The sequence below is a fragment of the Rhodococcus sp. X156 genome, assembly GCF_004006015.1.
Taxonomy (GTDB): Bacteria; Actinomycetota; Actinomycetes; order Mycobacteriales; family Mycobacteriaceae; genus X156.
The window spans coordinates 2,532,007-2,644,868 of sequence record NZ_CP034766.1; the positions used below are offsets into that span (position 1 = coordinate 2,532,007).

General features: G+C 72.2%; 105 protein-coding genes, 1 tRNA gene, 2 pseudogenes and 1 riboswitch (1 of these 109 running past the window's edge). Of the genes and pseudogenes, 34 read left to right on the top strand and 74 right to left on the bottom strand.

Annotation, left to right across the window (positions count from 1 at the left end):
* On the bottom strand, positions 1-1,511 hold the 5' portion of the coding sequence (locus tag ELX43_RS11990; RefSeq protein ID WP_206518009.1) for an ABC transporter ATP-binding protein. The gene continues 169 nt to the left of window position 1, outside the view; the window shows 1,511 of its 1,680 coding nt (coding positions 1-1,511); its start codon is at positions 1,509-1,511; the stop codon falls past the left edge of the window.
* A 153-nt stretch (positions 1,512-1,664) separates the two neighbouring features.
* Here ELX43_RS11990 and ELX43_RS11995 point away from each other — a divergent pair.
* A pseudogene (locus ELX43_RS11995) lies at positions 1,665-2,697 on the top strand (alcohol dehydrogenase catalytic domain-containing protein).
* A gap of 61 nt (positions 2,698-2,758) precedes the next feature.
* Positions 2,759-3,439, top strand: coding sequence for a nitroreductase (locus tag ELX43_RS12000; RefSeq protein WP_127783629.1), 681 nt, complete (start codon positions 2,759-2,761; stop codon positions 3,437-3,439).
* 37 nt (positions 3,440-3,476) lie between these two features.
* Here the strand turns inward: ELX43_RS12000 and ELX43_RS12005 are convergent, their stop codons facing one another.
* From ELX43_RS12005 to ELX43_RS12030, 6 genes are all read right to left on the bottom strand, one after another.
* The gene (locus ELX43_RS12005; RefSeq protein ID WP_127783630.1) at positions 3,477-5,249 is read right to left on the bottom strand and encodes a GMC family oxidoreductase N-terminal domain-containing protein; all 1,773 of its coding nucleotides are present in this window, start codon (positions 5,247-5,249) and stop codon (positions 3,477-3,479) included.
* Position 5,250: 1 nt separating this feature from the next.
* The gene (locus ELX43_RS12010) at positions 5,251-5,904 is read right to left on the bottom strand and encodes a hypothetical protein (protein WP_241248929.1); all 654 of its coding nucleotides are present in this window, start codon (positions 5,902-5,904) and stop codon (positions 5,251-5,253) included.
* Positions 5,905-6,117: 213 nt separating this feature from the next.
* Complete coding sequence (locus tag ELX43_RS12015) at positions 6,118-6,513, bottom strand: hypothetical protein (RefSeq protein ID WP_206518010.1); 396 nt, start codon at positions 6,511-6,513, stop codon at positions 6,118-6,120.
* Positions 6,514-6,632: 119 nt separating this feature from the next.
* A complete protein-coding gene (dmpG, locus tag ELX43_RS12020) occupies positions 6,633-7,691 on the bottom strand; it encodes a 4-hydroxy-2-oxovalerate aldolase (RefSeq protein ID WP_127783633.1) in 1,059 nt (352 codons plus the stop codon).
* Positions 7,688-8,644 (bottom strand): acetaldehyde dehydrogenase (acetylating), encoded by a 957-nt coding sequence (locus tag ELX43_RS12025; RefSeq protein ID WP_127783634.1) that lies wholly within the window; start codon positions 8,642-8,644, stop codon positions 7,688-7,690. Before ELX43_RS12025 ends, dmpG begins: the two co-directional genes overlap by 4 nt.
* Positions 8,644-9,417 carry a fumarylacetoacetate hydrolase family protein gene (locus ELX43_RS12030; RefSeq protein WP_277601729.1) on the bottom strand — a complete coding sequence of 258 codons (774 nt, stop codon included), beginning with the start codon at positions 9,415-9,417 and terminating at the stop codon, positions 8,644-8,646. The genes ELX43_RS12025 and ELX43_RS12030 overlap by 1 nt, the downstream gene beginning before the upstream one ends.
* A 209-nt stretch (positions 9,418-9,626) precedes the next feature.
* Between ELX43_RS12030 and ELX43_RS12035 the strand changes: the two genes are divergently transcribed.
* Positions 9,627-10,439, top strand: coding sequence for an IclR family transcriptional regulator (locus ELX43_RS12035; RefSeq protein ID WP_241248930.1), 813 nt, complete (start codon positions 9,627-9,629; stop codon positions 10,437-10,439).
* A gap of 10 nt (positions 10,440-10,449) precedes the next feature.
* On the opposite strand, the gene ELX43_RS12040 is transcribed toward ELX43_RS12035, so the two are convergent.
* Together ELX43_RS12040 and ELX43_RS12045 are read right to left on the bottom strand one after the other, a co-directional pair.
* Positions 10,450-11,208 (bottom strand): enoyl-CoA hydratase-related protein, encoded by a 759-nt coding sequence (locus ELX43_RS12040; RefSeq protein ID WP_127783636.1) that lies wholly within the window; start codon positions 11,206-11,208, stop codon positions 10,450-10,452.
* A 37-nt stretch (positions 11,209-11,245) separates the two neighbouring features.
* Positions 11,246-12,793, bottom strand: a complete 1,548-nt coding sequence (locus tag ELX43_RS12045; RefSeq protein WP_241248931.1) for an MFS transporter — start codon at positions 12,791-12,793, stop codon at positions 11,246-11,248.
* A 219-nt stretch (positions 12,794-13,012) separates the two neighbouring features.
* Between ELX43_RS12045 and ELX43_RS12050 the strand changes: the two genes are divergently transcribed.
* A complete protein-coding gene (locus tag ELX43_RS12050; RefSeq protein ID WP_127783637.1) occupies positions 13,013-14,035 on the top strand; it encodes an NAD(P)-dependent alcohol dehydrogenase in 1,023 nt (340 codons plus the stop codon).
* A gap of 274 nt (positions 14,036-14,309) precedes the next feature.
* Positions 14,310-14,978 (top strand): GAF and ANTAR domain-containing protein, encoded by a 669-nt coding sequence (locus tag ELX43_RS12055; protein ID WP_164860648.1) that lies wholly within the window; start codon positions 14,310-14,312, stop codon positions 14,976-14,978.
* Between the two features lie 16 nt (positions 14,979-14,994).
* Here the strand turns inward: ELX43_RS12055 and ELX43_RS12060 are convergent, their stop codons facing one another.
* On the bottom strand, positions 14,995-15,684 hold the full coding sequence (locus ELX43_RS12060) for an NADPH-dependent F420 reductase (RefSeq protein ID WP_127783639.1): 690 nt from the start codon (positions 15,682-15,684) through the stop codon (positions 14,995-14,997).
* Positions 15,685-15,810: 126 nt separating this feature from the next.
* Positions 15,811-15,922: riboswitch (SAM riboswitch) on the top strand.
* A gap of 5 nt (positions 15,923-15,927) precedes the next feature.
* On the opposite strand from ELX43_RS12060, the gene ELX43_RS12065 reads away from it, so the two are divergent.
* Positions 15,928-16,359: a hypothetical protein gene (locus tag ELX43_RS12065; protein ID WP_127783640.1), complete on the top strand. Its 432-nt coding sequence runs from the start codon at positions 15,928-15,930 to the stop codon at positions 16,357-16,359.
* Positions 16,360-16,367: 8 nt separating this feature from the next.
* Here ELX43_RS12065 and ELX43_RS12070 read toward each other — a convergent pair whose 3' ends face one another.
* The 3 genes from ELX43_RS12070 to ELX43_RS12075 are packed head-to-tail and all read right to left on the bottom strand — an operon-like array spanning position 16,368 to position 18,836.
* Entirely contained in the window at positions 16,368-17,639 is a 1,272-nt protein-coding gene (locus ELX43_RS12070; RefSeq protein ID WP_277601730.1) for a cation:proton antiporter, read from the bottom strand.
* Positions 17,537-17,977, bottom strand: coding sequence for a cation:proton antiporter (locus tag ELX43_RS18235; protein WP_206518011.1), 441 nt, complete (start codon positions 17,975-17,977; stop codon positions 17,537-17,539). Before ELX43_RS18235 ends, ELX43_RS12070 begins: the two co-directional genes overlap by 103 nt.
* Before the next feature lie 16 nt (positions 17,978-17,993).
* The gene (locus ELX43_RS12075) at positions 17,994-18,836 is read right to left on the bottom strand and encodes an aldo/keto reductase (protein ID WP_127783641.1); all 843 of its coding nucleotides are present in this window, start codon (positions 18,834-18,836) and stop codon (positions 17,994-17,996) included.
* Positions 18,837-19,064: 228 nt separating this feature from the next.
* Here ELX43_RS12075 and ELX43_RS12080 point away from each other — a divergent pair, with 228 nt between their 5' ends.
* The 3 genes and pseudogenes from ELX43_RS12080 to ELX43_RS18040 form a co-directional block, all read left to right on the top strand.
* Positions 19,065-19,643, top strand: a complete 579-nt coding sequence (locus tag ELX43_RS12080) for a DUF6642 family protein (protein WP_127783642.1) — start codon at positions 19,065-19,067, stop codon at positions 19,641-19,643.
* A 274-nt stretch (positions 19,644-19,917) separates the two neighbouring features.
* A complete protein-coding gene (locus ELX43_RS12085) occupies positions 19,918-20,184 on the top strand; it encodes a hypothetical protein (RefSeq protein WP_127783643.1) in 267 nt (88 codons plus the stop codon).
* Positions 20,160-20,282: pseudogene (locus ELX43_RS18040) on the top strand (RNA polymerase subunit sigma-24); the annotation flags it as partial. The gene ELX43_RS12085 and the pseudogene ELX43_RS18040, both read left to right, overlap by 25 nt.
* 3 nt (positions 20,283-20,285) lie before the next feature.
* Here ELX43_RS18040 and ELX43_RS18045 read toward each other — a convergent pair.
* Positions 20,286-20,627 (bottom strand): DUF1801 domain-containing protein, encoded by a 342-nt coding sequence (locus tag ELX43_RS18045; protein ID WP_127783644.1) that lies wholly within the window; start codon positions 20,625-20,627, stop codon positions 20,286-20,288.
* Between the two features lie 51 nt (positions 20,628-20,678).
* Complete coding sequence (locus tag ELX43_RS12095) at positions 20,679-21,458, bottom strand: helix-turn-helix transcriptional regulator (RefSeq protein ID WP_164860649.1); 780 nt, start codon at positions 21,456-21,458, stop codon at positions 20,679-20,681.
* Between the two features lie 116 nt (positions 21,459-21,574).
* Here ELX43_RS12095 and ELX43_RS12100 point away from each other — a divergent pair, with 116 nt between their 5' ends.
* From ELX43_RS12100 to ELX43_RS18290, 3 genes are read left to right on the top strand one after another with little or no spacing between them, the layout of a single operon-like run.
* Positions 21,575-21,949 (top strand): DUF1330 domain-containing protein, encoded by a 375-nt coding sequence (locus ELX43_RS12100; protein WP_127783645.1) that lies wholly within the window; start codon positions 21,575-21,577, stop codon positions 21,947-21,949.
* Between the two features lie 29 nt (positions 21,950-21,978).
* Positions 21,979-22,827 carry an SDR family NAD(P)-dependent oxidoreductase gene (locus ELX43_RS12105; protein WP_127783646.1) on the top strand — a complete coding sequence of 283 codons (849 nt, stop codon included), beginning with the start codon at positions 21,979-21,981 and terminating at the stop codon, positions 22,825-22,827.
* Positions 22,824-23,552 (top strand): VOC family protein, encoded by a 729-nt coding sequence (locus ELX43_RS18290; protein ID WP_127783647.1) that lies wholly within the window; start codon positions 22,824-22,826, stop codon positions 23,550-23,552. Before ELX43_RS12105 ends, ELX43_RS18290 begins: the two co-directional genes overlap by 4 nt.
* A 9-nt stretch (positions 23,553-23,561) precedes the next feature.
* Here the strand turns inward: ELX43_RS18290 and ELX43_RS12115 are convergent, their stop codons facing one another.
* Complete coding sequence (locus ELX43_RS12115; RefSeq protein ID WP_127783648.1) at positions 23,562-24,524, bottom strand: WYL domain-containing protein; 963 nt, start codon at positions 24,522-24,524, stop codon at positions 23,562-23,564.
* Between the two features lie 106 nt (positions 24,525-24,630).
* On the opposite strand from ELX43_RS12115, the gene ELX43_RS12120 reads away from it, so the two are divergent.
* Both ELX43_RS12120 and ELX43_RS12125 read left to right on the top strand, forming a co-directional pair.
* Entirely contained in the window at positions 24,631-25,056 is a 426-nt protein-coding gene (locus ELX43_RS12120; protein ID WP_127783649.1) for a VOC family protein, read from the top strand.
* Between the two features lie 140 nt (positions 25,057-25,196).
* Positions 25,197-26,108 (top strand): alpha/beta hydrolase, encoded by a 912-nt coding sequence (locus tag ELX43_RS12125; protein WP_127783650.1) that lies wholly within the window; start codon positions 25,197-25,199, stop codon positions 26,106-26,108.
* 21 nt (positions 26,109-26,129) lie between these two features.
* Here ELX43_RS12125 and ELX43_RS12130 read toward each other — a convergent pair whose 3' ends face one another.
* From ELX43_RS12130 to ELX43_RS12150, 5 genes are all read right to left on the bottom strand, one after another.
* Positions 26,130-27,215: an SDR family oxidoreductase gene (locus ELX43_RS12130; RefSeq protein WP_127783651.1), complete on the bottom strand. Its 1,086-nt coding sequence runs from the start codon at positions 27,213-27,215 to the stop codon at positions 26,130-26,132.
* 49 nt (positions 27,216-27,264) lie between these two features.
* Positions 27,265-28,065: a hypothetical protein gene (locus ELX43_RS12135; RefSeq protein WP_127783652.1), complete on the bottom strand. Its 801-nt coding sequence runs from the start codon at positions 28,063-28,065 to the stop codon at positions 27,265-27,267.
* Between the two features lie 229 nt (positions 28,066-28,294).
* On the bottom strand, positions 28,295-33,943 hold the full coding sequence (locus ELX43_RS12140) for an ATP-binding protein (protein WP_127783653.1): 5,649 nt from the start codon (positions 33,941-33,943) through the stop codon (positions 28,295-28,297).
* Positions 33,944-35,525: 1,582 nt separating this feature from the next.
* A tRNA-Met gene (locus tag ELX43_RS12145) sits at positions 35,526-35,599 on the bottom strand.
* A 116-nt stretch (positions 35,600-35,715) separates the two neighbouring features.
* Positions 35,716-38,742: a UPF0182 family protein gene (locus ELX43_RS12150; protein WP_127783654.1), complete on the bottom strand. Its 3,027-nt coding sequence runs from the start codon at positions 38,740-38,742 to the stop codon at positions 35,716-35,718.
* A gap of 262 nt (positions 38,743-39,004) precedes the next feature.
* Between ELX43_RS12150 and ELX43_RS12155 the strand changes: the two genes are divergently transcribed.
* Positions 39,005-39,589, top strand: coding sequence for a PPA1309 family protein (locus tag ELX43_RS12155; RefSeq protein WP_127783655.1), 585 nt, complete (start codon positions 39,005-39,007; stop codon positions 39,587-39,589).
* Positions 39,590-39,594: 5 nt separating this feature from the next.
* On the opposite strand, the gene ELX43_RS12160 is transcribed toward ELX43_RS12155, so the two are convergent.
* Complete coding sequence (locus ELX43_RS12160; protein ID WP_206518012.1) at positions 39,595-40,620, bottom strand: PDZ domain-containing protein; 1,026 nt, start codon at positions 40,618-40,620, stop codon at positions 39,595-39,597.
* Between the two features lie 144 nt (positions 40,621-40,764).
* Here ELX43_RS12160 and ELX43_RS12165 point away from each other — a divergent pair, with 144 nt between their 5' ends.
* Positions 40,765-42,159, top strand: a complete 1,395-nt coding sequence (locus ELX43_RS12165; RefSeq protein WP_127783656.1) for a zinc-dependent metalloprotease — start codon at positions 40,765-40,767, stop codon at positions 42,157-42,159.
* A 12-nt stretch (positions 42,160-42,171) separates the two neighbouring features.
* Here ELX43_RS12165 and ELX43_RS12170 read toward each other — a convergent pair whose 3' ends face one another.
* The gene (locus tag ELX43_RS12170) at positions 42,172-42,825 is read right to left on the bottom strand and encodes a YgjP-like metallopeptidase domain-containing protein (RefSeq protein ID WP_241248932.1); all 654 of its coding nucleotides are present in this window, start codon (positions 42,823-42,825) and stop codon (positions 42,172-42,174) included.
* A gap of 164 nt (positions 42,826-42,989) precedes the next feature.
* Between ELX43_RS12170 and ELX43_RS17650 the strand changes: the two genes are divergently transcribed.
* The 4 genes from ELX43_RS17650 (at position 42,990) to ELX43_RS12185 (ending at position 46,982) form a co-directional block, all read left to right on the top strand.
* A complete protein-coding gene (locus tag ELX43_RS17650) occupies positions 42,990-43,139 on the top strand; it encodes a DUF5679 domain-containing protein (RefSeq protein WP_164860650.1) in 150 nt (49 codons plus the stop codon).
* A gap of 5 nt (positions 43,140-43,144) precedes the next feature.
* Positions 43,145-44,665 (top strand): cellulase family glycosylhydrolase, encoded by a 1,521-nt coding sequence (locus ELX43_RS12175; protein ID WP_127783657.1) that lies wholly within the window; start codon positions 43,145-43,147, stop codon positions 44,663-44,665.
* Positions 44,666-44,728: 63 nt separating this feature from the next.
* Complete coding sequence (locus ELX43_RS12180) at positions 44,729-45,613, top strand: TOMM precursor leader peptide-binding protein (protein WP_127783658.1); 885 nt, start codon at positions 44,729-44,731, stop codon at positions 45,611-45,613.
* Positions 45,614-45,668: 55 nt separating this feature from the next.
* Positions 45,669-46,982: an AarF/UbiB family protein gene (locus ELX43_RS12185; RefSeq protein ID WP_164860651.1), complete on the top strand. Its 1,314-nt coding sequence runs from the start codon at positions 45,669-45,671 to the stop codon at positions 46,980-46,982.
* 7 nt (positions 46,983-46,989) lie between these two features.
* Here ELX43_RS12185 and ELX43_RS12190 read toward each other — a convergent pair whose 3' ends face one another.
* From ELX43_RS12190 to ELX43_RS12200, 3 genes are all read right to left on the bottom strand, one after another.
* A complete protein-coding gene (locus ELX43_RS12190; protein ID WP_127783660.1) occupies positions 46,990-47,196 on the bottom strand; it encodes a hypothetical protein in 207 nt (68 codons plus the stop codon).
* The gene (locus ELX43_RS12195; RefSeq protein WP_127784870.1) at positions 47,193-47,477 is read right to left on the bottom strand and encodes a WhiB family transcriptional regulator; all 285 of its coding nucleotides are present in this window, start codon (positions 47,475-47,477) and stop codon (positions 47,193-47,195) included. Before ELX43_RS12195 ends, ELX43_RS12190 begins: the two co-directional genes overlap by 4 nt.
* A 487-nt stretch (positions 47,478-47,964) precedes the next feature.
* A complete protein-coding gene (locus tag ELX43_RS12200) occupies positions 47,965-50,136 on the bottom strand; it encodes an ATP-dependent DNA helicase UvrD2 (protein WP_127783661.1) in 2,172 nt (723 codons plus the stop codon).
* Positions 50,137-50,303: 167 nt separating this feature from the next.
* Between ELX43_RS12200 and ELX43_RS12205 the strand changes: the two genes are divergently transcribed.
* A complete protein-coding gene (locus ELX43_RS12205) occupies positions 50,304-50,546 on the top strand; it encodes a mycoredoxin (RefSeq protein ID WP_127783662.1) in 243 nt (80 codons plus the stop codon).
* A gap of 64 nt (positions 50,547-50,610) precedes the next feature.
* On the opposite strand, the gene nudC is transcribed toward ELX43_RS12205, so the two are convergent.
* Genes nudC through ELX43_RS12230 form a run of 5 tightly spaced genes read right to left on the bottom strand, consistent with a single transcriptional unit; the run spans position 50,611 to position 55,748 of the window.
* Positions 50,611-51,597 (bottom strand): NAD(+) diphosphatase, encoded by a 987-nt coding sequence (gene nudC / locus ELX43_RS12210; RefSeq protein WP_127783663.1) that lies wholly within the window; start codon positions 51,595-51,597, stop codon positions 50,611-50,613.
* Complete coding sequence (locus ELX43_RS12215; protein ID WP_127783664.1) at positions 51,594-52,970, bottom strand: pitrilysin family protein; 1,377 nt, start codon at positions 52,968-52,970, stop codon at positions 51,594-51,596. Before ELX43_RS12215 ends, nudC begins: the two co-directional genes overlap by 4 nt.
* Positions 52,967-54,253, bottom strand: coding sequence for a pitrilysin family protein (locus ELX43_RS12220; RefSeq protein WP_127783665.1), 1,287 nt, complete (start codon positions 54,251-54,253; stop codon positions 52,967-52,969). The genes ELX43_RS12215 and ELX43_RS12220 overlap by 4 nt, the downstream gene beginning before the upstream one ends.
* 9 nt (positions 54,254-54,262) lie before the next feature.
* Positions 54,263-54,724 (bottom strand): hypothetical protein, encoded by a 462-nt coding sequence (locus ELX43_RS12225; RefSeq protein ID WP_127783666.1) that lies wholly within the window; start codon positions 54,722-54,724, stop codon positions 54,263-54,265.
* Positions 54,714-55,748: a potassium channel protein gene (locus ELX43_RS12230; RefSeq protein WP_127783667.1), complete on the bottom strand. Its 1,035-nt coding sequence runs from the start codon at positions 55,746-55,748 to the stop codon at positions 54,714-54,716. The genes ELX43_RS12225 and ELX43_RS12230 overlap by 11 nt, the downstream gene beginning before the upstream one ends.
* 159 nt (positions 55,749-55,907) lie before the next feature.
* Between ELX43_RS12230 and mihF the strand changes: the two genes are divergently transcribed.
* Together mihF and ELX43_RS18295 are read left to right on the top strand one after the other, a co-directional pair.
* Complete coding sequence (gene mihF, locus ELX43_RS12235) at positions 55,908-56,219, top strand: integration host factor, actinobacterial type (protein WP_127783668.1); 312 nt, start codon at positions 55,908-55,910, stop codon at positions 56,217-56,219.
* Positions 56,220-56,582: 363 nt separating this feature from the next.
* Entirely contained in the window at positions 56,583-56,810 is a 228-nt protein-coding gene (locus tag ELX43_RS18295) for a hypothetical protein (RefSeq protein ID WP_346773875.1), read from the top strand.
* On the opposite strand, the gene ELX43_RS12245 is transcribed toward ELX43_RS18295, so the two are convergent.
* The gene (locus tag ELX43_RS12245; RefSeq protein WP_127783670.1) at positions 56,807-60,121 is read right to left on the bottom strand and encodes an ATP-dependent DNA helicase; all 3,315 of its coding nucleotides are present in this window, start codon (positions 60,119-60,121) and stop codon (positions 56,807-56,809) included. The two genes, ELX43_RS18295 and ELX43_RS12245, sit on opposite strands and share 4 nt — an antisense overlap.
* Entirely contained in the window at positions 60,118-63,507 is a 3,390-nt protein-coding gene (locus ELX43_RS12250) for an ATP-dependent DNA helicase (protein ID WP_127783671.1), read from the bottom strand. Before ELX43_RS12250 ends, ELX43_RS12245 begins: the two co-directional genes overlap by 4 nt.
* 68 nt (positions 63,508-63,575) lie before the next feature.
* On the opposite strand from ELX43_RS12250, the gene ELX43_RS12255 reads away from it, so the two are divergent.
* Together ELX43_RS12255 and ELX43_RS12260 are read left to right on the top strand one after the other, a co-directional pair.
* Positions 63,576-64,358: an alpha/beta fold hydrolase gene (locus ELX43_RS12255; protein WP_127783672.1), complete on the top strand. Its 783-nt coding sequence runs from the start codon at positions 63,576-63,578 to the stop codon at positions 64,356-64,358.
* 4 nt (positions 64,359-64,362) lie between these two features.
* Positions 64,363-64,656 (top strand): MGMT family protein, encoded by a 294-nt coding sequence (locus ELX43_RS12260; protein WP_127783673.1) that lies wholly within the window; start codon positions 64,363-64,365, stop codon positions 64,654-64,656.
* On the opposite strand, the gene ELX43_RS12265 is transcribed toward ELX43_RS12260, so the two are convergent.
* Both ELX43_RS12265 and ELX43_RS12270 read right to left on the bottom strand, forming a co-directional pair.
* Positions 64,653-64,946, bottom strand: a complete 294-nt coding sequence (locus ELX43_RS12265) for a DUF1427 family protein (RefSeq protein ID WP_127783674.1) — start codon at positions 64,944-64,946, stop codon at positions 64,653-64,655. The two genes, ELX43_RS12260 and ELX43_RS12265, sit on opposite strands and share 4 nt — an antisense overlap.
* Positions 64,943-65,095 carry a DUF1427 family protein gene (locus ELX43_RS12270; protein ID WP_127783675.1) on the bottom strand — a complete coding sequence of 51 codons (153 nt, stop codon included), beginning with the start codon at positions 65,093-65,095 and terminating at the stop codon, positions 64,943-64,945. The genes ELX43_RS12265 and ELX43_RS12270 overlap by 4 nt, the downstream gene beginning before the upstream one ends.
* A 151-nt stretch (positions 65,096-65,246) precedes the next feature.
* Here ELX43_RS12270 and ELX43_RS12275 point away from each other — a divergent pair, with 151 nt between their 5' ends.
* The gene (locus tag ELX43_RS12275) at positions 65,247-66,527 is read left to right on the top strand and encodes an HNH endonuclease signature motif containing protein (protein ID WP_127783676.1); all 1,281 of its coding nucleotides are present in this window, start codon (positions 65,247-65,249) and stop codon (positions 66,525-66,527) included.
* Here the strand turns inward: ELX43_RS12275 and ELX43_RS12280 are convergent.
* The 21 genes from ELX43_RS12280 to ELX43_RS12380 form a co-directional block, all read right to left on the bottom strand.
* Positions 66,488-67,573, bottom strand: coding sequence for an MSMEG_0565 family glycosyltransferase (locus ELX43_RS12280; protein ID WP_127783677.1), 1,086 nt, complete (start codon positions 67,571-67,573; stop codon positions 66,488-66,490). The two genes, ELX43_RS12275 and ELX43_RS12280, sit on opposite strands and share 40 nt — an antisense overlap.
* 3 nt (positions 67,574-67,576) lie before the next feature.
* The gene (locus tag ELX43_RS12285) at positions 67,577-68,365 is read right to left on the bottom strand and encodes a carbon-nitrogen hydrolase family protein (RefSeq protein ID WP_127784871.1); all 789 of its coding nucleotides are present in this window, start codon (positions 68,363-68,365) and stop codon (positions 67,577-67,579) included.
* Positions 68,366-68,422: 57 nt separating this feature from the next.
* Positions 68,423-69,694 (bottom strand): MSMEG_0569 family flavin-dependent oxidoreductase, encoded by a 1,272-nt coding sequence (locus ELX43_RS12290; protein WP_127783678.1) that lies wholly within the window; start codon positions 69,692-69,694, stop codon positions 68,423-68,425.
* On the bottom strand, positions 69,691-69,996 hold the full coding sequence (locus ELX43_RS12295; RefSeq protein ID WP_127783679.1) for an MSMEG_0570 family nitrogen starvation response protein: 306 nt from the start codon (positions 69,994-69,996) through the stop codon (positions 69,691-69,693). Before ELX43_RS12295 ends, ELX43_RS12290 begins: the two co-directional genes overlap by 4 nt.
* A complete protein-coding gene (locus ELX43_RS12300) occupies positions 69,989-70,891 on the bottom strand; it encodes a carbon-nitrogen hydrolase family protein (RefSeq protein ID WP_127783680.1) in 903 nt (300 codons plus the stop codon). Before ELX43_RS12300 ends, ELX43_RS12295 begins: the two co-directional genes overlap by 8 nt.
* Positions 70,888-72,291 carry an MSMEG_0567/sll0787 family protein gene (locus tag ELX43_RS12305; RefSeq protein WP_127783681.1) on the bottom strand — a complete coding sequence of 468 codons (1,404 nt, stop codon included), beginning with the start codon at positions 72,289-72,291 and terminating at the stop codon, positions 70,888-70,890. The genes ELX43_RS12300 and ELX43_RS12305 overlap by 4 nt, the downstream gene beginning before the upstream one ends.
* Before the next feature lies 1 nt (position 72,292).
* Positions 72,293-73,348 carry an MSMEG_0568 family radical SAM protein gene (locus tag ELX43_RS12310; protein ID WP_127783682.1) on the bottom strand — a complete coding sequence of 352 codons (1,056 nt, stop codon included), beginning with the start codon at positions 73,346-73,348 and terminating at the stop codon, positions 72,293-72,295.
* A 14-nt stretch (positions 73,349-73,362) separates the two neighbouring features.
* The gene (locus tag ELX43_RS12315) at positions 73,363-73,887 is read right to left on the bottom strand and encodes an MSMEG_0572/Sll0783 family nitrogen starvation response protein (protein WP_127783683.1); all 525 of its coding nucleotides are present in this window, start codon (positions 73,885-73,887) and stop codon (positions 73,363-73,365) included.
* A 188-nt stretch (positions 73,888-74,075) separates the two neighbouring features.
* Positions 74,076-74,546 (bottom strand): DUF4383 domain-containing protein, encoded by a 471-nt coding sequence (locus ELX43_RS12320; RefSeq protein ID WP_127783684.1) that lies wholly within the window; start codon positions 74,544-74,546, stop codon positions 74,076-74,078.
* Between the two features lie 124 nt (positions 74,547-74,670).
* On the bottom strand, positions 74,671-76,248 hold the full coding sequence (gene fadD1, locus ELX43_RS12325) for a fatty-acid--CoA ligase FadD1 (RefSeq protein ID WP_127783685.1): 1,578 nt from the start codon (positions 76,246-76,248) through the stop codon (positions 74,671-74,673).
* 95 nt (positions 76,249-76,343) lie between these two features.
* Positions 76,344-77,177 carry an alpha/beta hydrolase gene (locus tag ELX43_RS12330; protein WP_127783686.1) on the bottom strand — a complete coding sequence of 278 codons (834 nt, stop codon included), beginning with the start codon at positions 77,175-77,177 and terminating at the stop codon, positions 76,344-76,346.
* Between the two features lie 60 nt (positions 77,178-77,237).
* Positions 77,238-77,837: a V-type ATP synthase subunit D gene (locus tag ELX43_RS12335; protein WP_164860652.1), complete on the bottom strand. Its 600-nt coding sequence runs from the start codon at positions 77,835-77,837 to the stop codon at positions 77,238-77,240.
* A gap of 15 nt (positions 77,838-77,852) precedes the next feature.
* Entirely contained in the window at positions 77,853-79,265 is a 1,413-nt protein-coding gene (locus tag ELX43_RS12340; protein ID WP_127783688.1) for a V-type ATP synthase subunit B, read from the bottom strand.
* On the bottom strand, positions 79,262-81,013 hold the full coding sequence (locus tag ELX43_RS12345; protein WP_164860653.1) for a V-type ATP synthase subunit A: 1,752 nt from the start codon (positions 81,011-81,013) through the stop codon (positions 79,262-79,264). The genes ELX43_RS12340 and ELX43_RS12345 overlap by 4 nt, the downstream gene beginning before the upstream one ends.
* Positions 81,010-81,552 carry a V-type ATP synthase subunit E family protein gene (locus ELX43_RS12350; RefSeq protein WP_127783690.1) on the bottom strand — a complete coding sequence of 181 codons (543 nt, stop codon included), beginning with the start codon at positions 81,550-81,552 and terminating at the stop codon, positions 81,010-81,012. Before ELX43_RS12350 ends, ELX43_RS12345 begins: the two co-directional genes overlap by 4 nt.
* A complete protein-coding gene (locus ELX43_RS12355; RefSeq protein WP_127783691.1) occupies positions 81,549-81,770 on the bottom strand; it encodes a V-type ATP synthase subunit F in 222 nt (73 codons plus the stop codon). The genes ELX43_RS12350 and ELX43_RS12355 overlap by 4 nt, the downstream gene beginning before the upstream one ends.
* A gap of 3 nt (positions 81,771-81,773) precedes the next feature.
* Positions 81,774-82,202: an ATP synthase subunit C gene (locus ELX43_RS12360; RefSeq protein WP_127783692.1), complete on the bottom strand. Its 429-nt coding sequence runs from the start codon at positions 82,200-82,202 to the stop codon at positions 81,774-81,776.
* 38 nt (positions 82,203-82,240) lie between these two features.
* A complete protein-coding gene (locus ELX43_RS12365; protein ID WP_241248933.1) occupies positions 82,241-83,596 on the bottom strand; it encodes a V-type ATPase 116kDa subunit family protein in 1,356 nt (451 codons plus the stop codon).
* Positions 83,583-84,530, bottom strand: coding sequence for a hypothetical protein (locus tag ELX43_RS12370; protein ID WP_127783693.1), 948 nt, complete (start codon positions 84,528-84,530; stop codon positions 83,583-83,585). Before ELX43_RS12370 ends, ELX43_RS12365 begins: the two co-directional genes overlap by 14 nt.
* Positions 84,527-84,967 carry a hypothetical protein gene (locus ELX43_RS12375; RefSeq protein WP_127783694.1) on the bottom strand — a complete coding sequence of 147 codons (441 nt, stop codon included), beginning with the start codon at positions 84,965-84,967 and terminating at the stop codon, positions 84,527-84,529. The genes ELX43_RS12370 and ELX43_RS12375 overlap by 4 nt, the downstream gene beginning before the upstream one ends.
* An 80-nt stretch (positions 84,968-85,047) precedes the next feature.
* The gene (locus ELX43_RS12380) at positions 85,048-85,503 is read right to left on the bottom strand and encodes a riboflavin kinase (RefSeq protein ID WP_127783695.1); all 456 of its coding nucleotides are present in this window, start codon (positions 85,501-85,503) and stop codon (positions 85,048-85,050) included.
* Positions 85,504-85,735: 232 nt separating this feature from the next.
* On the opposite strand from ELX43_RS12380, the gene ELX43_RS12385 reads away from it, so the two are divergent.
* From ELX43_RS12385 to ELX43_RS12395, 3 genes are all read left to right on the top strand, one after another.
* Positions 85,736-86,623 carry an SDR family oxidoreductase gene (locus tag ELX43_RS12385; RefSeq protein ID WP_127783696.1) on the top strand — a complete coding sequence of 296 codons (888 nt, stop codon included), beginning with the start codon at positions 85,736-85,738 and terminating at the stop codon, positions 86,621-86,623.
* Between the two features lie 70 nt (positions 86,624-86,693).
* The gene (locus ELX43_RS12390) at positions 86,694-88,523 is read left to right on the top strand and encodes an NAD(P)/FAD-dependent oxidoreductase (RefSeq protein WP_127783697.1); all 1,830 of its coding nucleotides are present in this window, start codon (positions 86,694-86,696) and stop codon (positions 88,521-88,523) included.
* 51 nt (positions 88,524-88,574) lie between these two features.
* Positions 88,575-88,946, top strand: coding sequence for a DUF4259 domain-containing protein (locus ELX43_RS12395; RefSeq protein WP_127783698.1), 372 nt, complete (start codon positions 88,575-88,577; stop codon positions 88,944-88,946).
* A 10-nt stretch (positions 88,947-88,956) separates the two neighbouring features.
* On the opposite strand, the gene ELX43_RS12400 is transcribed toward ELX43_RS12395, so the two are convergent.
* Complete coding sequence (locus tag ELX43_RS12400; RefSeq protein WP_127783699.1) at positions 88,957-89,706, bottom strand: SDR family oxidoreductase; 750 nt, start codon at positions 89,704-89,706, stop codon at positions 88,957-88,959.
* Between the two features lie 123 nt (positions 89,707-89,829).
* On the opposite strand from ELX43_RS12400, the gene ELX43_RS17655 reads away from it, so the two are divergent.
* Together ELX43_RS17655 and ELX43_RS17660 are read left to right on the top strand one after the other, a co-directional pair.
* Entirely contained in the window at positions 89,830-90,336 is a 507-nt protein-coding gene (locus ELX43_RS17655; RefSeq protein WP_241248934.1) for a hypothetical protein, read from the top strand.
* A 116-nt stretch (positions 90,337-90,452) separates the two neighbouring features.
* Positions 90,453-91,460, top strand: a complete 1,008-nt coding sequence (locus tag ELX43_RS17660) for a MarR family transcriptional regulator (RefSeq protein ID WP_164860654.1) — start codon at positions 90,453-90,455, stop codon at positions 91,458-91,460.
* Positions 91,461-91,466: 6 nt separating this feature from the next.
* On the opposite strand, the gene ELX43_RS12410 is transcribed toward ELX43_RS17660, so the two are convergent.
* The 9 genes from ELX43_RS12410 to ELX43_RS12450 are packed head-to-tail and all read right to left on the bottom strand — an operon-like array spanning position 91,467 to position 102,323.
* Positions 91,467-92,699: a cytochrome P450 gene (locus ELX43_RS12410; protein WP_241248935.1), complete on the bottom strand. Its 1,233-nt coding sequence runs from the start codon at positions 92,697-92,699 to the stop codon at positions 91,467-91,469.
* Between the two features lie 17 nt (positions 92,700-92,716).
* Complete coding sequence (locus ELX43_RS12415; protein WP_127783702.1) at positions 92,717-93,622, bottom strand: SDR family NAD(P)-dependent oxidoreductase; 906 nt, start codon at positions 93,620-93,622, stop codon at positions 92,717-92,719.
* Between the two features lie 18 nt (positions 93,623-93,640).
* Entirely contained in the window at positions 93,641-94,585 is a 945-nt protein-coding gene (locus ELX43_RS12420) for an SMP-30/gluconolactonase/LRE family protein (RefSeq protein WP_127783703.1), read from the bottom strand.
* A gap of 60 nt (positions 94,586-94,645) precedes the next feature.
* Positions 94,646-96,145 carry an AMP-binding protein gene (locus ELX43_RS12425; RefSeq protein ID WP_346773850.1) on the bottom strand — a complete coding sequence of 500 codons (1,500 nt, stop codon included), beginning with the start codon at positions 96,143-96,145 and terminating at the stop codon, positions 94,646-94,648.
* Between the two features lie 22 nt (positions 96,146-96,167).
* The gene (locus ELX43_RS12430) at positions 96,168-96,464 is read right to left on the bottom strand and encodes a hypothetical protein (RefSeq protein ID WP_127783705.1); all 297 of its coding nucleotides are present in this window, start codon (positions 96,462-96,464) and stop codon (positions 96,168-96,170) included.
* A gap of 52 nt (positions 96,465-96,516) precedes the next feature.
* Positions 96,517-97,641, bottom strand: a complete 1,125-nt coding sequence (locus tag ELX43_RS12435) for a MaoC family dehydratase N-terminal domain-containing protein (protein ID WP_127783706.1) — start codon at positions 97,639-97,641, stop codon at positions 96,517-96,519.
* 27 nt (positions 97,642-97,668) lie between these two features.
* On the bottom strand, positions 97,669-99,972 hold the full coding sequence (locus tag ELX43_RS12440) for a CoA transferase (RefSeq protein ID WP_127783707.1): 2,304 nt from the start codon (positions 99,970-99,972) through the stop codon (positions 97,669-97,671).
* Complete coding sequence (locus tag ELX43_RS12445; RefSeq protein ID WP_164860655.1) at positions 99,969-101,087, bottom strand: acyl-CoA dehydrogenase family protein; 1,119 nt, start codon at positions 101,085-101,087, stop codon at positions 99,969-99,971. Before ELX43_RS12445 ends, ELX43_RS12440 begins: the two co-directional genes overlap by 4 nt.
* A 51-nt stretch (positions 101,088-101,138) precedes the next feature.
* On the bottom strand, positions 101,139-102,323 hold the full coding sequence (locus ELX43_RS12450) for an acyl-CoA dehydrogenase family protein (protein ID WP_127783709.1): 1,185 nt from the start codon (positions 102,321-102,323) through the stop codon (positions 101,139-101,141).
* Between the two features lie 132 nt (positions 102,324-102,455).
* On the opposite strand from ELX43_RS12450, the gene ELX43_RS12455 reads away from it, so the two are divergent.
* Entirely contained in the window at positions 102,456-103,250 is a 795-nt protein-coding gene (locus tag ELX43_RS12455) for an IclR family transcriptional regulator (protein ID WP_127783710.1), read from the top strand.
* 6 nt (positions 103,251-103,256) lie between these two features.
* Here ELX43_RS12455 and ELX43_RS12460 read toward each other — a convergent pair whose 3' ends face one another.
* From ELX43_RS12460 to ELX43_RS12470, 3 genes are read right to left on the bottom strand one after another with little or no spacing between them, the layout of a single operon-like run.
* Positions 103,257-104,261 (bottom strand): amidohydrolase family protein, encoded by a 1,005-nt coding sequence (locus tag ELX43_RS12460; protein ID WP_127783711.1) that lies wholly within the window; start codon positions 104,259-104,261, stop codon positions 103,257-103,259.
* Positions 104,258-105,154 carry an SDR family NAD(P)-dependent oxidoreductase gene (locus ELX43_RS12465; RefSeq protein ID WP_164860656.1) on the bottom strand — a complete coding sequence of 299 codons (897 nt, stop codon included), beginning with the start codon at positions 105,152-105,154 and terminating at the stop codon, positions 104,258-104,260. The genes ELX43_RS12460 and ELX43_RS12465 overlap by 4 nt, the downstream gene beginning before the upstream one ends.
* Positions 105,151-106,068, bottom strand: coding sequence for an SDR family NAD(P)-dependent oxidoreductase (locus ELX43_RS12470; protein WP_127784873.1), 918 nt, complete (start codon positions 106,066-106,068; stop codon positions 105,151-105,153). The genes ELX43_RS12465 and ELX43_RS12470 overlap by 4 nt, the downstream gene beginning before the upstream one ends.
* A 279-nt stretch (positions 106,069-106,347) precedes the next feature.
* Here ELX43_RS12470 and ELX43_RS12475 point away from each other — a divergent pair, with 279 nt between their 5' ends.
* Positions 106,348-106,749 (top strand): substrate-binding domain-containing protein, encoded by a 402-nt coding sequence (locus ELX43_RS12475; protein ID WP_127783713.1) that lies wholly within the window; start codon positions 106,348-106,350, stop codon positions 106,747-106,749.
* 627 nt (positions 106,750-107,376) lie between these two features.
* On the opposite strand, the gene ELX43_RS12480 is transcribed toward ELX43_RS12475, so the two are convergent.
* Both ELX43_RS12480 and ELX43_RS12485 read right to left on the bottom strand, forming a co-directional pair.
* Positions 107,377-107,676 (bottom strand): YciI family protein, encoded by a 300-nt coding sequence (locus ELX43_RS12480; RefSeq protein WP_127783714.1) that lies wholly within the window; start codon positions 107,674-107,676, stop codon positions 107,377-107,379.
* 41 nt (positions 107,677-107,717) lie between these two features.
* Positions 107,718-108,170, bottom strand: coding sequence for a MarR family transcriptional regulator (locus ELX43_RS12485; RefSeq protein WP_241248936.1), 453 nt, complete (start codon positions 108,168-108,170; stop codon positions 107,718-107,720).
* 68 nt (positions 108,171-108,238) lie between these two features.
* On the opposite strand from ELX43_RS12485, the gene ELX43_RS12490 reads away from it, so the two are divergent.
* Positions 108,239-109,750 (top strand): MFS transporter, encoded by a 1,512-nt coding sequence (locus tag ELX43_RS12490; protein WP_127783716.1) that lies wholly within the window; start codon positions 108,239-108,241, stop codon positions 109,748-109,750.
* 69 nt (positions 109,751-109,819) lie between these two features.
* Here the strand turns inward: ELX43_RS12490 and ELX43_RS12495 are convergent, their stop codons facing one another.
* The 3 genes from ELX43_RS12495 to ELX43_RS12505 form a co-directional block, all read right to left on the bottom strand.
* The gene (locus ELX43_RS12495; protein ID WP_127783717.1) at positions 109,820-110,839 is read right to left on the bottom strand and encodes an LLM class flavin-dependent oxidoreductase; all 1,020 of its coding nucleotides are present in this window, start codon (positions 110,837-110,839) and stop codon (positions 109,820-109,822) included.
* A 38-nt stretch (positions 110,840-110,877) separates the two neighbouring features.
* On the bottom strand, positions 110,878-111,891 hold the full coding sequence (gene glsA / locus ELX43_RS12500) for a glutaminase A (RefSeq protein WP_241248937.1): 1,014 nt from the start codon (positions 111,889-111,891) through the stop codon (positions 110,878-110,880).
* Between the two features lie 92 nt (positions 111,892-111,983).
* Complete coding sequence (locus ELX43_RS12505) at positions 111,984-112,856, bottom strand: alpha/beta hydrolase (protein WP_127783718.1); 873 nt, start codon at positions 112,854-112,856, stop codon at positions 111,984-111,986.
* Positions 112,857-112,862 lie beyond the last annotated feature (6 nt).

The following is a 112,862-nucleotide window of genomic DNA, read 5'->3' on the forward strand; positions in this document are numbered from 1 at the left end:
GCCTGCCCGATGCGCAGCTCGGTGACGGCGTCCACCGCGGTGGTGGGGTCGTGCAGCACCAGCACGTCGGCGTCGCCGGCCAGGGCGCGGGCCAGGCCCAGCCGCTGGCGCTGCCCGCCGGAGAGCGTGGTCCCGCCCACGGCCACCGGCTCGGCCAGGCCGAGCGGGGCGTGGTCCACCACGTCGTCGGCCGCCGAGGCGGTGAGCACCTCGCGCAGCTGCTCGGGGTCGAGGCGACCCAGCGGGTCGACGTTGGAGCCCAAGGTTCCCTCGAAGAGGTCGACGTGGTGGTCGGCGACCAGCAGCCGCCGCCGCACCGCCGTGGCGTCCAGGTCGGTCAGCCGCTGCCCGCCCAGGCACACGCTGCCGCGCTCGGGCACCGCCTCGCCGCGCAGCAGGGTCATCATGGCCACCGCGTCGGCGGGGTCCTCGGCCACCACGCCCACGATCTCGCCGGGCCGGGCCACCAGGCTCAGCGCCTGCAGCGGGCCGTGGTGCACCTCCTGCAGCTCGAGCGGGCCGTCGGCGTCGGGCTGGTCGCCGAACACCACCAGGTGCGGGCTCGCCAGCACGGCCACGATCCGACCGGCCGAGGCCTTCGACTTGGCGACCTGGGCGACCAGGTAGGCCAGCGTGCGCATCGGCTCGGCGATGAACTGGGCCAGCCCCACCACGGCGATCAGCTCGCCGACGCCCAGCTCGCCGTCCAGGGCCCGGGTACCGGCCAGCAGGGCCACCACGGCCAGGAAGATGCCGCTGAGCCCGGCGGTGACGCCGTAGAGCACGCCCTCCCAGCGGGCGGCGGAGACGGCGGCGCCCGCGGCCTCGCGGCTCTGCCGCTGGTAGCGGGCCAGCGCGGTGCCCTCGGCGCTGATGCCCTTGAGCGGGCGCAGCCCCTGCACCAGGTCGGTGGCCACGCCGATGGCCCGCCCGGACGCGGCCTGGCGCACCTCGCTGCGCCGGGCCAGGGCGGGGGCCAGCAGCTGGGTGCAGGCCAGCACCAGCGGGACCCCCACCAGCACCACCACCGCCAGGACCGGGTCGATGCTGGCCAGCACCACCGCGGTGACCACCAGCCCCAGCACCGCGGCCACGGCGTAGGTCACCTGCTGCAGCACCCCGCTGGCCATGTCCGCGTCGGCGGTGGCGACGCTGAGCAGGTCGCCGGGCGGCTGCTCGGTGCGCGCGCCCCGGTCGTCGAGCACGTGCGCGGAGACCTCCGTGCGCAGGCGGTGCCCCTCAGTCTGCGTGGCCCGGAAGCCGATCCGCGAGCCCAGCCGGTAGGAGGTGCTGAGCACCCCGAAGTGCACACAGAGGACGGCACCCCACAGCAGGGCGCGGGACACGTCGCCGGTGGCCACAGCAGCGTCGATGACCACGCCGATGAGGACGGGGACGAAGACCTCGCAGACCTGCCACACCGCGATCAGGGCGACCGAGCCGGCGAGCGGGCGGCGGTTGCGGTGCACCGCGCGGCGGAGCAGGGCCCCGGCAGTGGCAGGAGGAGACACCGCGTGAGGCTAGCCTAACGGCGGCACGATCTCCGCTGGCCCCAGGCGTGTTCGCTCCGGTGCGCCGCGGTCGGCCGGGGTGGCGCAGGTGCACGGCGCCGCCGCTCGGCTCGTCGTACTCTCGGTGTGAGCCGCACCCGAGAGGAGCCGCTCGTGCGCGCAACCCTGATGTACGGCGCCGGCGACGTCCGCGTGGAGCACGTCCCCGACTCGTCGATCAAGGAACCCACCGACGCGGTGGTGCAGGTGGCGCACTCCTGCATCTGCGGCAGCGACCTGTGGCCCTACCGCTCGCTGCCCCGCACCGACCACGGCCGGCGCATGGGACACGAGTTCATCGGCGTGGTGGCCGACGTCGGCGCCGAGGTGCTGGAGCTGCGGCGCGGTGACCTGGTGGTCGCCCCGTTCATGTGGGCGGACAACACCTGCGACTTCTGCCGGGAGAACCTGCAGACCTCGTGCCGGCACGGCGGCAACTGGGGTCACCACCGCGACGGTGGGCAGGGCGAGGCGGTGCGCTGCCCGCAGGCCCAGGGCACCCTGGTGCGCCTGCCCGTGGCCGCCGACTCCGCGCTGATGCCGTCCCTGCTCACGCTGTCCGACGTGCTCTGCACCGGCCACCACGCGGCGGTCTCGGCCCGGGTGGGCCCGCGCACCCAGGTCACCGTCATCGGGGACGGCGCGGTCGGGCTGTGCGCGGTGCTCGCGGCCAGGCGCCTCGGCGCGGAGCGGATCATCCTGATGGGCCGCCACCCCGACCGCACCGCCCTGGGCCGCGAGCTCGGCGCGACCGACGTGGTGGCCGAGCGCGGCGAGGAGGGCGTGGCGCTGGTGCGGGAGCTGACCGGCGGCGACGGCACCCACGCGGTGCTGGAATGCGTGGGCACGGCGGAGTCGCTGGGGATGGCCCTGGACGCGGTGCGCGACGGCGGTGCCGTGGGGCGGGTGGGGGGCCGCGCAGTACACCGAGGTGCCGATGGGCTTTGGCACCATGGCCCGCAACATCACACTCTCCGGCGGCGTGGCCCCGGCCCGGGCCTACATCAACACCCTCATGCCCGACATCATCGAGGGCGCCATCGACCCCGGCCGGGTCTTCGACGCACAGCTGCCGCTGGCGGAGATCGCCACGGGCTACGCGGCCATGGCCAACCGCGAGGCCCTCAAGGTCCGCGTCGTCCCCTGACCAGTCTCACTGGGAGGCAGCGCCCGTCCCCTGGCCGGCGGCGGCCACTCATACTCAGCACATGACTGATCGACATACTGCCGATGCCGTCGCCGACGTGCTCGCGGCCCGGTACAGCTGCCGCGGGTTCCTGCCGGAGGAGGTCCCCGAGGAGACCATGCGGACGATGTTCACCCGCGCCCAGCGCACGGCCTCGTGGTGCAACTCCCAGGCCTGGCAGGTGCACGTCTGCTCCGGGGAGCAGACCAGCCGCTTCGCCAAGGGCATCGCCGAGTGGGCTGCCACCCACCCGCAGCAGCCCGACCTGGAGCCGCCGGCGAGCTACGAGGGCGCCTACCTGGAGCGCCGCCGCAGCGCCGGGTTCGGGCTGTACCAGGCCATGGGCATCGGCCGGGACGACCCGGAGGGCCGGATGCGCCAGGGCGCGGAGAACTTCCGGTTCTTTGGCGCCCCGCACGTGGCGGTGATCAGCAGCCCCCGCGCGCTCGGCACCTACGGCGCCGTGGACTGCGGCGGCTACGTCGCCACCCTGCTCACCGTGGCCCAGAGCCTCGGGGTGGCCACCATCGCCCAGGCCGCCATCGCGCTGTACTCCGACTTCGTGCACGACTTCCTCGGCCTCGGTGACGACCGCTCGGTGGTGTGCGCAGTGTCGTTCGGCTACGCCGATCCTGCGCACCCGGCCAACTCCTTCCGCACCGACCGCGCCGAGCTCGACCAGGCGGTCACCTTCCTGCGCTGACGCCCGTGCGGCGCAGGAAGGTGACCGCGGCGCCGAGTCAGATCCCCCGCTGCACCACCGCCTGGGTGACCCGGTCGTCGATCGAGGAGACCGGGTTCTCCTTGCCCACCCACGAGTCGCCGCCGAAGTGCTTGGCGAAGATCTTCTCCGCCGTGCGGGTGGCGATGGCCTGCGTGGTCAGGGTGGGGTTGGGACCACCGAGGCTGTTCGCCAGGGCCGAGTTGTCGGTGATGTAGAGGCTCTTCACCCAGCGGGCCTCGGCGTCGGAGTCCAGCACGGAGTCCTGGTGGCTGATCCCCATGCGCATGCTCGACTGCACGTGCAGGATCAGCGGCGGCCAGTCGGAGCGGTGCACCGACTTGGCCCCGGCGGCCCGCATCAGCTCGACGGCCGTCCGCGTGCAGTGCTCGCGGTTGCGCCGAGTGCGGGCCGAGCGGGCGCGGTGGTTGATGGTGAGTCGCGGGACCCAACCGCCGTCGTCCGGGGGCAGGAACCCGGGCACCGTCACCCGGTTGCCGGGCTCGACGTCGTCATCGGTGATCACCAGCGCCCACAGCGTGCGGTCGGCGTCGGAGAGGGTGTTGAGCAGGTCGTGGCCGACGAGCCGGCCCATCGTGTCTGCCCCGGCCGAGCCGACCACACCACCGGCCCGGCCGTAGCCGTGGATGCCGGAGTCGCTGTAGTTCGCCGAGTACGCCTGCAGCGCGGGCGGCAGCGCCACCTGCTCGATCCCCCCGTACCCGGGCAGGTCGACCCGGGCGTTGGACCCGGCTCCCCCGGTCTGGCCGGTGTACTCGTCGAACACCCCGGCCACGCCGTCCAGGTGGTGGTCGGTCAGGCCCCGGCCCACCCAGTCGTTGGGGTTGGGCAGTCCGGAGTTGAACCACAGCCGGGGCGACTCGAGGGCGCCTGCTGCCAGCACCACCACCTTCGCCTGCGCCTCGTGGAACACCCCGTCGGTGGTGCGGAACCGGACGCCGTGCGCGGTGCGCTGGCCCCAGACGTCGTGCGAGAGGATCTGGGTGACCATGGCGTCGGTCACCAGGGTGACCGGCTTGCCGGTCGGTGACCACGCGTCGGCGGTGAGCATCATCGGGACGTAGGAGTTGTCGGTCGAGCGCCGGGCCTTGAGGTTGCGTGGTGCCCCGAGCGGCAGGTAGCAGCCCTGGTAGCAGTGACCGCACATGGTGCACCCCTGCGCCTCGGGGTAGTGCAGCCGCGCGTCGTCGTCGGTGCGTCCCGCGGTGCCCCCGGGCTGCAGGATCGCGTTCTGCTGGGCGCGGTGGGACGGGCCGGTGGTGTCCAGGGTGGTCTGGTGCGGCAGCCCGATGGCGGCGGCGCCGCGCAGGAAGATCTCCTCCTTCGCGCCCATGGGTGCGGTCTGGACGGGGAGGGTGGCTTCCACCCACTCGTAGTAGCGGCGCAGCTCCTCGTACCCGAAGGGAAACAGGTGAGCAGTATCGTACATGTCGCGGTCGGCGCCGTCGTAGCCGAGGAACGCCCCAGGGGCCGCGCGGGGTGAGTTGCCGAAGAAGTGCAGCGTGGTGCCACCCACTGCGGCCACCTGCCACACCCAGGAGTTCTGCGGGAGGTCCCGCAGCCAGGGTCCCTTGGACCGGTCGCCCGGGCCCTGTCGGAGGAACCCGGTGATGGGGTTGTTGGCGTCGTCCTCGAAGTGCGTCCACTCCTTCTCCGGGTCGGCGTAGCGCGGCCCGGCCTCGATCACCAGCACGTCGAGCCCGCGAGCGGCGAGCTCCTTGGCCACCACGGGGCCGCCGCCGCCGGAGCCGATGACGATCACGTCGGTCATGTCAGTCCTCCACGCGGTCGACGCCGCGGTAGTAGCCGAGAAATTCGTTGCGACCGTTGCTCACGCCCCGGTACTTGGTCAGCTCCCACCCCACCGGACGGCCGGTGAGGACGCGGCGCTGGCGGTCGAACGCCGAGTGCTCCGAGAACGCCGCGAAGGCGGCCAGCGTGGGGATGGCGTTGATGGCGAACTCGATGGGCAGCCCCGGCAGCCGCGGGTCGGTGTCCAGCAGCTCGAACACGTGCGCCTTGGCCTGGTGGCTCAGGTTGGCGAAGGGCGCGGCGAACGGTCCGTGGATGGACTGGGGAAACGCCGTCACCGTGAACAGGTTGACCAGCGCGGCGATGGCGATCGACCCGGTCTCCTCGATCCCGAGCAGCCCCTTGATCGGCTCGGGGATGGCCTCGTTGAAGGTCAGCTCGAGCGAGGCCGCCGTGCCCGGGGTGACCCCTCCGGGGCGATCGGTGGCCATGCCCTGGTGCTGGGAGTACCGGTCGTTGCCCGGCACCACGAACGCGAGAATGGCGTTGGTGGTGTCCCGCACTGCCGGCTCCAGCGGGTACGCGGCGGCCTCCGCGCCGGAGAAGATCCATCCCACGCTGGTCAGCGCCGCACCGGTCGCCGCCATTCCGGCGACGAATCGCCGTCGGCTCACCATTGCGTCTTGTGTTTCCACGCTCCACCCCCTGCGGTTCAAAACCCCTCGGTCGCCGAACAATACGAGAGATCGAACCGGCGCGCGGCACAAAGGAGTATTTGTACCGATGCGGAAACGCAGCGCAGTTTTTTACTACGTAGAGTGCTTAATTGTCTCGGTCAGCGCTCACCATTGCGTGCCTAAAACAATGGAAGAAGCAGTGGTGCTGGGCTAGCGCTGGAGGTCGTCGAGCCACTTCGGGTCCGGCCGCGGCGGGAGGTTGGCCACGGCGGCCTGCACCAGGGCCACGCGGGCCCGCACCAGCACCCTGCGGCGCAGCCGGCCCACGTCCTCGGTGAACAAGCCCTCCACGGCGTCGGTCACCTGAGCGGTGGTCCACGACGGACGCGTGCCCACCGGCACGGGGACCTCGGGCAGCGCGGCAAGCACCGGCAGCAGCTGCTCCCCCAGCGACTCCAGCAGCTGGAAGCGCCGGTAGGGCTCGATCTCCTCCCACGCGGTGTCGACGTCGACCTTGCCGCGCCGGACGTCCTTGCGCTGGCTGGCCAGCACCGTCTTGGCGGCGCCGGTCAGGGCCGCGGTCAGCTCAGGCTGGGAGAGTTGCACGCCCCCAGCATCCCCTGCCCGCCGTGCAGCGCGACGGGCAGGGGCGAGCCCGTCCACGACGCACACCACGCCGCACCGAGAAGCTCCGGTGCGGCGTGGTGCGGGGTCGAGCGAGTGGGTCAGCTGGCCTGGGCGTCGCGCTCTGCGGAGAGGTTGAGCGCGATGTCCACGATCATGTCTTCCTGGCCGCCGACCAGCCGGCGCCGGCCGGCCTCCATCAGGATGGTGCGCACGTCGATGCCGTAGCGCTCCGACGCGGTCTCGGCGTGGCGCAGGAAGCTGGAGTACACCCCGGCGTAGCCCAGGGTCAGCGTCTCGCGGTCCACCCGCACCGGCCGGTCCTGCAGCGGACGGACGATGTCGTCGGCGGCGTCCTGCAGCGCGAAGACGTCGCAGCGGTGCTGGTAGCCGTAGATGTCGGCCACGGCGATGAACGCCTCGATGGGGCAGTTGCCCGCCCCGGCGCCGTGCCCGGCCAGCGAGGCGTCCACCCGGTAGACGCCGTTCTCCACGGCCACCACGGAGTTGGCCACCGACAGCGAGAGGTTCTCGTGCGCGTGGATGCCGATCTCGGTGCCGGCGTCGAGCACCTCGCGGTAGGCCTGCACGCGCTCCTCGACGCCCTTGAGGGTGAGCCGGCCACCGGAGTCGGTGACGTACACGCAGTGCGCGCCGTAGGACTCCATCAGCTTGGCCTGCTTGGCCAGCTCCTCGGCGGGGGCCATGTGGCTCATCATCAGGAAGCCGGAGACGTCCATGCCCATCTCGCGGGCGGTGGCGATGTGCTGCGCCGAGACGTCGGCCTCGGTGCAGTGGGTGGCCACCCGCACCGAGCGCACCCCCAGGCTGTAGGCGTGCTTGAGCTCCTCGATGGTGCCGACGCCGGGCAGCAGCAGGGTGGTGAGCCGGGCCTTGTCGATCACCTCGGCAGCGGCCTCGATCCACTCCCAGTCGGTGTTGGACCCGGGGCCGTAGTTCACCGAGCCGCCGGCCAGGCCGTCGCCGTGGGCCACCTCGATGGCGTCCACGCCGGCCGCCTCGAGGGCGGAGACGATCCGCTTGACGTCGGAGGGCTTGATGCGGTGCCGCACGGCGTGCATGCCGTCGCGCAGGGTGACGTCCTGGACGAAGATCTCGGCGCCCGCGGGCTGGTCGGAGGTGCTCTGGTCGGCGCTCATCGAGCGGTCTCCTTCTTCTGCGCGATCCGCTCGGCGACCTGAACGCCGGCCGAGGTCATGATGTCGAGGTTGCCGGCGTAGGCCGGGAGGTAGTGCGCGGCGCCCTCGACCTCGAGGAACACCGACACCTGGTGGGTGGGCCGGTCGGTCTCACCCTCGGCGAGCAGCGTCTCCACCGGCTGGTCGGCCGGGATCTCCGAGATCTGCACCTTCTGCTTGAGGCGGTAGCCGGGCACGTAGGCGGCGACGTCGCCGACCATCTTCTCGATGGAGGCGCGGATCTGCTCGTGCACCGACTCGTCCGGCGCGGAGACCAGGCAGAACACGGTGTCGCGCATGATCAGCGGCGGCTCGGCCGGGTTGAGGATGATGATCGCCTTGCCGCGCTTGGCCTTGCCGACCTTGACGATGGCGTGCGAGGTGGTCTCGGTGAACTCGTCGATGTTGGCGCGAGTGCCCGGACCGGCCGACTTGGACGCGATGGAGGCGACGATCTCGGCGTACTCCACCGGGACCACGCGGGAGACGGCGGCGACGATCGGGATGGTCGCCTGCCCGCCGCAGGTCACCATGTTCACGTTCGGCTCGTCGATGTGCTCGTCGATGTTGACCGCCGGCACCAGGAACGGGCCGATGGCCGCCGGGGTGAGGTCGATCATCCGCTTGCCCAGCGGACGCAGCTTGGCGTCGTTGGCGACGTGCGCCTTGGCCGAGGTGGCGTCGAAGACGATCTCGATCTCGTCGAAGTTGTCCATCGCCATGAGGCCGTCGACGCCCTCGTGGGTGGTGGGGACCTTCATCCGCTTGGCGCGGGCCAGGCCGTCGGAGTCGGGGTCGATGCCGACCATCGCGCCCATCTCCAGGTGCTGGGAGTGCCGCATCACCTTGATCATCAGGTCGGTGCCGATGTTGCCCGACCCGATGATGGCGACCTTGGTCTTCTTCTCGCTCATCAGTGGTTCTCCTCGGTGGTGGACTGGTTGCCGAACCGGGCGGTGACGGTGCCCAGGCCGGAGATGGTGGCGGTGACGACGGACCCCGCGGCGACCGGCCGCATGGGGCCGAGGGCACCGGAGAGGATGACCTGGCCGGCGCGCAGCGGCTCGCCGAAGGTGCGGGCCTGGTGGGCCAGCCACGCCACTGCGGTGAGCGGGTCGCCCAGGCAGGCCGCGCCGTTGCCGGTGGAGACCTCCTCGCCGTCGATGCTCATGGACATGGTGACGTCCACCGGCTCCACCTCTGCGAGCGTGCGGTGCTCGGAGCCCAGCACGTAGAGGCCGGAGGAGGCGTTGTCGGCCACGGTGTCGCCGAAGGAGATGTCCCAGTTGGTGATGCGGCTGTCCACGATCTCCAGCGCGGCGACGGCGTAGGCGATGGCGCCGCGCACCTGGGCGACGTCCAGCGGCCCCTCGGCGAGGTCCTCGCTGAGCACGAAGGCGACCTCGGCCTCGGCCTTGGGCTGGATCAGCCGGTTGATGGGGATCTCCTCGCCGTCGGCGAAGCCCATGTCGTCGAAGAGCACCCCGAAGTCGGGCTGGTCGACCCCGAGCTGGGTCTGCACAGCCTCCGACGTGGCCCCGATCTTGCGGCCGATGACCCGGGCGCCGCGGTCGGTGCGGGCGGCGTTGAGCTGCTCCTGCACCTGGTAGGCGGCGGCGACGTCGTCGCGGCCGATCAGGTCGCGGACGGGGGCGCAGGCCACTCCGCTGAAGTGCGCCTGCACCAGGCGGTCCGCAGCGGCGGCGACCGTCTCGGCGGCGATGTCCGTGCTGGGCGCCTCGGCGGGCCCGGTCGGAACTTGGTACTGGCTGATGGTGGTGCTCCACTCTCGACAGGTTCTGGTTCACCGGCCACTCTGCGCCACCCAGCGGGCACAGACCACCCCTTCGTCTCGCTCAGCGATACGGTGGGCGAAAGTCGGCCGAGGAGGGCGCGGTGGTGGACCCAGCGGTGGACCCGTCGGTGCACCAGTCGGCGGGAACCGGAGACCTGAACACCGTGCTGGGCAAGGCGGTGGCCATCCTGCGCGCCTTCACCCCGGACGACCAGGTGCTCAGCCTGGCTGAGCTGGTCCGGCGCACCGGGCTGCACAAGGCCACGGTGCACCGCCTGGCCGGTGAGCTGGTGGCCACCCGGCTGCTGGACCGGGTGAGCGGGAGCAGCGCCGGCTACCGGCTCAGCGGCGGGCTGTTCGAGCTGGGCCTGCGGGCGTCGGTGGAGCGCAGCCTGCTGGAGGTGGCCATGCCGTTCCTGCAGGACCTCTACGAGCGCACCCACGAGACGGTGCACCTGGGGGTGCCGGAGGGCCGGGAGGTGGTCTACGTCGCCAAGATCGGCGGGCACCGCCAGGCCGCCACGCCGTCCCGGCACGGCGGTCGGATGCCGTTGCACTGCACGGCCATCGGCAAGGTGCTGCTGGCGCACGCGGAGCCCGAGCTGCGGCGGGCGGTGCTCAGCGGGCGGCTGGAGCGGCGCACCCCGCACACCGTGGTGGCGCCGGGACTGCTGCTGCGCCAGCTGGACGCGGTGGTGGAGCGCGGGGTGGCCTTTGAGCACGAGGAGTCGGCGGTGGGGCTGCAGTGCGTGGCCGCCCCCGTGCTGGGCGCGGACGAGCGGCCGGTGGCGGCGATCAGCGTCACCGGCCCCACGTCGCGGTTTCGCCCGGAGGCGCACGTGGACGCCGTCCGGGCCGCCGCGGCGGCGGTGTCCAGCACCATGGCGCGGCGGGACCTGTTCCTGCCCCGCTGACCGGGTTCGCTCAGCGGCCGGACCAGTCCGGGTCGCGCCGCTCGAAGAACGCGGCGATGCCCTCCTTGACGTCGGCCGAGGCCAGCAGCCGGGCGTGCGCGGCGTTGCTGCGCTGCCAGGACGCCGTCTCGTCACCGCTGATCTCTTCGCCGCCCAGGCGCAGCGCCTCCCGCACGGCCAGCGGCGCGTTGCGGTTGATCTCCTCGGCCAGCGCCAGCGCGGTGGCCAGCGCCTCCCCCGGTGCGGTGAGCCGGTTGACGAAGCCCAGCCGCTCGGCGCGCTCGGCGTCCAGGGTGGCGCCGGTGAGCAGCAGCTCGCGGGCCACGTTGGCCGGCAGCAGGTGCGCCGCCCGGAACGCGCCGCCGAAGTCGGGCACCAGGCCACGCTTGACCTCCGGCAGGCCGAAGGCAGCGGTGCGCGAGGCCACCACCAGGTCGCAGCAGAACACCAGCTCCATGCCCCCGCCCAGGGCCAGGCCCTCCACGGCGGCGATCAGCGGCTTCACCCGGCGGCGGGTGATGAGCCCGGCGATGCCACCGCGCTCGGTGGGCTCACCCGGTCCGGTGGCCAAGTCGGCGCCGGCGGAGAACACCGCGGGGCCGCCGGTGAGCACGCCGCACCACAGCTGCGGGTCGTCGTCCAGCTCGTTGAGGGCGGCGTCCAGCCCGGCGGTGACGTCGGGGTTGAGGGCGTTGCGCTTGGCCTCCCGGTCCAGCCGGATCACCAGCGTCCGGCCCTCACGGGTCGTGGTCACCAGGGGTGTGCTCATGTGCGGCAACGTATCCCGTGCAGGCCACCGGGTGGGGCTAGTGCTCCTGCTTGGTGATGTCCAGCCCCTTGGGCGCAGTGGCGAAGACGACGACGCTGACCACCAGCATGAACACGCCGGCCACCAGGCTGGTGTCGGCGAGCGCGTCGGTGAACGCCACCCTGGCCTGCGCGGCCAGCTCCGGCAGCTGCGCCTGGGTGGCCACGGCGGCGGCTCCGCCCAGGGAGTCCTCCGCAGCGGTCACCAGCTCCGCCGGTACGCCCTGCTCGGCCAGCGCCCCGACGTCCAGGTGGTTGCGGTAGATCACCGCGGCGATGCTGCCCAGCAGGGCGACGCCGAGCACGTTGCCCAGGTCGTAGGCGGTCTCCTCGATGGCGGCGGCGTTGCCCGCCTTCTCCGGCGGGGTGCCGGCCATGATCATGGCCGAGCCGATGGCCAGCGACCCGGCACCGGCGCCGGTGAGCGCCATGGCGATGGCGGCGGTGGTGTAGGTGAGCTCGCCGGGCACCAGGTAGATGAGCAGGCAACCCACCCCGGCGATGGCCACGCCGACGGCCAGCACCGTGCGCGCCCCGATCCAGCGGGCCAGCACCGGAGCCGCCACCGAGGCGACCAGCCCGCCACCGGCGATGGGCAGCAGGTGCACGCCCGACTGCAGCGGGCTCTGGCCCTGCACCAGCTGCAGCCACTGTGCGAGCAGCAGCAGCAGCGCGGCGATGGCCAGCATGGCTCCGAGCGCGGCGACCACGCCGGCGGTGAAGGGGCGGCGGGTGAACAGCCGCACGTCCAGCAGCGGCTCGTCCTGGCGCAGGCAGCGGCGGACGAACACGGTGAGCAGCACGACGGCAGCGAGCAGCGCGGCCCAACCGGCGGGGGCCAGCAGGCTGGTCTCCTTGGCGAAGTGCTTGATGCCCCAGATCAGCGCGACCATCCCGCCAACGGACAGCACGGTGGCGACGAAGTCCCAGCGCCCCGGGTTGGGCACGCGGGCCTCGGGCAGGATCAGCCAGCCGGCCACCAGGGCCACCACCATCAGCGGCACGTTGACCAGGAACGCGGCGTGCCAGCTGAAGTGCTCCAGCAGCGCGCCGCCGACGATGGGGCCGACGGCAGCGCCGATGGAGGACACCCCCGCCCACACGCCGAGTGCGGTGGCGCGCTCGGCGGGGTCGGTGAAGACGGACCGCAGCAGCGAGAGCGTGGTGGGCATGATCATCGCCCCGCCGACGCCGAGCGCGGCTCGGGCGGCGATGAGCTCGGCGGAGGAATCCACCAGCAGCACCACCGCCGAGGCCGCGCCGAAGACCACGAAGCCGCCCAGCAGCACGGCCTTGCGGCCCCACCGGTCGGCCAGGCCGCTCATGGAGATCAGCAGCCCGGCCAGCACCAGCGAGTAGATGTCCACGATCCACAGCTGCTCGTTGGCGGTGGGGCGCAGGTCGGCGGCCAGGTCGGGCAGGGCCACGTTGAGGACGGTGAGGTCCATGGTGACGACGAGCAGGCTTGCCGACAGGACGGCCAGCGACGCCCAGCGCCGGACCACCGACACCGGCGCAGCGACGTCGGTGGACTCGGTGAAGGTCACTGCGGCGCTCCAGGGGTTTGCTCGAGAGGGGCGTTGCCGCCAGCGGAAGCGGTCAGGACGTCCCGGCCACCCGCACACTCTGCCCTGTCCGCGGCCGGCTTGCGTCGAGCCGGTCCGGCAGCCGTCGGCCTCGGTCGCTGCGCGTGGACCATGGAGGGTGGGTCCTGCCGGTCGCGGCCGGTCACGACTCTCCGAAGAGCCACGCGCAGAGGAGAGCCCATGAAGGCCGTGCAGTACCGCAGCTTCGGTTGCCGCCCCGAGCTGGTCGACGTCGACGAGCCAACCCCCGCCTCCGGGGAGATCCTGCTCAAGATCACCGCGTCCGGGTTGTGCCACTCCGACGAGTTCGTCATGGCGTGGCCGCAGGAGACCTACCCCTATCCCATGCCGATGACGCTGGGCCACGAGCCCGCCGGCACGGTGGCCGCGCTCGGCGAGGGAGTGGAGGGCGTGGCCGTCGGGGACTCCGTCATCGTCTACGGCTGCTGGGGCTGCGGGGTGTGCGAGATGTGCGCCGAGGGCTACGAGAACCTCTGCCTCAACGGGATGACCTCACCGGGCCTCGGCCACGACGGGGCCATGGCGGAGTACATGGTCGTCGACTCCGTGCGCCACCTGGTTCCTATCGGCGACCTCGACCCGGTGCGTGCGGCCTCGCTCACCGACGCCGCGCTCACGCCCTACCAGGCGATCAAGAGCGTGCAGCACCAGCTGGTGGGCGGCTCCACGGTGGTGGTGATCGGCGCGGGCGGGCTCGGCCACGTGGCCATCCAGCTGCTCCGCACGCTCACCGCCTCGCGGGTGGTGGCCCTGGACGTGGGTGAGGAGAAGCTGGCCTTCGCCCGGGAGCAGGGCGCACACGAGGCCTTTCAGTCCAACCCGGAGGCGGCAGTGAAGATCCGCGAGCTCACCGGCGGCCGCGGTGCCAACGTGGTGCTGGACTTCGTGGGCGCCGACGTCACCGGGGAGCTGGCCGTGGCCTGCGCCGGGGTGGCGTCGTCGGTGGTGATCGTGGGGGCCGGCAACGGCGGCGCCAAGATCGGTCTCACCAGTGCGCCGTACAACATCTCGGTGTCCACCTCGCTGTGGGGCCGGCGCAAGGAGCTGATGGAGCTGGTGGAGATGGCCCGGCGGGGCCAGATCCAGATCCACACCACCACCTACGGCATCGACCAGGCGCCACAGGCCTATGAGGACCTGCGCGCGGGCTCGATCACCGGCCGCGCCGTGGTGGTCCCCTAGACCGCCCAGCCGCAGCGCCCAGCGCACCGCTCGTGCCAGTACTACAGTCAAGCAAGGTGATTGAGCGGAATGAGTTAGCGTGCCCCAGCGCGCCTGTCAACTAGCTAGCCCGATATGTCCACGTGATGCCCTACCATGCACAGTGCCCCTGGCCCAGTGCCGTGACCAGCGCCGAGCTTCCGAAGGAGAGGTCCACTCCATGGCTGTGCCCACGGACGGTAACGATCGGACTCCTACTGCGGTACACCGGGAGGCGGAGAAGTTCAGCACCGTGATGGGCGAGCTTGCCCGAACGCTGCACCGTGACCACGGCAGCGAGGACGACACCTTGGACGCGGTGCTCACCGCGGTGCTCTCGTCTGTGGTCGGCGCCGAGCACGGAACCATCAGCACAGTCGTGGACCGCAAGGTCGTGCTGCCCAAGGCGACGACCGACGAGCTGGCCCGGCGGATGGACGAGATGCAGACGGAGCTGGGCGAGGGACCCTGCCTCACCGCGATCTACGAGCAAGAGACCCTGCACATCGCCGACCTCGCCGACGAGGACCGGTGGCCGGCCTTCGTGGCGGCCGGCCGCGCGGCCGGGATCGCCTCGATGCTGTGCTTCCAGCTCTACGTCGAGGGTGACAACCTCGGAGTGCTCAACCTGTACTCCTCGCAACCGTCGGCGTTCACCGAGGAGTCGATCGCGACCGGCCTGATCTTCGCGACCCATGCTGCGGTGGCCATCGCCGGGGCACGCCAGGAGCGCACGCTCACCAACGCACTGGTCAACCGCGACATCATCGGCCAGGCCAAGGGGGTCGTGATGGAGCGGTTCACGCTGGACGCCAAGGCTGCCTTCGACCTCATCTCGCGGCTGTCCCAGGAGCAGAACGTGAAGCTGCACATCATCGCCGCTCGGATCGTCGACGACGCCACCAAGAGCGCCGACTCCTCCTAGCCCGGCTGGCTGGGGCTCACATGTCGCGGTAGCGCTTCGCCTGGGCCAGCAGCTCGCGCAGCTGCCCGGCGGTCGCCTGACGCGCCCGGGGTGTCTGGCTCTCGGCCGTGGTGTCGAAGTAGGCGGCGTAGGCGGGGGTGTCGCGCTGGTAGCGCCAGCCCTCGGCGAGCGGGCCGGCGTCCAGGGCGTCGTAGCCCAGCTGGTCGAGCAGCTCGGTGACGGTCTGCTTGGCCCCGGCGTCGTCGCCGGCGATGGCCAGCGCGCTGCGCCCGGGGTTGCCGGCGGGGCGGGCCAGCGTGCCGATGAAGTCGAAGTAGATGTTGTTGAACGCCTTGACCACCTGCGAGTCGGGCAGGTGCGCCTGGAGCAGCTCGGAGACGGTGGTGGACTCGTCGTCCAGCTCGGCGATCTGCCCGTCGCGCTGCGGGTAGTAGTTGTTGGTGTCGATGACGACCTTGCCGCGCAGCGGCTCCACCGGCACCTGCTGGTAGCTCTTGAGCGGGACGGTGACCACCACGAGGTCGCTGGCCGCGGCGGCCTCCTCCGGGGTGGCCGCGCAGGCCCCGGGGCCGAAGGTGCCGACCAGGTCCTGCAGCGTCTCCGGGCCGCGACTGTTGCTGAGCACCACGTCGTAGCCGCGCGTGAGAGCCAGTCGCGCGAGGTTGCTGCCGATGTTGCCGCTGCCGATGAAACCGATGGTGGTCATGGTGCGGACAACTCGGCACGGAGAACAGGTATTCCCCGCTCAGGCCGGTGGGAAGTGTGCGGCACTCCCCCACCGCTGCTCATGTAAGTCGGCACTGTGTCGGCGTTCGGCAGTACAGTTCAGCCCGTTCCCGAGCGACAGCGCCAAGCCCTGCGGCTGGCTGTCCAGCAACCCTCTCCCCCGGGGTGCTTCCGCAGGAAGAACAGGGCCGCGCACCCGGCGCGGCCAAGGATGGGATCGGAGATGACGGCGATGCGCAACGTCGAGCTGCCAGGCGTGGGACCGTGCCGGACGTACCGCAGCGGACACCAGCCGCACTGGATCATGGCGCGGCAGTACCGCTCGCGTGGCCGCTGGGCGACGGTGGTGGGCTTTGACGGCGACCACGTGCTCATCGAGTGCCGCGACGGCTCGCTGCTGCGGTGGTGGCACCACCACCCCTGGCGGCTGCGCGCCGCCGTGGGGGCGCACGGGCCGGCGGTGAAGATCGTGCGCGCAGGCACGGTGCTGCAGTGTGCGGGGCTGTGGTTCCCCTGCAGCAGCGACGGCCCCACCCCGTGCCTGCTGGAGCCACCCGGCGCCACCGAGCCGGTGTCGGCGCTGGTCGATCCCGGCGCGACCGAGCTGCAGCTCGCCACGCTCGACGGCGTCGCGGTCACACCCTGGTGGGCCTGAGCCAACCGCTAGTCCAGCGGGTCGATGCCGGTCAGCCGCAGCTCCTCGATGTCCAGGCGGGTCTGCACGCGCAGCGCCACCGAGTCGTCGATGGTGCCGCTGTGGCGCAGCCGGTTGAGCTCCTCGCGCTTGTGCTCCATGAGCGCCAGGCGCAGCCGCGTGTACTCCTCGTCGTGCTCGAGCGGCAGCTGATGAGCACCGGGCAGAACCTCGGCGCCGTCGAGCGCCCCACCGTCCTGCTCGCCTGAGGCCTGGTGCAGCTGGTGCTGGTAGTCGTGGGCCAGCCGCGCCCGCACCGCCTCGCTGGCGCCGTGCGTGGCGATCACGGTGGGCAGTGCGGCCACGGCGGTGGCGGCGATCGCGTACTCGGCCAGCCGCAGCTCGCCGCCGGCGTCGTCCTGGGGCAGCCGGGCCCAGCGGACCACCACCGGCAGCAACGGGCCCTGCACCAGCAACGTCAGCACCACCACGCCGGCGGTGACGAAGATGATCTCCTCGCGCGCCGCCAGCGGTTGTCCGTCGTTCATCGTCACCGGCACCGACAGCGCGATGGCCAGCGACACCGCCCCCCGGAAGCCGGCCACCGCCGAGACCACCCGGGAGCGGTAGGTCCGGCGTCGCAGCCGCTGCGAGGGGCGGCGGTCGAGCAGCCGGATGAGCATCACGGAGGTGGTGATGAAGGCGAAGCGGATCACCAGCAGCCCGAGCCAGACGACCACCACGGTGAGCAGCAGCCGCGCCACGTCAGTGGGCTGCAGGTAGCGCGCCACCGCCTGCACCTCCAGGCCGATGAGCACGAACAGCGTCCCGTTGAGCACGTAGGAGCCCAGCGGCCAGGCCGACTCCGTCTGGCGGCGCGATGCTGCCGTGCTCAGCCGGTTGGTGTGGAAGGCGATGATGAGCCCGGCCACCACCACGGCGAGCACCCCGGACGCCTCGACCTGCTCGGCCAGCAGGTAGGCCACGAACGGCACCAGCAGCAGCGCCAGGTTGATGGCCGGCGCCTCGCGCAGCGGCCGCATCACCAGGTCCGCCACCCCGGCCACCGCCGCCCCCACCGCGACGCCGCCCAGGTAGGAGAGCAGCACCCGGCCGGTCACGTCCAGCGCCGTGTAGTGCCCACCGACCGCGACCCCCACGGCCAGGGCGTAGACCACCAGCGCAGTGCCGTCGTTGGTCAAGCTCTCCGCCTTGAGAATCTGGAAGTCACGACGCGGCAGGGTGCGCCCCAGCGCGGCCACGGCGGTGGCATCGGGTGGGGCGAGCGCGGCTCCGAGGATGAGCGCACTGGGCCAGGGCATGCCCAGGGCGGAGGCGATGCCGGCCACCCGAAGGCGGTGGCCACCACCGCGAGGGTGCTCATGAGGACGATGCCGCGCAGGTCGCGCCGGATCGAGCGCAGCGACGTCGTCAGGCTCTCCCAAAACAGCATCACCGGCAGGAACAGCAGCAGCATCACCTCCGGCGGCAGCTCGATCTGCCGCAGCCGCGGGACGAAGCCGAGCAGCAGCCCGAGGATCACCAGGAACAGCGGTGCAGGCACGCGCAGCCGGGGGGCCAGCACGGCGCCGGCCAGGACCGACGCACCGAGCACCACGGTGACGTCGAGGCCGGTCACGTCAGCACCGCTCGGGTCAGCTGCGGCCGCCGCCGATGCGGCTGACCCACTCGGGGTCGCGGTGGTCGAAGAACGCCGAGGTGCCCTTGTCCAGGGTGGCCACCTGGTCCATCTGCTCCGGGGTCAGCTCGAAGCCGAACACGTCGAAGTTCTCCACCATCCGCTCGCGCCGCACCGACTTGGGGATGACCACCACCTCGCGCTGGATGAGCCACCGCAGCACCACCTGCGCCACCGACTTGCCAGTGGCGGAGGCGATCTCGGTGAGGGTGGGGTCGGTGAAGAGGTGGTTGCGGCCCTCGGCGAAGGGACCCCACGACTCCATCTGCACCCCGTTGGACTCCATCAGCTCCTGGTCGGGGTTGCGCTGGAAGAACGGGTGCGTCTCGATCTGGTTGACCGCCGGCGGGATCTCGTTGTGGTTGATCAGGTCGACGAGGCGGTCGGGGTAGAAGTTGGAGACGCCGATGGCCCGGATGGCGCCGTCGGCGTGCAGCCGCTCCATCGCCCGCCAGGAGCTGTAGTAGTCGCCGTAGGGCTGGTGGATGAGGTAGAGGTCGAGGTAGTCCAGGCCGAGCTTGGTGCGGGACTCCTCAAACAGCTGCGTGGCGTAGTCCTGCCCCTTGTCCTGCACCCACATCTTGGTGGTGACGAACAGCTGATCGCGGGGCACGCCGCTCGTGGCGATGGCCCGTCCCACGGCCTCCTCGTTGCCGTACGCCGCGGCCGTGTCGATGTGGCGGTAGCCGACGTCCAGCGCGGTGGCCACGACCTCCTCGGTGTCCTCGGGCGGGACCTGGTAGACGCCGAAGCCGAGGATCGGCATCTCGACACCGTCGTTCAGGATCACGGTCTCCATGGGTGGACCTCTCTGCTGGCGGGGGCGTCCCTCCATGGTGGCCGTGCTGCCGGCCGCCGACCACTTGCGTGGGCCGTAGCAAGGTTCGGCCGGCTAGTTGGAGGGCTACTGCCTCATGCGGATCGTCAACTAAGCCGACTTGGTCGGAACTCGACCGTTTCGGTACCAATCGATCGGAACGGTGCGTTAGCGTAAAGCCCCAACCAACAGAACATGGAGCCGAGTCGCATGGCCGTACTTCCCGGAATCTTTTGTCTCGAAGGCGAGTGGGACGGCGACCTACGGCGCAGGGATTCCGTCCTGCCACTTCTGGATCTGTTGGAGCGGCTTGGTCACGCCCGGTCTATCCACCGCGACGTTGCTACCCGTGAGGAGTTTGACTACTACCTCGACAAGTGGTGCCAACGTCGTTATGCGAGCTACGACGTGCTTTACCTCGCGTCTCACGGCAGTTCAGGTGGGATCGGCTTGGGGGGTGAAGCTTCGGTTGAGATCGAAGAAATTGCAGAGCAGATCGCCGGCCGCGCCGAAGGTCGGATCATCTATTTCGGCTCGTGTCTCACCCTCGCCGGCGAGCCGAAGCAACTGACTGATTTCGTCAAGCGCACCGGCGCCCGTGCTGCGGTGGGCTACACCAAGGAGGTCGCGTGGCTCGAAGGGGCCGCCTTTGAGCTTCTCCTGCTTGAACGGATGCTTCGGGGCAACCGCAGCGATGCGTTTCTTCGGGCGCTCGTCAGAGACCACGGCAAGTACGCGTCCGACTTTGGCCTAGCTGTGGCAACGAAAGCGAAGGTGCTACACGCCTGAGCCTGAATCTAGTCGCTAACCAGGGGCCAATGCTAGGACACGGGTAGCCAGGCGCTCGCAACTCCGGAGGGCCCCATGTTCGGTATGGCGGCGAGGGACGGCACCCGATTACTGATCGCCCGTTCGACAGGACTTCATGGCCGATGGATGGCGGTCGACTGGACGGGACGACTTCGCTTGGACGCGGGCTGACCTCGAGGCCGTAGCCTGTTTCCACATCACGGGACGACAACCCCAGTCACGTTCGCCAGCATGAGGAGCTGATCCCGCAATCATGAAGATCCTGACTGAGCGTCACCCCGAGGACGACGACGACCGCGTGTCCATCTACCTGGACGGTGATCGCGTCTGCGAGAACTTCGAACCCGTCGAGGCTGAGGAGCTCGCCGCCCTGATCTGGAGCAGGCACTCCAGGCGCCTGCAGGCCGTTGAGACCGCACTGGCCGGCCTCCTGGGCAACCGAGACCCCGACGGCGTCTTCGCCAAGGAAGTCGCCGCCGCGGCCGTGGCCGCCGTCGAGAAGGTCGACCGGAAGGGCTAGCGCTCTACGGCAAGGCCGCCACCCAGGCCAGCAACGTCGTCGAGCGTGACCACCTCACCCGGCAGGCCGCGCGCCTCAACACCGAGCTGCGCCGCTGAGCCTCACGCCTGGTTGTGGGCGACCGCCTCGCGCACCAGCGTGACAAAGGCGCCCTCGTCCAGCGGGTCGCTCTCGCGGAGGTCGATGGCCCGGCGGGTGCCCGCGTCCAGGCTGGCGTTGAACAGCCCAGCCGGGTCGTCCAGCGACGCGCCTTGGGCGAAGGTCAGCTTCACCTTGTCCTTGTAGGTCTCCACCGTGCAGACCAGGCCGTCGCAGGAGAACGTGGGCACGCCGTCGGGGTTCGACGGTTTGCGCCACTTGGCCTCCTCGGCCATGTCGGGCTCGGCCGACAGGATCAGGGAACGCACCTTGTCGACGGTCTCACCGCGCCAGTCCTCGCTCATCGCCCGGAAGATACTCGCGATGCCGCAGGTCAGGCTAGGGGTTTCCGTGCGTCAGCCCTGGCCGAAAGCCTGCCGGGTGGCGACGTCGGCGGGCAGGAAGGTCTCCAGGTGCAGCCCCTCCAGGGTGGCGTCGGTGGCGGTGTCCAGCTGCGCCGAGGTGCTGAAGAACCGCAGCACCCCGGCGTTGGTCTGCAGCTCGAGGGTGAGCACCGGGCCAGTGGTCACCGGCAGACGGGGCAGACCGTCCACGTAGGACTCGATTTCGGCAACCAGCGCGAGGTGCCGCGGGTCGTGGGTGTGCTCGGCGCGGTGGCTGACCTGCTGGTGCAGGTGCGCCGCCCACTGGTCGAGGTTGCGGATCCGCGGCGCCAAACCCCGGGGGTGCAGGCACAGTCGCACCACGTTCAGCGGCGGCTCGAGCAGCCCCGGGTCGCAGCCCGCCAGCAGCTGGTCGACGGCGGCGTTGGCGTCCACCACGTCCCAGCCGGTGTCCAGCAGCAGCGCTGGGTACGGCAGGTGCGCGTCCAGCAGGTGCCGCAAACCCTCCATCACCACCGCGACACTCGCGTCGTCCAGCGGGTGGTCGTGGAAGCACGGCGCGTACCCCGCGGCGAGCAGCAGCCGGTTGCGCTCGCGCAGCGGGACCTCCAGGTGCTCGGCCAGGTGCAGCACCATCTCCGACGTCGGCCGCGCCCTGCCGGTCTCCACCCGGCTCAGGTGCCGGGTGCTCACCCGCGAGCGGTCGGACAGCTCCTGCTGGCTGTACCGGCGCCGCTCTCGCCAGGTGCGCAGCAGCCCACCCACCTCGACGCCGTCCCCGACCACGGTCATGAGATTCAGCCTAGGGACCACCGGGCCGCCCTCCCATGACCTCGGAGGTCATGGCGCCTGCGCACCGACGCGCCCACGATCGATGGCGTCCGCATGTCCGATCGAGAGGAACGATCATGACCAACACCGTCCACCCCCAGCCCGCCACGGGCACCCCGCGCGGCTACGCCGTGGCCTTCCTGGAGGACGTCCGCTTCGGGCCGGAGATCCAGCGCTACCTGGAGACCATCGAGGCAACGCTGCAGCCGTTCGGCGGCGAGTGGCTGGTGCACGGCAGCCCACCGGAGATCCTGGAGGGCAGCTGGTCGGGCGCCCTGGTGGTCATCGGCTTCCCGTCGCTGGCCGCCGCCCGGGCCTGGTACCACTCGCCGGCCTACCAGGAGATCCTGGGCCTGCGGACCACCAACTCCGTCTCCCGCGCCCTGGTGGTGGAGGGCGTGCCGGCGGGCTACCACCCCACCGACACCCTGGCCAAGCTGCTCGCGGGGTGAGCAGCCGCCCCTCGGCCTACGGTAGCGCCATGACGTCTCGACAGGTCTGGCTGGTCACCGGCGCGAGCCGCGGCCTCGGCCGGGCGCTGACCACTGCGGCACTGGAGGCCGGGCACTGCGTGGTGGCCACCGTCCGCGGTGAGCACTCGCTGCCGACGCACGACCGCCTGCTGGTGCACCGTCTCGACGTCCGCGACCGCGACGGGGCGCACGCGACGGTGGACCACACCCTGGAGCGCTTCGGGCGGCTCGACGTGCTGGTGAACAACGCCGGCCACGGGCTGGTCGGCACCGTGGAGGAGGTGTCCGAGAGCGACGCCCGGCAGGTCATCGACACCAACCTGCTGGGCGCCCTCTGGCTCACCCAGGCCGCGCTGCCGGTGATGCGCGAGCAGGGCAGCGGCCACGTCGTGCAGATCTCCACCGTCGGCGCGGTCGGCACCATGCCCACCCTGGGGCTGTACAACGCGGCGAAGTGGGGGCTGGAGGGGTTCAGCGAGGCCCTGGCCGGGGAGGTGCGCCGGTTCGGCATCCGCGTGACCATCGCCGAGCTCGGCGGGATCGACACGGAGTGGGCGACCGGGAGCATGCGCTTCGCCAAGCCGGAGCCCGCCTACGACGAGCTGCGCACCGAGCTGTTCGGCACGCCGGAGGTCCCGTGGCCCGCCACCGGCGGCACCGGTGGTGGCACCGCTCCTGAGGACGCCGCGGCCGCGATCGTGCGTCACGTCGCCGACCCGGCCGACGAGCGGCTGCGGCTGCTGGTCGGCGACGACGCCCCCAGACAGGTGGTGGCCGCACTGCAGCTGCGCCACGACGACTATCAGCGCGACGCGCGGTTCCGCACCGCCCAGGCGCAGGCGGAGCGTCCGGCATGAGCTGCCAGCTGATCTCCCTCTGCGTCGACGCCCACGACCCGCCCGCTCTCGCGCAGTTCTGGGCCGGCGTCCTGGGCTGGGACCTGGTGCAGGACCCGCAGAACGGCACCGTGCTCCTGCCTAGTGACGACACCGGCTTCCGGATCGACGTCATCCCCACCGAGGAGCCGAAGGTCGGCCAGAACCACCTGCACCTGGACCTCACCAGCACCTCCCTGGAGGACCAGCGGCGCACCGTGGCCCGGGCGCTGGAGCTGGGTGCGCGCCACCTCGATATCGGCCAGCGCCCGGAGGAGGGCCACGTGGTGCTGGCCGACCCGGAGGGCAACGAGTTCTGCGTCATCGGGCCCGGCAACAGCTTCCTCGCCGACTGCGGGTTCGTCGGGGCACTCGCCGGTGACGGCTCGCAGGCCTGCGGCTACTTCTGGAGCGAGGCGCTGGGCTGGCCGCTGGTGTGGGACCAGGACCAGGAGACCGCAATCCGCTCACCGCACGGCGGCCCCAAGCTCACCTGGGGCGGTCCCCCGCTGCTGCCCAAGACCGGCAAGCACCGCCTCCACCTCGACCTCGCTCCCCTGGCTGGCGGCAACCAGCAGGCCGAGGTCGACCGCCTGCTCTCCCTCGGCGCCACCCGGGTGGACATCGGCCAGGGAGACGTCAGCTGGGTGGTGCTGGCCGACCCCGACGGCCACGAGTTCTGCGTGCACCCCCCGACCGTGGCGTGACGTGGTCCGTCACTGCGCCGCGGCCCGGCTGAACCGCTCGGCGGTCCGCTGCAGCTCGACGCGCAGCTCGGGCGGACCGACCACCTCGAAGTCAGCCTCGTACCGCCCGAGCAGGGCCACCACGCCGGCCCACGACCACGACCCCACCACCAGCCGGCAGCGGTCGGCGCCGAGGTCCTCCACCGTCCAGTCCTGGGCGAACGGTGACACCGCGGCGGCGGGCAGGGCCAGGACCACCTCCCCCTGGCAGGGCCACTCCTCCCCCGTGGTCGCCCCGCGCAGGGTGCCGGCGAGGTAGGCGTCGACGCTGACGCCACCGGGCAGCTCGCGGGGGGTGAACCGGGGCCCGTTGGGGGTGCGCAGGGTGAGCCGGTCGACGCGGAACACCCGCCAGTCAGCGCGGTCGAGGTCCCAGCCCACCAGGTACCAGCGCCCGGCCCGAGTGACTACGTGGTGCGGCTCCACCCGTCGAGCCAGACCCGATTCAGAGCTGCCGCCGGCGTAGTCGAACCGGACCACCTCGTGCTCGCGCACCGCTGCGGCGAGCGCCACCAGCGCCTGCGGATCCGCCTGGGCACCACGACGATCACCCACCGCGGAGACCTGCAGGGCATCGATGCGGTGGCGCAGCCGCGAGGGCATCACCTGGCGCACCGTGGCCAGCGCCCGTGCGGCGTCCTCGCCGATCCCCGCGCCCGAGCTGGCGGCGGTGCGCAGGGCCACGGCCAGCGCCACCGCCTGTCCGTCGTCGAACAGCAGCGGCGGAAGCTCAGCGCCGGCCTGCAACCGATAGCCGCCGTCCGGGCCCTTCACCGCCCCGATGGGGTAGCCGAGGTCCCGCAGCCGTTCCACGTCGCGGCGCACGGTCCGCTCGCTGACGTCGAGCCGTTCGGCCAGCAGCTGTCCCGGCCAGTCCCGGCGGGTCTGCAGCAGGGACAGCAGAGAGAGCAACCGCGCCGACGTCGTCGCCATGGAGCTGAGGATGCCACGAGTACAGGACACAACCTGTCCGCTACTGGGAGCAGCGTGGGCAGTGCAGGCCAGCAGGCCCGCAACCACCGCTCACCCAGGAGTCGACATGAGCATCAGCACCGTCACCCACCTCAACCTTCGCGGCGACGCCCGAGCGGCTCTGGAGCTCTACCAGTCGGTGTTCGGCGGCGACCTGGTCGCCATCACCAACGCCGACGCGCACAACGTGCAGAACCGCGACGAGGCCGACCAGCTCATGTGGGGCCAGGTGGCCTCCCCCGACGGCTTCCACGTGATGGCCTACGACGTGCCGTCCTCCATGCCGTGGAGCCAGGGCGAGGCCCCGTTCTTCGTCTCCGTCCGCGGCAGCGACGCCGAGGAGATCACCACCTACTGGAAGAAGCTGGCCGAGCACGCCACCGTGGTGGTTCCGCTCGCCCCGGCCGGGTGGGCGCCGCTGTACGGGATGCTCACCGACAAGTTCGGCATCACCTGGGTGCTCGACGTGGCAGCCTCATACGACGGCGCCTGAGCGCGGCGACGGAGCCGCTGGTGCCGCGCTGGCGCCAGCGGCTCCAGGCCGGTATTGAACTGCGTTCAAGAAGCGGGGTAGGTTGCTGGCCAACCGCTTCGAGCCTGGTCGCCGCCAGGACCTGCACGCTGAGGAGCACCATGCACGCCCCCACCTCCCGCACGGAATCGTTCACCTCGGCGGGGCTGCAGTGCGCAGCCGACGTCTGGCTGCCCGCCGGTGAGAGCCCCGCCCCCGCGATCGTGATGGCCCACGGCTTCGGCAGCCCCCGCAAGCTGCGCCTGCCCGCCTACGCCGAGCGCCTCGCCGCGGCCGGCTACGTGGTGGTGGTGTTCGACTACCGATACTTCGGCGACAGCGCCGGTGAGCCCCGCCAGCTGCTGGACATCAAGGCCCAGCTGGACGACTGGCGGGCGGCGCTGCGCTTCGCCCGCGGCCTGGACCGGGTGGACCCGGCCCGGATCGTGGCCTGGGGCACGTCCTTCGCCGGCGGCCACGTGCTCACCATCGCGGCTTCCGGCGAGCCACTCGCCGCGGTGATCGCCCAGGTGCCCCACGTGAGCGGACCGGCCGCCGTCCGCTCCACCGGGTTGCGGCAGGCCGCGCGGCTCCTGCCGACGGCGGTCCTCGACCAGCTCGGCGCCCTCGTCGGCCGCCCGCCCCGGTACCTCGAGTCGGTCGGCACCCCAGGCGAGCGCGCCGTGATGACCTCCCCGGACGCGGCCCCTGCCCTCGAGCGACTGACCGCCGCGTCCGGGCTCGTCGACGGCGACTACCCCCAGACGGTGGTGGCACGGGTGTTGACGACGCTGCCCTTCTACTCCCCCGGCCGACGCGCGGGGGCGATCACCTGCCCCGTCCTGTTCCAGCTGGCGACGGAGGACGCGATCACCCCCACCGGCGTCGCGCAGCGGGCAGCGCGACGCATCCCCCACGTCACCATCCACAGCTACCCGGGCGGGCACTTCGACCCCTACGTGCCGCCCCTGTTCGAGCCCGTCATCGCCGACCAGCTCGCGTTCCTCGCCGAGGCGGTCCCCGTCACTGCCTGACCTGCCGGCTCGCCGGGTTCATCACCGGGGCTTGGGCACGACCCCATCCGCCTCGAGCCGGTCGAACAGCTCGAGGAAGCTGGCGAGCGTCGAGCGGTAGCCGGTGAACCCAGCGGCCCGGCTGCGAGCCAAGTCGGTGAAGCACTCCATGTCACGGCCGAGGTCGGCATCGGTGTGCCACCACGACGCGACGCGGTGCAGGTCGTGCTCGCGCAGCCGCTCGCGTGCGGCGAGCTCGGCCCACACCGGTGCGGCGTCGGCCATCTGCTCCTCCAGGGGGCGCGGGTGGCCCTCGTACCCCACGGGGTCGACGCCCAGGCGCTCGGCGAGGCGCGGCCACATCCAGCGCCACCGGAAGACGTCCCCGTTGGCGGTGTTGAAGGCGGTGTCGGCGGCGGCGGGGGTGACGGCCGCCCAGTGCATCTGCTCGGCCAGCAGCCCCGCGTCGGTCATGTCGGTCACGCCGTTCCACTGGGTCTCCGACCCCGGGAACACGAAGGGCAGCCCCTGCTCGCGGCACACGGCGGCCTGCGCGGCGAGGGTCTGGCCCATGTTCATCGCGTTGCCCAGGGCGTAGCCGATGATCGTGTGCGCCCGGTGCACGCTCCAGGTGAAGCCATCGCGCTCGGCGGCTGCGAAGAGCTCGTCCTCCTGGGCGTAGTAGAAGTTCGGGTAGGGCAGCCGGTCCTCATCCTCGTGGAAGGGAGTGTCGGGGAGCTCGCCTTTGCCGTAGGCCTCGAAGGGACCGAGGTAGTGCTTGAGCCCGGTCACCAGCGCGACGTGACGCACCGACGCCGCGGGCCGGACAGCCTCCAGGACGTCGCGGACCATGGCGCTGTTGACGCGGATGTTGTCCTCCTCAGTCTCCTGGCGGGCCCAGGCGGTGAGGAAGACGTGCGTCGGCCGGTGCTCAGCGAGGGCTGTTCGAAGACCGGCGGCGTCGGTCAGGTCGGCCTGGACGGACACGACGCCAGGAACGTCGCTCGCGGCGCGCCGCGACAGGCCCAGGACGTCCCAGCCCTCGTCGACCAGGAGACGGGACAGGGCCTGTCCGGCGATGCCGGTGGCGCCCACGACCAGGGCGGTGTTCTGAGCGGGAGAAGTCATTCATCCGAGGCTAGGCCGTGCGCATGTGGCACCTGCGACCGCGGACCGGCTACGTCGCGTTGGCCACAGCCACGAGGGCGCCGGTGACGGCCGCGTACAGCCGGTGGCTCACCTGGTTCAGCTGGGTGGTTTCGGCGTCACCCTCGAGGTAGACGTCGTTCCACGAGCCCATGCCGCCGAAGACCCAGCCCTGCATCGCGGCGGCGAGCAGGCGCCGCTGCTGTGGCGTGAGCAACCCGTCCGGGGCGAGGTCGGAGTGGTAGGCGATCTCGGGGTGGTCGGACTCCCCCGCGGCGACCGCCCCGGCGAACACGTCGGCCCAGCCCTGCAGGTCGTGGGCGGCAGCGAACGACCGAGCGGCACCCAGCGCGGCCAGCAGCTCCTGCGTGGCCGCGGGCACCGAGGGAGCGGCCGGCTCGAACGATGCGGGCAGCTCCGACGCGCTCAGGCTCACCCGCCAGATCGCGCCGCGGGCGTCCTTGGTGCCGTCGGTGTCCCAGTGCGCCCACCACAGCACCTGTGACTTGCCTCTCGCGACCAGGCCGCGTGGCACTCCGTTGGAGAACGCGGCCGCGAGGTGCGGGGCCAGCCGGCCCGTGTTCATGGTGGGGGCGAAGAGAGACAGGCGCCGCACCCCCGCGCGCTGCTGGGCGGCAAGCCACCCGCCCGTGCCCTCGAACGCCCGCTCGGGCCGGAACAGCCCCTGCTTGGGCTGGGTGAAGGTGAGCGACTGGACGTAGCGCAGGGTGGAGCTGTCACGCTCCAGCGACGGTGGCGGGCCGGACGGATCCGCGAGCCACGCATTGCCGTGCAGGACAACAGCAATCAGCGCAGCCAGCTCCCCGTTCATGGACGGGGACGTTAGCCACCTTCTTATGGCGGCCCCCACGGCCGGCCCGTACTGCGGTCGTCGCCTTCGACGACCCATGATCTGCTCAAGCGCAGACCAGACATGCTCGGGTGGTACGGCGCGCCCACCATCGCACAGTCGACTTGGCGACGAGGCAACTTGTCTTCACGGACGTAAATTGCCTAAGCCCGAGCGCCAGAACGAGCCCGAGCGCCTGATGTGCCCCTGGTCACGCCTTGTCGTCAACGATGGTTGCCTTCCCGGTCTTGCTGAGGCTGTTCCGCCCCTCTCTCCGGTTCTCGGGCAGAACTCTTCGCACGGACACCGTGCGCTCTAATCCAGGGAAGGCCGCGGTGAGTTCCACCCACCCCTGCTCACTGAGAACGACCTGCCAGACCTCCGCGCAGACTGCGTCGGATGGCGGTCTGTGACTTAACTGGCCTCGGACTCGCAATACGGTGCGAGCGCGCCAGCCACCGTCCGCGCCGACCCACTCAAACTGGCGTTGACCGTTAGTCCATCCAAGTTCGTGTGCAACTGCCGGATGCAGGGCAAGCCACTGCAGACGCTCTGCGTCGGAGTAGAGCCGGTGTGCTTGAACGACAAGCTCGCGATCCGCCCAACTGAGGCCGCGGAGCTCCGGGTATCTCGACGCAACGTCCACTGTGATCTCCCACGCCGAACCCGCAGCTGGAGCGATGAGTGGAAGCGCCGGTCGTTCACCATGGCGGGTGCCGATCCAGCGATCCTCCTCGGGGACTCCCCAGGCGAGCCATCGCCAGCTCGATTGCTCCGCAAGAACGTTGTTGCTCGAGAACTCAGAGGCGTATGAATCAGCCGCGTCCGATGCCTCGCTGCACCAGTCCTCCGATGGATAGTCCTTGTTTCCGGGATCCCTCCACGGCATCGGCGTTGTCCCGTCCAGAGGGAGCGGAGACATCCAGTGTGTCGCCTCGTCGATCATCAAGTCGAGGAAGAACGAGCCTGCACCGCCCGGCAGGGCTCGCGCATCGATCAGTTCGGCCAACACCTGCGCACAGCCCCGACGGCCGACCATGTACGCCCAGGGTCGATAGGTGTGAAGATTCCCCCGCACCCTCAACCGGTCCGAGTGATCACGATGACCACCCTCGGTCCATCTATCGGTATCTGCCTTGCCGAGAGCTGCGGCGCGATGGACGAGCGACGCGACATCGATGCCGAGCTCGTCGGCAATGGCGTCGAGATGCTGGTCAAACGGGCCGATGACCTGCTGCGGGTCGGTCATGTCGACGTGCGGCACCCCGTGCCTGTCCAACTCGGGAATGCCGCGTGCCGGTAGGGGCGGCAGGTCCAGGTCGTAGAACGCTGGAAGGTCGATTGGCGCCAGCGCAGGTGCCTCGAGATGCTCAAGCGCCAAGAGCCGACGCGCCAACACTCGAACGATCGCGTCCTTATCCGATGCGCTTGCAAGAAGCGCCGACTCCAGGTTCGGGTGCGGATCAAGCCCGGCGTGGTTGCGAAGCTCGATCAGTACGTGAAGTGCAGCTTCGGCAGCCCAACCTCCGCGACCAAGCATCTCAGCAAGAAGTTCCTCGACCACGGACCGATGCGACTGGTGAGCCGCTGCGAGAACACGGCGTGCTCCGAAATCCACGATCCGAACCGGATGCCCGAGTTGGCGACCCACCCACTCCAGCACTTCCACCTCAGGAGCCTTTGAGGTGCGCATGACCAACTCAGGCAAGGCGTCGGCCGCCGGCGCAAACACGTCAAGGTAGGCCCGTACCTCCGACCAGCACTGCGCGACCAGGTTCTTGCCACCGAAGAGCTCTGCGAAGCGCCTCAGATCCTTGGGATTGAAGTCACCGCCGATAGCTCCGGAAGCAACCAGACCGGCCAGATCGCGAGCAGCAAGGTCAACGAGTTCGTCACCGGCTTGCTGTATCGCTGCCTCGAACAGGGTCACCCGGCTGCCCCCGTCATAGTGACGCATCCACCCATACGCCTTCGTCCGAGCAAGAATGCGACTCAGAGCTGCGCGTGCTTGCTCAACCGCTCCGGCGCGCGCCGCTAGACCGGCGAACGATGCGACGGCGGTCGGCTCGAGTGCGAGGCGCTCTGCCTCGCTCAAGAGTTCGATCCCAAGTAGTCGCGGCGCCACGCCGTCAAAGCCGGCGATCGTCCGAGACCACAGGTCGATCTCCTCCGGGGTCGCCTCCGCGATCATCTTGGTGCGCATCTGCCTCAACATCGTTGGCAGTTGAATCACACCCACATCTCCAGATTCTGGAGAGGACTCCGGCGGCTTCGACTCCGCAGAGGCGTCCGACCTTCTGCTGTCGGGAGCAAACCAAAGACTTTTCGCCCGCGCGAACCGCTCAGTAAGTTCGACTGGGTTGGCGCTTCGGCCGACCAGAAGGTCCTCGATGCTCACGGGCGTATCAGTACTCAACGGCATCAGGAGCTCGGTCAGCACCGACGCCACCAACTCGGGTTCCACCTCCGAGCTCTCCGCTGCACCCTTGACGATCGAAAGCACCATCTCGACCTCGGACAACACCCCGTGATTGCACAGAGCCTCACCCATGTCGGTAGCGAGCCCAGGGTCGTAGGCGAAAACCGCCTTTACTAGGTCGCCGGCAGCCTCAGAAGCTTGGCCCTCTGCCCCGTCAGCGGCCACCACAAGTCTTCGGGCATACGTCCGGGCTTCGTTCAAGAACGTATCCTGATCGATATCCCCGATCTTCGCGGCGTCGACCAGCCATGCCAACCAAGTCACGAGCTGGTAGTCATCGTGATGCTGCGCCGGGCCCCAACCGTATCGATGTGCGTTGCCAACGGCACTGATTGCCTCGGCCCGGTCGCCGATCTGAGATCGCACCTTCGCGATCTCAAGCCACGCGGTGGCGCTACCGTGGGGGTCGTCCCCCTCCCCGATCAGAGACTCCACCGACTGGAGCTCGGCCGCACACCACCCTGCTGCCTCGGCGAAATGGGCGGCAGCGCGAACAACGCCAACGCGCCTACTAGTCGGCCAGTAGGCGCCTCGTTCAGGGCTGTCCCAAGCCAGCTTGAACTGGCCGACGAGCCGTTCGAGCTGGGCGTAACCTCCGCATCGGTATGAGAGTTCGATCAGCCGGGCGTACATGTCAGGCGCCGCATCAGTGAATAGGTACCAACCGGTCCAGTCTTGCGTCGTTTGGTAAGGAACGTCCAGCAGGCGAACCACAGGATCGGCGAGCGCGGGAACGTCAGGAGCATCCGCCATACCCAGCGTGAACGCAATCGCTTGCGCTTCGAGTTCCGCCACGCGGGTGATCGCATCGGTAAACCGGCGTCGTGCGGGCCCCTGGTCCGACCCGGGCGCGGTGAGCCCCTCCGCGGGCAGGTCGTCGTAGACCTTGATCCACTGTGCGAGAGCCCGCATGCGGAACACCCCGAGCATTGTGCTGTACGGAGCCAGCCCTTCCGAACCGGAGACTGAGGTCGGCCAGGCGGCCTTTGTCTCGGGCGGGAGGAGACGAGCGAACTCCTCGCTCTCGGCGAGCCCTGCCCTAGCTAGTACGTCCGCCGAAGCGACCCGGAGTGAGAGTGCGATTCGCCTAGGTGAGGGTGCGACTTCCTCGTCATCATCGTCTAGGCCAACGGCCAAGGGACTCCCAGATATCGGTGCCAAGACTTCCGCTTGCGATGCCTCGAGCGCCAGCATCATCTGGACCTGCCGCAACACTTCTGAAGTTTCCCCGTCTACTTGTGCTGACCGGGCACTAATGACGTGCTTGCGCGCACGCCAGTCGATGTCAGATTCAACATCAACCCGATCAGCGACCAGTGACGTAGTCGCTGGATCTCGGACGGCATCCGCCAAGTCGAAGCATCGAGCGTGGACGGCATTTCGCGCGGCGATAGCTGCGACTCGTTCCTCTCGGGCTTCGCGCTCTTCCCTAGCCGCCTTCCACCCCGCCTCCTCATCACCAGAGGACGGCGCCGCCTCGTCGGATTCGACTTCAGCGGCCGGGACGGGCAGTAGGTGGTCAAGTTCGTCAAGCACTCGGCCTATGCCCGAGCGGTGCCACGTGACCTCAGCCCAATCTGTAACACTCTCAACCCACTCCCGTTGCCTATGGTTGCGTTCTCCGACGAGTCCTTGGAGTCCGCCAATCGCTCGAACAATCGCATTAGCGTCCTCCAGGGCATTCGAGGCAGCCAAGGCAGCGGCAACCTTAAGAGCAGGCCCTGTCTCGATCCGGAGGCTCCGGCCCTGGACCGTGTGCTCGAGGGCACTGCCGGGATCTACCTCAGACATGGCCTTTGCGATCTCTTCGGCGCTGAGCACGTAACTCCGCTGGTTCAGCTCATTCAGGAGCATCAGCGAGCGAAGCAAGGCTCGGTGGTCACCAGCTCCAGCCGCAGCCCGGACGGCAACCAGTGCCTGATCACGAACGACTCCGTATGGCCTACCGTCAAAGAGATTCTGGCGCAGCGTTCCTGGGACCGCTGCTTCCAGCACTAGCTTAAACTGACCCGCGAGATACCGCTGAGCGAGCTCCTCGTCTCGGTACTGAGGCCAATCGGTGCTTGCAGCGCACCGATCAGCCAACTGTTTGTGAAGTTCCCGAGAACGCCACTCGCGAAGTTCACCGCCAACCATTGCTGTTTGCTCAACAAGGAATCGACGGAAGCTGTTGTGGATAAAGGTCCACTCGTTGCCTCTACGGCGAAAAAAGGTATGCGTGCGCTCCGCGAACCGCGACACCGCCGCTGGGCTGACCCACGTTTCCAGCCACGCGAGGTCAACTGGAATACGCAACCGGCACACAGTGCCTAGTACCGACAGAACATCGTGATCGTTGAGCAGTGAGCCCAAGTAGTGCGTGTACCGGAGATCGATACTGCCGCGGTAGTCCAATGCATCCATAAGCATTTGCTCGGCTTGCTCTCGACGCGCATCAACGTCGGCCGCGCTCTCGAGAGCGCGCAGATCCTGAATCATGTAAGTCAGGACCAGCGGGTGACCTTCACTCCTGTCAACGAGGCTGCTCACTTGGCCAGGAGCAAGCCAGTCGGCGACTCCAGCCAAAGTCGCGATCGCCTCAACTTCCCTGCTGGAAAGCGGCGGCACCTCGACGATCCGCTCATCGTCATCTAGAGCATCGCGGATCGAAAGTGGAAGAATCGAGGTTGTTTGTGACCCAATCAGAATGCAAACACCGTCGCGCAGCGCGGCCGGACTCGGCAACTCGTCCAACAGCGAGCGCGTTGGATTCTGCTCACGCGGGATGTGATCCAGGCCGTCAACGATGATTGTCGTGCGAACACCGTCCTCCGCGAAGCGGTCGCCAGCACGAGCGAGCTGATCGAACAAGACCTCCCGCTGGCCGAGCAGCTCGCTGCCGAAGCCGTTTCGGTGTAAGCCGGCCTCTTCGAGAGCCAATGAGAGATCATGCATGAAACTCTGCGCTTCGCCACGACCGCTAAAAGGATCGGGGGCGTCGGGGACGAACGCGTAATACCTGACGAGTCGACCTGGCACCGCCAAACTCTCGACGAGCGTGGACTTCCCCGAACCCGGCGGGCCGATGAGCGCCAGGTAGCCGTTCGTATGACGCTCAAGCGCATGCTCGAGCGCGGTCCGCGCCGCGATGTTGGCGGTGTATGTCTCCGGGACTGGAAACCTATGCGGGTTCTGGTACTTGACGCGGTCCGCCCATCCGAGCCGCTGCATTAGCTCGGTGCGAGTCAGTTCGACGGGCCGAGCAGGATCTACGACGACTGACTGCAGCACGCCGGCTACGTGGCTCAGGTCAGCCGATTCGCGGGTCGAAACGAGTTCTGAATGGTCGAGCGGGACGAATGTGAACTCGAAGTCTCGAAGGAAGTGTGGGAACTGGTCCACTGTCAGCCCGGACGAGACCAACAGCGCCGTCCAAGCATCCGACCATGATGCGACAAGGTCGAGTCCGCTGACGTCGGCCCAACCGTGACCTGGATTCAACCGTAGGTACCTGGCCAGCGGCGACAACGAGCGGCTCAAGAATGCTGCGAGGTGCCGAGGCGCACTGGAGGCAGATGCAAGCGCCGTTCCCGCCGGAGGCGTCGAAGACGATGGAAAGTTATTGGTACACAGGTGGATGGTGAGCGGGCCGTCCCAGCCCCCGCGAAGGCGCCGCCATGCGTTGGCGAGCTCACCCAGCAATGACTGGCCCTGCCCGGAAGCCCCTGCTAAGTCGCTCCACGTGAAAGACCCGGGAAACTGCGACCACTTGACCTGTAGAGCGTGCCGGCGACCTGAAGCGAGAAACTGAAAGTCGTCAGCAACACCGGCATCAGGATCCGCGACTCGGATCCACTCGAGTAGGGGCAGGTGGCGCTGCACGACCTTAGCGGCAAGCGCGAACTGAGCGGTAAACCCGACCAGCGCGTTCCGCTCGCCGTCGCTCGGGATTGGGTCGTTCGAAACCGTAGACATTGGTCCGCATCGCCGTTGGGTTAGAGGTCGTTGACCATCATGCAGGATGTTTGGCCTGGCGCAACGCCTTCGCTGTTGGGTCGCGCATCGCCGTTGCTTGCCCTGCGTTACCCAGGGCTCTGCGAGGCCGCCGCCGGGCTTACAGTCGCCTCGTGTCGCGTGCCTCGTGTCGCGGCACATCGTGAGCGGCGCTAGGTGGCTCGGGGGTTGAGCCGCGCGACTTCGCGAGCGGCGCGCGGGTACAGCGGACGAGCATGTCGGTGCGGGTCCACGGGGCCGTTCATGCCGACGACACGCTCACGTGAGCGCGCTTCTTGCTCCCGCGTCCTCGCCGGCTGTCACGGTCGCCAGGCCGCGGCCCTCAATTTGAGTTGGGTGACCGGCAGCTCCCTGATGCCAGTGTCCGGCGACGCGCCGTTCGCGGCTCCCGCACCCGGGCGGGTTCCAAAGTCGAGGTCTTCCCGCCAGACTTCGATGATGTTGCCGAATGAGGTCTCGCCTGTCAGCTCGCCTGTCGCGCCGTGCCTCGCCCGCCGCGCGGGCACCTCCTTGAGGTTTGCTCGGCATCCTTGTTGGTGGCCCCCTTGGCCGAGACGCGGCGGACCTGGCCGTCGTGGTCGCGGTACCTGTACGCGCACGAACTCGTCCACTGTGATGTCCGATCGACGTGGCTGCCCACGACGTGTCACCGCCTTCGGGCGTTCACCCTGGTTAGGTCTCGCGATTCTGCTTCAGCTATCAGTGGGCGTCGCTGACGAAGTAGCGGATCTGGCGACCGATGTGACCGAACACGATCCTTAGCCGGCTAGACGCCAGTCGTACACCGTCCTTGGCCAGCACGCGGAGATACTCATAGAGTGCCGTCCGTGCTGGACGGGGGGACTCCCACCCAGCTCGGGCCACTGGCCAAGAGCTAGCTCCTAGACCGGTTCCCGGACAAGAGTGGACGATCGGTAAGTCTTCAAAAGCGTTCAGGCTCGAAATCCGTAGATTCCGAGCCTGAACTTTGTAGCGGGGGCAGGATTTGAACCTGCGACCTCTGGGTTATGAGCCCAGCGAGCTACCGAGCTGCTCCACCCCGCGTCGCTGTCAGCGTGTTGATTCGTTCCTTGCTGACAAGAGGAACACTACCGGGCCGCCGGGTGCGGGTGCAAATCCCGCACCCGGCAAACCAGTATGTCTTGCGTCACTCTGTGTAGTTAGCCGCCGGGCTGGGGCGCCGGCGCGGGCGCCGAGGTGGCCGGAGCGCTCGCTCCGTTGCCGGACGACGTCCCGTTGCCGCTGGTCCCGCTCCCGGTGGCCGCCTGGCCGTTGGCCTGCTGGTACGCCTTCACGGCCGCGTCCAGCTTGGTCAGCGCCTGCCCGAACTGGCCGAAGTCACCGCTGGACTGCGCCGTCTTCAGCTCGGCCAGCGCGTTGTTCAGGTTGGTCACCGCCTGCTCCACGCTCTGCCCCGAGGGCGCAGGAGTGCCCGCCGACGGTGCCTGCGGCGCGGTCGGTGTGGCGGTCGAGCCCCCGGGCGCCGGGCTGGCCGGTGCCGTGGTGCCCGAGCCGGCCCCGGCCCCGAACACCTGGTCCAGCGCCTCCGACAGCGTGGACGCGTAGCCCACCTGCCCGTTGTAGCTGACCAGCACGCGGGCCAGCTGCGGGAAGGACGAGCTCTGCGCCGACCGCTCGATGTACAGCGGCTCCACGTACAGCAGGCCACCCTGGCCCACCGGCAGGGTCAGCAGGTTGCCGTACTCGATCTTGGTGGACTGCTGCCCCAGCAGGTTGCGCTCCTTGGACACCGACGGCGCCGAGAGCATCGAGTTCTGCACCTGCTGCGGACCCTGCGTCTGGGTGTCCGTGGGCAGCTTGAGCACGGTGATCTGCCCGTAAGTGTCCGGATCCGAGCTGGCCGTCATGTACGCGGACAGGAACTCCCGCTTCAGCCCCACCAGCGCGCTGGTCAGCTGGAACGAGGACTTGCCGGTCTGCGGGTCGGCCGCCTGCACGTAGTACGGCGGCTGCGGCGCCTTGCCGTTGTTGTTGTCCACCGTCGGGTCGTCCGGAACCGACCAGAAGCCGTTGTTCTGGAAGAACTCCTTGGGGTCGCTCACGTTGTAGCGGGTGAGCAGGTCGCGCTGCACCTTGAACAGGTCCTCCGGGTAGCGGAAGTGCGAGCGCAGCTCGTCGGAGACCTCGCTGGCCGGCTTGACCACGCCCGGGAACACCCCCTGCCAAGCCTTGAGCACGGGGTCCTTGTCGTCGTTGGCGTACAGCGTCACCGTGCCGTCGTAGGCGTCCACGGTGGCCTTCACCGAGTTGCGGATGTAGGACACCTGCTTGTCCGGCGCCTGCCGCACGCCCGGCGAGGCCGCCAGGCTGTCCGCCGTCGCCGCCTCCAGGGAGGTGCGCTGGGCGTAGGGCAGGGAGTCCAGCGTGGTGAAGCCGTCCACGATCCACTGGATGCGCCCGTCCACCACCGCCGGGTAGGTCTCGCTGTTGGTGGTCAGCCACGGCGCCACGGCGTGCACGCGGTCGCGGGGGTCGCGGTTGAAGATGATCTTGGACTCGTCGGTGACGGCGCTGGAGAACAGGATGTTGCGCTCGCCGTACTTGGCGGCGAAGGCCAGCCGGTTCACCCAGCTGCCGATGTCCACCCCGCCCTTGCCGTCGTAGGTGAAGCTGGAGGAGTCGGTGTCGTACTCCCGCGGCGCCGCACCCTCGACGTCGCCGACGATGGCGTAGTCAGGGTTGGACTTGCCGATCAGCTCGCCGTAGTAGATGCGCGGCTGGTCCACCGGGATGGTCTGCGACTTGGAGTTGAGGTCGCTCACCGAGTACACCGGGTAGCCCCCGGTGCCGGTGCCGGCGTCGGTCAGCGCGGCGTTGACCTTGTTGGCCTGCGCGGCCACGAAGCCGTTGCCGTGGGTGTAGACGGTGTGCTTGTTCACCCAGTTGACCTGGTTGCCGGTCAGCGCGTTCGGCGCCAGCTCCCGGGCGGCCACGATGTAGTCGCGCAGCTCGCCGTCGGTCTCGTAGCGGTCCACCGACAGCGTGTCCGGGAAGCCGTAGAAGTTCTTCAGCTGCTGCTGCTGGGTGAAGGTGCGGGAGAGCACCGTGGGGTCGAGCAGGCGCACGTTGGAGATGGTGGCGGTGTCGGTGGCCACGTCCGACGGCGCCACCGTGGCCGTGCCCGGGTAGTCGACGTAGTTCACCTGCTCGTCGGTGATGCCGTAGGCGGCCCGGGTGGAGTCGATGTTGCGCTGGATCGACTGCGCCTCCCGGTCGGGGCCGTTGGGGTTGACCGAGAACTGCTGCAGGATGGCCGGCCACGCCGCGCCCACCAGGATGGAGGAGAACACCAGAAGGGCGGTGGCCAGCGCCGGCACCCGCAGGTCGCGCAGCACCACGCCGGCGAAGAACGCCGCGGCACAGATCACCGCGATGCACAGCAGGATCAGCTTGGCCGGCAGCACCGCGTGCAGGTCGGTGTAGGAGGCACCGGTGAACTGCGGGTTGCGGTCGCTGGAGAGCAGCTCGTAGCGGTCGAAGAAGTAGGCGACGGCCTTGACCAGCACGAAGGTGCCGGCCAGCACCGCCAGCTGCACCCGCGCCGCCGTGGTCAGCCGCCCACCCCGGCCGGCCAGGCGCAGCCCGCCGAACAGGTAGTGGGTGACCAGGCTGGCCAGGAAGGCGAGCACCACCGCGACGAAGACCCAGTCGATGAGGAAGCGGTAGAAGGGCAGGTCGAAGGCGTAGAAGCCGAGGTCGAGCCCGAACTGCGGGTCGGTCTGACCGAAGCTGGTGCCGTTGAGGAACAGCTGCACCAGCGCCCAGTCGGACTGCCCCACGGCACCGGCGATGACGCCGACCACCACGGGAATGCCGATGCCGAACAGCTTCAGCCGGCTCATCACCGCGGTGCGGTAGCGGGCGATCGGGTCGTCCGGCCCGGACACCGGCACGAACACCGGCCGAGTGCGGTAGGCCAGGTACAGCGCCCCGAACGTCACCGCGCCGATGAACAACCCGACGACGAGGAAGAGCACCAGCTTGGTGATGAGGACCTTGGTGAACACCCCACGGAAACCGAGGGCCCCGAACCACTCCCAGTCGATGTAGGTGTTGAGGAAGCGGGAGCCACCGAAGACGAGCACCAGCAGCACGACGCCGGCGGCCAACAGCCACCGACTCCTTCTCGACAATCCGGACATACCAGTGGGTGGGCGCACGGCCACGAAGCCACACTCCAAGCAGTCGCACGGCGCTGGGCGCCGCTGGGTGGTGTCACCGGTCTGACAATTCGGTGATATCGCGCAGTCTACTGACGATGCTGCGTCTCAGCCGCCCGCTTCGCCCTCAGCGCAAGCCCCTGGGCTGCACAGTGCCCGATTTGTCCCCAGCCTCCGGCGGCCCCGGCGCCGGATGCGTCCCCTGCCAGCAGCCGGCCCAGCAGCAGCCCGTGGGACCGCCCCGTGCCGACCCTGGGACCATGGAGCCATGAGCCTGCTGTCACCGTCCGCCCTGTCCACCTGCGTGCGCGAGGTCGTCGCCTTCGTGGACGACGCCGGGTGGGACCAGCCGCCGCAGCTGTTCGCCCTGGTGCCCACCGCCGAGCTCCTGGAGCGCGAGCCTGACCTGGCCGAGGGACTCTCCAGCGACTCCGAGCTGACCCCGGTGGCCCAGGAGCCCCTGCCCGGCGGCACCGAGGGCGGCTCCCCCGAGCTGGACGAGGCGCTCGCCGGGATCACCTGGCCGGATGCCGTCGCCGGCTGCGTGCTGGTGCAGGAGATCCTCATCCTGCCGCCGGAGGCCGAGGCCGAGCTGGACCAGGTGACCGAGCAGACCGCCGACGAGGCCGAGGCCGAGCGGGTGGCCCTGCAGCTGGCCGCCGAGCACCCCGAGCGGCAGGAGGCCCGGCTGGTGGCGGCAGTGCTGCGCGGCGGGGAGTCGCTGTGCCTGCTGCAGCTGCGTCCCGACGCCGCCCAGCTGGCCGCCGACCCCGACGCCGAGCCCGAGCTGCTGGAGCACCCCGAGCTGGCCCCGAACCTGGTGGCCGCCCTGCAGGCGACCCTGGAGGAGTAAGGCGCTCAGCAGCGGGGCGGCTGGCCGCCGGCGTTGACCGTGTTCAGCGCGTCCACCGCGGTGCGCAGGGTGTCCACCTTGATCAGCTCGAGGCCCTCGGGCACCCGCTGCAGCGCCTCGGCGCAGTTGGCCTGGGGCACCAGGAAGGTGGTCGCCCCGGCCTCCTTGGCCTTGATCATCTTGAACGGGATGCCACCGATGGGACCGACCTTGCCGACGCCGTCGATGGTGCCGGTCCCGGCCACGAACTTGCCGCCGTTGAGGGTGCCGGTGGTCAGCTTGTCCACCAGGGCGAGGGCGAACATCAGCCCCGCCGAGGGACCGCCGATGTCGGCGAGGTTGAACTCGATGGTGAAGGGCGCGTCCGGCGTGGTGTCGGGAGTGATCCCGATGTAGCCGCGGTCCTCGTCCTCCGATCCCTGCGCCAGGGTGATGGTGGCCGAGGTCTCCGGGCCGCCGTCGTGGCGGTAGGTGACGCTCACACGCTCGCCTGCCTTGGTGTTCTTCAACGCCTGCAGGGTCTCGTAGGCGGTGCTCACGGGCTTGCCGTTGACCGACAGCAGCTGGTCACCCGCGGCCAGCACCCCGTCCGCCGGTGAGCCCTGGGTCAGCGCGCCCACCGTCACCTTGGTCGGCACCTGCAGGTACAGCAGCGCCGCGGCCTCCGCGTTGTTCTCCGACTCGGCGAAGTCCTGGGCATTCTCCTGCGACACCTGCTCCCGGGTCTTCTCCGGCGGGTAGATCTGGTCGCGCGGCACCAGCGCGTAGCGCCCGCTCACCCACAGCCCGATCGCGCCGAACAGGCTGATGCCGTCGTTGACGGCCACCGTGGTCATGTTCAGGTTGCCCTCGGTGGGCGCGGTCTCCCGGCCCTGCACCTCCACCACCGGCTTGCCGTCCACCTCGCCGAGGGTGTTGAACGTCGGTCCGGGGCCCAGCGCGACGTAGGGCACCTGCACCGCTCCCCCGAACCCGCCCAGCACGACGATGAGCACGAGCCCCACGATGAGGGTGGTTGTCCGACGCGTCACGGGGGTCAGCGTAGAGCCCGGTCCTGGCCGGCCCGCTCCGGCAAGCCCGTCCGGTCCGCGCGCCGGTGTGGTCAGGGGTCGTGTTCGCCCAGAGCGTGCCCCGATGGTGCGGAACCGGCGACTGCTGCCGGGTACCGTTGACCCATGAGTAATCTCCCCTTCGGCTTCTCCGGCTCCGGTGACGACTCGGGCGACGACGACGAGCGCGGCAAGCGATCCTCGGACAACCCCTTCGGCTTCGGTGGCGGCGGCGCGGGTGGCTTCGACCCCGCGGCCCTGGGACAGATGCTGACGCAGTTCGGCCAGATGCTCTCCAACGCCGGCAGCTCCAGCGGCCCGGTCAACTACGACCTCGCCCGCCAGCTCGCCGAGCAGCAGCTGGGCCCGGTCCCCGCGCTCAAGTCCGGTGAGTCCGACGCCGTCCGGGACGCGCTGCGCCTGGCCGAGCTGTGGCTGGACGACGTCACCCCGCTGCCCGCCGGCTTCCGCCAGGGCGCGGCGTGGACGGCCAAGGACTGGCTGAGCAACACCATGCCCACCTGGCAGCGGCTGTGCGACCCGGTGGCCACCAAGATGGCCGGCGCCTGGGTGGAGGGGCTGCCCGACGAGGCCAAGCAGATGCTCGGCCCGATGATGGGCATGATGAGCCAGATGGGCGGGATGGCCTTCGGCTCCCAGCTGGGCCAGGCCCTGGGCCAGCTGTCCAAGGAGGTCCTCAGCTCCACCGACATCGGGCTGCCGCTCGGCCCGGAGGGCACCGCGGCGCTGCTGCCCCAGGCCATCGCCACGTTCACCGAGGGACTGGACCGCCCCGACCACGAGGTGATGGTCTACCTCGCCGCCCGCGAGGCCGCCCACCACCGCCTCTTCGCGCACGTGCCGTGGCTGCGCCAGCGCATGCTCGCCACCGTGGAGGAGTACGCCAACGGCATCACCGTGGACTTCTCCGCGATGGAGGAGATGGCCCGCAACCTCGACCCGGCCACCCTGGGCGACCCGGCCGCGCTGGAGCAGGCGCTGAGCCAGGGCACCTTCGGCCCCACCACCTCCCCCGCGCAGAAGGCCGCGCTGCAGCGGCTGGAGACCCTGCTCGCGCTGGTGGAGGGCTGGGTGGACCACGTGGTGTCCGACGCGGTGCACAACCGGCTGCCCGGCGCCGACGCGCTGCGCGAGACCCTGCGCCGCCGCCGCGCCAGCGGGGGCCCCGCCGAGCAGACCTTCGCCACCCTGGTGGGCCTGGAGCTGCGGCCACGGCGGCTGCGCGAGGCCGCCGAGCTGTGGCGCGTGCTCGCCGAGCGCAGCGACGCCGCCACCCGCGACGCGGTGTGGGCGCACCCTGACCTGCTGCCCAGCTCCGACGACCTGGACGACCCGGTGGCCTTCGCCGAGCGCTTCCTGATGAGCCGCACCTCCGGCTCGGACAACCCCATGGAGGAGCTCGAGCGCACCATGGCACGGGAGAGCGAGGAGGCCGCCCGCAAGGACGAGCCCGGCGAGGACGACGGCGACGCCGGCGACGGGCCGAACCTGCAGAAGTAGGTCCGGCCCCGCTCAGTCCAGCGCGTCGGGCGGCGCCGCAGCCACGTCGTCGTCCGGCTCGCTGTCCTCCGGCTCGCCCCCGCCCGGCTGGCTCCCGCCCTGGTGGCTGGCGGGGGCGTGCTCGGCGGCGGAGAGGCCCTGCAGGTAGCCGATGGCCCGCTCGGTGAGCGGGTACTGGTGCACCAGCGACCAGAAGCGCGGCGTGTGGCCGGACTCCAGCAGGTGCGCCAGCTCGTGCACCAGCACGTAGTCCAGCACCCAGGCCGGGGCGGTGCGCAGCCGCTCGCTCACCCGGATGGACGCATCGGCCGGGGTGCACGACGCCCACCGGGTGCGCATCGCCGGAACCCAGCGCACCACCGCCGGCCGCGCCGTCCCCGCCAGCCACCGCGCGGAGAGCTGCTCCGCGCGGCGCACCAGGTCAGCGTCGGAGCGTCGGGTACCGGTGGCGCGGCGGCGCTCGGAGCGCTCCAGCTTCTCCAGCATGGTGGCCACCCAGCGGGCCTCCTCGGCCTTGCTCAGCCGCGCCGGCACCAGCACCACCACGGTGTCGCCCTCCCGGCGGACGCTGACGGTGCGGCGACGCTTGGCGCTGCGGCGCACCTCCACCTTCGGTGCGGTTGACCCGGCGGCCGGTGCTGGGGAGCTGTGGGGGTCGGCTGGCACGGGTGCCACCGTAGCGAGGTCCCCAGGCAGGACCTCCGGCGCCGCTACGCCGTGCGGAGCCCACGAGTGGTGGGTACCGTCGGTTCCCGCAGCTCAGAGACCCACACTCTCCGAGGTGCGCAGCTACTGACCGTGCAACCCAGGGTCCACGAAGGAGCGCCGCAATGGCCGACACCTACAACGGGTACTGCGTCAAGTGTCGGGAGAAGCGGGACTTCCAGGGCGAGGTCACCGAGACCAACGGTCGTCGCATGGCCAAGGGCACCTGCCCGGTGTGCGGCACCAAGATGAACCGCATCCTCGGCAAAGCCTGACTCCGGTGCGTCGCCCCGGATTGCGCCGATCCGCAGCGACGCTGCTGGCCCTCGGGCTGGCCTCCGCCGCACTGGTGGGTACCGGCACGCCCGCGGACGCGGCACCCGAACCAGGCGCCGCGACGACCCTGCCCGGCCCCGGCCCCTACGGCGCGGCGGGCCGCTGGATCGTGGACGCCGACGGCCGGGTGCTCATCACCAGCGGCGTGAACATGGTGAACAAGCGGGCCCCCTACGCCCCGGACGCGGTGGGCTTCGACGACGCCGACGCCGCCTTCCTCGCCGCCCACGGCTTCGACAGCGTCCGAGTCGGGGTGATCTGGAAGGCCGTGGAGCCCGAGCCCGGCCGCTACGACGACGCCTACCTCGATCGCATCGCCGCCACCGTGGACACCCTGGCCCGGCACGGCGTCACCTCGCTGCTGGACATGCACCAGGACATGTACAACGAGCGCTTCCAGGGTGAGTTCGCCCCCGACTGGGCGGTGCTCGACGACGGGCTGCCCGCCTGGCCGCAGCTGGGCTTTCCCACCAACCAGTTCCTGCAGCCGGCGCTCATCCGCGCCTACGACCACTTCCTGGCCAACGACCCCGGCCCCGGCGGCGTGGGTCTGCAGGACCGCTTCGCCGCGGCGTGGGGGCACGTGGCGGCGCGCTTCGCCGGACGCCCCGGGGTGCTGGGCTACGACGTGCTCAACGAGCCCTGGCCCGGCTCGCAGTGGTTGGGCTGCGTGCTGGCCACCTGCCCCACCTCGGCGGCCGGGCTCACCGCCCTGCACCAGCGGGTGGGGGCGGCCATCCGCGCCCAGGACCCGCACACCCTGGTGTTCACCGAGCCGTTCTCGCTGGCCAGCGCGGGCGCACCGATGGTCACCGGCAACGCCGGGGTGGCCAACCAGGGGCTGTCGTACCACCTGTACTGCCCGGTCACCTTCGTCACCGGTGCCGACGCCGGCTGCGGGTACTTCGACCCCCTGGTGCACGCCAACGCCGACGCGTACTCCCGGGCCACCGGGGCCGCGCTGCTGGTCACCGAGTTCGGCGCCACCAGCAAGCCCGACGTGCTGGCCGGGGTGGTCGACCGGGCGGCGGCGGCGATGGTGGGCTGGCAGTACTGGGCCTACTGCGGCTGCAACGACCCCACCACCGCCGACCTGGCCGAGCAGGGGGTGGTGGAGGACCCCGCCGAGCCACCCACCGGCACCAACGTGCGGGCGGAGAAGCTGGCGCTGCTGTCGGTGCCGCACCCCCGGTCCGTCGCCGGCACGCCGCTGGGCTACTCCTTCGACCGCGCCCGCCACACCCTGTCGCTGCGCTACAGCACCGCCCGCGCCGACGGCGCCGGCACCTTCGCCGCCGGCGCCCGCAGCACGGTGGCCACCCCGGCCGGGCAGTACCCGACCGGCTACCGGGTGAGCGCGGTGGGCGCGCGGGTGGTCTCCGCCCCCAACGCCGCGGTGCTGGAGGTGGCCGCCGAGCCGGGAGCCACCGAGGTGAGTGTCAGCGTCTCCCCCGCCCAGCCCTGACCGCTGTCCACAGCTGCGCGAACCCGGCCCGAGGCGGGGGCTGAGCAGCGCAGAGTGGCCGTCATGACGACCACCGCCATCACCCACAGCGCCATCACCCGTACCGCCCGGCCCGTGCTCGACCTCACCGTGCGGGTGCTCACCCGCCCCGGCGGCCAGGTGCAGCTGGGCTGGGACCCCGAGCGCGCGGTGCTGGTGCAGGCCAGCCGATCGTCCGACGCCCAGCCGCTGGCGGAGCTGCTCAACGGCCTGGACGGCAGCCGCACCGTGGCCGAGCTGGGCGAGGCCGCCGCGCACGCGGGCCTGACCGAGCCCGAGCTGCACCGGCTGCTGGACGAGCTCGACCACGCCGGGATGCTCACTGTCACCGGTCGCCCGAGCGCGGCCAACCCCGTCCCGGTGCACGTGCACGGCCAGGGCCCGCTCAGCGACGCCGTGGCCGACGCGCTCGCGCTGGCCGGGCACCCGCCCAGCCGCTCGACCCGCTGGCCCGGGCTGCCCCGCGGCTGGACCCGCACCGCTGGGGTGGTGGTGCTGGCCGACACCCTGGTGGCCGACCCGTGCCTGGCCGCGGAGCTGGTGCAGGCCCAGGTGGCGCACCTGTCGGTGCGGCTGCGCGACGGGCGCGGCCTGGTGGGACCGCTGGTGCTGCCGGGACGCACCAGCTGCCTGCGGTGCGCCGACCTGCACCGCACCGACCGGGACCAGCACTGGCCCGCCCTGGCAGCACAGCTGCACGGCCAGGCCGGGCACGGCAGCCCGGCCGCGGTGCGGGCCACCGCGGGGGTGGCGCTGGGTCAGCTGGAGCACCTCACCGAGCCGGCCACCGCCGCCACCGGCCCGCCCCCGACGCTCGGCGCCACCATCACCGTGGACGTCCACCGGGCCGAAACCACCCGCCGCGTGTGGCGTCCGCACCCCGATTGCCCTTGTGGCGCACATGAATAAAGACTTGCCGAGCCCGAAGCCCACACGCCGGACGGCAATCGGCGACAATGTGACGGTGTCCGACATCCCTCGTAGCAGCGCTGCCCGCACCGCGAAGCTGGCCAGCTTGCCCATCGGCTTTGCCGGACGAACCGCCGCAGGATGGGGAAAGCGGCTGGCCGGTCGGAGCAGCGAGGACGTCGGCGCCGAGCTGAGCGCCAAGACCGCCGAGCAGCTGTTCGCCGTGCTGGGCGAGCTCAAGGGCGGGGCGATGAAGTTCGGCCAGGCACTCAGCGTCTTCGAGGCCGCGGTGCCCGACGAGATGGCCGGGCCCTACCGGGAGGCGCTGACCAAGCTGCAGGCCAGCGCGCCGCCGATGCCCGCCGCCACCGTGCACAAGGTGCTGGCCGAGCAGCTGGGCACCGGCTGGCGGGAGCGCTTCCAGTCCTTCGACGACGTCGCCGCCGCCGCCGCCAGCATCGGCCAGGTGCACCGCGGGGTGTGGCACGACGGCCGCGAGGTCGCCGTCAAGATCCAGTACCCCGGTGCCGACGTGGCCCTGCGCTCGGACCTGCGCCAGCTGCAGCGCTTCGGCCGGATGTTCCAGTCGGTGATCCCCGGCATGCAGGTGCGGCCGCTCATCGACGAGCTCCGCGAGCGCATGGAGGAGGAGCTCGACTACCGGGCCGAGGCCGACAACCAGCGCGCCTTCGCCGCCGCCTACGACGGCGACCCCGACTTCATGGTGCCCAAGGTGGTGGCCAGCGCCCCCAAGGTGATCGTCTCCGAGTGGGTGGAGGGCACCGGGCTGTCCACCGTCATCGCCGAGGGCACCCCCGAGCAGCGCAACGAGATGGGCCGGCTGCTGGCGCTGTTCCACTTCTCCTCCCCCGCCCGCGCCGGGCTGCTGCACTCCGACCCGCACCCGGGCAACTACCTGCTGCTGCCGGACAACCGGATGGGCGTCATCGACTTCGGCGCGGTGGCCCGCCTGCCCGACGGCCTGCCCGTGACCTTCGGGCGGATGATCCGCCTGGCCATCGACGACAAGCCCGATGAGCTGATGGAGATGCTCCGCGAGGAGCGCTTCGTGCCGCGCAGCGCCGACCTCGACCCCGCCGAGGTGCTCGGCTACCTGCGGCCGTTCGTGGAGCCCATGCAGGAGGAGACGTTCCACTTCACCCGGCGCTGGATGCAGGGCCAGGCCGAGCGGGTGAGCGACGTGCACAGCGACGAGTTCCAGCTGGCCCGCTCGCTCAACCTGCCCCCGCAGTACCTGCTGATCCACCGCGTGACGCTGGGCTCCATCGGCATCCTCTGCCAGCTCGACGCCGAGGCCCCCTTCCGGGCCATCGTGCAGGAGTGGCAGCCCGGCGCCGCTGAGGACTAGCCCCGCGCTAGCCCAGGCGGCCGACCGCGCCCAGCCAGGGCGCCCGGTTGAGCTGGCGCGCCTGCCTGCGCAGCGCCCGGGCCTGCCGGCGCAGCTGCCGCGCCTCCTGCCGCAGCTGGCTCGCCTGGTGGCGCAGCTCCACCAGGTGCAGCGCGTTGTGCTGCTCCGCACGAGTCCGCACGGTGGGGATCTCGGTGCCCGCGACGATGTTCACGACGCCTCTCTCGGCACGGGATGCTTGCGGGGGCGGCCACGGGGCCGCTTGCGGCTGACGACGCAGCCGTGCTGGAGCAGCTCGCCGCCCCAGACGCCCCAGGGCTCGGCCCGGTCGAGCGCGTCGGCCAGGCAGCGCTGCCGCAGTGGGCAGTGCCCGCACAGGGTCTTGGCGTGCTCGACGTCGGTGGGGCTCTCGGCGAACCAGAGGTCGGCGTCGGCGTGGCGGCACGGCAACGGCAGGGTGTCGATCTCCTCCTGTCGGGCCTCCGGCGGCGGCAGGGACCGCTGTCGGCTGCGGGGGCGGGTGGGGGTGCTGACGGGAGACACCTGAGGAGTCCTTCTCTTCAGTGAGCACTAGCCAGTGCTGTCGGGACGGGGCGGCGAGTGGGTGCGGCCGGGGTCGTCACCGAGTGCGGTGCACAAAGAAGACCACGGTCCGCGCGCTGCGGGACCGTGGTCTGGAGGAGCAGGGAGACTGCTAGGAGTCACTCCAGGCGACGGGCGCGCGACGGTTGCGCCGGTTGGCGGACGGTGCGGCGCACGGGAACGCGGCGCCGACGCGTGCCGCTGCCCCACGGGTGCGGGCCATCGTGGTGTTGTCCATCGTCGCCACCTCCCTCGTCCTGCTCATCGCTGCTGGTCGTTCGCGCTGGGTCTTGTCCTGGCGCTGTCTCGTTCTGGTGCTGTCGTGCCGTGGTGCTGCGGAGAAGGCTATGCCAGGGGCGCGCGGGCTCACAACCCATTTATGACCTGCGGTTTTGCCCGGTCAGGCGTCGCTGGTGGAGCGGTCGGCCTTGACCAGGCCCAGCACCTCGGCGCCGAAGCGCTCCAGCTTGGCCGCGCCGATGCCGGGGATGGCCACCAGCGCGGCGTCGGTGGTGGGCTGCTGCTCGGCGATGGCGGTGAGGGTGGCGTCGGTGAACACCACGTAGGCAGGCACCTTCAGCTCTGCCGACCGCTCGCGCCGCCAGTCCTTCAGCGCCTCGAGCAGCTCGTCGTCGAGGTCGGAGGGGCAGTCCTCGCACCGGCCCAGCTTGACCGACAGGGTGCCGGTGAGCACGGCGTTGCACACCCGGCACACCGCGCGCTTGCGGTTGCTGCGCGAGCCCTGCTCGGGACGACTCGGCGTGCGCGCCGCCGGGGAGTCGGCAGGCACCAGGCCCTGCAGGAAGCGGGAGCGGCGCCGGCTCTTGCGCCCACCGGGGTTGCGGGACAGCGCCCAGGACAGGCAGAGCACCTCGCGGGCGCGGGTGACGCCCACGTAGAGCAGCCGCCGCTCCTCCTCCACCGCGGCCTCCTCGGCCGCGCCGCCCTCGCCCAGGGCGTGCTGGATGGGCAGCGTGCCCTCCACCAGGCCCACCAGGAACACCGCGTCCCACTCCAAGCCCTTGGCGGCGTGCAGCGAGGACAGCGTCACGCCCTGCACCACCGGGGGGTGCCGGGACTCCGCGCGGCTGGCCAGCTCGCTGATCAGCCGCGCCAGCCCGGCCCGGGGCTCGTGGGCCACCAGCTCCTCGGCCACCTGCACCAGCGCCAGCAGCGACTCCCACCGGTCGCGGGCGTTGCCACCCGAGGGGGCCTGCGCGGTGAGGCCCACCGGCTCCAGCAGGGCGCGCACCAGGGCGATGAGGTCCACCGGGTCGTCTCCTGCCTCGCCCCCGCCGCCGGCCTGGCCCACCCCGTTCTGCTCGGCCTTGCGCAGCACCTGCACCGCCTGGCGCACCTCGGGCCGCTCGAAGAAGCGGTCACCGCCGCGCACCTGGTACGGGATGCCCAGCTCGGTGAGCGCCTGCTCGTGCACCTCCGACTGGGCGTTGATGCGGTAGAGCACCGCGATCTCCGCGGCCGGGGTGCCTGCCTCGATCAGCTTCTTGATGCGCGCCGCCACCGCGGTGGCCTCGGCGGACTCGTCGTCGTGCTCGGAGAAGTGCGGCTCCACCCCGTTGGGTCGCTGCCCGATCAGCTGCAGCCGGCTGCCGGCCACCCGCCCCTTGGCCGCGCCGATCACCCGGTTGGCCAGCGAGACCACCTGCGGGGTGGAGCGGTAGTCGCGCTCCAGGCGCACCACGGTGGCCTCGGGGAAGCGCCGGGAGAAGTCCAGCAGGTAGCGCGGGGTGGCGCCGGTGAAGGAGTAGATGGTCTGGTTGGCGTCGCCCACCACGGTGAGGTCGTCGCGCTCGCCCAGCCACGCGTCGAGCACGCGCTGCTGCAGCGGGGTGACGTCCTGGTACTCGTCCACCACGAAGCAGCGGTAGCGGTCGCGGAACTCCTCGGCCACCGCGGAGTGCTCCTCCAGGGCGGCGGCGGTGTGCAGCAGCAGGTCGTCGAAGTCCAGCTGTCCGCTGCGGGCCTTGAGCGCCTCGTAGCCGGCGTAGACCGCGGAAACCTGCTCGGCCGAGCCTGGTGGGTCGCGGCGGGCGCGCACGGCCGCGGCCGGGTAGTCCTCCGGCGCGATCAGCGTGGCCTTGGCCCACTCGATCTCCCCGGCCAGGTCGCGCACGTTCTCGGTGCTGGTCTTGGCGCCGACCCGGCTGGCGGCCTGCCCGACCAGGGAGAACTTGCGGTCCAGCAGCTCCCACGGGGTGTCGCCCACCACCTGCGGCCAGAAGTAGCGCAGCTGGCGCAGCGCGGCGGCGTGGAAGGTGCGCGCCTGCACCCCGCCGATGCCCAGCCCGCGCAGGCGGGTGCGCATCTCGCCGGCGGCGCGGGAGGTGAACGTGACGGCCAGCACCTGCCCCGGGGAGGTGTGCCCGTGCTCCACCAGGTGCGCGATGCGGCGGGTGATGGTGCGGGTCTTGCCGGTACCCGCGCCTGCCAGCACGCACACCGGCCCGCGGGGCGCCGCAACGGCCGCCTGCTGCTGCTCGTCCAGGCCGTCCAGCACCGCCGCGACGTCGCTGGGCTGGGCGGAGGTGGCGGGCTGGGCACTGTCTGGCATGCCTGCCATCCTCTCAGCCCGCACCGACACGCACCTCACCCCTCCGGGTGTCCGCCTCGGCGCGCTACCGTGCCCGGGTGAGGTGGCTGAGGCGGTGGCGCAGGCTCCGGTACCGGGCGGCGGTGCGGGCCGGGAAGCAAATGCCGTCTGCCGGTGTTGTTCCGGCCATGGGTGAACTGACGATGTACTCGACCGCGTGGTGCGGCTACTGCCGCCGACTGAAGATGCAGCTGGACGAGGCGGGGGTGGGCTACACCGAGATCGACATCGAGGCCGACCCCGCGGCCGCGGAGTTCGTGGAGGGCGTCAACGGCGGCAACCAGGTGGTGCCCACCGTGGTGTTCCCTGACGGCACTGCCGCGACCAACCCGTCCTTCGCCGAGGTGCAGGCCAAGCTCGCCGCCGCCTGATCCAGCGCAGCCTGACCCTCGCCTCCCGAGAAGCCCGGCGCCTGATCACCAGGCGCCGGGTTTTTCATGCCTCGGCCCAGGACTCCAGCATCCCGCGGGCGATGGACACCGCGCCCGGCAGCAGCAGCGGCAGCTCGGCCGTCGGGGCGCTGGCCCAGTGCCCGGCCGCCAGCGCGGCCTTGATCTCGTCCCGGGTGAACCAGGCGGCCTCGGCGATCTCCCCCTCCCGCGGCACCACCGGCTGCGCGGAGTCGGCCACCGCGGCGAAGCCCAGCATGATCGAGCGCGGGAACGGCCACGGCTGGCTGCCCAGGTAGCGCACGTCGCTGACCGTGGCGCCCACCTCCTCGCACACCTCGCGGCGCACGCACGCCTCCAGCGACTCCCCCGCCTCCACGAACCCGGCGAGCACCGAGAACCGACCCTCGGGCCAGGACGGCTGCCGGCCCAGCAGCACCTGGTCGGCGCCGTCGTGCACCAGGCAGATGACGGCCGGGTCGGTGCGCGGGTACTCCTCGTGCCCGTGCGCCTCGCAGCGGCGCGCCCACCCGGCAGCGTGGGCCAGCATGGTCGCTCCGCACACTGCGCAGAAGCTGGTGCGGGCGTGCCAGCCGAGCAGCGCGGTGGCCGTGGCCAGCATGCTCGCCTCGGTGGGCGCCAGGTCGGCCCCGCCCATCCGCAGGTCCACCGTCTCCACCCGGCCACCACCGGCGGGGGCGGGCAGGTACGGCACTGTCACCGCCCAGACGTCGGTCGCCGCGGCAGCGTCCCCGGCAGCAAGCGCTGATGAGCCGGCCACCACCCGTCCGTCGGTGACCATCCCGCTGCCCAGCAGCACCGCGTCCGCCGGGGGCTGGGCGGCGATCTCGGTGGCGCGACCGAGCTGCAGCGCCCCGTCGTGCACCGCGGCGTGCCCGCGGGGATCCACCCGTAGCAGCGCCGCGCTCTGCCAGCCCGACCGCAGCCGCTCGTCGTCCACCCGCACCAGCTCGTCGCGCACCAGCGTGTCGCGGGCGAGCATCGGCGGCTCGCTCAGCTGGAAGTCGCTCATCGAGCAGCGGGCAGCTCGACCGAGCCCAGCGTGCCGAGGTCGGCGCCGATGGTGGCCACGTCGCACTGCACGATGCCGGTGAAGCGGCCGGGGCCGAACATCCGCGCGGCAGCCGCCCGCACGTCGTCGTTGCTCACCTCGGCCAGGCGCAGCGGGTGGGTGCGCACCCAGTCGGCGTCCACGCCCAGCGGCAGCAGCCGGGCCAGCGTGGAGGCCAGCCCGCTCTGGGTGGACAGCGAGATGGACAGCGCCCCGATGGCGTACTGCCGGGCGGAGGCGATCTCGGCGTCCGTCGGCGGCACGTGCACCACGCGGCCGAGCTCGTAGGTGGTCTCCATCAGCGCGGCGGCAGTGGTCTCCCGCGACGTGTCCAGCGACACCGACAGGATGGCCCCGGCCGAGGAGGTCTCCATGCCCGAGGAGGCGCCGTAGGTGTAGCCCTTGTCCTCGCGGACGTTCTCCATCAGCCGGGAGGAGAAGTAGCCGCCGAAGACCAGGTTGGCCAGCTGCGCGGCCGGGTAGGTCTCGTCCAGCCGGGACACGCCCTGCGTGACCAGCCGGATCTGCGACTGCACCGCGCCCGGGCGGTCCACCAGCAGCACGTCGGCCGGGGCGATGGCCGGCCACGGCGGCAGCACCGCGGCGGTGGCCTCGGAGGTCCAGCCGGCCAGCGCGCTGCGCACCTGCGCCACCGCGTCCTCCGGGTCGAGGTCACCCACCAGCACCAGCAGCGACCCCCGGGGCACCACGGCCTGGGCGTGCAGCTGGCGCACCTGCTCGGCGGTGACCGCGGCGACGTCCTCGGCCTGGGGCACCTCGTTGGCCGACGGGTGATCACCGAAGGCCCGGTGCAGCAGCGCTTCCCGCGCGAGGACGCCGGGCTGGGAGCGGGCGACCTCCAGCCGCTCCACCAGCCGGCTGCGCTCGCCGTCGACCTCGCGGTCGGGGTAGGTGGCGCCGGTGAGCACGTCGGCGAGCACGTCCAGCAGCACCGGCAGCCCCTCGGCCAGCACGGAGCCGTCCACCGCGAGGTGCTCGGGGTCCACACCGGCGGAGAGGTCGGCACCGACGGCGGCCAGCTCGGTGTCCACCTGGTAGCGGTCGCGGCGGTCGGTGCCGGCGAACAGCGCGGCGCTGAGCACCTCGGCCCGCGCCGGGTGGGTGGGCTCGCTGCCGGCGAAGGGCACGCCGAGGCGGATCTCCACCATCGGCACCGAGGTGTTCTGCACGGCGAGCACCCGCAGGCCGTTGTCCAGCACGGTCTCGACCTGCGCGCGCTCGGCGGCGGCGCGCTGCTCGCCCAGCTCGGGCAGCGCGCGGGGACCCAGCGCGGTGGTGGCGATCTGCTCGGCGGTGCGGGCGGGGCTGGTCACTGGTCGGCTCCTGGCTTCACTTCGAGGACGGCGCGCGCGCCGGGGGTCAGTGCCGCGGCGGCGGCGGCCACCTGCTCGGCGGTGACCGCGGCGATCAGGTCGGGCAGCTCGGCGGCCAGCTCGGGGCGGGCGAACAGCAGCTCGGTGGAGCCGAGGTCGAGGGTGCGGGAGACCAGGCGGTCGCGCTCGCGGTGCGCGCCGGCTCGCCAGCGCGCCTGCACCCCGGCCAGCTCGGGCGCCGACGGACCGGTGCGGGCCAGCTCGGCGACCTCGGTGTCCACCGCGTCGAGCACCTGGCGGGTGCTGGCCTCCGGGGCGTGCACCGCGGTGATGACGAACGGGTCGGGGTCGCGGGCGTCCAGCGGGTCACCGAAGAGGCCGCAGCCGGCGGAGATGTCGGCGACCAGGCCGTCGCGCTGCACCAGGGTGCGCTGCAGCCGGGCGGAGTCTCCGTCGGTGAGCACCGCACCCAGCACCACTGCGGCCAGGTAGCCGTCCAGGTCGGTGGCCGGGTCGGGCAGCCGGTAGCCCACGGCCAGGGCGGGCAGCGGAGCGTGGCGGTCCTCGTGCACGGCCCACTCCTCGGCGGTCAGCGCCGGCTCGGCGAAGCTGGGGCGCTGCGGGCGGGGGCGGGCGGGGACGTCGCCGAGGTGCTTGTGCACCAGCTCGGTGGCGCGCTCCACCTCGAAGTCGCCGGCCACGGTGAGCACCGCGTTGGCCGGGGCGTAGTAGGTGTCGAAGAAGGCCGCGCAGTCCTCGACCGTCGCCTCCTCCAGGTGGCTGAAGTCGCCGTAGCCGTTGTGGGCGTTGGGGAAGGTGTCGAACAGCACCGGCGGCAGCAGGATCCAGGGCAGGCCGCCGTAGGGGCGGTTGTGCACGTTGAGCCGGATCTCCTCCTTGACCACCTCCACCTGGTTGGCCAGGTTCTCCGGGGTGATCTTGGGCGCGCGCATGCGGTCGCCCTCCAGGAACAGGGCCCGCTCCAGCGCGGCGGAGGGCAGCACCTGGAAGTAGTCGGTGTAGTCGGGGTGGGTGGAGCCGTTGAACACCCCGCCCGAGCTCTGCACCACCCGGAAGTGCTCCAGCTTGGGCAGGCTCTCGCTGCCCTGGAACATCAGGTGCTCGAAGAGGTGGGCGAAGCCGGTGCGTCCCTCCGGCTCCGAGCGGAACCCGACGTCGTAGTGGACGGAGACCGCCACCACGGGACTGGTCGGGTCGGGTGCGAGCAGAACTCGCAGGCCGTTGTCGAGGGTGAGCCGGTGCACTGCGGGAACGTGAGCCACGCGCCGACCCTATCCCTGCGGCGCCTCGGGGTCTCGGCGGGAGCGGGCCCGCACCGCCGCGGCCGCCAGGCCGCCCGCGAGCAACGCAGCCACCGCCAGGGCGAGCACCGCCGTGGTGGGGCTGGCCTCCCCGGCCCTGGTGCCGGCCAGGGCAACCCGGGCGGGGACGGCGCCGCCCGGGGCCAGGTTCACCAGCACCCGGGTGCCCACCGGGCTGCCGCAGCCGTCGAGGTCCCTGCTCACCGGCCCGCCGGGTCCGGCGACCAGGACGGTGTCCGACCCGCCGCCAGTACAGCTGGCGGTGGCGGTGACCTCGGCGCTGGCGACCACGTCCGCGCCCGGGGGCACCGGGGTGGTGAGCAGCACGACGGCGGCGGTGGCGATGGCGCCCAGTGCGACGGCCAGCAGCAGGTACACGTCGCGGTGGCGCGCCCACGCTGCTGCAGCGGTCGGCCCTGGGCTAGTCGGCATTGCGGATGTAGAGCAGCCGGTCACCGTTCTCGATGGCGTCCACGGCGGGCTCGTCCACCCGGTAGAGGATGTCGTTGCGCACCACGCCGAGCACGATGTCGGACAGGTGCCGCGGTGACCCGCCGACCTCGCGGGGCTCCACGTCGCGCTCGGCGATGGCGAAGCCGGCGTCCGGGGTGAGCAGGTCGGCCATCATCTGCACGATGGTGGGTGCCGTGGTGGCGATGCCCAGCAGCCGTCCGGCGGTCTCCGAGGACACCACCACCTGGTCGGCGCCGGACTGGCGCACCGAGTGCACGTTGTCGGCCTCGCGCACCGCGGCGATGATCTTGGCCTTGGGGGCCAGCTCGCGGGCCGACAGGGTGGCCAGCACCGCGGTGTCGTCGCGGTTGGCCGCGACGATGATGGAGGCGGCGCGCGGGACGTTGGCCAGGCGGAGGATGTCGGAGCGAGTGGCCGAGCCGTGCACCGTCACCACCCCCAGCGCGGTGGCCTCGGACAGCATGGTGGCGTCGGTGTCCACCACCACGATGGAGCTGGGCTCGACCCCGTCACCGAGCAGGGCGGCCACGGCGGAGCGCCCCTTGGTGCCGAAGCCGATGACGACCGTGTGTCCACGCACTTTTTTGCTCCACCTGTTGATCTTGAATGCCTGGCGAGACCGCTCGGTCAGGACTTCCAGCGTCGTCCCGATGAGCACGATCAGGAAGATCACGCGCAGCGGCGTGATCACCAGGCCGTTGATCATCCGAGCGCTCGGAGTGTAGGGCGTGATGTCGCCGTAACCGGTGGTGGACAACGTCACGGTGGCGTAGTAGAAGCAGTCGGCGAGCGACAGCGGCGTCTCGGTGACGTCGCGGTAGCCGTTGCGGTCGAGGTAGACCAGACCGACCGTGGCGATCAGCGCGGTGAGCGCGCCGGCGATGCGCAGCAGGATGGCGCGGGTGGGTCCGTAGGTGACTCCCGGAACCGTCACCGCGCTGAGGGCACTCTGCTCCTCGGGCGGCAGGGAGCGTCTTGACATGGTGCCCAGTTTTCACGCACCGGCCCTGATCGGGTTGTTTCGGCCCCTGGACACGCCGAAAACTCGCCATTTTGTGTGTCGCGCAACGATTCGCGCAGGTACTAGTGCATGGTGGAGGCGGAGTTTCAGTCCCCCACACATCTTTGGAGAGCGATACCCATGGCCCTTCCCACCATGACCCCCGAGCAGCGCAGCGAGGCGCTGGCCAAGGCCGCCGCTGCCCGCACCGCCCGCAAGGAGCTGCTGGACCAGGTGAAAGCAGGCAAGCTGAGCCTGGCCGACGTGCTCGCCAAGTCCGACACCGACGAGCTGGTGAAGAAGACCAAGGTGCTCGCCGTGGTCAAGGCCCTGCCCGGCGTCGGCGCGGTGCGGGCCAGCCAGATGCTCGAGCAGGCGCAGATCGTGGACACCCGCCGCGTGGGTGGCCTGGGCGCCCGGCAGCGTGAGGCGCTGATCTCCGCCGCCTCCTGACCTCCTGACCTGCACCGAGAGCGCCCCGCCAGCTGTCTGGCGTGGCGCTCTCGGCGTTGCAGGCGCACCCTGTGATGCGGCACACGCCGGGCACTGCCGCCCGTGCCCGCCACGACGGGGTGGAGGTTTGCGATGAGCAGCGAGACGCAATCGGAAATGTCGCAGAGCAGTGATGGATCCGAGTCCGGGGAAAGCGATCGGGAGCGCGGCGCGGTGATCAGCTCCGCCGCGACGAGTGAGCCGAACACGGCCACTGACTCGGACAAGTCCGGCAATTCGAAGAATGGCGCGTCGTCGTCCGAGGATTCGGGCAGCGACTCCGGCGACGAGTCGGACGGCGAGTCCGGCAGTGCCGAGACCGAGGTGGACCCGGAGACGCTGAAGGACGCCGAGAAGAAGGTGGCCAACCTGCAGGACCGCTACGAGCCGGGGGCGCGACCGACGGTGGTGGTGCCGGGCACCGGCGGGACGGTGGCCGGGACGGCGTTCGCCGACGACGTCGAGGGGTCGGGCTCCTCGGACTCTGAGGAGTCGGACTCCTCGGGCTCGGACGACTCAGGCTCGGACGCCAAGGAGACGGACGCGAGCTAGCTGCCGGCGAGCAGGTGGGCCAGGTCGTCGGCGTCCATCAGGTCGGTCGGCGCCAGCGTCTCGTCGTGGCGGACGTAGTGGAACGCCGCCCGCACCCGCTCCAGCGGCACGTCGGCCAGCTCGGCCCACGCCACCCGGTAGGCCGCCAGCTGCACCTGTAGCGCGTGGCGGCGGGCGGGCTCGGGGACCGCGCCGGTCTTCCAGTCCACCACGGTGAACCCGCCGTCGGCATCGGCGAACACCGCGTCGATCCGCCCGCGCAGCACGGTGCCCGCCAGCACCGTCTCGAAGGGCACCTCCACCTCCACCGGGCGGCGCTGCGCCCAGCTGGAGGCGAGGAAGGCGTCCTGCAGCTGCTGCAGGTCGGCCTCGGGCACGGCGTCGGCGTCGGCGGAGCCGGGCAGGTCCTCCATGTCCAGCAGCCGGGTGGCGCCGTAGCGGCGCTCCACCCAGGCGTGGAACGCGGTGCCTCGGCGGGCCAGCGGGTTGGGCGGGAACGGCAGCGGCCGGCGCAGCCGCTGGGCCAGCGCGTCGGGATCGGCGGCCAGCTCCACCAGCTGGCTGACCGACAGCTGGGTGGGCAGGGCCACGTCGCTCACCGTGGCCTGGCGCCGGTTGCGCTCGGCCAGCAGCGCGTCCACGTCGGCGATCCACCCGTCGGGGTCGTCGCGCTCGGTGGTTCCGTCCGGGTCGTCGCCGGCGGGTGCGGCGCTGGCCTGCTGCTCGGCGACCGGCTGGGCGGCCAGGGCGTCGAGCACCCGTGCGGCCCCGGCCTGCACCGCCCCACGGCGCGCGCCGAGCGGGTCGGCCGGCCACACGGCGCTGCGGACCTGGCTGAGCACCGGGTTCTCCGCGTCCTCCTCCGGGGCAGGTGCCCAGTGCTCGACGGTGCCGACCTCGGCCACCAGGTCGTGCAGCGCGGTGAGGAACTCCGACGGTCCGCGCGGGTCCTTGCCGGTGTTGCCCCACTGGTGCCCGGACACCAGCAGGGTGTGCTCGGTGCGGGTGAGCGCCACGTACAGCAGGCGCCGCTCCTCCTGCAGCCGCCGGGCGTCCACCGCCTTCTCGTGGGCGGCGAAGGTGTCCTCCAGCTCCTTGCGGTCGAAGCAGCGGCTGAGGTCGAGCACCGGCACACCCTCGCCACCGTCCTCCTCGGCGGCGTCGCCGCGCAGGTGGGAGGGCAGCTCGGTGGGGTTGAGCAGCCACGACGACGAGCGCTTGGTGGTGGGAAAGACCTTGTCGCTCAAGTGCGGAACGGCCACCACCTGCCACTCCAGGCCCTTGGCGGCGTGCACCGTGAGCACCTGGACGCGGTCGGGGTCGACCTCCACCTCGCCGGGGGTGAGCCCGTCCTCGGCGTCCTCGGCGGCGGCGAGGTAGCTGAGCAGTCCCTCGATGGTGGCGGTGGGGGTGTTGCTGGCGTAGCCGGTGACCACGTCGGCGAAGGCGTCGAGGTTGGCTCGGCCACCGGCCCCGTGCACCCCCACCTCGATGTCCACCGCGAGCACCCGCTCCACGTCGGCGACCAGCTCGGGCAGCGGCTGGCTCAGCCGCTCGCGCAGGGCGGCCAGCTCGTCGCCGAGCGCCGCGACGCGGGCATAGCCGTGGGTGGAGTAGCGGTGTGCGGGGCCAGGGTCGGCCAGGGCGTCCACCAGCCCGGCGACCTCGGCGTCCTCCACCGGCATCGCCGACTCCAGCACGTGGGTGAGGGTGCTCGGCCCCTCCTCCGCCGGTCCGCCGCCGCGGACGGCCAGCTCGGTGGCGCGGCGCCACAGGGTGAGCAGGTCAGCGGCGCCGATGCGCCAGCGAGCGCCGGTGAGCACCCGCACCGCGGCGCTGCCGGCCAGCGGGTCGGCCAGCAGCCGCAGCACGCTCACCACGTCGCGCACCTCGGGGGTGTCCAGCAGTCCTCCGACGCCGACCACCTCCACCGGCAGCCCCTCAGCGCGCAGCGCGTCGGCCACCCCGGCCATGTCGGCGCGGCGGCGGACCAGCACGGCGGCGGTGGGCACGGGCTCGCCGGCGGCGCGGGCCTCGCGGTAGGTGCGGGCGACGTGCCCGGCCACCCAGCCGAGCTCGGTGGCCACGTCGGGCAGCAGCGCGGCGCGCACGTCGCCGGCGGGCGCACCGGGGCGGGCCCGCAGCTCGGACACGGGCACCCCGGTGGCGCGCAGCTCGGCGGAGATGCCGTTGGCCAGGTACAGCGCCTCGGCGGGGTTGCGCCAGCTGGTGAGCAGCTCGCTGCGCGGGGCGGGGCTGCCGGCCCGGTTGCGCGGGAAGTCGGTGGCGAAGCGGGGCAGGTTGGCCGCCGACGCCCCGCGCCAGCCGTAGATCGACTGGATGGGGTCACCCACCGCGGTGAGCGCCAGCTCTGGGTCGCGCCCGCCCCCGAACAGCGAGGTGAGCAGCACCCGCTGGGCGTGGCCGGTGTCCTGGTACTCGTCCAGCAGCACCGCCCGGAAGCGCTGGCGCTCGGCGGCCCCCACCTCGGGGTGCTCGCGGGCCAGGCGGGCGGCCAGCGACATCTGGCTGCCGAAGTCCAGGGCGGACTCCCGCTGCATGGTCTCGGCGAGCCGCTCCAGCAGGGGCAGCAGGATCAGCCGCTGGTCCTGCGCCTCGAGCACCCGCAGCAGGGGCTTGGTGGGCCCGCCCCGCTGCTTGGGCCCGGGCGGGAGGGTGTGGATGAGCCGGTCGAGCTCGGTGCGGCTGTCCAGCAGCGCCTCCGGCTCCACCAGGTGCTCGGCGAGCTGACCCGCGAGCTCGCGCAGCCGGGCGGTGATGGTGCCGGGCACGGCGGTGGTCTCCAGGTCGTGGCCCCAGGTGCTGACCACGCGGTGTGCCAGCTGCCAGGAGGCAGTCTCGCTGAGCAGCGTGGCGGAGGGCTCCACCGGCAGCCGCAGCCCGTGCTCGGCCAGCAGCCGACCCGCGTAGGCGTGGTAGGTGCTGACCTCGGGCTCGGCGGCGCGGACCCGGGCGGTGAGCTCGCCACTGGGGTCCACCCGCTGCAGCAGGTCGGTGCCGGCCAGGCGGTGCAGCCGGGTGCGGATGCGCGAGGCCAGCTGTTGGGCGGCCTTGCGGGTGAAGGTGAGGCCGAGCACCTGGTCGGGCGGCAGGATCCCGTTGGCCACCAGCCACACCACGCGGGCGGCCATGGTCTCGGTCTTGCCGGCCCCGGCACCGGCCACCACCAGCGCCGGACCGAGCGGCGCGGCGATGACCGTCTCCTGCTCGTCGGTGGGCGGCGGCAGGCCCAGGGCAGCGGTGAGCTCGGCGGGGCCGATGCGCGGCGTGCGGGTGAGCGTGCTGGTCATGACCCACCCACCTGGCGGCCGGAGTCCTGGGCCGGGCAGGAGCCGTTGACCGGGCAGTGCGTGCAGCCGTCGTTGACCACGGCGAGGAACTCCGGTCCCTGGGTGGCGGCGGCCGCGTCGATCACCCGGCCGCGCCACTGGGCCCGGGTCTCGTCGGTGAGCGCGGGCTGGCTGCGCTGGGTGGCGCCCTGCTTGGCGTGCGCCTTGGCCACGTAGACCAGCCGGGCCCCACCGGAGGGCGCGTCCGGGCTGACGTCGGCGACACCGCCCTCGGCCGCGGCGACCTGGTAGGTGGCCAGCTGGGCGTGCTCTGCGGCGGCGTCGGCGGTGACCGGGTTCTTGGAGGTCTTGACGTCCACCACCACCAGGCGGCCCAGGGCGTCACGCTCCAGGCGGTCGATGCGGCCGCGGACGCGGACCTCGAGCTCGGCCGCGTCCTGGTCTGCTTCGGCTGCTGCTTCAGGTTCGTGTGGCGCTTCGGGCTCTGCTGGGCTGCTCTCCGTGCCGGTGCCAGGGCGTCCGCGCAGCAGCACGTCGACGTCCACCTCCACCGCCACCTCGGTGAGGTCGGCGCGGCTGCGCTGCCACCACTGCCGGAAGGTCTCCAGCATCCCGCGGGTGCGCTCCAGCTCCAGTCGCGAGTACCACGGCGCGCCCACGTCCACGGCGGTCCAGGCCCGCTCCAGGGCGGCGTCCACCTCGTCCGGGCTGGCCTTCTCGGCGATGGCCTGCACCAGGGCGTGCACCAGGGTGCCGGTGACCGCCGAGGTGGCGGAGCCGTCCTGGCCGCCGTGGCGCTCCAGCAGCCAGCGCAGCGGGCAGGTGCTGAGCAGGTCCACGGTGGAGGGTGACACCGGGACGGGTCCGTCGCCCGGCTGCCACAGCTGCGCGGCGGTGCTGGTCTCGCCGAGCCCGTACCAGCTGTCCGGGTGGGCCCCGCGCACTCCGGCGGCGGCCAGGCGGGCCAGCTGTGCGGCGGCCCGGTCGCGGCGCTCGACGTCGGCCTCCGGGTCGCACACCACGGCCCGCAGGTCGGCCACCAGCTCACCGAGCACCAGCGCCCGGCCCACCGGCGCCGCCCGCGGGTCGGGCTCGTCGGGGTCCACCGAGTCGGCGTCCAGGCCGGACACCTCGTCCACGAACCGGGAGGCCAGCAGGTCGGTGTCGCCGGCGGCGCTGTTCACCGCGGTGACCAGCAGGGTGTGCGCGGCGCGGCTGCACGCCACCAGGAACAGTCGTCGCTCCTCGGCCAGCAGCGGCGCGGTGCGCGAGAGGGTGTCGAACAGCGCCGGGTCGGTGCCGGCGACGATGTCCACCAGCTGCTCGGTGCCCAGCAGGCTGCCCTTGCTGCGCAGCGCCGGCCACAGCCCCTCCTGCACCCCGGACACCGCCACGGTGTGCCACTGCCGCCCCGCCGCGGAGTGCGCGGTGAGCACGGTGACCGCGTCGGTGGTGCCGGCCGCGGTGAGCGCGTCGGTGCCGCCGGTGGCCAGCTCCTGCTCGCTGAGGTACTCCACGAACCCGGCCACGCTCCCCGCGGGCAGCCGGTCGACGTAGCGGGCGGCGGCGTCGAACAGGGCCACCACCGCGTCGAGGTCACGGTCGGCCTGCGCACCGGCTGCTCCCCCGCGGGCGGCCGCGGCCACCCAGCGGCGCTCCAGGGCACTGGCCTGCCAGGCGGCCCACAACACCTCCTCCACCCCGCGGCCGTCGGTGAGCACGGCACGGGCGGCGGCCAGCACCCGCTGCACCCGGCGCAGCGGCTCGGCCTCGGCGGCGGTGAGCGCGGTGAGGGGGTCGTCGGCACGGTTGCGCGCGGTGGAGTCGGCGGAGGGTGCCAGCAGCAGCTCCCGGATCAGCTCGGCGGAGTCGCGGTGACCGCCGGCGGCCAGCTCCACCCGCCGCAGGCCCCGACGCAGCCGGCGCAGCGACACCGGGTCGGCGCCCCCGAACGGGGAGGTGAGCAGGGCCAGGGCCGCCTCGTCGTCGAAGGTGACCGAGTCGTCGTCGGCGGTGAGGGCGGTGAGGGCCAGCAGCAGCCCCTGCGCCGCCTGCTGCCGGGCCAGGGGCAGGTCGGTGGTGGGCACCTGCACCGGCACCCCGGCGGAGAGCAGCGCCCGGCGCAGCGCGGGCAGGGCACGGGTGGTGGAGCGCACGATGACGGCCATCTCGGCGTAGGGAACGCCGTCCATCAGGTGGGCGCGGCGCAGGGTGTCGGCGACGTGCGCCGCCTCCTGGGCCACGGTGCGCAGCAGCCGCACCTGCACCCGGCCGGCGGGGCCGTCCGTGCGGGCGGCGGGGCCGCGCTGCGGGGCGGCGCCGGGCAGCCGCGAGCTGATCCGGGCCACCACGTCGGCCACCGCGGGGGCGCAGCGGTGGCTGGTGGTGAGCAGCACCCGGTGCCGGGCGGGCAGGTCGGCCAGGAAGGTGGGGTCGGCGCCGCGGAAGCCGTAGATCGCCTGGTCGGTGTCGCCGGCCACCACCACCTCGCGGGCCCCGGCGCCCAGCTGGCGCACCAGCTCGGCGGCGTGCGGGTCGAGGTGCTGGGCGTCGTCCACCAACAGGTGCCGCACCCGGGCGCGCTGGTCGGCCAGCAGCTCCGGATCACCCGCGAAGGCGTCCAGCGCCCCGGAGACCAGGCCCGCGGCGTCCACCGCGGGGGCGCTGGCCTGCGGCGCCTCCATGCCCACCGAGCTGCGCAGCAGCAGCACCTGCTCGTACAGCAGCCCGAAGCGCCCGGCGGCCACCCACTCCTTGCGCTTGTGCGTGCGCCCCAGCTTGACGAGGTCCTCCGGGGCCAGCCCGCGCTCGGCGGCCCGCAGCAACAGGTCGCGCAGCTCGCGGGCGAACCCGGTCATCCCCAGGGCCGGGCGCAGCGAGTCCGGCCAGCCGGGGGCGCCGTCGGCGATCTCCCCGCGCAGCAGCTCCCGGATCACCGCGTCCTGCTCGGCGCCGGTGATGAGGCGGGGCGGGGGGTTGTCGTGTGCGGCCGACTGCAGGCGCAGCACCGCGAAGGCGTAGGAGTGCACGGTGCGCACCAGGGGCTCGCGCACGGTGTGCGCGCCTGCACCGCCCACGCCGGCGGCGGCCAGCCCGGCGGTGACCTGCACCCGGATGTCCCGCGCGGCGCGGCGGGAGGCGGTGAGCACCAGCACCGACTCCGGGTCGACCCCCGGGGTGCGCAGCCGCCGCACCGCCAGGTCGACCAGCAGGGACGTCTTGCCGGTGCCCGGACCACCCAGCACCGAGACCGGCGCCCACGCCGCCCGCGGCGCCGGCAACCCGTCGAGCAGCTGGGCCGCCTCCCCGTCCCAGTGCCGGACGGGGTGCGCCACGGCGGGTGCCCGCACCAGGCGGCTGCGCTGCCGCTCCCCCGTCCTGACCACGCGGCTAGGTAAACACGGACCCCCGACAGCTTCGCCGCCGGGCTGGGGCGGGCTGCCAGACTCCGGGGATGTCCTCGCCGCTGCACCTGCACCACCACGGAAGCCCGTCCGGCCCCACCGTCCTTGCCCTGCACGGGGTCACCGGTCACGGCGGGCGCTGGTGGGGGGTGGCCGAGCACCTGCCCGAGGTGAACCTGGTCGCACCCGACCTGCGCGGGCACGGCCGCTCCCCCGCCCGGCCACCGTGGACCATGGACCAGCACGTGGCCGACCTGTGCGCCGTGCTGGCGGAGCTGGACCCCGACCCGGTGGTGCTGGTGGGGCACTCCTACGGCGGCGCCATCGCGGTGCACCTGGCCCGCGCGGTGCCGCACCGCATCCGCGCGCTGCTGTTGCTGGACCCGGCGATGGCCGTGCCCGCCGGCGTCGCGCTGGAGTGCGCCCAGGCCGCGTGCGCGCCGCCGGTGTTCGCCGACGCCGAGCAGGCCCGGGCGCAGCAGCGCAAGGACTGGGCGGCGGCCCCGCAGGCGGCGGTGGACGCAGAGGTGGACCAGCACCTGGTGGAGCGGGCCGAGGGCGGCCTGACCTGGCGGTTGTCCACCCCGGCGATGGTGGCGTCGTGGAGCGAGCTGGCCCGGCCGAGCGTCGCCCCGCCGGCCGGGCTGCCGACGGTGGTGCTGCGGGCCGGGCAGGTGCACCCGCCCTACCTCACCGACGCCACGCTCGAGGGCTGGCGCGAGGTGCTCGGCGACGCGCTGCGCCTGCAGGTGCTCGACGCAGGGCACATGGTGGAGCAGGAGCAGCCGGCGGTGGTGGCCGAGCTGGTGCGCGCGGCGCTGGTGGAGCAGTGAGCCGGTGAACGAGGAGCAGGTGGAACGGGTGCGGGAGCTGCTCCAGCAGGTGCCACCGGGTCGGGTGACCACCTATGGCGACCTGGCCGATGCTGCCGGGCTGAGCTCACCGCGGCTGGCCGGACGCATCCTGGCCGAGGACTCCGCCGACCTGGCGTGGCACCGGGTGGTCAACGCCGCAGGCCGGCCGGCGCCGCACAAGAGCGAGGAACAGCTGCAGCGGCTGCGCGCGGAGGGAGCCCCGATCCGCGACGGCCGGGTGGTGCTGAGCGCCGCGCGGTGGCGGTTCGGGGACTAGCTCTCGTCAGTCGGCACCTCGATTCGCCTGCCGCGACGCCACGGCCACGTGCGCCTCAGCGCCGTACCCATCCAGTACTCACCCAGCAGGATCCCGACCAGACCCACCAGTGCCACCCAGGGCGGGGCCGGGGACCTGATGTCCAGCGAGCGGTAGATGATCCCGGCCAGGATGCCGACCAGGGCGGAGCCGACGTAGCGCACCGCGGTGCCGCGCCAGAACTCGCCGGTGCGGACGAGGGAGAGGCGGGTGAGCACGGACTGCCCGGCCCGCGCGGCAACGCTGGTCATGCCACCTGGTCCCAGAAGCTGTAGCCGACGAGCATCCCGCCCAGCCCGACCAGCGCGACCATCGGTGGGGCCGGCGACTTCACCCGCAGCAGGGCGTAGAGCGCACCGATCAGCACGCCCGCGAGCAACGACTGGATGTAGGTGACCATCGGTTCCCACCTCGCCCCGGAGGTTCTCCCGGCGCCGCCGCAGCCGCGCCTGGCCGGCGCACTCGACCGTACGCCGCGGGCCGGGGCGGGTTTCTCGGCCACATCTGCGGAACCGCCGAACTTGTCGGTGGTTCGAACTAGTGTTCGGCTCATGGACATGGCCCGTGCGCTCGCAGACCCCGCTGGGATGGAGCTGTGGCGCATGGGGTCCGACGAGCTGGTGTCGTTCGCGGTGGCGCTGAGCGGGCGGGTGTCGGCGTTGCAGGGGTTGCAGCTGCGCACGGTGGCAGAGATCGACCGCCGAGGTGTGGCCATCGAGCAGGGGGCGTCGAGCTCGGCGCGGTGGTTGACCGACGCGGCCCGGGTGGCCCCTGCCGCAGCGTCGCGGATGGTGCGGCTCGGGCTGGCGTTGAGCCGGCTGCCGGACGTGGCTGCGGCCCTGGGCACCGGTGCCATCACGGTGGACCACGCGGAGGTGATCGTGCGGGTGTTGCAGCAGCTGCCCGACGACCTGCCCGACGACGGTGTCGATGCCTGCCGCACCTACCTATTGGAAGCGGCGTTGGCCGAGGACCCGCAGGCCCTGAATCGCCGCGGTCGCGAGCTGCTCGCCCGCATCTCCCCCGACGATGCTGAGCTCACCGAGGAACACGCCGTGGCCCGGCGGGAGCTGCGGATCAATGACTGCGGCGACGGGCTGCACAAGGTGACCGGCTGGCTGGACACCGAAGCCGCCGAGCTCGCCAAGGCCGTGTTGTCGCCGCTGGCCAAGCCACGGCCGGAAGACAACGGGGAGCGAGACGCCCGGAGTCCCGCGAAGCGACTGGGCGACGCCTTCGTGGACCTGCTCGGCCGGGCGGCTGACCACGCCTGCGTGCCCGGCGAGGGCTACGCCCGCCCGCACCTCACCCTGCACGTGCGCGCCAACGCCCTCGCCACCGGCCATGGCCCGGCCGCAGAGCTGACGTTCCTCGGACCGCTGTCCATCGCCTCCGCCCGACGGCTGGCGTGTGACGCCGAGATCACCCCCATGACCCTGGACGAGCACGGCGTACCGCTCGACGTCGGCCGCACCACCTACACCGTCTCCGGCGGCTTGAGGCGAGCACTGATCGCCCGGGATCGCGGCTGCGCCTTCCCCGGCTGCGGCCGACCCCCCGGCTGGTGCCACGCCCACCACATCATCCACTGGGCGGACAACGGCGACACCGCGCTAGACAACCTGGTTCTCCTCTGCGGCCACCACCACCGGGTCGTGCACCACCAAGGCTGGTCGGTAGCCACCGGTGACGACCGCCAACCCTGGTTCACCCCACCGGCCTGGATCGATCCTGCCCAACAACCGAGACCTGCCCACCGCCGACGGCCAGCGCCCCCAGCTCCCGAACTGGCTCACCTCGAGGTGGCCTCGTGCGGCTCGAGCGCGGCGTAGAAGTCCAGGTGCGCCCGCGCCGCGTCGTCCCAGCTGTGTCGCAGGGCCAGCTCGCGCCCGGCCGCGCGATCTCCGCCCGGCCAGGCCAGGGCAGCGGCCATCTCCGCGTGGGTCGAGGCAAAGGCCACGGTGGTGCCGAACACCTCCCGCAGCACGGGCAGATCACGCGCCACCACCGGCACGCCCGCGGCCAGGGCCTCCATCGCCGCCATCCCGAAACCCTCCTTCGTGGACAGGAACGCGAACACCGACGCCTGCGCCACCAGCGACGGCAGCTCCTCCTCGGCCACCGTGCCCAGCACCCGCGGCTGCACCCCCAGCTCGGCGCAGCGCTTGTCGAACGCCTCCCGGTACCAGCGGTAGTCGAACAACGTCTCCCCGCCGGCGAACACCAGGTTCAGCCCCGGCCGCTCCCGCGCGAGCAGCGCGTACGCCTCCACCAGGTCGATGCTGCCCTTGCGGGGCTCGATGCCGCCCACCGCCAGCACGTACTCGCCCAGCTCCTCCGCCCACCGCCGCCGGCCGGCAACATCCGCGGCTCCAGCGGAAAAGCGTTGCGCGTCAACACCATTCGGGATCACCGTGGGCGTCAGGTCCCACCCGTCCTGCACCTCGCGGGCCACCGCCGCCGAGACGCAGACCCGCGCGAAGGGCTCGACCACTGCCCGCTCGTGGCAGGCGGCCAGCTCGGGTGTGGCGAACTCGTCGAGGTGGTGGATGGTGCGCACGCACCGGCCCACGGCGTTGGCGCTGATGCAGTCCTGCGCGTGCACCACGTCGTAGTCCGCAGGCGTGAACGCCTCCCCCAGCACCGTGATGGAGCGCAGGATGCGATCGCCGACGTCCTCGCCGTCGATGGGGGCAAAGGGCACCACCCGCACGTGCACCGCCGGATCCACCGGGCGGAAGAAGGCGTCATCGCCGCCGCGGCCCAGCGTCCACACCCACACCTCCGCACCGGCACGGGCCAGCGCCTCGGCCAGCGCCAAGGTGTGCACCACACCGCCGCGCGGCTTGGTGGAGTAGGTGATCAGCGCGATGCGCACAGCTCAGCCTTCCTTCTCGTCCAGCAGGTTCCGGTAGGTGTCCACCCGCCGCTCGTCCAGGTGTCGCAGCACCCGCCGGGCCCGGTCCACCTCGGTGTCCACGTCCACCTCCGCCACCGCCATCCCGCCCTTCGTCCCGGTTCGGGCCAGCACGTCCCCACCCGGACCCACCACCTTGGCCTGGCCGAGGAACCGCAGACCGCCCTGCACGCCGGTCTGGTTGGACGACACCAGCACCACCTGGTTCTCCGCCGCCCGCGCCGAGTCGTACAGGTCGAACAGTCGCGACTGCCGGTCCTGCGGCAACCGCTCCGTGCGGTCGGTGACGTTGGCCGGCCACGCCGACAGCGCCGCGATGATCCGCGCGCCGTCCAGCGCCAGGGTGCGGGCCGCCTCGGGGAAGGTCTTGTCGTAGTCGATCAGCATCCCCATGCGCCCCACCGGGGTGTCGAACGCCGAGAAGCTGTCGCCCGCGCTGTAGGCCAGGAACTCCCCGGCCGGCTGGTGCACCTTGCGGTGGCTGCCCAGGACGCCGTCGCCGGTGACGCAGGCCGCCGCGTTGTAGCGGCGCCCTTCGTGCAGCTCGGTGTAGCCGATGCACACCGTCATGGCGCCGGCCATCGCACTGATGGCTGCCAGCTCAGGGCCGTCGGCACGCAGCGGAGGTGGCAGCTCGTCGGGATCCGGGCGCCGCAGGTCCGAGAGGTAGCCACCCAGGCAGGCGTCCGGCAGCACCAGCAGGTCGATGCCGCTGTCGACCGCCGCCGCCAGGATGGTCTCCAGCTTGACCATCGCCCGCCCCACGTCGCGGCCGAAGTGCCCCGCCAGCGCGGCCAGCCGCACGGTGGCCTAGGCCAGCGCCGCGTGCAACGGGCTGACCGGCGCGGCGCTGACCGGCGCGGCGGCGAGGATCTGCTCGGCCAGGTGCGCGGCGTCGCGGGCCACGCCGGCGAAGCGGCCGGAGCCCCAGGTGTGCTGCCAGGGCAGCCCCAGGAAGTACAGCCCGTCCACGGCCGTCACCCCGCGCTGGTGGCAGGGCCGCCCCTCGCCGTCGAAGACCCCGGCGTGCAGCCACCGGTAGTCGGTGCGGAAGCCGATGGACCAGACGACCGAGGTGACGCCGACCTCGTCCAGGCGCAGCTCGGTCACCTCGCGCTCCGGGGTCCACACCGGTTGGTAGCGCGGCTCCGTCGGTGCGTCGATTCCCGCGCGCTCGATGTGGGCGTCGATGGAGTCCTTGATGGACTCCATCACCTGGTCGGCGGCGTCCAGCGAGCGGCCCAGCGTGGGCGCCAGCTGCAGGGTGTCGTCGGTGACCTCCAGCAGCCGCCCGTACAGCTTCATCCCCCGCCGGGCGAAGTCGCGCAGGTCGATGTCGCGCCCGCCGTCGCGGCCGGTGACGTAGTGGTTGGTGTTCTCCCGCTTGGCCAGCCCGCCGGGGTGCTCGGCGATGGATACGTCGTAGGTGCCCATGTCGTGCAGCCACGCCACGCAGTCCCGGCCGCGGTAGAACCGCGCTACCCGCGGGGCGCTGCCGGTCACCAGGTGCACGGTGCGTCCGGAGAGCATCAGGTCCTCGGCGATCTGGGCACCGGACTGGCCGTTGCCCACCACCAGCACCTCTCCCGGCGGCAGCGCGTCCGCGGACTTGTACTGCGAGGAGTGCAGCTGCACGAGCGAGGCAGGCAGCCGCTCGGCCAACCGCGGGATCACCGGCAGGTGGTAGCCGCCGGTGGCCACCACCACCTGCCGGCAGTGGATCGGCCCCGCGGTGGTGTCCACGTCGAAGCCGCCGTCGGCCGCCTGGTGCACCGAGGTCACCGTCACGCCCTCGCGCAGCGGCACCGGGAAGCTCTCCGCGTAGCCGCGGACGAAGTCGTAGGTCTGCTCGCGGGTCATGAACCCGTCGGGGTCGTCGCCGGCGTAGGAGTAACCGGGCAAGGTGCACTGCCAGTTCGGCGTCACCAGGGTGAAGCTGTCCCAGCGGCTGTCCCGCCACTCGTGCGCCACGGTGTCGCGCTCGAGCACCACGTGGTCCACCCCCTGCTGCACCAGGTGCCAGCTGATGCTCAGCCCGGCCTGGCCGCCGCCGACCACCACCACCTCGCGCTGCTCGGTCATCGCACACCTCCGGGGACGCTCGCCGGGTTCATGGCCAGCACCCGCACCGGGGCACTGGGGTCGTGCTGGGCAGCTGCGGCCTCCAGCTCGGCCACCTGCTGCATCGCCGAGGTGCAGTACGTGCCGAACTTGGCGCGCACCCGCTCGCTGGCCTCGTTGAGCGCGGTCCGGCTGCGGGCCAGGAACTCCGCCACCGCGTAGGTCTCGCCCGCGGTGAGGTGGTCGTGCATCACCAGCGACGGGGAGTAGCAGGACTGGCAGGTGCCGTCGGGCCACTGCACGGTGAAGGTCATCTCAGGCATGGGCGAGCACCTCCTGCGCCACCCGGTTGGCCTCCACCACGTCGCCGTAGAGCTCGGGGCGGCGGTCGCGCAGGTTGTACATGCCGCCGCCGCGGATGGCCGCCAGCTCGGCCTGCACGTCGAGGCGCGCCGACGCCAGCCCGGGTGCGGTTCCGGTGTCGGCGAGCACCTCCCCGCCGGGGCCGACGATCTTGGCGCTGCACACGAAGCGCAGCGAGCCGAAGGTGCCCGCCTGGTTGGACGCCACCCACACCACCTGGTTCTCGGTGGCCCGAGCCCGGTCGTAGATGTCGAAGCGCTGCTTCCAGCGGTCGGCCTCCAGGGTCTCCGCCGGCGAGGTCCGCGCCGTGGGCCAGGCCGACAGCGAGGTGATGATCTCCGCCCCGTCCAGGGCCAGCGCGCGGGCGGCCTCGGGGAAGGCCTTGTCGTAGCAGATCTGCATGCCCATCCGGCCGACCGGAGTGTCGAAGGCGGCGAAGCCGGTGCCGGCGGCGTAGCAGAGGTTCTCCCCCAGCGGCTGGTGCACCTTGCGGTAGGAGCCGAGGATGCCGTCGCCGGTGAGGGTGACCGCGGCGTTGTAGCGGGTGTCGCCGTCGGCCTCGCAGAAGCCGAGCGTGACCACCAGGTCCCCGGCCAGCTCCCGCACCCGGCGCAGCTCCGGCCCGCCCAGCTCCAGCGCGGGCGGCAGGTTGGCCAGCCGGCGCTGCCGGGCTTCCTCGTCCTCGGTGCCCCCGCCCAGGCTGGGCAGGTACCCGCCGAGGCAGGCCTCGGGCAGCACCAGCAGCTGGCTGCCGGCGGCGCGGGCCTGCTCCATCAGCGCGGCGATGGTGGCGTAGCTCTGCTCCAGGTCGCGGCCGAACTCGGCGGCGGCGACGGAGATTCCGGTGGTGCTCATGCTGCTCCCAGTCCTGTGACGGTGCTGTGCACCGCGCGGGTGGTCATCCCGTCGGGCCAGCGCAGGCTGACCCCGGGTTCGGTCGTGAGCTCTCCGCACACCGCGGAGGTGGCCGGCCCCGCCGGTGGCACGGCACGACCAGGACGGTCGGCGGTCACCATGGCGAAGCCGGGAAAACAGGTCATCCAGTCGCCCATGGCTGCCCCGCGGGGACGGGGCAGCGCCGCGACGTCGAGCACCGCGCCCAGCCCGCTGGCCTCGGCCAGCATCCCGGTGGTGCCGGCGAGACCCGCCATGCTGACGTCCTTGGCCGCGGCCGGCCGAGCCCGGGCCACGAAGGAGCCCATCGTGGTGAGCTCCTCGCCGGTGCGTCCGGAGGTGGAGTCCCACTGCTGGCCCTGGTAGCCCGGGCGCCACTGCCCGCCCAGGTCGGCGGTCAGCCGCAGCACGTCGCCCAGGCGTCCCCCACCGGCGGGCACCGGGTGCGTGGTGCGCCCCAGCGCGGTGACCGACAGCGCCGCGGGCACCCCCAGCTGGGTGTGCCCGCCCAGCACCGGCACGCCCCAGGTCTGGGCGGCGCGGGCCAGGCCGCGGATCACCCGGGTGAGCACCGAGCGGTTGGGCGCGCCGACCGCGTCGAGCAGCCCCACCGGGGTGGCGCCCATGGCGGAGAGGTCGTTGAGGTTGACCAGCGCCGCGCACCAGCCCGCCCACTCCGGGTCGCGCTGCACCATCGCGGGCACGATGGCGTCGCAGGCAGCCACCAGGTCGCTGCCCGGCACCGGCACCCCGTCGTCACCGCGGAAGCCGCTGCCGCCCAGTCCCATCGGCACCTGCCCCAGCGGAGCCAGCGCGTCGGCCAGCACCGCCTTGGTGCCCTCCACCAGCCGCTGCACCCGGTCGATGGGCCACAGCATCTGCACGTGCGGACGTCCCTGCAGCACGGTGTCGCCCACCCGCGTCCAGCCCAGCCGGGCGAACATCGCCTCGTGCTGGGGCTGCACGGTGGCGTCGAAGCGCAGCACCCCGTGGGTCTCGGCGTGCGCACACGCCGCCCGCACCAGCGCCTTGCCGATGCTGCTGCCGTGGCGGGCACCGGCGGCCACCACCAGCCGGCTGCCCGCCCACCAGCCCAGGTCCACGGCGGTGCTCGGCGCCAGCCGCACCCCGCCCAGCACCCGGCCCGCACCGTCGGTGGCCACCAGCACCACCGCGCGCGGGTCGTCGTCCACGTCGTCGCGGTCGGTGCCGGTGAACAGGCCCTGCTCGGCCACGAAGGTCTCCCGCCGCAGCGCCCGGTAGGCGGCCAGCGCCTGTGGAGTCTCTGCCGGGGCGAGGAGGAAGGCCGGCAGCGGGCTGGGCTGCACCCCGGCCAGCAGCGCCACGTCCAGCACGGTCATCTCAGCCGCCCGCGTTCTGCAGCACGCTGCACGCCCCGCAGGCCGCGCAGCCGGCCTTCTGGTCGGCCCCGAGCATCCCGGCGGCCTGCAGCTCCTTGGCCACCCGCCGGGTGACGTCCTCCACCAGCTCGGCCGAGGGCGCCTGGGCCCCGTCCGCGACGGCGAGGGTGCCGGCCAGCGGGCGGAACGGCACCACGAACGGGTACACCCCGAGCGCGATGAGCTCGGCGGCCCCGGCCACCAGCTCGTCGGGGTCCTCGCCCAGCCCGATCAGCAGGTAGGTGCTGACCTGGTTGCGGCCGAACACCCGCACCGCCTCCGCCCACGCCCGCCGGTACTCCGCCAGCGCCACGGTGGACTTGCCCGGCATCCACCGGCGGCGCACCTCGTCGTCCAGGGACTCCACGTGGATGCCGATGGACACCGCCCCGGCCTCGTGCAGCTCGGTGATGGTGTGCAGGTCCCCCGGCGGCTCGCACTGCACCTGGATCGCCATGTCCGGCACCGCCGCCTTCACCGCTCGCACGCAGCGGGCCAGGTGACGCGCCCCGCGGTCAGTGGCCGCGGAGGTGCCGGTGGTCATGATCATCTGGCGCACCCCGTCCAGGCGGACCGCGGCCTCGGCCACCTCGGCCAGCTGCTCCGGCCGCTTCACCGCGATGGTGGAGCCGGCGTTGAGCGACTCCTCGATGGAGCAGAACCGGCAGCGCTGCGACGGGTCGTAGCGGATGCAGGTCTGCACCACCGTGGTGGCCAGCACGTTGGTGCCGTGCAGCCGGGCGATCTGCTCGTAGGAGACCCCCTCGGCGGTGGCCAGGTCGTAGAAGCGCGGCCGCTGCACGGGGGTGATGTCCACGCCCATGTCGGTGCCGTCGAGCAGCAGGCGGTTGCCGCTCACCTCGTAGGGGCTGTCGGAGCGGATCGGGATGGCGCCGCCCACGCCGCCGATGAGGACGTGCCCGTCGTCGCTGGGCCCGGCTCCGGAGCGCCGGCGCACCGGCGCGTCCAGCAGCCGGACCCCGCGGACGGCGAGGTCAGCTCGGGTGGAGAGGCTCACGGGGTGCCACCGCCTCAGACCATGTAGGTCGAGTTGATGATGGCGCCCTTGCGGGCGTAGTGGATGAGGGCGTCCTGCACGTCCAGCGGGTGCGCCGGAATGACGCCCTCGATGAGGTCCTCCTCGCGCAGGCCGTGCAGGGCGAGGCCGAAGCGGCAGGCGAACACCGTGCCGCCCTCCTTGATGAAGCTGCAGAGCGCGTCGTTGATGTTCTGCTCGCCCGGGAAGCCGCTGTCGCCGGCCGTGGGGAAGCCGCGGGTGGCGATGGCGTTCATCGCGCCCGGTCCGTAGAAGTAGATGGCCGACTCGAAGCCCTTGCGCAGCGCCCGGGTGGCCTGCAGCACCGCCACGAAGCTCACCGAGGACTCGTGGGCGATGCCGTGCACCAGGGTGAAGTAGCTCTCGCCGTTCTCAGCCTGGTAGTCGGGGAAGATCTTGGTGGAGCCGTAGATGTTGGTGCCCTTGGGCAGTGCCGGGTGCGGGATCTCCTCCAGCGAGCGCTGCATGTTCTCGGCGATGGTCTGGTCGATGTCCGACACGAGTGCCTCCTGGGTGCGCGGGAAGCCAGATCCGCTCTGGCCTGGAGGCAAGTACAGACCCCGACTATTGCCGGTTGGTCACCGTCGGAATGCTCACCCGTTACGCAGCGAAACGTCTGGGTTACGTGTTGCGCACACGCCACGGGCCCACACCGAGGTGCAGGCCCGTGGACGGATCAGTGGGGAGCTCAGGCGGTGGGGCTCGTCCGCACGTCGGCGCGCCGCTTGGCGTCGAGGTAGGGCAGCAGGAAGCCCAGGGCGATCATGCCGACCCCGAGGCCGAAGTGCAGCCAGTCATCTGCGGTGTTCACCGGGATGAAGTTGGCGCCGCTGTCCTTGTCGATGACGAGACCGTAGATCCACAGCACCAGGTAGATGATCCCGCCGACGATCAGGTAGAGCTTGGCGGTGTTGGCGGCGCGAGCCAGCGCCACCCCGGCGACGCCGAACAGCAGATGCACGATGTTGTGCAGGATCGAGACCTCGAAGATCCCCAGCAACTTGGCACCGGACTCGTGCCCGGCGAAGTCGAGCATGTCGTAGTCGGTGGTGACGCCGGGGATGAAGCCCAGGATCCCCACGAGCAGGAAGACCACGCCCACCACGAGGGCACCGTACTGAACCAGCGATCGAGCTTGCGACTGCGGTGCGGACATCATGAACACCCTTCTCTTGCGGTTGTCGACGCGTGCCGTGGTGCGCCTCGACTTGACGCAGCCACGACGCTAGACACCGCAGCCGCACCCAGCCATTCGAGCCACTGTGGACCTAGGTGGCGTGGACCTAGGTGGCCTGGACGTAGCGGTGACCACCGGCCTCGCGCACCCACAGCTGGCCGTCGCCGGCGGTGGGGCCCTGCTTGACCAGCTCGCGCTTGAGGATCTTGTTGGTGGCGGTGCTGGGCAGGTCTGGTGCGATGCGGACGTAGCGGGGCCACGCCTTGGTGGACAGGTCGCCCTGGGCGGAGAGGAACTCCTGCAGGCCGCCTGGGGTGAGCGTGTCCTCGTCGCCGAGCACCACCGCGGCCATCACCTGGTCACCGATGTGCTCGTCGGGCACCGCGTACACCGCCACCCGGTTGGCGGCGGGCAGCCGCTGCAGGATCCGCTCGATGGGTGCGGCGGCGAGGTTCTCCCCGTCCACCCGCATCCAGTCCGAGGTGCGTCCGGCCAGGTAGATCCAGCCGTCGGCGTCGCGGTAGGCGAGGTCGCCGGACCAGTACATGCCGTGGCGCATCCGCTCGGCGCTAGCCTGCTCGTCGCCGTAGTAGCCGGAGAAGAAGCCGGCACCGGCGGTGTTGACCAGCTCGCCGATCGCCTCCTCCGGGTTGGCCAGCGCGCCGGTGTCGTCGAAGCGGGCCGTGGCGCACTCGGCGACGGTGTCGGAGTGGTAGATCGCCACCCCCTCGAAGCCCTTGCCGATCGACCCGGTGGGGGTGCCCGGCTCGCGGGTGACGATCACCGCGCTCTCGGTGGAGCCGAAGCCGTCCCACACGGTGCAGTCGAAGCGGCGGCTGAAGTCCTCGATGTCGCGGTCGCTGGCCTCGTTGCCGAACGCCACCCGCAGTGGGTTGTCGGCGTCGTCGGGCTGCTCGGGGGTGGCCAGCACGTAGGCCAGCGGCTTGCCCACGTAGTTGAGGTAGGTGGCGTCGTAGTGGCGCAGGTCGGCCAGGAAGTGCGAGGCGGAGAACTTCGCCGGGGCCATCGCCGCACCGCTGGCCACCGCCACGCTCCAGCCGCCGAGCACGGCGTTGGAGTGGAACAGCGGCATGGACAGGTAGCAGGTGTCGGCCGGGCCGAGCCCGTACTTCTCCGCCAGCGTCTGCGCGGCGAACACGGCCATCACGTGCGGCACCTGCACGGCCTTGGGGTCGCCGCTGGTGCCGGAGGTGAAGATCATCATGAAGGTGTCCATGGCCTCGGCCTCGCGGTGCGGGACCAGCGCTCCGGCACCCGCGCGGCGCTGCGCCCACTCCGGGTCGGAGGTGTCGATCACCTGCACCCCGGGCAGCTCCAGCCCGGCCAGCAGCGGCCGGTGCTCGGCGTCGGTGAGCAGCACCTGGCAGTCCGCGCGCAGCACGTCGGCGGCCAGCCCGGCACCGCGGCGGGTGTTGTTGATGCCGCACAGCACGTAGCCACCGAGGCCCGCGGCGGCCATGGCGCGCAGCATGTCCGGGGTGTTGCCCAGGAGCGTGCCCACGTGCAGCGGACGGTCGGGCTGCGCGCCGGCGATGAGCACGGCGGCCTCGGCGGCGGCCTCGGCGAGGTGCTCGCGCCAGCTCCACTGCTGGTCGCCGAACTTCACCCCCGGGGTGTCGTCCTCGGTGCGTTGGCGCAACATCTGCTGAACGGTCTCGGTCACCGAAGACTCCCCCTGTGATACACGTCTCACTGTCCGCTGCAATGTAGCGGCCCACGGAGGCCCTGCCCAGGGGTTGATTCGGCGGCGAAATCCCGCTAACCAGCGAGAAAGCTCAGCAGCGCGGCGTTGACCTCCTCGGCGTAGGTCCAGCCCATGCCGTGCGGCGCGCCGTCGATCTCCACGTAGGTGGCCTCGGGGAGCTCGGTGCGCAGCCGCCGGGCGGTGTTGTCGATCGGCAGGATGTTGTCCTTGGTGCCGTGCACGATCAGCACCGGCACGTCGATCTGGGGGATGTCGGCGCGGAAGTCGGTGAGCCAGGTCGGCTGCGCCCAGATGGAGGCGTGCCCGGAGGCGTTGTAGGCCAGCTCGGTGTTGGCGTCCAGCGCCTCCTGGCTCAGCCGGGTGCCGAGGTTCTCGTCGGTGTTGAAGAAGCCCTGGAAGAACTGGGTGAAGAAGGCGTAGCGATCGGCCTTCACCCCCGCCAGCAGCGGGTCGAACACCGACTGCGGCACGCCGTCGGGGTTGTCTGGCGTCTGCAGCAGGAACGGGCCGAACCCCCCGAGCACCGCGGCCTTGGCCACCCGGCCCGACCCGTGGGTGCCCAGGTAGCGCATCACCTCGCCGCTGCCCATGGAGAAGCCGACCAGCACCACGTCGGTCAGGTCCAGCTCGTCCAGCACGGCCTTGAGGTCGGCGGCGAAGGTGTCGTAGTCAAAGCCGGTGGCGGGCTTGCTGGAGCGCCCGAAGCCACGCCGGTCGTAGGTGATGGTGCGGTAGCCGGCCGCCAGCAGGGCCTCCACCTGCTTCTCCCACGACGACCCGTCCAGCGGGTAGCCGTGGATGAGCACCACGGGCTGGCCGCTGCCGTGGTCCTCGTAGTACAGCTCGACGGGGGTGGAGTTCTCGGTGCCGACGGTGACGTAGCCCATGGGGTGCCCCTCTTCCTGGCCGGCGAGCAGTGGCGCTCTGCGGTGCTGACCACACTAGAATCAGCGCCGCGCTGCAGCCCAGCGCAGCCGGACGTTGTCGGCCTGCTCCTGCTCGGCCAGCACCAGCTCCAGCTCGTGCAGCGCCTCCGCCAGCCGCGGCACCCAGCCCTGCTCCAGCGCCCGCAGCCGCCGCCGGGTGGCCACCACCCGCCCGTCCAGCACCGCCAGCGCCGTCTCCAGCGCCGCCTGGCGCACTGCCGCCCGCAGCGCGTCCTGGTAGCGGCGGCGGGCCAGCACCAGTGCGCTGTTGGCCGGCAGCGGTGCGTCGGCGGGCGGACCATCCACCCGCAGCTGCGCGTCGTCGGGGTAGCGCACCCCCATCAGCTGGCGCCAGTGCACCGTCACCTGCGCGGTCACCGGTGCCGCGGCGGCGTCCACCGCCTGCTCCCCGCTGAGCAGCACCCCGTGCAGCAGCCACCGCTCGGCGTCGCGGTGCAGCTCCGCCCAGCCGGCCGCGGAGGAGTCGCGCTGGGCGGCGATGCGCTCGCGCTCGGTGAGCAGCACCCGCAGCTGCTGGTCCAGCAGCAGCGCACCCTGCCGGGCCGCGCCCAGCCGCCGCTGCAGGGCCAGGCGACCGGCCCGCCCCGGCGGCACCCGCACCGGCCGCGGCACCCCTCAGCCCTGCTCGCCGGCGGGTCGGTAGTGCTCGTCCAGCAGGGCCACCGGCAGCATGGTCAGCTCCCGCCGGGGCAGCACGCCCAGTGCGTCCCAGGCCCGGTCCAGGGTGTCGTCCAGGCTGCGGGCCTCGTCCCGGCGCTGGTTCAGCAGGTGCTGCTCCACCCGCGTCTGGTAGCGCAGGTAGGCGTGGTCGGTGTCGCTGAGCGCGTCCTCGCCCACCAGCTCGGCCAGCTCGCGCACCTGGCGGGCGCGGGCCAGGGCCGACATCACCTGCGCCGCCACGTCCAGGTGGTCAGCGCGGGTGCGCCCGGGGCCGGCGCCCTTGCGCATCAGCCGGGACAGCGAGCTCAGCGGGTCCACCGGCGGGTACACCCCGGCCGCCTGCACCTCCCGGGAGAGCACCACCTGGCCCTCGGTGATGTAGCCGGTGAGGTCGGCGACGGGGTGGGTGATGTCGCCGGCGGGCATGGTCAGCACCGGCAGCACCGTCACCGAGCCGGCCGTGCCCCGGATCCGGCCGCAGCGCTCGTACAGCGAGGCGAGGTCGCTGTAGAGGTAGCCGGGGTAGGCGCGGCGCCCAGGGATCTCCCCGCGGGCGGCCGACACCTCGCGCAGCGCCTCGGCGTAGGCGGTCATGTCGCTCATCACCACCAGCACGTGCCGGCCGGTGTCGAAGGCCAGGTGCTCGGCCACGGTGAGCGCGATGCGCGGGGTCTGGATGCGCTCGATCACCGGGTCGTCGGCGGTGTTGAGCAGCAGCACCAGCTCGCTCTCCGCCGAGCGGGCCTCCAGCGCGTCGCGCACCGCGGCCGCGTCGGTGTTGGTCAGCCCCATCCCGGCGAAGACCACCGAGAACGGCTCGTCACCCACGGTGGCCTGGGCGGCGATCTGGGTGGCCAGCTCCAGGTGCGGCAGGCCGGCCACGGAGAACACCGGCAGCTTCTGCCCGCGCACCACGGTGTCCAGCGCGTCGATGGCGGAGACCCCGGTGAGCACGGCGTCGGCCGGCGGGTCGCGCCACGTGGGGTTGAGCGGCGCCCCCGAGATGGGCGCGGTGGTGGTGCCGAAGATGGGCGGCCCGCCGTCGATGGGGCGACCGCGCCCGTTGCACACCCGCCCCAGCCAGTCGGTGCCCACCGGGATGCGGAAGGCCGCACCGGTGAACGCCACCCGGGTGCGCCCGGGCAGGATGCCGCGGGTGCCCTCGAGCACCTGCACCACCACCCGGTCGCGGTCCACCTCCAGCACCAGGCCGTTGCGGGTCTCGCCGCTGCCCAGCTCGATCCGCGCCGCCTCGTCCCAGCCGACGCCGCGCACGCCGCGCACCACCAGCAGCGGGCCACGCACCTCGGCGACGTCGGTGTACTGCACCGTCCCCAGGTCGGTGGCGGCGTGCTCGGCGGCGCTCATGCGTCGCCGTCCTGGCCCAGCCCGTCCTGTTGCAGCCCGTCCAGCCGGGCCAGCACCTCGTCCAGGTGGGCCTGCACCCCGGCGGCGTCGGTGGGGCCGGTCTCCTGTGCCGCCCGCAGCAGCGGCCCGTAGTCCAGCTCCTCCACCCGGCCCGGCGGCACCCCGGCGGCCACCAGCGCCTGGCAGCGGTCCACCACCGTCAGCACCGCCGCCAGCAGTGCCGCACCCTTGGCCGTGGAGCAGAACGCGTCGTTCCGGCTGAGCGCGCTCTGCTGCAGCACCCCCTGGCGCAGCAGCGAGCCGGCCAACATCACCATCCGCTCCGCCCCGGGCAGCGAGGCCGCGCCCACCAGCTCGGCCAGGGCGGTGAGGCGGTCGGCGTCGGCGAGGTAGCCCAGTGCCCGCTCCCGGCGCTGCGCCCAGCCCGGGTCACCGCCGGCGGCGTGCCACCCGCCCAGCGCCGCGGCGTCGCGGGAGAACGACCCCGCCCAGGCCACCGCCGGGTAGTGCCGGGCGTAGGCCAGGTCGCGGTCGAGCGTCCACACCTCGCGCACGAACCGCTCGGTGTGCGCGGTGACCGGCTCGGTCATGTCCCCACCGGCGGGTGAGACCGCGCCCAGGATGGTGACCGACCCGGTACGCCCGCCGAGGGTGCGCACGTGCCCGGCCCGCTCGTAGAAGGCCGCCAGCGCCGAGGCGAGGTGCGCGGGGTAACCCTCCTCGGCAGGCAGCTCGCCGGTGCGGGAGGCGAGCTCGCGCAGCGCCTCGGCCCACCGCGAGGTGGAGTCGGCGATGAGCACCACGTGGTAGCCCATGTCCCGGAAGTACTCCGCCACGGTGACGCCGCTGTAGACGCTGGCCTCGCGGGCCATCATCGGCATGTTGGAGGTGTTGGCGATGACCACGGTGCGCAGGATCAGCCGGTCGCCGGTGCGCGGATCCTCCAGCGCCGACAGCTCGGCCACCACGTCGGCCATCTCGTTGCCGCGCTCGCCGCAGCCGACGTAGACGATGACGTCGGCGTCGCACCACTTGGCCACCTGCTGCAGCAGCATGGTCTTGCCGGTGCCGAAGCCGCCGGGCACCGCCGCGCTGCTGCCCCGGGCGACCGGGAAGAGCAGGTCCAGCACGCGCTGCCCGGTGTGCAGGCCCTCCGGGTGGTAGATCCGCTCGCGGTACGGGCGGGCCTGGCGCACCGGCCACTGCGGGCTCATCGGCACCCCCACCCCGGCCACCGTGGCCAGCACCGCGTCGTCGGGGTGCGCACCCGGCGCGGCGACCTGCTCCACCGTGCCCGCCACCCCCGGAGGCGCGAGCACGCTCACCCGCAGCGGTCCGGCGGTGGCCACGGTGCCCAGCTCGTCGCCGGAGCCCACCACGTCGCCCACCGCGACGGTGGGGGTGAACGCCCAGGTGCGCGCCGGCGGCGGGGCGCTGGCCTGCCCCGGGGTGAGCCAGGTGCCGGCGTCGGCCAGCGGGCGCAGCAGCCCGTCGAACACCGCGCCCAGCAGCCCCGGTCCGAGCCGCGCCGACAGCGGTGCGCCCTGCGGCTGCACGGGGGCACCCGGGCCCAGGCCGCCGGTCTCCTCGTAGGCCTGCACGGTGAGCTCGTCGTCGGCGATGGCCACCACCTCACCGGGCAGCCGGTGCTCCCCCAGCAGCAGCACCTCGTTCATCGCCACCGCCGAGCCGGGCTCGTCCTGCACCCCGACGAGCGAGCCGGCGACCCGAAACACTCTTGCGCTCACGGTGATTCACCAGCCCCAGCGGAGTCCGTGGCCCACAGCCCCTCGACCTCGCTGCCCAGGCCCTCGAGCACCTGCGCGGCGACGTCGTCCAGGGTGAGCACCAGCAGCCGACCGTCCGCCTCCGCCCGCACCCCGCCCTCCGGTGGCTCGCTGATGCGGGCGTGCTCGCCGAGCACCTGCCGGGCGTGGGCGACCAGCCGCTGCCGCCAGGCCGGGAAGGCGGGGTCCTCGCGCAGGGCCGGCAGCGCGGCGCGGACCTGCGCACGCAGGTCGTCGTAGGCCTGCTGGCGGGCGGCGAGCACCACCTCGCGGGCGTCGCGCCGGGCGCGGGAGCGGGCCGTGGCCTGCAGCGCCGCCGCCTCGGCCTCGCCCTCGCGGCGGGCGGCGGCCACCACCGCCTCGGCGTCGCGGCGGGCCTGGGCGTCCACCTGCGCGGCGTGCTCGCGGGCTGCGGCCAGCTGCGTCTCGGCCTCGGCGCGGGCGTGGTCGAGCACCGCGCGGCGCACCGGCTCCAGCGGGTCGCGCACCGGGGTGCTCATCCGGGCAGCACCGCCGTCAGCGGTGGCCGGCCCACCGGCCGGAGCTCGGCCAGGGCGGCCGCGGCGGCCGCGGTGAGCAACACCAGCTCCACGTCGGCGGGCAGCTGCCGCCAGGCGTGCCGCACGGCCGCGTCGTCCTCGGCGGCCAGCACGGTGGCGCCGGCCAGCGCGTAGCCCACGCAGGCCGTGCGCTGGCCGATCACAGCGACGCGGCCCACCGCTCACGCCTGCCCGATGAGGATGATGGCGATGATCAGCCCGTAAATGGCGATGCCCTCGGCCAGCCCGACGATCACCATGGAGCGGCCGAACAGCTCAGGACGCTCGCTCATCGCGGCCAGCGCCGCCGCCCCTGTGTAGGCCACCGCCACCGCGGCGCCCAGCGACGACCCGGCCACCGCGATGGCGGCACCCAGCAGGGCCGCCCAGGTGTCGCCGTCGGCGGCGGCCTGGGCGGTGACGGTGGAGGCCTGGGCGGCGCCGGGTCCGATCGCGGCCAGCACGGTCAGCGCCACCAGCCCCAGCACGAACAGCACCGCGTTGGCCGCCACCAGCACCCGCACCGCCGCTCGTCCGCGCCGGCGCAGCAGCAGCCGGGTGGCGGCGAACCCGCCGAGCAGGACGGGCAGGGCCAGCAGCCAGGCGATCATGCGCGAGGGTCTGGTGGTCGCAGCACGGCGTCCTCCGATCAGACGCTCGCGGGCGGGGCGGCGTCCCTGTCGATGGTAGGTCGGGCCATTCCGTCGGAGCCCGGCTCCGGGCGCCAGGGACGAAACGGTCGCCCCTCGGTGGTGAACACCCGGGAGAACAGCTCGTAGTACTCCAGCCGCAGCGCCTGCACCCCGGCCACCAGCGCCTCCAGGGCGAAGGCCACCGCGTTGCCCAGCGCGAAGACGACCACGGCGGCGAGCACCGCCACCCCACCCAGGTCCCACAGGCTGGTGGTGCCGTCCCACACCACCTCGCCCAGCGCGGCGTGGGTGAGCCCGAACGCGGCCAGCCGGGCGAACGAGATGAGGTTGGTGCCCACTCGCATCACCGCGTCGAACACCTCCACCGCGGCCTGGGTGAGGCCCGCGGCGCCGCCGCCCGCGGTGGCCACGAAGCCCAGGAACGCCAGCGCCACCCCGGCCACGATCACCACCGCGCCCACCACCACCAACCAGGTCAGGTCCGCCCACAGCGCCAGCACGACCAGCCCGAGCCCGGCCAGCAGGGCGGCTCCGGCGATGCCGGTGGCCGAGGACAGCGCCAGCGGCCAGCCGCCCTCCCGCCAGCGGTTGACGATGCCCAACACCTGGGCGCCAGCCAGCAGCACCGCGCCGATGCCCAGGGCAACCACCAGCAGGGTGATCGGCTCCTCCAGCGGCTGCAGCCACAGCGTGGGCACCACGCCGGTGGGGCCGAAGCACTCCCCGTAGAGCAGCCCGAACACCGCCGCCGCGAGGCCGCAGCCCACCACCAGCGGCCACACCACCCGGAAGCGGGCGAGCTGACGGGGCTTGCCGGCGGCCATCAGCAAGCCGAGGAGCACCAGCAGCGCGCCGTGGCCGACGTCGCCGAACATCATCCCGAACATGAAGACGTAGGCACCGCCGGCGAGCAGGCTGGGGTCGAGGTCGGCGTAGGGCACCGTGCCGTACACCTGCACCAGCGGGCTCATCGACTGTCGCACCGTGCTGCCGGGCTGCAGCATGGTGGGCGGGTCCACACCGCGGGGCCGGCGCAGCGGCACCACGGCGCCGCCGAGGTCGGCGAGGTCATCGGCCAGAGCGGGCACCGCGGCCGCCGGCATCCAGCCCAGCAACCCGTCCACCTCCCCGCGCCGCACCGCGCCGGCGGCCACGGTGTCCAGGTGGGGCTGGGCCTGCGCGCCCGCGTCTCGCCCCTCCCCGGGCAGCTCCAGCTCCACCGTGCCTGCGGCCCGCACGTGTAGCAGCACCTCCGGCAGCTGCTCGTGCGGAGCGAGCAGGGCCACCCGCTCCATCCGCACCGGCACCTGCCCGCTCGCCCGCTGGGGCCGGACCCGCTCACGCGACGGCATCGAAGGCCTCCAGCACCGCGCCGCTGCCGCCACGCGCGGCGCACTCCAGGGCCGCGCGCACCCGCCAGGCGTCCACGGCCAGCACCCCGATCACCCCCACCACCGGCCGGCGGCCGTAGCCGGAGCCGCGCAGCAGCGCGAAAGCCTCGTCCTCCACCCGCAGCCACCAGCGCGCCTCGGCCCGCCACAGCTCAGCCGGCTCCGCCACCCCCTCGAGCACCCAGGCGATAGCACTGGGCAGGCTCGCCCGCACGGCGTCCAGGTCCTCCGGCGCCGTGGTGACGGTCGCGGCGAACGCGGGGCTCACCACCGCGGACGCCTGCGTCAGCACGCTGGGCGGCACCGGCTCGCCCGCGACGGCCACGCGGCGCAGCACCTGCAGCACCGCCGCCGCCCGCGCCCAGGTGGCCGCCTCGGGCACCCGCGCGGCCACCGCATCGGCCCAGGCCAGGCGCAGCGCCAGCTGCAGCTCGTCCACCGCGGCGCCGGCCCGCACCCGCCACGGTGACGCCTCCAGCACTGCCTGCGCGGAGGGCACGCTGGTGGCGGCGGCCAGCCGCTGCCCGGCGACGTCCAGGGTGCCCAGCGCGAAGGGCTCCGCTGTCGTCGCCGAGCCCTGCAGCCGGGCCAGGTGCGCCTCGACGTTGGCCACCTCGAAGCCACCGGCGAGGGTGCGCACCACCTCAGCGCCGTCGCGGGGCAGCCAGCCGGCGAGCACCCGCAGGTTCCACAGCACCGCGGCAGCCACCCCACGCTGGGCGGTGCGCAGGTCCTGGCCCACCGACACGTCGTGGCCGTAGGAGGCCTCGTGCAGCACCCCCAGCGCGGCGTCCAGGCTGGGCTGCTCGGCCAGGTGCCGCGCCCCGCCGGCACCGAGCCGTCGCTGGGCCAGCGCCCGGCCCCGCACCACCCCGGCCACCCAGGCGGTGCTCATCCGGTGGTCTGCTCCCGCAGCGCGGCGCGGGTGCCCGCCAGCACCCGGTGCACGTGCTCGGGCATGCGCTGCGCGGCGATGGCGCGGATCTGGGCGGCCTGCTGCTGCGCGGCGGCCAGCTCGGTGGCGGCCTCCTGCTCAGCCTGACGGGTGCCCTGCTGCACGGCCGCGGCCCGGGCGGCAGCGGCGTCGCGCTGGGCGGCGGCCGCGGTGGCCCGGGCGCGCTCGGCGGACTCGGTGCGCAGCTGCTCGGCCTGCTCGTGAGCCTGGCGGCGCAGCGCGTCGGCCTGCTGCTGCTCCGGCTGCAGCCGGGCCAGCACCGGTGCCAGCTCGGCGGCGATCTCGACGGCCCGGTCGGCGGGGACTCCGCTGGCGGTAGCGGCACCGGGGGCGGCGGCCGCCTGGAAGCGCCGCAGGATGTCTCGTGGTCGCGGCACGGCGTCCTCCGATCGCCAGTGGCCCGCAGCGGCGGGGCACCCTCTCGATCGTAGGTCGCACCAGTGGCGCGAGGGTGGGCTCAGCCCGCCTGGGCGGAGCGCTCCTCGGTGATGGTGATGCCCTGCTCGGCGGCCCAGGCGCGGGCGTCCAGCACGTCCAGGCGCAGCTGCTCGATGAGCTCGGTGGAGCCGACGAAGCGCACCTGCGGCCGCAGGTGGGCGTGCAGGCGCACCAGCACGGTGGCCCCGTACAGGTCGCCGGTGAAGTCCAGCAGGAAGGCCTCCAGCAGGCGCTCGCCGTCCTTGCCGTAGTACGTCGGGCGGTGGCCCACCGACACCGCGGCCACGTGCACCGGGCCGTCGTTGGCCGGGTCGATCTGCACGGTGCCGGCCCACACGCCGTCGCTCAGCGCGTGGTCGGGCACGGCGACGTTGGCGGTGGGAAAGCCCAGCAGCCGGCCACGCTTGTCCCCGTGCTCGACCACCCCCTCGACGTCGAGCACCACAGCGTTGTCCTTGCCCGGCCTGATGGCCATGCGCTCCTCCAGCGGTCCGCGGGGGCGCTCCCCGTCACCCGCGGAAAGTACACGCCGCCAGCGCCCGCGCCCGGGCACGCGTGGCGCGGCCACCGGGCCGGGACCACCGGTCGGTGCGCTGACCTGCGCCGATGCCTCGTGCGGTGTCTTCTTCCACTGAGCGGACCTTGCGCTCACGCTGCGCCGAAGGCAGGTTCACCAGGGTTGCCCCGCCCGCGCCAGGAGGACGCCGATGAGCACCGACCACGCACAGCTGCTCGCCGGGAAGGTCGCCGTCGTCACCGGATCCAGCCGTGGCATCGGGTTGGCGGTGGCGCACGCCCTGGCCGCCGAGGGGGCGCGAGTGGTGCTCAACGGCCGCGACGCGGCGACCGCCGAGCGAGCTGCCGCCCAGGTGGGTGGCGGTGCCGTGGCGGTGCCCGGGTCGGCTGCCGACCACGCCGTGGCCGCCCAGCTGGTGGACACCGCGGTGGCGGTGCACGGCGGGCTGGACGTGCTGGTCAACTGCGCCGGAGCTGCGGAGCCGGCGGGCTCGTCCATCCTGGACATCTCCCCCGCCGACTGGCAGGAGCTGCTGGACAGCCACCTCACCTCCACCTTCGCCACCTGTCGCGCGGCGGCGCCGGTGCTGCGGGAGCGGGGCGGTGGCGTCATCGTGAACACCAGCTCGCACGCCTTCACCGGGATGTACGGCGGCACTGGCTACGCCGCGGGCAAGGGCGGGGTGAACAGCCTGACGCTGGCCCTGGCCCGGGAGCTGCGCGAGCACGGCATCCGGGTGAACGCCGTGTGCCCCGGCGCCCGCACCCGGTTGTCCACCGGCGACGACTACACCCAGCACGTGCAGCGGCTGCACCAGCGGGGGCTGCTGGACGAGGTGACCCTGGCGGCGTCGCTCGCCCCGGCGCCACCGGAGTACGTGGCGCCGCTGTACACCTACCTGGCCAGCGACCTCTCCGCCGGCGTGAGCGGCGAGGTGCTCTCCGCGGCGGGCTGCTACCTGGGCCGCTTCGCCCCGCCGGCGGAGACCCTGCTCGGCTGGCGCGACCACTCCGACAGCCCGCCCTGGACCCCGGCCGAGGTGGCCGCCCAGCTCGCCACGGCGGGCCTCGGCGACTAGTCCCGCTCTTGTGGCGTGAGTCACAACGGCGGTCCTATGCTCGCAGGGCTGAACCCGCTGGGAGGTCCCCATGAGCACCGACACCGCCCCGCTCGGCACCGCCACCACCGACCCGCAACAGCGGGTGGACGCCTGGCTCGCCGACTTCGACCAGGCCCTGCACGACCGGGACGTGGACCGGGCGGCCGGGATGTTCGCCGCCACCAGCTTCTGGCGCGACCTCGTCGCCTTCTCCTGGAACCTCACCACGGTGGAGAACCCGGACGGGGTGGCCGACCTGCTGCGCGCCACGCTGGCGGACACCGACCCGCACGGCTTCGCCACCGAGGAGCCGCCCGAGGACGCCGACGGCGTCACCACCGCCTGGATCACCTTCGCCACCGCGGTGGGCCGCGGCCGCGGGCTGCTGCGCCTGGTGGAGGAGGACGGGCCCAAGGCGTTCACCCTGCTCACCACCCTCTACGAGCTGACCGGCTTCGAGGAGCCGCGCGGCACCCAGCGGCCGATGGGCGCCGAGCACGGGGCCAACAAGGAGCGGCTGACCTGGCTGGAGCGGCGGCAGAAGGAGGACGCCGAGCTGGGCACCGTCACCCAGCCCTACGTGCTGGTGGTCGGCGGCGGGCAGGGCGGCATCGCCCTGGGCGCGCGGCTGCGCCACCTGGACGTGCCTGCTCTGGTGATCGACAAGCACCCCCGCCCGGGCGACCAGTGGCGCGGGCGCTACAAGTCGCTGTGCCTGCACGACCCGGTCTGGTACGACCACCTGCCCTACCTGAAGTTCCCGGACAGCTGGCCGGTGTTCGCGCCCAAGGACAAGATCGGCGACTGGCTGGAGTCCTACACGCGGGTGATGGAGGTGCCCTACTGGACCAGCACCCGGGCGCTGAGCGCGTCCTACTCCCCCGAGGCCGGCGAGTGGACGGTGGAGGTGGAGCGCGACGGCGCCCCGCTCACCCTGCGCCCGAAGCACCTGGTGCTGGCCACCGGCATGTCCGGCAAGCCCAACGTCCCGACGCTGCCGGGCCAGGACGTCTTCCGGGGCGCGCAGCACCACTCCTCGGCGCACCCCGGACCGGACCCGTTCGTGGGCAAGCGGGTGGTGGTGGTCGGCAGCAACAACTCCGCCTTCGACATCTGCGGGGCGCTGTGGGAGAACGGCGTCGACGTCACCATGGTGCAGCGCTCGTCCACCCACATCGTCAAGAGCGCCAGCCTGATGGAGATCGGGCTGGGGGCGCTGTACTCCGAGCAGGCGCTGGCCAACGGGATCACCACGGAGAAGGCCGACCTGATCTTCGCCTCGCTGCCCTACCGGATCATGCACGAGTTCCAGATCCCGCTGTACCAGCAGATGGCCGAGCGCGACCAGGACTTCTACGCCCGACTGGAGGCCGCCGGCTTCGACCACGACTGGGGCGAGGACGGCTCGGGGCTGTTCATGAAGTACCTGCGCCGCGGCTCGGGCTACTACATCGACGTGGGCGCGGCCGACCTGGTGGCCAACGGTGACGTGCGGCTGGCCAAGGGACAGGTGGACCACCTCACCACCGACGCCGTGGTGCTGGCCGACGGCACCGAGCTGCCCGCCGACGTCGTCGTCTACGCCACCGGCTACGGCTCGATGAACGGCTGGGCGGCCGACCTGATCAGCCAGGAGGTGGCCGACCGGGTGGGCAAGGTGTGGGGGCTGGGCTCGGACACCACCAAGGACCCCGGGCCGTGGGAGGGCGAGCAGCGCAACATGTGGAAGCCCACCCAGCAGGAGGCGCTGTGGTTCCACGGCGGCAACCTGCACCAGTCGCGGCACTACTCGCTCTACCTCGCGCTGCAGCTCAAGGCCCGGCTGGAGGGCATCTCCACCCCGGTGTTCGGCCTGCAGCCGGTGCACCACCTCAGCTGAGGCTCGGCCCCAACGCTTGTGGCGCAAGGCAATCGGGCATCATGGCCCGCCATGGGCGCATGGGGAACGGAAATCTTCTCGGACGACACCGCAGCGGACGTGCGCGGTGACTACCGCGAGCTCCTGGAGGACGAGGTGCCCGACGAGGAGGCCACCCGCCGGGTCGTCGCCGAGTACCAGTACCTCGACCAGGACCAGGCGCACGTGCTGTGGCTGGCACTGGCGGCCGCGCAGCACCAGGTCGGACGCCTGGACGAGGAGGTACGGCGCCGCGCCCTCGACGTCATCGACTCGGGCGAGGGGCTCCAGCTGTGGGAGGAGGCGGGCTCGACGGAGCTGGCAGGGCGCAAGGCCGCGCTGGCGGCGCTGCGGGAGCAGCTGACCGGCCCCCAGCCAGCCCGCAAGACCCTGCGGCGCCCGTAGCGCGGTCGCCTCAGCTGGTGCGGGTGGACATGGCGGTGAGCAGCTGGTCGTAGTGGCCGTCCCGGGTGGCGAAGCGCAGCGGCTTCACCCGGTCCACCAGGATCTCCTTGGCGTCGGGCTGCTCCTGCAGCAGCCGCATGGTCTCGCTGAGGAAGTCCTCCAGCGGCATCGCCCGCTCGCTGTCCTGCTGGCCGTTCAGCGTGGTGCGCACCGCCGGGGGCACCAGCTCGATCACCTGGATCGAGGTGTCGGCCAGCTGCACGCGCAGGCTCTCGGTGTAGGAGTGCATCGCGGCCTTGGTCGCGTCGTAGGTGGGCGTGGCCGGCAGCGGGACGAAGGCGAGCCCGGAGGAGACCGTGATGATCGCGGCCTGCTCCTGGCGCGCCAGGAACGGGATCAGCGGGGTGAGGGTGCGGATGGGTCCCAGCAGGTTGGTGGCGACGGTGGCCTCGGCGATGGCCAGGTGACCGGGGTCCAGCAGGTTCTCCGGCTGCATGATGCCGGCCATGGTGATCACCACGTTGAGGTCCGGGTGCTCCCTGGTCACCGAGTCGACGACGCTGCGGATGGACTCCGGGTCCTGCACGTCCAGCACAACGGTCTCGATGCCGTCGTGCCGCGCAGCAAGCTGGTCCAGCAGGTGCTGGCGGCGGCCGCTGATGATCACCCGGTTGCCACGGTCGCGCAGCCGCAGGGCAAGCCCCAGGCCGATCCCCGAGGTGCCGCCGGTCATGAAGATGGTGTTGCCGTGCAGGTTCACGATTCAGCCCTCCCTGGCCGTGGACGGGTGCGGCACCCGCCGGTTCCAGTCTGGCCCGCAGCCCCCTGACCTGCTGAGAGAGCGCGTCTACTCTGGAGAACCACCGTCGTGAGGAGCTGCGCCATGAAGCTGCGGAACCTGCCCACCCGACTGGCCACCGGCGGTTTCATCCTCCACTCGGGCCTGGAGAAGTGGAACCTCCCGCCCGAGGGGGCCGCGGGCTACCACGGGATGGCCGTGGGGGCCTTTCCCTTCCTCGGCAAGGTGGAGGCACCAACGTTCGTCCGCGCGCTGGCCTGCGCCGAGGTGGCGGTGGGTGGGCTGCTGCTCGCCCCGTTCGTGCCCGCCGCGGTGGCCGGCGCGGCGCTCACCGGGTTCTCCGCCGGGCTGGTGACGATGTACCTGCGCACCCCCGCGCTGCGCCAGGAGGACAGCATCTGGCCCAGCCAGGACGGGATCGCCGTGGCCAAGGACGTCTGGATGCTGGGCATCGGGCTGGGCCTGCTGCTCGACGCCGCACCGGGCACGCACCACGGGCACGCGCACGCGCACCGGGCGCTCGCTGCGCACCCGCACGAGCACCACGGGAGCTGCCACCGCCCGCACCCCGGGCTGGCGCACGCCCGGTAGCCGGACCACTCCCACCCCCGTGGCCAGTGCGTTCCCTGGCGGCTGCGCGCTGTCATAATTCGCGCACAGCAGAGCGCTGCACCCGTGCAGCGTCGTCACCAGAGAAGGAGCCGTGCGTGGCCCAGCCCTCTCGCGTCGACGGACCTGAGCTGGAGCGGATCACCATCGGCCTGGTGAACGCGGTCGCCTACTCCTCCAGCAGCCGCTTCCACGCCCGGCTCTTCAGCAGCGCCACCAACCTGGTGCTGCCCAGCGCCGACATCCGCTTCCTGGAGCACCTGCGCGGCCGCGGACAGGTGGCCACCAGCAGCATCGCCACCGCCATCGGCATCGACATCTCCCAGGCCAGCCGGCAGGCCAGCCGGCTGGAGGCCCTCGGCCACGTGGTGCGCACCGCCGACCCGGCCGACCGCCGGCGCACGCTGGTGGCGCTGTCCGCGGAGACCTCCGCGGTGCTCGACCGCTGGCTGCTGACCTGGGCGGCCGACTACGCCCGCCCGGTGGCGGACTGGCCCGAGGCGGACCGCACCGACCTGGCGGCGTGGTTCACCCTGGTGCACCGCTGCCTCGCCCGGTCGCTGCCCCAGGTCGCCAGCTCCAACGCCGCTGAGCACTGGCGCTCGCTCATCTCCACCGATGCCTACCCACCGGCCACTCGTGAGCTGCTCGCCGCCACCATCGGCCTGGTCTCCTGGGTGGCGCAGTCCGGCGGCTACAGCGAACTGCTCGCCACCCTGGACGCCCCGATCACCCAGCACGACTACCTGACCATGCGGCTGATCTCCCGGTTCGGGCCGCTCTCCCTCATCGACGTGGCCGAGCGCATGGCCATCGACCCCTCGCAGGCCAGCCGCCGCGCGCGTCGGCTCACCGAGCTGGGCCTGGTCACCCGCGCGGTGAACGCCCGCGACCGGCGCAGCAACCTGGTGCAGGTCTCCGCCGCCGGCGCCGACCTGGAGCGGCGGGTGCGCAGCCGTCAGCTCAGCCTGTTCCGGTGGGTGCTGGAGCCGGTGTCGGACACCCAGCGCACCCGCCTCACCCCGCTCACCAGCCGGTACGTGACGCGCCTGCTCACCGAGACGCCCGCCCTGCCCGAGGCTGCCCTGGACGGCGCCGCGGTCTGAGCGCCCCTACCAGGAGACGGGCAGCACCGAGATCGGCTGGCTCAGGTGGTCGTAGTTGATCGTCGGGGTGCCCGCCAGCCGCAGCTGCGGCAGCCGCTTGAACAGCTCGGCGATGGCCACCTGCATCTCCATCCGGGCCAGCGGGGCGCCCAGGCAGTGGTGCAGCCCGTAGCTGAGCGTCAGGTGCGGGTTGTGCTCCCGGGTGATGTCGAAGGTGCTCGGGTCGGGCAGCGCGATCCCGTCGTGGGCGGTGGCCGCGGGGTCCACCAGCACGGCCTCGCCCTGGGCCACCAGCTGGCCGTCGATCTCCACGTCCTCGGTGGCCAGCAGCGGCACCAGCCCACCCCCGCCAGGCACGTCCAGGCCCATCTCGAAGCGGCCGCGGCGCAGGATCTCCTCCACCGCGGTGGGCGCCAGCCCGTCCACGTCGGTCATCAGCAGCTCGCGGGCACCGGCGTGGTTGAGCAGGGACAGCACGCCCAGGCAGATGAAGTTGGCGGTGTTGTCGAAGCCGGCGATGATCAGCAGCAGCGCGATGGAGAGGATCTCCTGGTCGGACAGGGAGTCGTCGGTGTCGGTGGCGTGCGCCAGCACGCTGAGCAGGTCCTCCGCCGGGTCGTTGCGGCGGGTCTCGATGAGCGCCGCCATGTACCCGCCGAGCTCGATCATGTTGGTCATCACCTCCTCCTCGGTCATGCCGGCCACCGCGAGCATCGACGAGCTCCACCGCTCGAACTTCACCCGGTCGGCCATCGGCACGCCGAGCAGGTTGCTCAGCATCTGCATGGGCAGCGGCACCGCGTAGTCGTGCACCAGGTTGGCGCTGGTTCCCGCAGCCACCATCGTGTCGATCAGCTCGTTGGCGTAGACCACGGCCGCGTCGCGCATGGCCTGCACGGCCCGAGGCGAGGTCGCCTGCTGCACCAGGCGGCGCAGCTTGGTGTGCTCCGGCGGGTCCTCGAACTGCAGGGTGGCCTTGAGGAAGTCGGGGAACTCCACGAAGTAGGGCACCACCCGCTCGCCGGTGCGGAACGGCTCCCGGACGAAGCGCCGGTCGCGCAGCATGCTCCGCGCGGCCGCGGTGCGGTGGATGACCCAGGCCTCGCCGCCGAAGGGCATGGTCACCTTGGTCATCGGCCGGTCGGCGGCGATCTGGCGGTAGCGCTCGGCGGCCTCGCTGGCCGCGACCGGCGCGAACGGGTAGTCGAGGGGCACGCTGGGTGCAGCTGAGGTGCTCACGGGAGTCTCCTGGTTGCTCATGCGGCCGGCTCCGGCACCGGCACGGTCTGCACGAGGGAGCCCTCGGGCAGGGTCATCACCTGGTCGACGTTGGCGGCGACGCTCTCGATCGACAGCTCGGGGTCGTGGAAGCCCGCGGAGTTCACGATCGCCATCCGGTTGACGAACCCGCCCGCGACGTTGAACACCTCGCCGGTGACCGCGCAGCTGGGGTGCACCAGGTAGGCCCCCACCGGGGCGACCAGGCGGGGCAGCAGGGCGGTGCGCATGTACTCCACCACCTCCGGTGCCAGCGAGTCGTTGGACGCCTCGGACAGCCGCGTGCCGCCGGCGCCGGGGGCCACCGCGTTGACCTTGATGCCGGCGGCGGCACCCTCCAGGGCCAGGTTGCGGGTGAGCCCGAGCACCGCGCCCTTGGAGCTGCCGTAGTGCACCATCTGCGGGTTGCCCAGCATGGCTGCGGAGATGGAGTTCACGACGCGTCCGGTGCCGCTGGCGCGCAGGTGCGGCCAGGCGTGCTTGGCCAGCCACACCGAGCCATAGAAGTGCACGTCCAGGTGGCGCTGGTACTCCTCGCGGGTGAGCGCCTCGAAGGACGCCAGGTGCAGCACGCCCGCGTTGTTGATCACGCTGTCCACCCCACCGAAGGCGTCGGCGACGGCGTCCACGATGCGGGCGGCGCCCCGCTCGTCGGCGACGTCCTCGCGCAGGGCGATGGCGGTGCCGCCGGCGCGGGTGATCTCCTCGACCACCGCGGCCGCCGGGTCGTCACCGTCCACTCCAGACCCGTCCACGGTGGCACCCAGGTCGACCACGGCCACCTGGGCACCGCGGGAGGCGAGCAGCAGGGCGTACTCCCGGCCGATGCCACGTCCCGCCCCGGTGACGACGACGCTGCGTCCGGTGAAAGTCAGGTTGTCCACGACGTGGCTCCTCTCGGGTCAGGGACGGCTGGTGCCGGCGCTGTAGGTGGTCTTGGCGGTCCAGATCGATCCCTGGCCCTCGGCGCGGGACTTGTCCCGGTCGAAGACCTCCATGCCGGCGCAGACGTAGAGCCTGCTGCGGTCGGCGCCGCCGAGGACACAGGCCACCCCCATGGCCTCCTCCATCGGCAGCGTGATGGCGTCGGTCATCTCGCCGCCCTCGACGAACCGGGCGACCACGCCGGAGCCGGGCATGGCGGTCCAGACCCCGCCCTGGGCGTCCAGGCAGATGCCGTCGGGCAGCCACGGGGTGGGGGCGAACACGCGTCGGTTGCTCAGCGCGCCGTCGGGGCCGCGGTCCAGCACGGTGAGGCAGTTGGCCAACACCTCGGCCACGACCACCCGGGTGCCGTCGGCGGTGATGGTGATGCCGTTGCCGGAGGCCAGCTCGCCGAGCTCGGACAGCGCCCGCACCGACCCGTCCGGCTCGACGACCAGCAGGGCGCTGTTGCGGGCGTCCTCGCCGTGCAGCATGTCGAAGCCCAGCTGGGTGACGTAGGCGCGCCCGTCGGCGTCGACGACCATGTCGTTGACCGGGCCGACCGCGACCTCGCGGAGGTCGGCGTAGAGGTCCACCGACTGGCCGTCCCAGACCAGCACCACCCGCTCGTACATCGAGGTGACGACCAGGCGCCCGTCGGGCAGCCACCCCATCCCACCGAGGACGACTTCCTCGTCCACGGGTCCGGCGCCGGGCTGGGCACCGAGCGCCTTGCGGTCGCTGACGTCGAGGACCACCTCGAAGCCGCCGTCGCTGCCCTGCCGGAGCACCTGGTGGTTGTACATGTCGCCGAACCAGAAGGTGTCGTCGTGCCAGCGCGGGATCTCCGTCCAGGAGTAGCCGGAGGCCACCTTCTGCGCCGGCACCTCCCGTGCCTGCGCGACTGCGTCAGCGAGCTCCATGGTTCTCCTTCGTGGGGTCAGGTCAGGTTGTGACGGACGTTACATCTTGCGTGCGTTTGGTCAAGTAATTGCGGCGGAAGTGGGAGCAGCCGACTCCGCCTTCAGCACCCGGCGCAGCAGCTTGCCCATGTCGTTGCGGGGCAGGCCGGCCAGGAAGTGGATGCGGGCGGGCACGCGGCTGGAGCGCAGGTGCTCGGCCACCCAGCGCTGCGCCTGCTCGGCGTCGAGGGCCGCGCCCGCCCGCAGCACCACCGCTGCCACCGGGACCTCGCCCCACTGCTCGTCCGGGACGCCGTAGACGGCGACCTCCCCGACCGCGGGGTGGCGAGCCAGCACGTCCTCGATCTCCCCGGGTGAGAGGTTCTCCCCACCACGGACGATCACGTCGTCCAGGCGGCCCGCCACGAAGACGTAGCCCTGGTCGTCGATCCAGCCGCCGTCGCGGGTGGGGAACCAGCCCGCGTCGTCGGTGACCGAGGCAGCGGAGTACTCGCCGGAGACCTGCTCGCCCCGCACCCACAGCTCCCCCGCGGCGGTGGCGGCCACGGGGGCCCCGTGCGGGTCGCGCACCACGATCTCCACGCCGGGCAGCGGACGCCCCACCGACTCCAGCCGCCGCCGCACCGCGGGGTCCGCCGAGGCCAGCGCGGCGCGGTGGTCGTCCGGCCCCAGCACCGCCACCGAGGAAGTGGTCTCGGTGAGCCCGTAGGCGTTGACGAAGCTGACGTCGGGCAGCAGGCGCAGCGCCCGCTCGATCACCGGGCGCGGCATCCGGCCACCGCCGTAGGAGAGGTGGCGCAGCGCGGGCAGGCCGGAGCCGCGCGCCTCGAGCACCTCGACGATCCGGGCGAGCATGGTGGGCACGACCATGGCGTGCGTGACGTCCTGGGCCAGGGCCAGGTCCACCCAGGCGGCAGCCTCGAAGTTGGGCAGCTGGACGATGCGGCGTCCGCAGTAGACACCGGTGAGCAGCCCGGCCACGCCCGCCACGTGGTACGGCGGCACGCTGACCAGCGCGGCCTCCTCGGGCCCGGCGGAGAGCAGCTCGGTGGTGTTGAGCACGTAGGAGACCAGGTGGCGATGGCGCAGCACAGCCACCTTGGGCTTGCCGGTGGTGCCGCTGGTGTGCAGCAGCACCGCCGCCTGCTCGGGGTCCTGGTCGGCGTCGCGGGTCCACTCCGCGGCTCCGCCGGCACGTTGCAGGAAAGCCGCGGCACCGACGACGGCCACGTCGTCCGGCAGCGCGGGGTGTGCACCGGGCTCGTCGTGCAGCAGCGTGCTCGGCGCCTGGTCGGCCACCAGCGCGGCGAAGGGGTCCGCGGCGAGCCGGTAGCTGATCGGGGCGAAGCTGCGCCCGGCCAGCGCAGCGCCGAACAGCGCCACCGGGAAGGCCGGGGTGGCGGTGCCGGCGAACAGCAGCGGGCGGTGGGGCTGGTCGGCGAGCAGGGTGGCCGCTCCCCCGGCCAGCGTCCGCAGCTGGTGCAGGCTCAGGCCGGTGTCGCGGTCGCCGATCGCCACGCGGTCGGGGTCCACCCCAGCCACCATGTCCAGCAGCGTCACCAGGTTCACGGTGTCCTGCCCATCAGTCCGAGGAGGGCAGCGGCTTGGCCGCCTGCTCCGACAGCGGTTCCCCGTCCACCGACAGCGGGCCCGCGCCGGCCACCGTGCACAGCAGCTCCACCGAGCCTGCCTCGTCGCGGTAGCGCTTGCCCACCACCAGCGACTCGCCGCCCTCGGTGGCGCTGGTGCCGCTGGCACCGTCGGTGGTCATCGGGGCGCCGGCGCAGGCGAGCTCGACGTCACCGCCGGGTGCCCTGATCACGATCAGCTGGGCGGGCGACACCGCCGACACCAGCTTCAGTCCGGGCTTGAGCTGCATGGGAGTTCCTCCAGGAGCGGGGTAGGTGGCGCAGTGGGTAGGGGGCGCGGGCTCAGCCGTAGGGGGACGCGCCGAGGTCCGGCACGGTGGGGCTGAAGAGCACCGCGTGCGGGTCGGTCGCGCCGGCACGGGGCAGGCGCACCGTGGCCCTGGCGGTCGCGGTCTCCTGCTCGTCCTGGTTGACCACCGCGACGCGGACGTCCACGCGTCCCTCGCCCTCGTGGTCGTAGGTGCGCAGCACCCGGCCCACCACGGTGTTGGTGTCGCCGATGAGGTTGGGGCGGCGCAGCTGCGCACTCATGCTCAGCAGGTCGCCGGCGTCGCCCATCCAGTCCGCCACGATCTGGGCCAGCCAGGTGATCCGCTGCGGGCCGTAGTCGAAGGACGTGGACTGGGCGCGGCTGCGGCGGGCGTACTCCGGGTCGGCGCGACCGCCGGCGCCCATGTCGATGGTGCCCTCGTCCACCGCCCGGGAGCGGCTCATGGTCAGTGTGCCCAGGCTGAACAGATACAGCTCGGTGGTGGTGTAGGTGCCCTTGGGCAGTGCGGGCAGCTCGTCGCCGACAGCGACGTCCTCCCAGCACAGCGGCTGCGCGCCGCGACGGGTGCGCTGCCACACCAGCGGGTCCGGGGCCACCTGGGGTGCATCGGTGGTGCGGGCGGACTCCACGCCCTGTCCGGGGTTGGCGAAGCGGAGCATGTGGTTGGTCATGGACGCGACCAGCTCGGCGCGGTGGTTGTAGTAGTCGGTGCGGCCGGTGCACACCAGCGCCTCGCCCAGCTGGCGGCTGGCGGTGCGGCGCACGCCCACCGGGGTCTGGATGCTGCGCACCCGGTCGCCCAGCCACACCGGCCGGTGCCAGGTGACGTCCGCACCGAGGTAGAGGATGCTCAGGTCGTTCATGGACACCTCCTGCTGCGGGAGGTGGCCCCAGATGGAGGCGTTGGCGCCGAAGTCGATGGAGAACAGGAACGACGGCGAGGCCACCAGGCTGTGGTGGCGGGCGTCGCGGGCGTACTCGGCGTCGCGGTGCAGCGGGTTGTAGTCGCCGGACCCCTCGCTGTGGCGGGCCAGCCACTCGGTGGTCACCTCCCGCCAGGCCTTCAGCGGCAGCGGTTGGTGCAGCCCCTCGGTGTAGCGCTGCTCGAACTCCTCGAGCGTGGTGATGCGGGCCATCGTGCGGCGCTCCTCTTCCTCTGGTGGTCAGGATCCGTGCGGGGCGGTGCCGATGACGCCGAGCTCGGCCAGCCGGGCCAGCTCGGTCGGCCCGAGTCCCAGCTCGCCCGTGAGGATCTCCTCGTTGTGCTCACCCAGCAGCGGAGGGCGGCGGGTGAGCCAGCTGGGCTGGTCGGCTCGTCGGAAGGGCAGCGTGGGCAGCGGGACCACGCCGGCGTGCGGCACCTCGGTCAGCTCGAAGGAGCCGCGGGCGGCCAGGTGTGGGTGCGTGTGCACGAACCGCAGGTCGCGCAGCAGGGCCGCCGGGACCCCCCGGGCCAGCAGCCGCTCCACCGCCTCGGCCGCGTCGCGGTCGGCGACCCAGCCGGCCACCAGCTTCTCCAGCTCCTCGGCGCGGGCCTGGCGCCCGGCCCGGGTGCCCAGCTGTGGGTCCTCGGCCAGCGCGGTCAGCCCGGTGACCTCCAGCAGGGCGTGCCACTGGACGTCGGAGCTCACCGTCACGCCTACCCACCGCTGCTCGCCACGGGCGGCGAAGATGCCCTGCAGGTCGACGTCGTCGGCGCGGTTGCCCCGGCGCTCGAGCAGCTCCTGGTGCGCCGACCAGCGGATCACCTGCTCGGCGCTCATGGTCAGCGCCCCCTCGGCGAGCGCGGACTCCACCAGCACGCCCTCCCCCGTGGCGCGGGAGCGGCGCAGCGCCGCGGCCAGGGCGAAGAAGCAGCTGGCCCCGCCCATCGGATCTGCCGGACCCTGCGGGTTGGTGGGGTCGCCGCCGGGGTAGCCGGTGCGCCAGCACAACCCGGAGAACTGCTCCACCGTCTGGGCGTAGCCCACCATGTCGCGGCGCGGCCCGGAGAGGCCGAAGGCCGGCATCCGCAGCATCACCAGCCGGGGGTTCAGCGCGTGCACAGCCTCCCAGTCCAGGCCCACCGACTCCAGCACCCGCGGGGCGTAGTTCTCGATGAGCACGTCGGCCTCGCTGATCAGCCGCACCAGCAGCTCGCGACCCTCGGCGTGGGAGAAGTCGATGCTGACGTTGCGCTTGTCGAAGTTCACGCCGAGGTAGAAGTTGCCGCACTCCCACCAGTGGTCCTGGCTCTGCGGCACCCCGCCGAGGGTGCGGGAGCCGTCGATGCGGCGGGTGCTCTCCACCTTGACCACGTCGGCGCCGAACGCGCCCAGGGTGGACCCGACGTAGGCACCCACCCACCAGGTGCCCAGGTCGAGCACCCGCAGCCCGGCGAACGGCGCTCCGCTGCCCATGGCCACCGGGGCCGGCCCCGCCGCTGGGGCCGGGTCGGTGCTGCGGGCGGGACGCTGCCCGCCGAAGAGCATGGGCGGTTGCGGCACCAGGAACGTCTGCCCGGGCAGCGGCGCGTAGAAGCCGCGCTGCACCACCTGCTCGTCGGCCAGCACGGTCTGTCCGTTGTGGACGGGAGCGCAGGGGATGCGGAACTGCCCCGCCAGCGCCACGATCTCGGCCACCGTGTGCTGCACCGTCCACGCGCGCACCGCGGCGGTCCACTCGTCGTAGCGCAGGTAGCGGCCGATGAAGGTGCTCATCTGCTCGTCGGCCAGCCACTCCGGCCGCTCGATGAGCACGAGGAAGTCCTGGTGGTTCTGCGCCGACGCCAGGTTGAAGCCCACCCAGCCGTCCGCGGCGGGCTCCACGCTGGGCGAGAGCCGGACGCGGTGGGTGAAGGGCTCCTGCGGCGTCTTCACCACGGCGGCGGCGATGTCCTGGAAGAGGTTCATCGCGTAGGAGGTGACCTCGAGCAGGCAGACGTCGATCAGCCGGCCCTGCGGCCCACCCTGCAGCGCTGCGGTGGCGGCACCGGCGGCCATCGCCCCGGCCACCCACAGCGGCTCGGAGCTGCCGGTCATGATCGGGTGCGAGGCCATCGAGCCCCGCATGCTCATCGAGCCGGAGTCCACCTGCAGGGTGAACTCGCTCCACGGACGCCCGGTGCCCGACCACGGCCCGTCCAGTCCCCACGGGGTGATGACCACGACCACCGCGTCACCGAACCGGCTGAGCAGCTCCCCGACCGGGGCGTCGGGCAGCTCCAGCACGACGACGTCGACGCCGCGGGCGGCGGCGAGCGCGGGCAGCTCGGCGAGCTCGGCCGTGGCCGTGTCCTTGCCGTGGTGCAGGAAGAGGTCCATCTCGGCGCCCTTGCCCAGCGACGCCGCACCGCCCACCCGGGTGACTGACGCGCCGACGTCACGCAGCAGCCGGCCGGCGTAGGCCCCGGCGATGGAGTCCGACCACTCCAGCACCCGGAGACCAGCCAGCGGCGCGACCAGCGGGGGCACGGCCGGCGCGCTCACTGCGCCACCGCCACGAGGTCGCCCAGCTCGGCCAGCCGCTGTGGACCGCCGCCGAGGGCGAGCGCGCCCTGCCGCAGCGCCAGGTAGTGCACGTGCAGCGGGTATCCGAGGTCGACGCTGGTGCCGCCGTGCAGGTGCATGGTCGCCTCCCCCACCCGCGGCGGCGCCTCGGTGGCCCAGCACGCGGCGATGGCCAGCGCCTCGGTCACCTCCTGCTCGTCGGCGTGCTGCTGGTCCAGCAGCCACACCGCGCGCCAGGCGGTGAGCCGCACGGCGGTCACGTCCAGGTAGGCGTCGGCCACCCGGTGGGCCACCGCCTGGAAGCTGCCCAGCGCCCGCCCGAACTGGGTGCGCTCGGTGACGTGGCTGGCAGTGAGCGCCAGCGCGGCCTCGCAGCTGCCCAGCAGGCTGATGCAGGCGGCGGCCACGGCGCGCTCGCGCACCCAGCGCACCCCGGCCGCGTGGGCCCCCGGTGCCACCAGCACGTCGTCGGCGGGCACCCGCCAGCCCTCCACCTGCAGGTGCCAGCGCGGTCGTCGGTCGACGGAGGACTGGGGCTGCCGGCGCACCGCGGCAGCGGCGGGGTCGAGCAGGAACAGCCCCCGGCCCCCGTCGTCGTCCACCGCCTCCACCAGCACCCGCTCGGCGACGTCGGCCAGCGGCACGTGCCCCACCGCGCCGTCCAGCCGCCAGCCGTCGCCGTCGCGGTGGACCCGCAGGCTGGGCACGTGGCCGGGCTCGGTGCGCAGCGCCGAGGACAGCACCAGCGTGCCCGCGCAGAACGGGGCGAGCAGCCGCTGCTGGGCGGGAGTGCCCAGCCGGGCCAGCGCGCCCGCCGCGTGCACCACCGACTCCAGCAGGAACAGCCGGGCGCCGGCGCGAGCGGCCTGCTCCACCACCAGGCAGAGCTCCACGAACCCGGCGCCGCTGCCGCCGTGCTCCTCGCCGACGGCGATGCCCAGCAGCCCGGCGTCAGCCAGGTCCTGCCAGAGTGCCTGGTCGAGCCAGTCCTCGGGGGCCACCAGCACGGTCGGCGGGGCTGAGCGACGCTTGCTGATGATCTGCTCGGCGAGGTCGCGCACGTCGCGCTCCTGCTCGTTGAGGACGTAGTCCACTCCGGTCTCCGGTCTCTGGTTCGGGTTTGGCTGCACAGCTCTCGGGGCTGGTCAGCGCTTGCTGCGGGGCAGGCCCAGGCCCATCTGGGCGACGATGTCGCGCTGGATCTCGTTGACCCCGCCGATGAAGGTCATGACGTTGGAGTGGCTGGCTGCCTTGGCCAGCACGCCACCGGCGACGTGTCCGGGTGAGTCGGCGTCCAGGCCCACGTCCAGCCCCACCACCTCGTTGAGCAGCAGGCGCGAGCGACCGAACAGCTCGGAGCCGAACACCTTGGCCGCCGAGGCGTCGGCCGCCTTCAGCTGGCCGGCGTCCACCTCGGTGGCTAGCTTGGCGTTGAGCAGCCGGAGGAACTCCACGTCGGCGCGCACGCGGGCCAGGTGCGTGCGCACCCAGGGCTGGTCGATGACGGCCGTGCCGTCGCTGCGGTGGGCGTGCTGGGCCCACGCGGTGACCTGGGCCAGCGCTCGCTCGACCGGCGCCGAGGAGACCAGTGCGACCCGCTCGGAGTTGAGCTGGCCGGTGATCACCCGCCAGCCGTTGTTCTCCCCTCCGATGCAGGCCTCCAGCGGAACCCGCACGTCGTCGAAGCCGACCGCGGCCACGGAGTGCCCACCGAGGGTGTCCAGCCGGGTGGAGGAGATGCCCTCGGCGTGGCGTGGCACCAGCAGCACGGAGACACCGGCGTGCTTGGCGGCGCCGGTGTCGGTGCGCACGGCCAGCCAGATGTAGTCGGCGGCCTCCATCATCCCGGTCCACAGCTTCTGCCCGTTGATGACGTAGGAGTCGCCGTCGCGCACCGCCCGCGTCTGCAGGGCCGCGAGGTCGGTGCCGGCGCCGGGCTCGGAGTAGCCGATGGCGAAGTGCAGCTCGCCGCGGAGGATGGCCGGCAGCAGGGTTTCACGCTGCTCGGCGGTGCCGTAGGCGGCGATCGCGGGTCCCACGCTGTTGATGGTGAGCAGCGGGGTGGGCACGTCGGCCAGCGCCGCCTCGTCGCTGAAGATCGCCTGCTCCACCATCGACAGCCCCTGCCCGCCGATGTTGCGCGGCCACCCGATCCCCAGCCAGCCGTCCGCGCCGAGGCGACGGATGACGGCGCGGTAGGCCTCGGTGGTGCCGGGTGCGTAGTGGCTCTCCCGCAGGTCGTGCCGGATCTGCGGGGTCATCACCTCGGCGAAGTAGTCGCGCAGCTCGGCGCGCAGCTGCGCCTGCTCGGTCGTCTCCGCGAGGTGCATGGGTTTCCTCCTGAGCAGGAACTTCGTTGATGAGGGGTACGTGACACCGGTCACCCGACGTGACTACAGTCACTCCAGCACTAATACGTGCGTTTGGTCAACTATCGCTTCCGCGACGTGGAAAGGACCGCCATGACCGTCACTGCCGACGCCCCTGCTGCGCTCACCGAGGACCCGGAACGGGGCTCGCGGGGCGGTGTGGTGGAACGCGTCATCCGCATCCTCGACGCGTTCACCGAAGCACCCGGCCGGCTGAAGCTGGAGCAGGTCGGGCAGATCACCGGGCTGCCCCGGTCCACGGCGTTCCGCCTGCTCGGCCAGCTGGTCGACCTGCAGTGGATCGAGCACGAGGGCGAGGGCTACTCGCTCGGTCCGCGCACCGCCCTGCTCAGCACGCAGCACTCCAGCTACGAGGAGATCCGGGCGGCCGGCAGCGCCGCGCTCACCGAGCTGCAGCTAGCCACCCGTACGGTGGTGCACCTGTCGGTGCTGGAGGGCGCGGTGGTGCGCTACCTGGACAAGATCGGTGGTGCGGCTGCAGCATCGGTGCCGTCCCGGGTGGGAGCGCGGATCCTCGCCCCCGACACCGTCAGCGGGCGGGCGATGCTGGCGTGCCTGACCCCGGAGCAGGTGGACCGTGCCCTGGCCGGCTCCTACCCGGCCGGGGCCAGCATGGACACGCTGCACCGGCAGCTCTCCGACATCCGGCGACGCCAGGGGGTGGCGGCCATGACCGCGGCGTCGAGCACCAGCGGCATCAGCTCGCTGGCCGTGCCCGTGCTGGGACCGCGGGGCCTGGTGGCCGCCGTGTCGGTCGCCGCCCGCGGGGAGCTGCCGGCCAGCCGGATCGCACCGCTGGTGCACCGGGTGGCCCGCTCCATCTCGCGCAACCTCTACCCCGACTGGGCCGGTGCCGCACCGCGATAGCGAGGGTCAGCGGGGCGGGGCGAACCCCGTCAGGCGGGTGAAGTTGCCCGACGCCAGGGCGAGGCGCTCGGTGTCGGAGAGCGGCAGCGTCTGGAGCACGTCCACCGACTTCCACACCTGGGTGAACCGGGGGTCGACGTGCTCGGGTGCCGGGCGGTGGCCCGGCCGCTCGGGCAGCAGGTCGGAGAAGACGTAGTTGGTCCCGAACATCACCCGCTCGGTGCCGATCTTGCGCAGGAAGGCGACCATCTCCTCCGGCGCCACGGTGCCGTCGGCCACCTCGTGCAGCCGCAGCGAGGTGTCGCCGTGCACCCCGTCGTAGCGCGCCGCCAGCTCCAGCACCTGCTCGTCCAGGCCGTGGCCCAGCTCCCGGTCGTGCCCGCAGTGGGCGAAGACCAGCTGCAGCTGGGGAAACGCGGCCAGCGCGCCGGCGAACCCCGCGGGTGCGCTGTGCGGGCTGTGCCCGCCCGTCTCGGTGAGCACCGGGACGCCCTGCTCCACGCAGTAGTCGTAGAGCGGGAACAGCACGGGGTCCTCCCCCGGCACGCCCATGTCCGAGGGCACCAGCTTCACCCCGAGGGCCCCGCGCTCGCGCTGGGCCACCACCTCCTGCACGGCCCCCTCGGCGCCCATCACCACCGGGTTCACCCCGGCGAAGTAGCCCACCCGGGGGTTCTCCGCCGCGATCGCCGACGCCCAGGTGTTGTTGTCGCTGACACGGCGGGTCACCCGCGCGCGCAGCTCGGCGCTGGCGCGGTCGCGCTCGGCGGCGTCGTCGGGCAGCAGGTAGGTGCCGTGCCGGAGGTAGCGCCCGCTCCAGGTGAACATCAGCATGTTCATCGCGCTGATGCCCACCTGGTCCATCATCTCCAGCAGCTCGGGGAGGGTGCCGAGGTTGGGCGCCCCGGGCTTCACCAGGTGCGGGGTGAGGAAGTAGTCGCGCATCTCGTGCCCGTGCGCGTCGTCGCGCTGCACGTGGGTGTGCATGTCGATGATCGGCAGCTCGCTCATGCGGATGTCCCCTCGTGTGGGCCGGTGGGCCGTGCGGACCCGTCCACCCAGGACCGGATCGCCTCCGGCACCTGCTGCCCGCCGAAGGCCGGCCGGGCGGTGGTGTGCAGGATCCCGCCGTCGGACACCACGGAGTGCCCGGTCAGGTAGGCGGACAGCTGCGAGGCCAGGAACAGCGCCACCCCGGCGCTGTCTGCCGGCTCACCCAGGCGACCCAGCGGGGTTGCCGTGGCCGCGTCGGCGAAGAACTGGCGCACCTGCGGCGGGGAGTCCGGGCTGGTGGCGTGCTCGCGGGTCTTCTTGCTCCAGTGCGTGCCCGGCACCAGGCAGTTGACCCGGATGCCGTACGGGGCGAGCTCGACGGCGGCGGTCTTGGTGAAGTGGATGATCCCCGCGTTGGCCGCTCCGTAGGCGGCGAGGTTGGGCGCGGCGGTCATCCCGCTGCTGGAGCCCACGTTGACGATGGCGCCGGCTAGCCCGGCCTGCACCATGGCGATCGCCTCCGCCTGGCAGGACAGGAAGGTGGACACCAGGTTCAGGTCCATCGGCCGCTGCCAGTCGGCCACGTCCAGGTCCAGGAACGGCTTGTTCACCCCGGCCGTGCCGCCGCAGACGTTCACCGCCACCGAGATCGACCCCAGGGCGTCCACCGCCTCGGCGACCATCGACCGCGGCGCGGCGCGGTCGGTGAGGTCGCGGGCGATCGCCACCGCGCGCCGACCGAGCGCCCGCACCTCGGCCGCAGTGCCCTCGGCGGCGGCCAGGTCCAGGTCGACCACCGCGACGTCGCAGCCGGCCTCGGCCAGCTGCAGGCAGGTGGCGCGGGCGATGCCGTTGCCCCCGCCGGTCACCAGCGCGGTGCGCCCGGCGAGTCCGAGCAGATCGGCGATCACCCGGAGACCTTCGCGGACAACAGCCCCTCGGGCACCGGCGGTGCCGGGTTGAAGCGCAGGTAGTCGGGCAGGAAGCCGCCCTCGTCCAGGTCCTCGGGCTGCCAGCCCGACAGCAGCTGCGTGCCGTCGAGGGTGCGCACCGGGCGGTTGAGCTCCTTGAGCAGCGGCAGGCTGTAGGCCACCCGGCCGGTCATCTCGGCGGGGTCGGCGGTGCACAGCAGCAGCGCCGCCTCGGCCATGGTCTCCTCCGGCTCCGACGGCCAGCCCGGCACCGCCGCGGCGGCGTGTGCGGTGGCCACCCCGCGGTTGGGGGCGAGGGCGTTGACGGCGATGTGGTCGTCGTAGAGCTCCATGGCCGCGCCGGTGGTGATGCGGTCGATCATCGCCTTGGTGCCGCCGTAGAGCACCGAGCCGGCCAGCGGGTGCGGCGCGAACGGCGGGCCCACCCGGGGACCGGACTGGCGGGAGGAGATGTTCAGGATCCACCCGGCGCCCTGGGCGCGCATGCCGGGGATGACGGCCTTCATCAGGTCCCAGGTGTTCCACACGTTGGTCTCCACGGAGTCCAGGAACCACTCGCGGGGCATGTCCACGAACAGGGTCTCGTAGCGCCGGGCCGCGGCCGCGTTGTTGATGAGGATGTCCACCGGTCCGCCCATCGTGGCGCTGATCTCGGCCACCAGCGCCGCTCGGTCGAGCTCCGGGGCGCCCAGGTCGACCACGAACGGCTCAGCGGTGCCGCCGTCCGCGCGGATCAGGGCGACGGTCTCCTCCAGCGAGCCCTCCAGGTTGCCGTCGCCGGGACGCAGCGTCCGCGACACCGCGGCCACGGCGATTCCCTCCGCGGCGAGCCGGCGGGCCATGGCCCGGCCGATTCCCCTGCTGGCCCCGGTGACGATCGCGATTGTGCTCATGCCGCGCGCTCCTGTTCCTCGTGGAGCCTCGAACGTATCCACCGCCAGGGGGCGGTGGCGGCTGGTTCCCGTGGGGTGGGAACCCGCCGCCGGAGCCCGAGCGCCGGCACCGTCCTTGGGCGGGGTCGAGGTCAGCGCCAGGTCGCCGCTGACCAGGCTGGGCAGCGGCGGCTCAGGCTCGAAGTACGGCCACTGCGCCAGCACCCCGGCCCACAGGTCGCGGATCCTCGCTCAGCCCACCGTCTGCGCACCCGGCGGGCAGGCCAGCACCGCGTCCTCATGGTCAACGGCTGCACCGTCACGCCGCTGTTCGACGCCCTGGGCCGCTTCCACGCCAGCGTCACCCTCGCGCAACTGGCGGAGCACCGGCTGCTGAGCATGCCGGTGGGCACTGGGCTGCGGGCCGTGCTCGACGGGGCGGCTGCGACCCGTGGGGTGCGTCTGCACGTCAGCCTGCAGGCCGCGGCCGCCGACGCCATTGCCGACCTGGCCGCACAGGGCTTGGGGGTCGGGATCCTCAGCACCTCCATGGCGGCCAGCTACCAGGACCGCCTGCATGCGCTGCCGATCAGCGACAACCCGGTCAGCGCCGTGCTGGCCCTGGTGTGGAGGCCGGACCCCACCGCCGCGGTACGTGAGATGGTGGCGCAGTGCCGCAAGTCTCTCAGCTCAGCGACCTGACCCAACCCACGGTGTTGAGCGCTGCGGTCGTCGCGGCGCCAGCAGCGCTGCCCCGATGGGGCCCTGGCATGAGACCCGCTTTCCGGCGCCGACCACGGTAGCTGCCCATGGGGCGAGCTAACGTCGATTCTTTTTGACTTCCAACACTATGGTGCGAACACACGAAGCCACTGCCATAACTACAAGTAGGATACCGACAACGTCCGCGGTGCTTAGGTCAGATAGGCCACTCCCAGTCAAACCTAGGGCGAGCGAGCCTGCACCAAACACGATTGCGACCGCTAAACCCACTATTCGAGCCACCGAACTGCGGTCCATGCTAAGAATCCGCCTGAGGCGTCTTAAACGCGGCTGCGGCGGCGCTCGTGCCGGACGTTCTTTCTGCCATTGCGGTGGCCCTTCTCGACATGAAAAGACGGTGCGCTGCTGCCGATCGGAAGGCGCGTTGATCGCGACCAGCCTAGGGCCTGCTCCCCGAGAGAAAGCCATTCTGGAGCAGACGACACTTCGGCATCGGGGAGAGGCAGCACGCACCCGCCGGTGTCCACATGCGCGCAGCGTGGTTGCGCCACGGTGCCACGGTCCGGTTTCGCCATTGGCGGGTATTAGGACGGAGGACAACCAGGGCTAGGCGGTCGGCGGGCCCAGGACCGCCTGCAGCACTGGCGCGGCGCGGGTGGCGCTGAACTGGGTGATGCGGTACTCGGCGACGCCGGCCACGGTGAAGGGGTCGCTGGCGACGAGCGCCTCGACCGCGGCGCGGTCGTCGCCGGCCGCCAGGATCACCCCACCGTCCTGCGCCTGCTTGCGGCCGGACAGCAGGAACACCCCGGTCTGGAACTGGGCGTCCACCCAGGCCATGTGCTCGGCGCGGACGGTGTCCACCTGGTCGGTCGGGGCCACGTAGGTCAGCTCGAGGAGGAACACACCTCGGCAATGTACTCGCGGACTGCCGGGCCGGTGGCGGCTCAGGACCGCGGCCAGGGCCGCCCGTCGCGATCAGCGATGTCGCGGTTGAACCGGCGCAGCATCGTCCCCAGCAGCTCCACGTCCTCCGCGGACCAGTCCTCCATCACCTGGCGCAGGCCCGCGACGTTGGCGTCGCGCACCACCGCCAGGCGTTGCCGGCCGAGCTCGGTCACCCGGAACTTGCGGGCCAGGCCGCCGTCGGGGTCCGGGATTCGCTCGGCGACGCCCGAGCGGACCATGGCCGCCGTCTGCCGGTTCAGGGTGGAGGAGTCCAGGCCGAAGGCGTCGCTGAGCTGGCCGATCGACATCGGCCCCTCAGCCTCCAGCCGGCTCAGCAGCAGGTAGGCGCTGCGGTCGAGCTGCCCCTGGGCGGCGCCGCCGCGCGCCTGCTGCAGCACGTAGCGCCCGAGAATCATCGTCTCGAGCTCGATCGCCTCGACCGGGTCCGTCACCCGTCCAGCCTCTCTGACCACAGCTTGGGGAGATCTTTGCACTCCGCAGATCGTAACGCGCGCGAGATATGCATGATGCATACGAACGAGTAGAGTCCCCGCTCGTGCCTACTGCCAACTCCGCTCCCGCTTCGGCGCGCTCGGTCCCGACGCCTCCCGTCCACTCGAACGCGATCGTCGTGGTGCTTGCCGTCGCCGGCATCACCGCGGCCATCATGCAGACCCTGGTGGTCCCGCTCATCGGCGACCTGCCCACGCTGCTGCACACCTCCACGTCGAACGCCTACTGGGTGATCACCGCGACGCTGCTGACCGCCGCGGTCTGCACCCCGGTCAGCGGCCGGCTCGGCGACCTCTACGGCAAGCGCCGGATCATGCTGATCTGCTCCGGCTCGCTGGTGGTGGGCTCGGTGGTCTGCGCACTCTCCTCCGCGGTCCTGCCGATGATCATCGGTCGCGGCCTGCAGGGCGCCGGCATGGGCCTGATCCCGCTCGGCATCAGCGCCATGCGCGACGTGCTTCCCCGCGAGAAGCTCGGCTCGTCCATCGCCCTGATGAGTGCCTCGATGGGCGTCGGTGGCGCACTGGGCCTGCCGATCTCGGCCGCAGTGGCCGAGCACACCAGCTGGCGGGTGCTCTTCTGGGGCGCCACCGCCCTCGCCGCGCTGGTCGCGGTGCTGATCTTCAAGTTCGTCCCCACCACCCCGGTCACCGGTGGTGGGCGGTTCGACCCGGTGGGCGCGATCGGGCTGGGCATCGGCCTGGTGTGCCTGCTGCTCGGCGTCTCCAAGGGTGGCGACTGGGGCTGGGACAGCGCCAACACCATCGGCCTGCTGGTCGCCGCAGTGGTCGTGCTGCTGGCGTGGGGCTGGTTCGAGCTGCGCAGCTCCGACCCGCTGGTCGACCTGCGCGTCACCGCCCGCCCCGTGGTGCTGCTGACCAACCTCGCCTCGGTGGTCATCGGCTTCGCGATGTACGCCCAGTCGCTGATCATCCCGCAGCTGCTGCAGCTGCCCAGGGAGACCGGCTACGGCCTGGGCCAGAGCATGGTGAACATGGGTCTGTGGATGCTGCCGGGTGGCTTCATGATGATGGCCATCTCCCCGCTGGGCGCGAAGCTGTCCCACCTGCGCGGACCCAAGATCACCCTGGCGCTGGGCTCCGCGGTGGTGGCGATCGGCTACGTCAGCGCCGTGCTGATGATGGGCACCACCTGGGGCCTGCTGATCTCGGTGTGCATCATCAGCGGCGGCGTCGGCATGGCCTACGGCGCCATGCCTGCCCTGATCATGGGCTCGGTCCCGCTGTCGGAGACCGGGTCGGCCAACAGCTTCAACACGCTGATGCGCTCCATCGGCACCTCGGTCTCGGCCGCTGTGGTCGGCGTGGTGCTGGCGCAGATGACCACCGACTTCGGCGGGCGCGCGCTGCCCAGCGAGGCCGGGTTCCAGACCGGTCTGCTCATCGGGGCCGGAGTGGCCGCGGTGGCCGCGGTCATCGCGCTGGCCATCCCCAAGCGCGCCAGCCTGGCGGCGGAGGACCACATCGAGCACGACGAGCCGGTGGCGGTCGCCCGCTAGCCGCTCCCGCTCACCGCACCGGCCCCGCCGGGCGACCCACAGGTCGCTCGACGGGGCCGGTGTGGTTTCTCAGCGCCAGCCGAGGGCGGGTGCCAGGTCGCGCAGCACCGTCTCCAGCACGTGCACGTTGTAGTCCACGCCCAGCTGGTTCGGGATGGTGAGCAGCAGGGTGTCCGCCGCGGCCACCGCCTCGTCCTGGGCCAGCTCCGCCACCAGCCGATCCGGCTCGCCCGCGTAGGTCTTGCCGAACCGGGCCACCCCGCCCTCGAGGTGGCCGACCTGGTCCTGGCTGCCGGACTCGCGGCCGAAGTAGGCACGGTCGGTGTCGGTGACCACGGGGAAGATGCTGCGGCTGACCGAGACTCGCGGCTCCCACTGGTGGCCGGCGACCTTCCAGGCGTCCCGGAAGCGCTGGATCTGCTCGGCCTGCAGCTCGTGGAACGGCACCCCGGTGTCCTCGGTGAGCAGCGTGGAGCTCATCAGGTTCATGCCCTGCTCGGCCGTCCACTCCGCGGTCCTGCGGGTGCCCGCGCCCCACCAGATGCGCTCACGCAGACCAGGCGAGTGCGGCTCCAGCCGCAGCAGCCCCGGCGGGTTGGGGAACATCGGCCGCGGGTTGGGCTGGGCGAAGCCCTCGCCGTCCAGGGTCTGCAGGAAGATCCGGGTGTGCTCGCGGGCCATGTCGGCGTCGTCGGAGCCCTCGGCCGGGGCGTAGCCGAAGTAGCGGTAACCCTCGATCACCTGCTCCGGCGATCCCCGGCTGATGCCCAGCTGCAGCCGGCCGCCGGCGATGAGGTCGGCCGCGCCGGCGTCCTCGCTCATGTACAGCGGGTTCTCGTAGCGCATGTCGATGACGCCGGTGCCGATCTCGATGCGGCTGGTGCGGGCCCCGATCGCGGCGAGCAGCGGGAACGGTGACGCCAGCTGGCGGGCGAAGTGGTGCACCCGGAAGTACGCGCCGTCCACGCCGATCTCCTCCGCCGCGACCGCCAGGTCGATCGACTGCAGCAGCGCGTCGGCGGCGGAGCGGGTCTGCGACTGTGGCGAGGGCGTCCAGTGACCAAAGGACAGGAACCCGATGTTCTTCATGCCCCGCACAACGTCGTACGGGCGGTGAGGCTTCCCGGCTAGCTCGCGTCGGCCGGGTCCTCGGACGCGAAGATGTTCAGCCCCAGCGCTCGGGAGAGATAGGCGGTGGCCCGCTGCCCGCGGACGCTGTTGCCGGCCGAGTCCAGCGGCGGCGAGAAGACGCCGAGGGCGCCCTTGCCCGGGGCGATGGTGACGATGCCGCCGCTGACCCCCGACTTGCCCGGCAGCCCGATCTCGAAGAGCCACTCGCCGGACTGCTCGTACATCCCGCTGGCCGCCATCACCGCGAGGGTGTCGCGGCAGACGTCGGCGGACACCACGCGCTCGCCGGTCACCGGGTTGACGCCGCCGTGGGCGAGGGTGCCCCCCATGATGGCGAGGTCGCGGGCGCTGACCAGCAGCGCGCACTGCTTGGTGTAGGTGTCGACCACCTCGAGCGGGTCCAGCTCCAGGCGTCCGTAGCTCTCCAGCAGCCGGGCGATGGCCCGGTTGCGCTGGTGGGTGCGCGCCTCGGAGTCGTACACCTGCTGGTCCAGCTCCAGGCGTCGGCCGGCGAAGCGGGACAGCCCGTCCTGGATCGCCGCCCACTGCTGGTCAGCGTCCTCGCCGGGCATGAGGGCGGTGGTCGCCAGGGCGCCGGCGTTGACCATCGGGTTCATCGGGTGACCGTTGTTCAGCTCGATCGCCATCACCGAGTTGAAGGCCAGGCCGGTGTTGTTCACGCCCACCGTCTTGCGGATGATCTCGTGCCCGAGGGCGTCGGCGACGAGGGCGTAGACGAAGGCCTTGGAGATCGACTGGATGGAGAACTGGTGGCTGACGTCGCCTGCGGCGTGGATGGCACCGTCCACCTGGGCGATGCACACCCCGAACAGCCACGGGTCCGCCTCCGCCAGGATGGGGATGTAGTCAGCGACGGCACCCTCGGCGTGGTCCCGGTAGCGCTCGTGCGCCTCGGCGACCAGCGACGCCACCCGCGTCCGCCGGGGCAGGTCACCGGTGGAGACCGCCTGGTCGACGCCCTCCACGTTCATGTCGCTGAGCTGCTCCACGGACACTCCTGTGCAGGTTTGGTGACACCGCGATCAGCGGACCCGCCCAGCGTATCCACCAGCGGCGCGGGCGCCTCTCTCGCGACCCGGGTCTAGCCCGCGAGGGTGCTCGCCATCTCCCGCCAGTGCCGCATCGGCACCAGGTGCCCTTCCCCACCGCAGACCACCAGCTCGGCGCTGGGCAGGTGCTCCTGCAGCCACGACCCGTTGGCGAGGGGCACCATCTCGTCTCGGTCGCCGTACCAGAGGTGGACGGGGCACCGGACCGCCGCCAGGTCGACGCCCCACGGACCACACCAGGCGACGTTGTCCCAGGCGATGCCCTCCGGACCCTGACGCAGGCCCTCGTGCAGCAGCAGGAAGAGGTTCGCCCGGAGCGCCGGGGCGGCGATCACCTCCGGGTCGGTCTCGCCCCACATCCAGTCGATCCACGGCGCAGCCTCGTCGTCCCGCACCGACAGCAGTCCGCGCAGCATCTCTGCTCCACCGACGAGGAGCTGCGCTGCGGCACGTTCGGGCTCGTCGGGCAGGAAGGACAGCGCCAGGCGATCGTTGTCGGTGAAGGCAGCCGTGCCACCGGGCATCAGCTGCGGCGGGGCGAGGCCACCGGCCACGCCGACGCGGGTCACCCGCTCACCCAGCACGGCGGCAGCAGCCAGCGCGAAGGGTCCACCGCCGGACCAGCCCAGCGTGGCGAACCGGTCCAGGCCCACTGCGTCTGCCACAGCGGCGACGTCGTGCGCGATGCTGGTGAGGCTGTACGGGGCGGGCGAGGAGCGGCCGTAACCCGGGCGGTCGAAGCTGACCACCCGGACCCCCAGGGACGCGGCCACCGCGTCCCCAAAGCGGAGGTCCAACCGCGACCCCGGCGTGCCGTGGAAGTAGACGATCGGCGACGCGCCGCTGGGGCCGGTGTCGCGCACCAGCACCGTCCGACGACCCAGCTGAACCTCGAGCTCGCGCACTCCAGC

Bases quoted from the DNA above. Each gene is read 5' to 3' on its own strand.
- ELX43_RS12000 (WP_127783629.1), top strand. From the start codon at position 2,759: ATGACTGATCGACATACTGCCGATGCCGTCGCCGACGTGCTCGCGGCC.
- ELX43_RS12005 (WP_127783630.1), bottom strand. From the start codon at position 5,249: ATGACCGACGTGATCGTCATCGGCTCCGGCGGCGGCGGCCCCGTGGTG.
- dmpG (WP_127783633.1), bottom strand. From the start codon at position 7,691: ATGAGCGCCGACCAGAGCACCTCCGACCAGCCCGCGGGCGCCGAGATC.
- ELX43_RS12025 (WP_127783634.1), bottom strand. From the start codon at position 8,644: ATGAGCGAGAAGAAGACCAAGGTCGCCATCATCGGGTCGGGCAACATC.
- ELX43_RS12040 (WP_127783636.1), bottom strand. From the start codon at position 11,208: ATGAGCACACCCCTGGTGACCACGACCCGTGAGGGCCGGACGCTGGTG.
- ELX43_RS12050 (WP_127783637.1), top strand. From the start codon at position 13,013: ATGAAGGCCGTGCAGTACCGCAGCTTCGGTTGCCGCCCCGAGCTGGTC.
- ELX43_RS12055 (WP_164860648.1), top strand. From the start codon at position 14,310: ATGGGCGAGCTTGCCCGAACGCTGCACCGTGACCACGGCAGCGAGGAC.
- ELX43_RS12060 (WP_127783639.1), bottom strand. From the start codon at position 15,684: ATGACCACCATCGGTTTCATCGGCAGCGGCAACATCGGCAGCAACCTC.
- ELX43_RS12065 (WP_127783640.1), top strand. From the start codon at position 15,928: ATGACGGCGATGCGCAACGTCGAGCTGCCAGGCGTGGGACCGTGCCGG.
- ELX43_RS12075 (WP_127783641.1), bottom strand. From the start codon at position 18,836: ATGGAGACCGTGATCCTGAACGACGGTGTCGAGATGCCGATCCTCGGC.
- ELX43_RS12080 (WP_127783642.1), top strand. From the start codon at position 19,065: ATGGCCGTACTTCCCGGAATCTTTTGTCTCGAAGGCGAGTGGGACGGC.
- ELX43_RS12085 (WP_127783643.1), top strand. From the start codon at position 19,918: ATGAAGATCCTGACTGAGCGTCACCCCGAGGACGACGACGACCGCGTG.
- ELX43_RS18045 (WP_127783644.1), bottom strand. From the start codon at position 20,627: ATGAGCGAGGACTGGCGCGGTGAGACCGTCGACAAGGTGCGTTCCCTG.
- ELX43_RS12095 (WP_164860649.1), bottom strand. From the start codon at position 21,458: ATGACCGTGGTCGGGGACGGCGTCGAGGTGGGTGGGCTGCTGCGCACC.
- ELX43_RS12100 (WP_127783645.1), top strand. From the start codon at position 21,575: ATGACCAACACCGTCCACCCCCAGCCCGCCACGGGCACCCCGCGCGGC.
- ELX43_RS12105 (WP_127783646.1), top strand. From the start codon at position 21,979: ATGACGTCTCGACAGGTCTGGCTGGTCACCGGCGCGAGCCGCGGCCTC.
- ELX43_RS18290 (WP_127783647.1), top strand. From the start codon at position 22,824: ATGAGCTGCCAGCTGATCTCCCTCTGCGTCGACGCCCACGACCCGCCC.
- ELX43_RS12115 (WP_127783648.1), bottom strand. From the start codon at position 24,524: ATGGCGACGACGTCGGCGCGGTTGCTCTCTCTGCTGTCCCTGCTGCAG.
- ELX43_RS12120 (WP_127783649.1), top strand. From the start codon at position 24,631: ATGAGCATCAGCACCGTCACCCACCTCAACCTTCGCGGCGACGCCCGA.
- ELX43_RS12125 (WP_127783650.1), top strand. From the start codon at position 25,197: ATGCACGCCCCCACCTCCCGCACGGAATCGTTCACCTCGGCGGGGCTG.
- ELX43_RS12130 (WP_127783651.1), bottom strand. From the start codon at position 27,215: ATGACTTCTCCCGCTCAGAACACCGCCCTGGTCGTGGGCGCCACCGGC.
- ELX43_RS12135 (WP_127783652.1), bottom strand. From the start codon at position 28,065: ATGAACGGGGAGCTGGCTGCGCTGATTGCTGTTGTCCTGCACGGCAAT.
- ELX43_RS12155 (WP_127783655.1), top strand. From the start codon at position 39,005: ATGAGCCTGCTGTCACCGTCCGCCCTGTCCACCTGCGTGCGCGAGGTC.
- ELX43_RS12165 (WP_127783656.1), top strand. From the start codon at position 40,765: ATGAGTAATCTCCCCTTCGGCTTCTCCGGCTCCGGTGACGACTCGGGC.
- ELX43_RS17650 (WP_164860650.1), top strand. From the start codon at position 42,990: ATGGCCGACACCTACAACGGGTACTGCGTCAAGTGTCGGGAGAAGCGG.
- ELX43_RS12180 (WP_127783658.1), top strand. From the start codon at position 44,729: ATGACGACCACCGCCATCACCCACAGCGCCATCACCCGTACCGCCCGG.
- ELX43_RS12200 (WP_127783661.1), bottom strand. From the start codon at position 50,136: ATGCCAGACAGTGCCCAGCCCGCCACCTCCGCCCAGCCCAGCGACGTC.
- ELX43_RS12205 (WP_127783662.1), top strand. From the start codon at position 50,304: ATGGGTGAACTGACGATGTACTCGACCGCGTGGTGCGGCTACTGCCGC.
- nudC (WP_127783663.1), bottom strand. From the start codon at position 51,597: ATGAGCGACTTCCAGCTGAGCGAGCCGCCGATGCTCGCCCGCGACACG.
- ELX43_RS12225 (WP_127783666.1), bottom strand. From the start codon at position 54,724: ATGCCGACTAGCCCAGGGCCGACCGCTGCAGCAGCGTGGGCGCGCCAC.
- ELX43_RS12230 (WP_127783667.1), bottom strand. From the start codon at position 55,748: ATGTCAAGACGCTCCCTGCCGCCCGAGGAGCAGAGTGCCCTCAGCGCG.
- mihF (WP_127783668.1), top strand. From the start codon at position 55,908: ATGGCCCTTCCCACCATGACCCCCGAGCAGCGCAGCGAGGCGCTGGCC.
- ELX43_RS12245 (WP_127783670.1), bottom strand. From the start codon at position 60,121: ATGACCAGCACGCTCACCCGCACGCCGCGCATCGGCCCCGCCGAGCTC.
- ELX43_RS12255 (WP_127783672.1), top strand. From the start codon at position 63,576: ATGTCCTCGCCGCTGCACCTGCACCACCACGGAAGCCCGTCCGGCCCC.
- ELX43_RS12265 (WP_127783674.1), bottom strand. From the start codon at position 64,946: ATGACCAGCGTTGCCGCGCGGGCCGGGCAGTCCGTGCTCACCCGCCTC.
- ELX43_RS12270 (WP_127783675.1), bottom strand. From the start codon at position 65,095: ATGGTCACCTACATCCAGTCGTTGCTCGCGGGCGTGCTGATCGGTGCG.
- ELX43_RS12275 (WP_127783676.1), top strand. From the start codon at position 65,247: ATGGACATGGCCCGTGCGCTCGCAGACCCCGCTGGGATGGAGCTGTGG.
- ELX43_RS12285 (WP_127784871.1), bottom strand. From the start codon at position 68,365: ATGGTCAAGCTGGAGACCATCCTGGCGGCGGCGGTCGACAGCGGCATC.
- ELX43_RS12290 (WP_127783678.1), bottom strand. From the start codon at position 69,694: ATGACCGAGCAGCGCGAGGTGGTGGTGGTCGGCGGCGGCCAGGCCGGG.
- ELX43_RS12295 (WP_127783679.1), bottom strand. From the start codon at position 69,996: ATGCCTGAGATGACCTTCACCGTGCAGTGGCCCGACGGCACCTGCCAG.
- ELX43_RS12300 (WP_127783680.1), bottom strand. From the start codon at position 70,891: ATGAGCACCACCGGAATCTCCGTCGCCGCCGCCGAGTTCGGCCGCGAC.
- ELX43_RS12305 (WP_127783681.1), bottom strand. From the start codon at position 72,291: ATGACCGTGCTGGACGTGGCGCTGCTGGCCGGGGTGCAGCCCAGCCCG.
- ELX43_RS12320 (WP_127783684.1), bottom strand. From the start codon at position 74,546: ATGATGTCCGCACCGCAGTCGCAAGCTCGATCGCTGGTTCAGTACGGT.
- ELX43_RS12330 (WP_127783686.1), bottom strand. From the start codon at position 77,177: ATGGGCTACGTCACCGTCGGCACCGAGAACTCCACCCCCGTCGAGCTG.
- ELX43_RS12340 (WP_127783688.1), bottom strand. From the start codon at position 79,265: ATGAGCGCCGCCGAGCACGCCGCCACCGACCTGGGGACGGTGCAGTAC.
- ELX43_RS12350 (WP_127783690.1), bottom strand. From the start codon at position 81,552: ATGAGCACCCCGGTGCGCGACCCGCTGGAGCCGGTGCGCCGCGCGGTG.
- ELX43_RS12360 (WP_127783692.1), bottom strand. From the start codon at position 82,202: ATGATCGCCTGGCTGCTGGCCCTGCCCGTCCTGCTCGGCGGGTTCGCC.
- ELX43_RS12365 (WP_241248933.1), bottom strand. From the start codon at position 83,596: ATGCCGTCGCGTGAGCGGGTCCGGCCCCAGCGGGCGAGCGGGCAGGTG.
- ELX43_RS12370 (WP_127783693.1), bottom strand. From the start codon at position 84,530: ATGAGCACCGCCTGGGTGGCCGGGGTGGTGCGGGGCCGGGCGCTGGCC.
- ELX43_RS12380 (WP_127783695.1), bottom strand. From the start codon at position 85,503: ATGGCCATCAGGCCGGGCAAGGACAACGCTGTGGTGCTCGACGTCGAG.
- ELX43_RS12385 (WP_127783696.1), top strand. From the start codon at position 85,736: ATGAGCACCGACCACGCACAGCTGCTCGCCGGGAAGGTCGCCGTCGTC.
- ELX43_RS12390 (WP_127783697.1), top strand. From the start codon at position 86,694: ATGAGCACCGACACCGCCCCGCTCGGCACCGCCACCACCGACCCGCAA.
- ELX43_RS12395 (WP_127783698.1), top strand. From the start codon at position 88,575: ATGGGCGCATGGGGAACGGAAATCTTCTCGGACGACACCGCAGCGGAC.
- ELX43_RS17655 (WP_241248934.1), top strand. From the start codon at position 89,830: ATGAAGCTGCGGAACCTGCCCACCCGACTGGCCACCGGCGGTTTCATC.
- ELX43_RS12420 (WP_127783703.1), bottom strand. From the start codon at position 94,585: ATGGAGCTCGCTGACGCAGTCGCGCAGGCACGGGAGGTGCCGGCGCAG.
- ELX43_RS12430 (WP_127783705.1), bottom strand. From the start codon at position 96,464: ATGCAGCTCAAGCCCGGACTGAAGCTGGTGTCGGCGGTGTCGCCCGCC.
- ELX43_RS12435 (WP_127783706.1), bottom strand. From the start codon at position 97,641: ATGGCCCGCATCACCACGCTCGAGGAGTTCGAGCAGCGCTACACCGAG.
- ELX43_RS12450 (WP_127783709.1), bottom strand. From the start codon at position 102,323: ATGCACCTCGCGGAGACGACCGAGCAGGCGCAGCTGCGCGCCGAGCTG.
- ELX43_RS12455 (WP_127783710.1), top strand. From the start codon at position 102,456: ATGACCGTCACTGCCGACGCCCCTGCTGCGCTCACCGAGGACCCGGAA.
- ELX43_RS12460 (WP_127783711.1), bottom strand. From the start codon at position 104,261: ATGAGCGAGCTGCCGATCATCGACATGCACACCCACGTGCAGCGCGAC.
- ELX43_RS12470 (WP_127784873.1), bottom strand. From the start codon at position 106,068: ATGAGCACAATCGCGATCGTCACCGGGGCCAGCAGGGGAATCGGCCGG.
- ELX43_RS12475 (WP_127783713.1), top strand. From the start codon at position 106,348: ATGGTCAACGGCTGCACCGTCACGCCGCTGTTCGACGCCCTGGGCCGC.
- ELX43_RS12490 (WP_127783716.1), top strand. From the start codon at position 108,239: ATGCATGATGCATACGAACGAGTAGAGTCCCCGCTCGTGCCTACTGCC.
- ELX43_RS12495 (WP_127783717.1), bottom strand. From the start codon at position 110,839: ATGAAGAACATCGGGTTCCTGTCCTTTGGTCACTGGACGCCCTCGCCA.